Origin of the sequence: Parafilimonas terrae, from assembly GCF_900115755.1 — a bacterium.
Classification (GTDB): Bacteria; Bacteroidota; Bacteroidia; order Chitinophagales; family Chitinophagaceae; genus Parafilimonas; species Parafilimonas terrae.
The window spans coordinates 1-115343 of the sequence record NZ_FOXQ01000001.1 but is presented as its reverse complement, the minus strand read 5'-3'; the positions used below and the strand labels follow the sequence as shown (position 1 = coordinate 115343).

Here is a 115343-nt window from a genome sequence, read left to right as displayed (position 1 = left end):
TTTATTATATATCAAAATTGGTTATCCTTCTGCAAAAGAAGAAACTGATATTTTAAGCAATACAACCGGCAATCGTGCAGCCAGCGTGCAGGCTGTATTAAGTGCGGAAGAAATACAGCAACTGCAAAAACTTGTTCGTGATGTGCATATAAGCGAAGACCTGGTGCAATATGTTGCCACGTTGATAAGGGCAACGCGTCCCGGTGATTCAACGGCAAGTTATGTAAAAGAGTGGGTGCGATGGGGCGCAGGTCCGCGTGCAGGGCAGGCTTTGATATTAACGGCTAAATCACGTGCTTTATTAAAGGGCCGTTATGCAGTTATTATGGAAGATATCCAGGCAATGGCCGCGCCTGTTTTGCGCCATCGCATACTGATGAACTTTAAAGCTGAAGCAGAGCAGATCAATTCAGATAATGTAACAGCAGTATTATTGAAAGAAATAGCGCGCAGCAAAACGGCGTTGGGATGATTGGCGTGAAACGTCAATCGGTCAACAGTTAACAGTCAACGGTCAACAGCTCATGAACAATCTTTTACATCCCAAAACATTAATGGCCATCAAAGACCTTTCACTCGCTGCAAAAAAAACAGTGGATGGTTTTATGAGCGGTATTAATAAGAGCAATGTAAAAGGCGCAGGACTTGAGTTTAGCCAATACAGGAGTTATCAGCCCGGCGACGATCTGCGGTGGCTCGACTGGAAAATGTATGCCCGCAGCGACCGCTATTACATACGCGAATCGGAAATGGAAACAAGCATTTCCATTCGTTTTTTAATTGATGCAAGCCGCTCTATGCTGCATGAAGATAACGGCATCAGCAAAATTGATTATGCAAAATATATGGCGGCTGCGCTGGCTTATCTCGCACAATCACAGGGCGATGCCATTGGCTTATATGTGTTTAAACAGGGCGGGTTATTTTCACTCGCATCAAGAAAGGATGCGCAGCACCTTACAAGGTTTTTTTACCAGCTCCAAAACATACAGCCTTCCGGAAAATTTACGGAGGCCATTCATTATAAACACATCTTTACCGGCGAACATAAAAGAGAATTACTTGTTTTTATTACCGATATGTATGAGCAGGATAAAGAGATAACAAAATTACTCGAGGTCTTGTCTTCGCTTAAGCATGATATAATTGTTTTTCATCTGATGGGTGAAAATGAACTTGCATTGAATTACGGCAATTATGCGGCTGTGCAGGATTTGGAGACGGGTGAAAAGATCAGCATTAATGCGAGGGAAACAAAAAAGTTGTATGAGGAAAAACTGCAGCAATATTTGTCTGAAGTGCGTATGAGCCTGCTGGATAAGCATATTTATTACAGGCTTGTAAGCATGGCTGAACCATTAGATAAATCATTGCGTGATTTTTTAACGCAAAGGCAAAAAAATTTTGTTTAACTATTGTTGAGTTTTTTAAATCCGATATGGCTTTATGCAATCAGCGGAATCATTATTCCCATTGCCATTCACTTCTGGAATATAAAAGAAGGGAAGGCTTTTCCCGTTGGCAGTATTGCATTACTTGAAAAAAGTACTAAGAAATATACAAGAACACTTCGCATTAATGAGTGGCTGCTTTTAATACTTCGTTGCTTATTGATCATCCTGCTTGCAATGTTGCTGGCTAAACCTGTGAAGCAGCAAAATTTTAATAACAGGCGAGGATGGATATTGATAGATAATCAAAATACAGGTGATGTATATAATTATTTTAAAGCTGCCATTGATTCGTTGTTGAACAAAGGTTTTGAACTGCATCAGTTTGATGAAGGTTTTGAACGAACCAGTTTAAAAGATGCGCTCAGTTCAAAAGATACAGTTGCCCGTGAAATGAGTTATTGGAAACTTATAAAAAAAGCCGGCAATAAACTGCCTGCATCTTTTCCGGTTTATGTGTTTACCTCAAACAGGTTAACCAATTTTAAAGGTGAAAGGCCGCAGGTAAGTATTGATGTGAAATGGTTTGGTTATACGCCAGATACTGTAACAACACAACTTGTAAAAGCATGGCGCGTAAGTAACGGTAATATTCGTGCAATGCTGGCAAACAGCAGCATGGCCGGCAATATGTTTAGCTATGAAGATGTACTATCGGATAAAATAGGAAATGAATATAAAGTATCGTCAAATAATGGACAATCATTAATTACATATAATAATCAGCCACCCGTTGTTGTTGATACAGCTACACTGCACATTAGTATTTATGCTGATAAATATAAGCAGGATGCCAGCTATATCAAAGCTTCACTTGATGCGATAAAAGAATTTACAAAACAAAATATACAAGCCACAATATTTAATAGTATAGCCAACCTTCCTGAAAAAATAAACTGGTTGTTCTGGCTGAGCAATGACGCAATTCCCAGTAATGTAAATGCTGAAAATATCTTCAGGTATGTGGAAGGAAAGACGATTGATGAATCCTCATTTATCAGTGCAAATTATATAATGGCAGAGCCAATTGCCGTTAATAAAATAATTCTGGCTGATTCCTTAAAAAGCAAACCAGGCAGGCAAATATGGAAAGATGGTTTTGGCAATCCTTTACTAACAAACGAAATAGATAATAATATCAGCGTATATAATTTTTATTCGCGCTTGAACCCTCAATGGAATGGCTTCGTTTGGAGTGATGCCTTTCCTGCCATATTGCTGCATTTAATTTTTGAAAAAGAAATTGCAAACATAAATGCCACATACGTTGATGAGCGGATGATTGATGAAAGGCAAATGCAGCCTGCGTTTGCGGCTGATTCAGTTAATAAATCCGTTTCCGCAACGGAAGATCTTTCAACTGTTTTTTGGATAATGGTGTTCCTGCTTTTTTGCGCAGAGAGGATTATTTCGTTCAGAACAAAAACAGGCGCTGCTGCATGAGAGAAGAAGCCATTATATCATCCCTGCAAAAAAAATGGAAGGTGCTCAACCTTTTATCGCTGGCATTCTTGTCACTTGCTTTTGCTGTAATATTTATTACCTGTTTGCATCAGCTATATCAATATTCATTTGTTTGGATATTGCCCGCGTGGCTCATCTCTTTTTTCTTAATGATGGTTGCGCTGCATTCATGGCGCATACAGCAAAAAGATGTTATTGTTTATTTGAACAGGCATATTCCGGAGCTTGAAGAAAGCAGCGGCCTTTTACTAAAGCCTGTCGCATCGCTTAACCTGCTTGAACAAATGCAGGTAAACAAATTAAAAGATAATATAGAATATACAGCAACGGCGCATCCGGTAAACAGGAAATTAAAAACAGCAGCAATAGTTTTATTGTTATCAGTTATTACTTCAATGCTTATTTACCTATTGCTTAAGCCTTCATTATTTCAGCCACCAGAAAATAACGTGAATAAAATTATTGCACCGGCGCCGCAACAGGCTTTGCCTGCCATTGCATCTTTCACTGTAAAAATAAAACCGCCTGCTTATACTAATATACAATTGAAGACGCAGCATGATCTTAATATAATTGCAGCAGAGGGTTCTGTAATCTCATGGCAATTGCAAACGGATAAACCGGTACAGCACATCAGCCTGAAATTTAGCGATACAACAACCTTGCAATTGCACCCTGTTAATGGAGAACATACAATTTGGGCCGGTGAAAAAATAATCCGGCAACAAGGGTTTTACCAGGTGGAGCTGGACAGCAGCTTATCTGATCTCTATAAGCTGGAAATGATAAAAGACCAGCCACCGGTAATCACAGTGCAATCGCCGCAAGCATCCACCGTTATTGATTTTGGTGAGCCGCAACGCGTAACAGTTGCTTTAACTGCATTAGATGATTATGGTATTAATGATGTATCCATTATGGCAACGGTTGCAAGCGGCAGCGGCGAGGCGGTGAAGTTTAGCGGGCATGCCATAAAATTTGAAAACAGCTTCTCAGCGCACAATAAAAACTACACACTGAAGAAAACAATTGAACTGCCATCGCTCGGTATGAAACCCGGCGATGAATTGTATTTATACATTACTGCAACAGATAACAATAACCAGCAAACACAAACGGATACGTATATTATCTCTATTGCAGATACGGCTGAACTTATGAGTTTTGATGGCGTAATTAATGGCGTTAACCTTAAGCCTGAATATTTCAGAAGCCAGCGGCAGATTATTATTGAAACGGAGCAATTGCTGAAAGATAAACCAATACTTACGCAGGATGTGTTTAACAACAAAAGCAATGACTTGGGCATTGATCAAAAGTTGCTGCGATTACGTTATGGAAAATTTTTAGGGGAAGAATTTGAAGCAAATATTGGTGAACATGATGAAGGGCACGACGAACATAAAGAATCAACAGGTAACAACGCGAACTTTGGTAATGCAGAAGCTATTATTGACCAGTTTGCTCATAAACATGATATTGCGGAAGATGCTACTTTCTTTGATGCTGAAACAAAAAAACAATTGAAAGCTGTATTAACGGAGATGTGGCATGCAGAACTTCAGTTGCGCACTTTTAAACCGGCTGAAGCGCTGCCATTTGAATACAAAGCTCTCCGGTTATTAAAAGATTTGCAACAGCAAAACAGGGTATATGTTGCAAAAACTAATATTAAAACGCCGCCCTTAAAATCAGAGACAAGGTTGACAGGAGAACTGGATAAAATCCTGTCGCCTTCATCGCAGCATAATGCACAGCAAAAAGATTTGCATATAACCGATGCGCAAAAAGCGTTAAGCATTCTTGAACATTTAAAAACCAGCAATGCTGTAAACAATGATGAACTGGCTTCGCTGCTTTCAGCCAGCCTGCTAATGCAGCAGCAGGCTGCTGCTGCGCCGGGAAAATATTTAGCGGCATTACAATCGTATCAAAGTGTACTCAACCAAGTTCAGCAGCAACAAAACATAAGTTTAAAAGATATAAATGCAGCACAACATGGCTTGCAGCTAATGCTTGCACAGCCTTCCCCCAAACCGTCACCTGACGCAATGCTTAATGGTAACAGCCTGTCACAGCAATATTTTCTGAACCTTAATAAAAACAGGCCATGACAGCAATTGAATACAGTATCATTATTGCCTGTTTATTGCTTGCAGCTTTTCTTGTTTTTAAAGAAATAAGAAGGCCAAACAAAGCACGTTTGGTTGGGCGGATTGTTGCTTCTGTTTTAGCTGCTGTAAGTTTAATTTTTCTTGCCATTCCTTTTCATTATAATGCCAAAGAAGGTATTGCCGGTAATGAAGTTGTTTTATTAACGGATGGGTATAATAAAGACAGCGTTGATATCTTTTTAAAGCAAAATAAAAACGCAGTTGTTTATACAAAAGATCAATATGAACAACAGGTTGATGCCATTTCAATGCTGCATGTATTTGGCTACGGGCTTTCAAAAGATGAATGGCAAACGGCACCGGTTTCCAATATTGTTTTTCATCCTTCTGCTATAAGCAACGGCATAACAGCAATTGATTATAGCAAGCAGATTAATAGCGGTGATCAATTTATTGTGCAGGGGAGATATGATAACACAACCGGTAAGCCGGTAAAGTTAACATTAAGGGGTTTTGGCGTTGTGCTTGATTCAGTTATTATCGGACAAAATCAATCTCAAACATTTGAATTAAAAACGACACCAAAATTTATTGGCAGGGCTGTTTATGATATTGCAGCAATTAATAATAAAGATACGCTTGAACGTGAACAACTGCCGTTTGAAGTTGCATTAAACAAGCCATTAAAAGTATTGCTGCTCGCTGCTTACCCGGATTTTGAAAATAAGTTTTTGCAAAACTGGCTGTCTGAAAATAATTATGTTATTGCTGCAAGAACAGCTATTAGTAAAAACAAATACAGTTATTCTTATACTGATACCGGTAAGTTTTCTTTGGCGCAAATAAGCACGAATGTTTTAGAACAGTTTGATGTATTGATTGCCGATGGAGCTGCGCTTTCATCATTAAGCAGGCAGGAGCTATTCAATATAAGCAGTCAAATAAATGATAAAGGCCTTGGGCTGATCATTAAAACAGACAGTACAGAAAAGCCTGCATTATTTTACAGCAATGCCTGTTCGGTTGCGCCTTCATCTAATCATAATAAACAAACGCTTTCAGTGCAATTGCCAGGTAATGATACTGCAAGTTCATTGCCTGTTGAAAATGCCGCTTTTATTAAAATAAATGATGGCGCACGGGTTTTAATAACTGATACAAAAAAGAATGTGCTGGCCTGTAATGCTATATATGGTAATGGCAGCATCGTATTTTCTGCATTTAAAAACAGCTATTACTGGATGTTGTCCGGCGATAAAAAGAGCTATCAATTATTATGGTCATCGTTAATTGCCAATGCAGCAAAGAAGCAAAGCGTAAGCAGGCAATGGCGTGCATCTCCTGCATTTCCGGCAATTAATGAACCCGCAATATTAGCGGTTGAAACGATAAGCAAGCAACCATTGCAGGCATCCATCAATAATAATTTTATTGCTTTTGCTGCACAGCCTTATTTGCCTTTTGAATGGAAAGGAATATACTGGCCCGAAACGAAAGGGTGGCAGGCTGTTGCATCATCAGGCGGTGATACATCCTGGTTGTATGTGTTCGATAAAAATGACTGGAAGAATATTGCCGCATTGCAAAATATGCAGGACACATACGCTTATGCGGCAATAAATAAAGCATCATTGCATAACGAAGTATTGAATGAAAGTTTGAATAAAAAGACCATTCCTGCATTTTATTTTTTTGTTGTATTTATGTGTTGTTGTATCTTACTCTGGATTGAGAAAAAAATATCGTGAGTTGTTCTTTACTTTTCATCTTAAGAAACTAAATAATTCTTAATGAATTTGTCACTTTCTTTTCTTGATAAAAGAAAGTAACCAAAGAAAATCAAGAAAAAATGTGTTGAATACCATTTTTTCTTGCGCCTTGATTTAGCTTTTGTATTGATGATTTTTCAGCTATTGAGCCTTGATGTTTTGATCAACAGCATTATTATTAACAACGTATCATAGCTGATTGAATTAATGCAACAACTTATACATTCATGCACCCGCTGTGTGAATTAAATAATCAAATTTTGAATTTGGACACCCTTCGCCACTCTGTGGAGAAGGGCCGGGGATGAGGGTTAACCATAAATCAATATCATCTTGAAACGAAAAGATTTCTTACAATTATCAGGGCTAAGTATGGGCGCTTTAATGATGCCCGGCTTTATGCGTGGCAATCCTATCGATCCGCTGCAGGCTATTAACGATGGCATTGACGCTGCTGCAAAAAAGCAATTGGCAAATGTGGCATTAACGGCTGCTAAAGCCAGCGGCGCAACGTATGCCGATGTACGCATTGGCCGCTATTTAAACCAGTTTATCATTACACGTGAAAACAGGGTGCAGAACATTGCCAATACAGAATCGTACGGCGTGGGCATTCGTGTAATTGCCAATGGAAGCTGGGGCTTTGCCTGCTCAGACAGCGTGACGAAAGAAAATATTGCTAAAGTGGCCCAACGCGCTGTGGCTGTTGCAAAGGCCAATGCAAAGATTATTACTGCACCTGTTCAGCTTGCACCGCAGCAAGGTTATGGCGAAGTGAGCTGGAAAACGCCTATTGAAAAAAATGCGTTTGAAGTGCCGGTAAAAGATAAGGTTGACCTGCTGCTGAATGTAAATTCCATTGCCATGCAAAACGGGGCCAACTTTGTTAATTCAGCAATTCTCGCTGTAAATGAACAGAAGTATTTTGCATCAACCGACGGCTCTTATATTGACCAGGACGTGCATCGTCTTTATCCCTTCTTCAACGTAACAAAAATTGATAAGGCATCAGGTAAATTTGAAACAAGGCGTTCCTTCAGTTCACCCGTTGGTATGGGTTATGAATATTTAACGCCAACGCCTGACAGTAAAGTAACAGGCATTGTTACGCGGTATAAAAACCGTTATGATATTTTGGAAGATGTAAAGAATGCAACGGCTGATGTGCAGCAAAAATTGCAGGCAAAATCAGTTGAACCCGGTAAGTACGACCTCGTGCTCGATCCTTCACATCTTTGGTTAACCATTCATGAATCGGTAGCGCACCCAACAGAGCTCGACAGGGTATTGGGTTATGAAGCCAATTATGCAGGCACCAGTTTTCTTACGTTGGATAAATGGAAATCGGGCAATTTTCAATTTGGCAGCAAGCATGTAAATATTGTGGCCGATAAACTGCAGCCCGGTTCGCTTGGCGCTGTGGGCTATGATGATGAAGGCGTAAAATGCGGCGAATGGGATTTAATTAAAAATGGTATTCTCGTAAACTACCAGGCCATCCGCGACCAGGCGCATATACTCGGATTAAAAGCATCGCAGGGTTGCTGCTATGCACAAAGCTGGGCCGATGTTCAGTTTCAGCGCATGCCGAATGTATCGCTCAGGCCAGGTGCAGATGCTTTAAGCGTAGATAATATTATAAAGGATGTGAAGAAAGGTATTTACATTATTGGCGACGGTTCTTTTTCTATCGATCAGCAGCGGTATAACTTCCAGTTTGGAGGTCAGACTTTCTATGAAATTCAGGATGGAAAAATTACAGGCATGCTGAAAGATGTTGCTTACCAGGCTAACACACGGGAGTTCTGGAATTCATGTGTTGCGGTTGCAGATAAAAGCGATTACAGGCTGGGCGGCGCTTTCAACGATGGAAAAGGCCAGCCTTCGCAGTCAAACGCTGTATCGCATGGAAGTTCCACTTCAAGGTTCAATGGTATTAATGTTATCAATACAGCAAGAAAAATTTAGAAAGATGGAATATTGAATAATATCCAATAATTCAAATCTCCCAATATCCATTCTCACTAAAAATTAAAATAACCTTAATCGTATAATAATGGCCATACTTACACAAGACGAAGCAAAAACAATATTGCAAAAAGTAATCGGCTTTTCAAAGGCGGATGAATGTTCCGCAGGCTTAAGAGGCAGCGAAGGCGGCAACATCCGCTATGCCCTTAATGCCGTTTCCACAGCAGGCGATGAAAGCACATTAAGCCTTGCTGTAACATCCACTTTCGGTAAGAAATCAGGCACAGCTTCTATTAACGAATTTGACGATGCATCACTTGAAAAAGTGGTGCGCCGTGCAGAAGAACTGGCGCAGTTTGCGCCTGATAATCCCGAACACATGCCTTTGCTCGGTCCGCAAACTTTTAAGGAAAGCATTGAATATGTTCCTTCAACAGCAGCCATAACACCCGGCAAACGTGCCGAGGCTGTCGCCAAAAGCATTGAAGTTTCAAAAGCGGCAAGCCTGCAGGCTGCGGGCTATATTGAAAACAGCACTGCTTTTGATGCTGTCATTAACTCCAAAGGTTTGTTTGCTTACGATAAATCAACCGATGTTGATTTCAGCGTTACGCTGCGCAACCAGGAAGGCACAGGCTCCGGCTATGCAGCAAGAGGGTTTAATGATGTTGACAAGCTCGATACCTATACAGCCACTAAAATTGCTGCCACCAAAGCCAATGGTTCTGTGGGCGCCAAAGCTATTGAACCTGGAAAATACACGGTTATTTTAGAACCGCTGGCAGCCGCTTATTTGCTGGAGCGTTTATTCTTTGCATTCGATGCCCGCAGCGCCGATGAAGGCCGCAGTTGTATGACCAAACCCGGTGGCGGTAACCGTATTGGCGAAAAACTTTTGGATGAACGGGTAACGATTTATTCAGACCCATTCAATACAGAACTGCCAGGCTCCACCTGGAACAGGGAAGGCCAGCCGCTGGAGAAAACAACCTGGATAGAAAATGGTGTTGTAAAGAATTTAATGTATTCACGTTACTGGGCAGAGCAAAAAGGCGTTAAACCCGTGCCCATGGGGCCAAACTTTATTATTGCCGGCGGTGATGCATCTGTTGAAGACCTTATTAAAAGCACAGAAAAAGGCGTGCTGGTAACGCGGTTCTGGTATATCCGTTCTGTTGACCCGCAAACGTTGCTGCACACCGGCCTTACCCGCGACGGGACTTTTTATATTGAGAATGGCGAAATAAAATATCCCATTAAGAATTTCAGGTTCAACGAAAGCCCCATTATTATGCTCAATAATCTTGAGGCATTGGGCAAGGCTGAAAGAACTATCAGTGTAGAATCATTCCGCAGTTATTTAATGCCATCGATGAAAATAAGAGACTTTACTTTTTCTTCTTTGAGTGATGCGGTGTAAATATTTATGATGATAATATTTTTAAAATCCCGCATTGCGGGATTTTTTATTTGTATCAATTTTTCTTTCAGCATTTGCGCCTTTGCAATTTTATCGCAGGTTGTTATAACACCATGTATAAAATTGCAGCCGAAGTAAAAATTTTCATCTGCAAAAACATGATAATACTTAACAAATATTCATGCGCTAATTCATGATATTTACTCATTGCCTCCTGCATTCTGTAATTGCAAATGGTTATTTTGTGCGCTGTATAATTCATCTATCAATGCGTGTGAACGCTGAAGGGCAGCAACGGCGATATTATCAGCTTCTATCTTTTTATTTCCGGTTTTCTTTATTGCATTGGTTACGGGATGTTCACTGTATGCAACTATCTCATCAGCCTTTTGCTCAATAAAATATTTAAGCAGTTTTCTGTTTGATTTTCCTTTTTGCTCAGTATATATTTTAATAATAGCGCTAAGCCTTTTCTTTAAATCTTTGCGTTGTTGTTTCTTCTTTTTCATGAAATATGTTTTCAAAAAAACAGATCTGTATTACCGGGCTTATGAAGTCAATTCACAAATCATCATCCTGGTTTTGCATACAGTTGATATTATAAGAGATGATTTCACCACATTGTATTAATGAACATTGAAGTTTATGGTAAACGTCATTTATGTTTTAAAGGGTCATCATCCGGATTCACATACGCTACACCTGAAGGCCCATAGCCGGTTATTGCAACAATTACCGGTTCATCGCCCGTCATTGCAAAATGATTTTGATTTTTCACTTCGCTGTAAATGCTGCCCGCCGGAAGTTCTTTCAATTTGCTTTCATCAAACTTATCTCCATAGCCAAAATACCATGTGCCCGAAATAACAGTAGCCATTCTTTCATCCGGGTGCAGGTGCGCGGGAATTTTTGTATGGGGTGCAACTTTTATTATAATTGTATAAAACGCTGCCTTTGAAGGATCACTTGCAATAACAAATTCCTGTACGGCGCTTAAATTGGATGAGCCCGGCGCTTTCGGATCATTTGATTTAAGGTTCATAATATCCTGTTTCGTTAACCTTAGTTGCCCATCTTTTTGTTGTGCACTTGCTATGAGTGTGCAAAACAATAACACAACTGCAATTGTTAGCTGTAACACTTTTTTAATTGCGTTTTTAAAAGAATTTCTTTTCATGATTTTTTATTTTTAGTTGATGTGTAATAATTTTTTTTCGCTCTTAAAAATGCAGGAAAGCTCCAACTTCGGTAAGTGCTTTCACCATATTGTTTACTGTATCGTGACGGTTCCAGTCTCGTTGTAATTCGCAGGCTAATTGTGCAACGCTTACCAATTTTGCACCTGCCTGTTCAATTCTTTTTAAGGCTGTTTCATGTGCAATTAAAGAAGTGCCTCCAACCGCATCAACAACCGCATATACATCATAACCTTCCTTCAAAGCATCCAGCGCCGGAAAGGCAAGACATACTTCTGTCCACAATGCAGTGATGATTAATTTTTTTCTTCCGGTATTCTTAACGGCTTCATTAAATTCCTTGTCTTCCCATGCATTAATAGTTGTTCTGTCATAAGAAGGCACATCTTTTAAAACCTGCCGAAGCTGCGGAATTGTTTCGCTGTTGATGCCTGTTTTTACATTTACTGTTGAAAGCACCAGCGGCATATTATAGCTTACAGCTAATTGCGCCACAATGGAAATATTTCTAACCAATTCAGGCCTGTTCATAGAGTTAATGGAATAAACCTGTATTGGTTGAAAATCTATAATTAATACTGCTGCATTTTGTGGCGTAAGCAAATGGTCATTTGCCTGGTCGCGAATAGTAAGGCTGCTCATTTTTAAAATGATTTAATTGATGAATAATTTTTTGAAAATTTATTTAGCAAGAAGAAACGTAAGTAAATCGTGCTGCACCTGTTCTGTATTTTCCTGTACCAACCAATGTCCTGAACCTTTGATGATGGAACCGGTTACATTATCAGCCACAAGCTTGCAGTGACTTGTAAAATAGGACGCTGCAGAAAATTCTCCGCTCATGGCGAGCAAAGGCATTTTTAATTTATGCTGCATGAATTGTTGGTTATCTAAGGCGTCCTGGGAAAATGCAGCAAACCAATGAAACGCACCATAAGTAGATTTTGGTGTTGAATATGCCCTTACAAATTCATTGACTTCATCTTTTGTAAAAGCGTTTTGTTTATGGCCAACAACATTCCAGAAGTTGGTTAAAAATTCTTTTTCTTTTCCTTCAACAATCTCCGCAGATGCAGGCCAACCGAAAAATCCAAACCACCATGCTTCTGCCCGCACTTTAGTCCATACGGGTTCTACACCGGGCAGCAATGCATCAAGCAATGCAACCTTTATTACTTCATCGCCAAATTGCGCCGCATAAGCGTATGCCACCATCAAACCAATATCATGGCCAACAACATATTCATTTTTAAAACCAATCTGCTGCATCAACGCATGTAAGTCTTGTGCCAACTGTTTTTTTGTATAACCGCTATCTGGTTTATCGCTTTCACCAAGCCCGGGCAAGTCTGGTGCAATAACGGTAAAGTGTTTTGAAAGCTCAGGCAGCAAACGGTTCCACATATACCAGTTTTGTCCAAAGCCATGAATAAGCAGTAACGGCTCGCCGCTTCCGCCCATAACATAATGAATGTTTATGCCATTTACATTAGCTGTTATGCTTTTAAAATTTGATGGCGGCGTTGCGGGTTTAATTTCAACAGCGGTATTATTATTTGTTGCAGTTGTATCATTTACTGCTGAAGATTTTTTTCCATTGTTATTACAGGCAACTGCAAGCAACGTAACTATAATAACAGCAAATATTTTTAGCTTGTACATAAATAAATTTTATGTGAGTGAAATGATTGTGATTTGATTTTATTTACCTGCTTTTGCAGCGGTTTCAATAACTGCAGCAACCTCTTCAGGTTTTGAAATAAACAACACATGGCTTCCGCTAATTTCTGTAACAACAGCGCCTGCTCTTTTATACATGGTGCGCTCAAGCGATGGATTGATACTTTTATCTTCTGTTGCCACTATAGCATAAGAAGGTTTTGTTTTCCATGCTGCCGCTGTAAGTGGCGCAGTAAATGCTTTGGCAGCAATAGGCCCTTGCGACGCATACATAAAATCTGCTTTTTCATTACTAAGATCAGCAGCAAAACCTGTATGAAATTTCTCTTTATCATAATAAATAAACCCCTTATCATTGGGCGGAAGAATACCATTTTCAGGTGCAGGCGCTTCAGAGGTTATAAGCTCTAATGTGGTCTCGCCAATTTCGGGAGCAAAGGCAGCCACATACACAAGCGCTGCAACTTTATTGGAAACACCAGCCTGCGTTATTACAGAGCCGCCCCATGAATGACCCACCAGCACCACAGGGCCATCTTGTTTTTCAAGTGCACGTTCTGTTGCTGCCACGTCATCTTCAAGTGAGGTAAGCGGGTTTTGAACCAGCGTTACAGTATAACCATCATTTTTTAAAATGTTATGAACAGCTTCCCATCCTGAAGCATCGGCAAAAGCGCCATGCACAATCACTACATTTTTTATTGGCTGTTGTGCATCTGCGCTTGTACTAAAATTGTCTTTGATTTGGTTGTTGCTTTCCATTGTTTATTTTTTAGTTTAGATATGAGGAAATAATTTTTTTAATTACAATTCATTAAGCCAGTTGAGTATATAGTCGGCATCTTCTCTCCAGGTGGGTTGACCTAAAACAAAATGATTGCGCCCTTCAAATTCTTTATATTCCGTAACTGAATTGCTGTGCTTATATTTTTTATAATTAGCATAATTAAGCGATGCAGGAATTGTATGGTCTGTGCTGCCTGAAGTAAGTAATAATGGTGCATGAGGGTTTTCAAAATTTACTTTAGCTGCCCTTGTAATAGTGTCTCTCACAATCAGCTTCGATTCAGGAACCAGGTATTTATAGTAAGCATCTTTTTGTTCATCGCAATCCATTCCGTTTGTAAAAGCATATTGCCATTGCCTGAAAGACATCAGGAATGTTTTTTTGGTTGAAGTGAAAAAACCAAGCGGCCCCCAGCCTGCTTTCAAAAAGGAAAATTTAAACGTAAATACACCTTGCGGCGGCACAGGGTGAATGGCAACGCCGGCAGCGCCTAATCCTTTTTGCAATAATAACTGCACAATAAGCCCGCCGATTGAATGCCCTATTAATATTGGTTTTTCGGGCAATGCTTTTACAATTGAAGCATAGTAATCAGTTAATGATGATAACCTGTTGGCAGCTATCTCCGCATTCGGATGGCTGTTGCGCAACGTTTCAGCAGGCGCATTTTTATGTGGCCATGGCGAAGCGTTTGTTGTGTAACCCTTGCTTTCAAAATATTTTTTCCATTCATCCCAGCAACTGTGGTGCACAAAGGCGCCTGTTATAAACACTATGGCAGTATTGTTTTTCATGATAATTTTTTTGCGTGATGATGAATTTGATTTGCCAAACAAAATGCCATTAGCTTAAATAAATACTAATCAGGCACTTAATGAAATTGCAATGATGGAAGCACCGTGAAATATCACGGTTAGTTAAACAATACCGCGAAATATCATGGTTGTAAATTGATGACTCAAAGAATTATTGAGAACAGAAAAAAAAGATTGCTTATTTTATGACGTGATTAGTTGTTAAGTGTCATCATACTATAATAAGAGCAAGCAATGTTTTTGTTGAAACCTTATAGCAATATTTTAGGCGCATTATATGAATTGATAAATATAATATGCGAAGATTAAAGAGTTATATGATAGCAGCAGCAGTATTATTATCTCATATTGCTGCCGCACAATTGCCTGTAAACAATATTGATGAACTGCATGCCCGCTTAAAAGAAATCAAAGAAGATACTGCCAGGGCCAACCTGCTGCTTAACCTGAGTGTTTACTATTTTTTTAAAGCATCAACGGATAAAAAATATTTTGACAGCGCTTTGTTGTATGAACATGCGGCTGAAAAGCTTAGTAAAGATTTGAATTATCAAAAAGGTATTGGAAACAGTTACGAACAGCGTTCTAAAATCCTTCATAAACAAGTCAAAACGGTTGAAGCGCGGCAATTAGCTGATAAAGCAATTGAGATTTTTAAAGCAAACAATCTTTATCTTGAATTAGGCTATGCTTATTATGATGTTTCAGGTTATTACTCAATAAACAATACAGATGAATTAACAGAAAGGATACGTATTGTAGAGGAACTTTCCTTACCTGCATTTCAAAAATCGGGAAGTGAATTAAAAGAGGCGGATATTTTAAAAGAGTTAGGAGATTTATTGCAGTTGGAAGGAAATTATAGTAAGGCCTTATCAGTTCTTCATCGTTCCCTGGAACTGTATCAAGATATTAAGTATCCTAAACTCCAGGGCATTTATGACCTTTTAGGCGCTGTGCATGCTATAACCGGCAATAATGAACTGGCTTTAAAATATGGCTTGCTTGCCGTAAAATCTGCAGCGTTAGTAAAAGATACAAGCATTCAGCTGGCAACTATTTACAACCGCATAGGAGCAACCTATAACGCTATGAAAAAATATAACGCTGCTTATGATTATTTTCAAAAAGCATTATACGTTGCAAAAAAATACAACAACACTGAAACGATTGACTTACTGCTGTCGAAAATTTCAAGAACATTAATAGTATTAAATAAGCCACAGGAAGCGCTTGTTATTTTAAAACAGGCGCAACAAAAATATCCTTCTGATGATATCTATTCGCAGTTATACATCACGGCAAGTTTTTTAATTACTTACAATGCCTTAAAGCAATACAGCCAGGCAGAAAAATATTGTAACCAATTGCTGGCAATTTCCAAAAAGCTTGAAAAATATGAACCTGACCAAAGTGAGGCGCAATATCCTGTAACGGAATTTTACCTGGCAACTCACCAATATGAACTTGCGCGTAAACATCTTGCCGGAACCGATAGCTTTTATAAAAAAATAGAAAGCCCATTGGAATTGTATAAAAACCATTTGCTATGGTATAAGCTGGATTCAATACAGGGCAATTATCTTGCTGCCATTTCACACTACCAGCAATACAAAGCGTTAAGTGATTCGTTATTGAATGAAACAACAAGCAAACATATAGAGCAATTACAGATAGAATTTGAGACCGAAAAAAAGAACCAGGATATTAAGCTGCTTGAAAATGAAAGTAAATCGCAGCAGAATAAATTATCGCAGGCAAATACAAGCCGCAACTGGATGTTTGGTGTTGCTGCATTGCTGTTAATTATAACCGGGTTATTAATTAATAATTCCCGCGTAAAGCAACGTGCAAATAAAAAATTAAAACAGCAGCAAAAAGAAATTGAAAAGAAAAACCTGGCGCTTCAGCATTTGGTTACAGAAAAAGAATGGTTGGTAAAAGAGATACATCACCGTGTGAAAAATAATTTTCATACTGTATCGGGCTTACTGGCAACGCAAACTGCCTATTTAAAAACAAGTGAAGCAATTGAAGCAATGAATGAAAGCCGGCACCGTGTGCATGCCATGTCGCTCATTCATCAAAAGTTGTATCAGTCAGATAATTTATCTGCTATAAATATGCCTGGTTATATACATGAACTTACAGATTACCTGCGTGATTGTTTTAACACGCCAAAATCGCTCCAGTTCAATTTACAAATTGAGCCGATTGCATTAAATCTTTCGCATTGTGTTCCGCTTGGGTTAATATTAAATGAAGCCATTACGAATGCTATTAAATATGCTTTTCCAAATAATAAAAACGGAAGCATCAATATTGTATTGAAACATACATCAACAAATAAATTAGTATTAAGTATTTGTGATGATGGTATTGGCTTGCCCCAAAATTTCAGTACTAAAAACCCACAATCAATGGGCATGAAACTAACGCGTGGGTTAAGCGAAGATATTGATGGAAAGTTTACAATAACAAGCAATAACGGCACGGGAATATTTATTGAATTTATGTATGAAAGTTGAACAGAAACAGCACCGCGGCTAAAATTGAAAATAGCATATCGTGCAGTTAAACCTGTATAAACAAACCATTCTAAAAGGCTTTGCGAACGTAATTGTTCTCAAAATTTGATTAATATGAAAGAAAAAATATTAATTGTAGAAGACCAGTTTGTAGAAGCCGATTACCTGCGGCTTATGCTTACGCAGGCTGGTTATAATGTTACCGGCATCGCACGTTCTGTAACGCAGGCGGAAGAAATGATGCAGGAAGAAACGCCTGATTTCGTGCTGCTTGATATTTTTTTAAAAGGCAAACAAACAGGTATTCATTTAGCTAAACAATTAACTGCAGATAATATTCCGTTTGTATACTTATCAGCCAATTCAACTGAAGATATATTGAATGAAGCTAAAACCACAGAACCGTATGGTTTTCTGGTAAAGCCTTTCAGGGAAAAAGATTTGCTTGTTACGCTTGAAATTGCGCGGTACCGTTATAAACATAGTTTGGAATCAAAATACAGGCAGGAAGCTGAGCTTAAGAAAAGCATAAAAAATATTATTGCCAAATCAACCAACCTGCAGGAAACACTTTTGAAAGTTGCTGCAACGCTTCAGAAATATATTCCCTTTGATTACATGGCAGCAGGCTTTGATAATATAGGCTCGGCTTCTTTTGCAGGCACATGTTTCTTAAGAATTGGTTTTAATGAATATCAAACAATCGGTATAAATGAATTGGCAACCATCACCGGCAAAACAATAGAAGAACTTATTGCATTGCAATCGCATAGTCCGCAAGAAACAAACGCAACTGTATATAATAACGATGCTTTTAAAAACATTTGCCGGCAACCTTCTTTAAGAAAATTATTTGCTGAAACTTTTCGGTTAAAGTCGCACCTTGAAATGCCTGTGTTTATTTTAAACGGCAGGCCTTTCAGCTTTTGTTTATACAGTAAAATATCGGATGCTTATAATGCAAGCCATATTAATTTATTTGAGAATGCGCAGATGCTGCTGATAAATGGTATTGAAACAATGCTGAATAACAAAAACAACATTCAGCATAAAGTGAATAAAATTGCAGAGGCCGGATTCGCAGAAGGATGTGAAGGCATAATTGGTAAAAGCCCGCTTCTTTTAAATGTATTAGACCATGTTGCGCAGGTTGCGCCTTCAGATACTTCAGTTTTAATATTGGGCGAAAGCGGCACCGGTAAGGAAAAAATTGCTGATTGCATTCATAATTTATCAAATAGAAAAAGCAAGCCTTTTATAAAAGTGAATTGTGCAGCATTGCCTGCAATGCTAATTGAATCTGAACTGTTCGGTCATGAAAAAGGTGCTTTTACAGGTGCACTTGATAAACGCATTGGCAAGTTTGAAAAAGCCAATCATGGAACTATTTTATTAGATGAAATTGGCGAGATGCCGCTTGAGCTGCAGGTGAAATTATTACGCGTATTACAGGAAAAAGAAATAGAAAGAATTGGTGGCAGGGATACTATAAAAATTGATGTGCGCATAGTTGCAGCTACCAACAAAAATTTAGAGAAAGAAGTAGCAGAAGGACGTTTTCGTCTTGATTTGTATTATCGTTTAAATGTTTTTCCTATTGAAATGCCGCCATTGCGGCAACGCAAAGAAGATATTCCTGTGCTGGCATATCACTTTATGAATTATTATGGCAACAAGGCAGGTAAAAAAATCAGTGGTATTGCAGATGATGTTTTAAAAAGTATGATGGCATATAACTGGCGCGGCAATATCCGCGAACTTGAACACCAGATGGAAAGAAGCGTGTTGCTTGCAAAAGGAAATGTAATTGAAAATATATTACTGCCTGCAATGCCGGGAAAACAAACACAAGGTGCAGAGGAGGATTATGTAAAAACCATTTATGAAAATGAACGGGATTATATTATCTCTATTTTAAAAAAATGTAATGGCAGGATTTGGGGTGCAGGCGCAGCCGCAGAAATCTTAAATATCCATCCTTCAACCTTAAAATCTAAAATGAAAAAACTGGGAATAAGAAAGGAATTTATTCAATAGTTATAGTTGATAACATAAATGCTTTTGTTTAGCGATGTTAGGTTTTGTACCAGGAAAAACAGACAGGTGATCTTTCTACCGCACATTCAATCCGTACGATCTGGTTGTCTGAAAATAGCGAAAATGCCTGGGATATAATAAAGCAATGAGACAGCCGGAATCTTTAAGTTATGGTCACATTAAAATGAAAAAGCAGTTGCGAAGTTCACAACTGCTTTATTTTTAAAGTGGGCCCACCTGGGCTTGAACCAGGGACCCCCTGATTATGAGTCAGGTGCTCTAACCAGCTGAGCTATAGGCCCGGGGCATTGCTGCCAAAAGGAGCGCAAAAATAATCAAATCATTTAAACTGCAAAGTTCATTTTCCAGGCTATATTTTTGCCACCATGCAAAAACCGGAAAATATCATTTTCGACCTGGGAGGCGTAATCCTCAATATCGATTTTAAGCAAACAGCGCTTGCCTTTGCTGAATTGGGCGTTGGCAATTTTAACGAATATTATACGCTCCAGTCTGTAAGCCCATTATTTGAAAAACTTGAAATTGGTGCTATTTCACCGGATGATTTTTATGGAGAATTCCGCAGCCTTGCCAAACAGCCTTCGCTAACAAATGAACAAATAAGAGATGCCTGGAATGCTTTGCTGCTCAACTTCCCGCCCGAACGCATTAACTGGTTAAAAAAAATAAAAGAACGCTATAATATTTATCTCCTCTCCAATACTAACCAGATTCATTATGAAGCGTTTACCAAAGCTTACCGCAACCAGGTGGAAGACAAAAATTTTGATGAGCTTTTTATAACGGCGTATTACTCGCATAATCTTGGCTTGCGCAAACCTTCGAAAGAAATTTTTGAAACGGTGCTTGCAAAAGAAAACCTTACTGCTGCAGAAACTGTTTTTATTGATGATTCCCTCGCAAATATTGAAGCTGCAAGATCTGCAGGACTGCAAGGCATTCATTTGCCTTCACCTAAAACGGTGCTTGAACTTGGGTTGTGAAGTAATAAAGCATAAATATGGCATAACCTTGTAAACAGGCTGTTTTAATACAAAGCATGTTTATCATAACACACTAAACTGGATACTGGTACAGCAAGCACACCAGTGCACATCCATTTAAAAAATCAGCTTCAAATGCGCTGCTTTTAGGGAAAGTAAGCATTGTTCAGTATCTCGTATTTCTCAAGAAAAAAGAAATTTTTTTGTAATCGGTTGCATTTTTTAAGAAACTTCTTTTACTTTAGCGGATAATTGTCTTAATGACAATTTATTTACTGAAAAGGAGAAGCAAGGGAATATACCAATAATTGTTTGCCAATTAATTATAATTTATAAATGAGATTGTTTGTTTGGAGATTCCCCATTTTATTTGAAGTTTAGGAATGCTGGCAGGAATTTTTACGAAAGGTATAGTATTATAAAACCTGATTACTTTAATATTTCGGTTGCACTTTTTCAACCAATATTATTCTGATGGACGCCTGGATTTCAATAAATCATTGCTTGTACCTCTGTTTATTAAATTTTCGATTTGCTTATAAATTCTAAAACCAAACATCTATGCAAGCTTTAATTATTCCGCGAAAAATGGTATGTGCCCATTGCAAACTGCGGATGAAGATGTTTCTGACAATTGCTATGTTAGCCATCTTCAGTTTTTTCTTTCTGACTGTTCAGGCCCAAAACACCCAGGTGAAGGGTCGTGTAGTTAATGAAACAGGCCAGCCGGTATCTAATGCTTCGGTAATGGTTAAAGGTAAAACAACCGGCACCGCTGCGGATGAAAACGGCAATTTTCAGTTAAACGTTCCCGGTAATGCAACCCTTGTAGTGTCTTCAGTTGGGTACCTTGACCAGGAAATACCCGTAAATAACCAAACTGATATTACAATTACGCTTTCTTCCGGTACAACCAATATGCAGGAAGTGGTAGTAATTGGTTATGGTACGCAAAGAAAAGAAGCTGTTACCGGTTCTGTTGCTTCTATCGGCGGCGATAAGATGCGGGAAATACCTGCAGCTAACGTTTCGCAGGCTTTACAGGGCCGTTTGGCCGGTGTGCAAATGTCGCAAACTTCAACAAGGCCGGGCGCAACCATGCAAATACGCATCCGTGGCACACGCTCCCTTACTGCGGATAATAACCCGCTGATAGTGCTGGATGGAATTCCTTTCCCTGGTTCTATAGGAGATTTAAACCCCGACGATATCAAGAGTATTGATGTATTGAAAGATGCATCGGCCACCGCTATTTATGGTTCCCGCGGCGCCAATGGTGTTATTTTAATTACAACCAATAAAGGGCAGCGGGGAGGAAAGGCAAGGGTTGCTTATAATGCTTATTATGGCGATCAAACTTTGTTTGCAAGATACCCTATGATGAATGGGCCTGAATTTGTGGCACTGCGTAAAGCTGCCGGTATATATACAAACGGCGCTGATGAAAAAGATGATGTTAATACAGATTGGCAGGACTTATTTTACAGAACCGGAACCGTAAACAGCCATGATGTAAGCGTTTCCGGCGGTAGTGAAACCGGAAGCTATAATGTTGGCTTCGGGTATTATCAAAATCAGAGTCTTATTCCTACGCAGCAATACACCCGGTATTCATTGCGCACTTCAATCGATCAGCAAATAGGAAAATATTTCCGGGTTGGATTTACTACCAATAATAATTATAACATCAGCGAAGGCAACCAGTTAGGCACGTTCGGTACTTTGTCCGCATCGCCTATCGCAGATCCATATAATGCTGATGGCTCTTTAAAAAGGGTAGTGCACCAATCGTTGGGTGATGGGTTTGTATTAACAAAAGGTGTGGTTGATAGTTTAAGCGATAATGGATTATGGATAAATGAAACAAGAAATTTTGCAACCTACAACTCTGTATATGGAGAAGTGAAAATTCCCTGGGTTGATGGTTTAAAATACAGGGTAAACCTTGGCCTGGACTTTATTCAGGGTAATAATGGAAATTATACAGGGGAAGGTGTAAATAATTCTAACCCGGCAACTGAATCAACTGCTGGTATCAGCAATTCACAAACGTATCACTGGACAATTGAAAATATTCTCTCTTACGATAAAACTTTCGCCCAAAAACATAATGTAAGCATTACGGCTTTATATTCTGCAGAGCAACAGAAATATAATTCCTCTTCTATGTCGGCAAAAGATATTCAAAGCCAGGAATTCCAATTTTATAACCTTGGCCGCGCCGATGGTGAAATTACGGTTGACCCCAATGGCCAGAGTTATAATTTATGGGGCCTGATGTCGTGGATGGGCCGTGTGATGTATGCTTATGATAACCGTTATATGATTTCCGCAACCTTGCGTTCAGATGCCTCATCAAGGCTGGCAAAAGGCCACCAGTGGCACACTTATCCTGCCGTATCTGTGGGCTGGAATGTAACCAATGAATCATTCATGAGTAATGTAACCTGGTTAAATGCATTGAAACTGCGCGCTGGTTATGGCCAGACTTCTAACCAGTCAATTGCACCTTATGCAACTCTTGGTTCATTAAGCACAAGACCTTATAATTTTGGTGATGATACTTATGCTACCGGCTATTATGTAACCCAGCTTCCTAATCCAAGCCTTGGCTGGGAATACTCTGAGACCTGGAATTATGGTATTGATTTTTCGCTTTTCAAAAACCGTTTGTCTGGTACGGTGGAATACTATACTACGAATACAAAAGACCTGTTGCTTGGTGTTGGGTTGCCTTCTACATCCGGTGTTAGCAGCTATACAGCAAATGTAGGTCGCACCCAAAATAAGGGTATTGAGTTCACTATTAATGGTACCATACTCGATGGTGGCCGCGATGGCTTAACCTGGGATGCCGGTTTCAATATTTATGCAAACCGTAATAAACTGGTGGCGCTTGCTTCCGGTGCCACTAAAGATGAAGGCAACGGTTGGTTTGTGGGTCATAATGTCAATGCAATCTTTGATTATAAGAAATTGGGTTTATGGCAGGAAAAAGACCCTTACCTCGATGTGCTGGAGCCCGGTGGCGCTGTTGGTATGATTAAAGTATTGTACACAGGCGATTATAATGGAGATGGCACGCCGGCAAGGGCAATTGGCGCTGATGACAGGCAGGTGATGGATGTTGACCCTAAATTTTTGGGCGGCTTCAATACCAGGCTGGCTTATAAAGGTTTTGATTTAAATATTGTGGGAATTTACCAGCACGGCGGCATTCTTTTAAGCTCCCTGTATGGGTCAGGCGGTTATCTTAACAATTTAACTTCAAGGAACAACAACGTAAAAGTTGATTACTGGACACCTGAAAATACAGATGCCAAATATCCAAACCCCGCGGGGCCTTTAAGCGGCGATAACCCGAAATACGGAAGTACACTTGGTTATTTCGATGCTTCATTCCTGAAGATCCGCACCATATCGCTTGGCTATGATTTCAGCAGGAGCGTGATTAAAAGTAGAGACTTAAAATTGAGGGCTTATTTCACCGTTCAAAACCCGTTTGTAATGTTCTCTCCATATTATAAAGAATCTGGTATGGACCCGGAAACAAACTCTTACGGCAACGAAAATGCGGCAGTTCCGCTTTCTTATAATATGAGGCGCATACTTACGATTGGTACCAATACGCCATCAACACGCAACTACATTCTCGGTGTTAACCTGTCATTTTAAAATCATTACAACATGAAACGTACACATATAAAATCTTTAATAGGATCAGCGCTGACATCCGCCATATTGCTTTCATCAGGATGTTCTAAAATCCTGGACGAACAGCCCCGCAGTTCTTTTACGCCTGATTATTTTTCTACAGAAAAAGGTGTTCAGGGAGGTATTACCTCTTTATATGCGCACCTTAGAAATATCTATGGCCAGGCTTATTATTATAATGCCTGCTTAACCGGTACAGATGAAGTAACCTATGCGCAAAGTGCCGATGGTAATTTTAAAGATATGGATATGTCTGGTGTGGGCCAGGTTACTTCCACCAGCTTTCCCACCAGCATTCCCTGGGGAGAGTCTTTTTCCGACATTAATACGGCAAGCGGTATTATAGAAAACGCTTCAGCCGTTGGCCTTTCCGATGCATTAATTGCAGAAGCCAGGTTTTTCAGGGCTTTTGATTATTTCCTGCTTGTGCAAACCTATGGTGGTGTGCCTTTGGATTTGGGTGCCGGCGAGCTTACATTCAATACCAACCCGGTAAGGTTTTCTACCCGAAACACAGTGCCGGAAGTATATACAAAAGCCATCTTTCCTGATTTACTGCAGGCTGTAAATGATCTGCCTGATGTGGGCCGCGTAACAGGCGGCGTAACAAAAACTGCAGCGCGGCTTTATCTTTCCAAAGCCTACCTTACTTATGCCTGGTGGCTGGAAAATCCAAACAATATTCCTACTTATCCTGAAACTGCAAGAACAGATCCCGATGGCCATGATGCACACTGGTATTTTCAACAGGCTTACGATGTGGCAACAGCAGGTATTCAAAACCCGGGGCCTTTCAGTTTGCAGCCAACGTATTACGATTTGAACCTGGGGTCAAACGACCGTAACAGCGAAATTGTTTTATACGCTGATCATACACAAACGAGCGAGCAATATAACGGCGGCAACCTTACTTATGGCAGTGGCGGCGCTCCTGATAATTTTGCCGTATGGATGCTTACCTGGAACTATACACTTATTCATAGCGGTACAGATGCGTCCTGGAGCAATACTGCCAGCTCTGTTGTGCGTGCAGCCACACAGGATTTAGGCCGTCCATGGACACGTATGGCGCCAACCATTGGTGTAATAGAAAATACGTTTGCCGACAAAACAAATGATTCCCGTTACGATGGCACTTTTGTTACTTCTTACCGTGCTAACTGGAATTTAGCCGGCGATGCCACACCTGTTTATTATAATGCCAATAATCTTCCTGTTTCACCTGGTGATGCCATCATCACCTTCCTGGATGGTGAACCATCCACGCCAATTAATTATGATGACTGGGCTACTAAAAACAATGTTGGTGCAGGTGCGTTGCCTGGCAGGTCAGATTTTGTTATTTCTCCTGAGGGCATAAGCAGGTTAAGATATCCGGGCCTGTGGAAATTAGGAACATATCGTACGGATAATAATGGCGGTGTTGGCCAGCCAAATGCCGGCACTACCCGTCCTTTCAATATTGCCAAATTCTCTGAATTATATTTTATAGCTGCTGAAGCTGCTGTAAAAGGCGCCGCAACAACAGCCGGTAAAAGTGCAAGGGATTTGATAAATGTTATTCGTGCCCGTGCCGGCAAATGGAAATTTGACAATGGGGAAAATGAAGCAAAGGTGGAAGATCACAGCGCTGAAATGGTAGCCGCTACACCCGCCACAATTGATATAAACTATATTCTTGCAGAACGTTCCCGTGAGTATTATGGTGAAGGATACCGCTGGTACGACCTGGTGCGCACTCAAAAATGGACGGAACTTTCTTCTACTTACCGCATAGGTGGCGTTAATATAAGCGATCATACACCGCAAACTGTAACACGCACTATTGAACCATATCATTACCTGCGCCCGATTCCGCAGGGGCAGCTTGATGCCATGGAAATGACGGATGCAGAAAAAGATACTTACCAAAATCCAGGGTATGAATAAGGCTCTTTTAGCAATCGAGATACAGAAAAAAGGAGGGGTGTTTTTACACTCTTCCCCTTTTTTTTAAAAACACCTGCAAACGGCAAACCTGGTCAGGCCTGTTTATTTTTTGACGCACCACAAAAACTTCTATATGAAAAAGAACATCCTTATTTTACTGCTTGCTTTGTTGCTTGGCTCAACTGCTTTTGCGCAGAACGCTACAATTAAAATTGATATTGACAGGACTATTGGAGAAATTGATCCCAATATTTACGGCGTATTTATGGAGCCCATTCATTTTAATGGCGCAAGAATGGGATTACCCGATTCTGTTGATTTCAACACGCTTTACGGCACGCTGTATGACCCCGCATCGTCGAAGGCAAATGAGGATGGGTTCATAAAAGATTATATTGATGCCATGAAAGAATTAAAAATTACCAATATGCGCTGGCCGGGTGGTAATTTTTTAATGGGTTACGACTGGAAAGATGGCATCGGCTCCAAAGATCAGCGCCCTACACGCATTAACCTGGCCTGGGGAGGAAAAGATAATAACCATGTGGGTACCGATGAATGGATGAAGCTCAATAAATCTATAGGCAGTGAAAACGTTGTAGCGGTTAATCTTGGCCTTGGTTCTATACTCGATGCGGCTTACTGGGTTGAATACTGCAACTACAAAGGCGGCACTTATTACTCAGACCTGCGGGCAAAAAATGGCCATGCAGCGCCTTATAATGTAAAAATTTGGGATTTAGGTAATGAAGTAGACGGACTGCCATGGGAACTGGGCCATAAAAACGCAGACGACTATGTTGAAACAGCAAGAGAAGCTGCCAAAGCGATGAAGGCAGTGGATCCTTCTATAAAACTCGTAGGTTCTGGATCATCTTATTATGAACCAACCGGCAAGTGGATTGACTGGAACCGTAAAGTGCTGAACGGCATCGGCGATAAAATAGATTATTTATCCATCCACCGTTATTGGGAAGGCGGCTCTCCGGATAATTATTATGCTTACATGGGCGATGGGGCAATGGATTTTGACGAAAAGATTAAAATAGTAGCCGGCCAAATTGCAACGGCAAGCGTACAAAATGACTTTAAACATCCTATTCATCTTTCCGTGGATGAGTGGGGAGCTTTTGCCAGGAATTTTATGGCGGTATTACCTATTGCACAATGTTTAAATTCTTTTATCCGTCATGCAGATGTAGTAAAAATGGCAAACTTTACCATGCTTACTTCGCTTTTATCAAACGACCCCAAAAACGGAACTTTTAAATCGCCGGTCTTTTATACGTTCAAGGCATTCTCCAATAACTGCATCGGCACTTCTGTAGATACCTATGTTTCCTGCGACACCTTTGGTACAGCGCAGTATAGAGGCATACCTTATCTTGATGTAACCGCAGTATATTCAAAGGAAACAAATAAAATAGTGGTGAACGTTATAAACCGGCACCAGGATAAAGCCATTACTGCAGATGTTATAAGCGCCTCAGGTAATTTTTCCGGCAAGGCTGAAGCAAGCATCGTGAACAGTGATGATCTGAAAGCACCGTTTGACTTCGCCAGTCAAGCTCAATATATCCCGGTAACAAAAGAGGCAAAGTTTAGCGGCAATAAATTAACCTATACATTTCCACCACATTCATTTACGCAAATAAAGGCAAGCCTTGCCAGATAAATTTAAAAATATAAATTACGAAGGTGAAAGTAGTTTTTAATGTCCTTTTCTTTTTTATTGTAATAACCTGCCAGGCACAGGAAAACGGCCACCAGCTATGGCTGCGCTATAAAAACGCTAAGCCTGTAACGGTTATTTGTTCAAAAAATTCTCCAACATTATCTATTGCTAAACAGGAGCTGCAAAATGGCTGGCAGGGTGAGCCGAATGCCTCCATAACACTTACCATAAAAAAAGATAAGGCATTAAAAGATGATGGTTTCAGGTTAAGCCAAAACGAAGTGATTGCCGCAACAGAAAAAGGTGTTTTGTATGGTGTATATGAATTGCTGCGCCGCCAGCGAACCGGCGAGGCTATTACAGGCGAAGCCGAGAACCCTTCATATCAAATCCGTATTTTAAATCACTGGGATAACCCGAACGGTTCGGTGGAACGCGGTTATGCGGGCCATTCTATTTTCTGGCGCAGCGGCCCGGATTCATTAACCGTTACACAAAACGATAAAAAGATTTGGACGGAATATGCACGTGCCAACGCATCCATTGGCATCAACGCATCGGTATTGAACAATGTAAATGCATCACCCAAAATAATAACACCGGAATATCTTAACCGCGTAAAAGCTATTGCTGATGTATTGCGGCCGTATGGTATTAAAACATATCTCTCCATCAACTTTTCTTCGCCGGCCATATTAGGCAAACTAAAAACATCCGACCCGCTGGATAAAGCTGTAATAAAATGGTGGCAGGATAAGGTGAAGGAAATTTACAGTTACGTGCCCGATTTTGGTGGTTTTTTGGTGAAGGCAAGCAGCGAAGGCCAGCCCGGCCCGCAGGATTTTGGCCGCACCCATGCCGATGGCGCCAATATGCTGGCCGATGCATTAAAACCATACAATGGCATTGTAATGTGGCGGGCATTTGTCTACAGCCCAAATGATAAAGACCGCGCAAAACAAGCCTATAATGAGTTTATGCCGCTTGATGGAAAGTTCAAGGATAATGTAATTATACAGGTAAAAAATGGCCCGGTAGATTTTCAGCCAAGAGAGCCTTTCAGCCCTTTATTCGGGGCAATGAAGCAAACGTCCGTAATGCCTGAATTGCAGGTAACGATGGAATATCTCGGTCACGATAAATACTTAGTGTTTTTATCAACTATGTGGGAAGAGGTTTTGCAAAGCGATACTTACCAGCAGGGCGAAGGCAGTACCGTGGCGCGCTGTACCGATGGCAGCATTTATTCGCAAAAATATACGGCTATGGCCGGTGTATCGAATGTTGGGTTAGATACCAATTGGTGTGGCCATTTATTCAACCAGGCCAACTGGTACGCCTTTGGCCGGCTGGCGTGGAATGTGAATTTAAAAAGTGAACAGATAGCAGATGAATGGCTAAAGCTTACTTTTTATGGCGCCCAATCTTCAAAATCGGGCGAAGCCAATTATAATGCAGGTTGGAACGATAATTTCCTCAAACCTGTAAAACAAATGATGCTCGATAGCCGCGAAGCCGCCGTGAATTTTATGACGCCGCTTGGCTTGCACCACATCATGTCGGCCAACGGCCATTATGGGCCCGGCCCGTGGTGGGCGCCAAAAGGTATGCGGGCTGATTGGACGCCGCCGTATTATCACCAGGCGGCCGAAAACGGCATTGGTTTCGACCGCACCAAAACCGGCAGCGATGCGGTTGAACAATACCACGAACCTTTGGCTTCGCAGTTTAATGATGCAGCTACCTGCCCTGAAAAATATTTATTATGGTTTCACCATGTGCCCTGGGATTACAAATTGAAAAGCGGCCGCACGTTATGGGATGAATTATGCTATAAATATGATGAGGGTGTAAACCAGGTGCGCAGTTTTCAAAAAGTATGGGACAAAGCAGGTGTTTATGTTGACAGCACGCGTTTCCTGGAAGTACAGCGCAAACTGCGTATTCAATGTGTGAATGCGGGGTTATGGAAAGATGCCTGCCTGCTATATTTTCAGCAATTCAGCAAAATGCCCATACCGTATGAATTGGAAAGGCCGGTAAACAATCTTGATGTAATGATGTACAACGACAGGGGTGACGGGCGTTCGCACTAAGGGTATTTATTGAGCTGGTTCAAAACTATTTTAAATTTATTTTCATAGTTATTGCGGTTTTCCCGGTATTTCAATTTCAATGTAAAATCAATTTGCCATCAATGAAAAATTTGTTGCTTTCCTGCTTCGTTTTATCATCCTGTTTTTGTTTATCGCAAACAAACCAATCATTAAAACTCTGGTACAACAAGCCTTCCGGCGATGTTTGGGAAAATGCTTTGCCGGTTGGTAATGGTTTCCAGGCGGCAATGGTTTATGGAAATGTGGATATGGAAACTATTCAACTGAATGAAGGCACATTATGGAGCGGCAGCCCAAACCGTAATGATAACCCGTTAGCGCTGGATTCGCTCGAATCCATAAGAAAGTTAGTGTTTGAAGGCAGGCAAAAAGAAGCGGAGCAACTGGCAAATAAAGTTATCATCAGCAAAAAATCACAAGGACAAATGTTTCAGCCGGCCGGTGCATTGCACCTTGCCTTTAATGGTCATAGTAATTATGATGATTATTACCGTGAGCTGGATATAGAAAAAGCTGTCGCCAAAACTTCTTATAAAGTAGGCGATGTTAATTATACAAGAGAAGTGATGGCTTCTTTTCCGGACCGTGTTATTGTAATAAGATTAACGGCCGGCAAACCCCGCAGCCTTTCATTCAGCGCTTTTTATTCAACCCCGCAGCCAAATGCGGTAATGAAAACAACGCCTGCAAAAGAATTAACCATTGCCGGTACTGCCATTGATCATGAAGGCGTAAAAGGGCTGGTGAAATATAAAGGCATTACCCGCATAAAAACAGAAGGCGGTACAGTTTCATCAACTGATACATCGCTGATTGTAAGCAATGCCAACGCAGCTACCATTTATATTTCCATTGCTACCAACTTCAATAGTTATAATGATTTGAATGGCGATGAGAATGCACGGGCCGACGCTTGCCTGGCCAAAGCATATCAAAAAAATTATGCTGATATGCTGAAAGCGCATATTGCGGCTTATCAAAAATTCTTTAGCCGTGTTAAACTTGATCTTGGCACAACCGGTGCAGCAAAGCTTCCAACCGATGAAAGATTAAAGCATTTTAATTCAGTAAATGATCCACAACTGGTAACGCTTTATTATCAATATGGCCGTTATTTACTGATCTCCTCTTCACAGCCCGGCGGCCAGCCTGCAACCTTGCAAGGCATCTGGAACGATAAAATGATGCCGCCCTGGGACAGCAAATACACCATTAATATCAATACAGAAATGAACTACTGGCCGGCAGAAAAAACCAACCTGCCGGAAATGCATGAGCCATTGATAAAAATGGTGAAAGAACTTGCCGTTACCGGTCAACAAACTGCCAGGGATATGTATAGTACCCGCGGCTGGATGGCACATCATAACACCGATATCTGGCGAATAAACGGTGGCGTAGATGGCGCCTTCTGGGGGCTATGGCCTAATGGCGGTGGCTGGCTAAGCCAGCATTTATGGGAGCATTATTTATACAATGGCGATAAAAAATACCTTGAATCTGTTTACCCGGCTTTAAAGGGTGCTGCCTTGTTTTATGCTGATTATTTAATAGAACACCCCAAATATCACTGGCTGGTTATTTGCCCGGATGAATCACCTGAAAATGCACCCGCTGCTCATGACGGTTCTTCCATTGACGCAGGTGTAACCATGACAAACCAAATAGTTTTTGATGTATTTTCCAATGCCATAGAGGCGGCAAAAATTTTGAAGCGCGACCAGGCCTTTGCAGATACACTGATACAAAAACGCAGCCGCCTCGCACCCATGCATATTGGCCGTCACAGCCAGTTGCAGGAATGGCTGGATGACGTAGACGATCCAAATGATAAGCACCGCCATATTTCCCATTTGTATGGGTTATTTCCTTCTAATCAAATCTCGCCTTACCGTACGCCGGAATTATATAGCGCAGCAAAGAATACACTTTTGCAGCGGGGTGATGTTTCTACCGGCTGGAGCATGGGCTGGAAAGTAAACTGGTGGGCCAAAATGCTGGATGGTAATCATGCATATAAACTTATTCAAAACCAGCTGACACCTGTAGGCACCAACGAAGGTGGTGGTGGCACTTATAATAATTTATTCGATGCGCACCCGCCATTCCAGATTGACGGTAATTTCGGTTGTACATCCGGCATAACAGAAATGCTGGTGCAAAGCGAAGACGGCGATTTGCATTTATTACCGGCGTTGCCCGATGTATGGCAATCATCAGGCAGCATCAGCGGACTTCGTGCAAGAGGTGGTTTTGAACTGGTAAGCATGGAATGGAAAAATGGTAAAGTGGTAAAAGCCGTTATTAAATCAACTTTAGGCGGAAACCTTCGGTTAAGAACACCAAACGAAATGAAGCAGGATGGCGGCATATTGACAAACGCATCAGGGGATAATGCGAATCCTTTTTACAGCGTTGAAAAAACACCCCCGCCAATTATTTCGGATAAAGCGGTTATAACATCACCCGATTTGAAAAAGACTTTTGTTTATGATATACCAACGCAGGCAGGAAAAATATATACGTTGATTGCGAAGTAAATTATCTGGGCCAGGTAGTAAGATTAAAAAGTAACAGTAAAAATTCCATAAATAAAAAATAGCAACAGGTTATTACATGTAAATATTACAACGAACATGTAGAAGATAAGTTTCAAAATTTTGAATAATTGTAATACTGACAATTTTAATAACAAGTTTTAATATACCTATTCATGATGAAGGTAAACTACTTGAGAAAAATCAGAAACAACCAAAAAGCCGGCTTGTGTCTGCTATGCAGTTTTGTTTTGTTTGCGAATTTTTTGTTTGCTCAAAAATCAAACACTGGGAAAGGTGCCTTTTATACCGGTGTGTATCCAAATGTTTTCAGGCAGGCTGGATATAGCCAGGCAGATATTGATGCAAAAGTTAATAAAGCTTATACCGATTTATTTGAAGGGCCCAACAAAATATATTTTGAGGTGGAAGATTCGCTGGGTTATGTGTCAGACATAAAAAATAAAGATGTCCGTACCGAAGGTATGTCGTATGGAATGATGGTTGCCGTTCAACTCAACAAAAAAGATGTGTTTGATCGCATCTGGCGCTTTAGTAAAAAATACCTGCAGCATAAAGAAGGGCCGCGGGAAGGCTATTTTGCCTGGAGTTTTAACCCTCAAACGATGAAGCAAAATTCGCCGGGCACTGCTTCTGATGGTGAGTTATATTATGTAACAGCGCTTTTATTCGCTTCCAACAGGTGGGGCAATAAAACAGGTATTAACTATTATGGTGAAGCCAGGCATATTCTGGATGCAATGTGGAAGAAAGATGGAACGGGCGGCATTCACAATATTATCAATACCGAGCATAAACAAATAAGCTTTACACCCGAATACAACAATTATAAATGGACGGATCCTTCTTATCATTTGCCGGCTTTCTTTGAGGTTTGGGCAATGTATGCCAAAGATGGCCACGAACAGTTTTATAAAGATTGCGCCGATACTTCCCGAGCATATTTGCACAGGGCTTGCCATCCTGTTACCGGCTTAAATTATGACTACGCTGAATTCAGTGGTGAAGCGCATATTGCACCATGGATGCCTGCAGGATTTCGTTATGATTCCTGGCGCGTACCCATGAATATTGCTATGGATTACTACTGGTTTGGAAAAGATAAAGAATGGCAGCGGGATTATGCAAAGCGGTTACAAACCTTTTTCCGCTCAAAAGGTATTGACACATTTGAAGACCAGTTCAATCCCGATGGTTCAAGGCCTGATTCCATTTTACAGGCTGGGGGATTTAAAAAATTGCGTCATTCGCTGGGCCTGGTTTCCACGGTGGCTTCAACTGAAATAATTTATAACAGCAATAAAAAATTTGATTTTGTACATGCGCTTTGGAACAACAAACTGGCGCCTTATGAAGATGGTTATTTCGATCCTTATTACGATGGCTTACTGTATTTATTCAGCCTGATGCATTTAAGCGGAAAATATCAAATCATACAATCTCAAACGCATTAATAAGCTCATTAAACAACGCAACATATCTTATGAGTGAACAATTAAAAAAAACTGCCTTACTGCTTGCCTGTTTTTGCCTGGCATTGTGTTCTTTTTCACAGGACAAAAAGTTCTACATTTTTCTCTGTTTTGGCCAATCGAACATGGAAGGCAATGCCCGGTTTGAACCACAGGATACAATCAATGTCGATACCCGCTTTAAAGTGATGGAAGCAGTTGATTGTCCCAACCTGGGCCGCGAAAAAGGGAAGTGGTATACTGCTGTTCCGCCACTGTGCCGCTGCCATACAGGGTTAACACCTGCCGATTATTTTGGCAGAGCACTGTTGGAAAATCTTCCAAAGGATGTTACTGTAGGTGTGATAAATGTAGCCGTTGGTGGTTGCAAGATCGTGCTCTTCAATAAAGACAATTATAAAGGTTATGCCGATACCGCGCCTGTCTGGATGAAGCCGATGATAAAAGAATATGACGGCAGCCCTTACGACAGGCTGGTAGAAATGGCAAAGCTGGCCCAGAAAGACGGCGTGATAAAAGGCATCCTGCTGCACCAGGGTGAATCTAATACCGGCGATACTACCTGGCCTTCACAGGTGAACGTTGTGTACAACAATCTTTTAAAAGACCTCAACCTTAAAGCTGCTGCAGTGCCTTTGTTGGCCGGTGAAGTAGTACACGAGGAACAAAATGGTATTTGCGCCCAGATGAATGCTATTATTGATAAACTTCCGCAAACCATTCCAACGGCGCATGTGGTCTCATCAAAAGGTTGCAGTGTAGCAAAAGATAACCTGCATTTTAATGCTGCCGGTTACAGGGAACTTGGAAAACGCTATGCCGCTGTTATGCTGCCCTTATTGGGCTATAAGATGAAGACGGAAAATTAAAAGCATTAAAAATACCTAACCATACCAAATCAAAATATCAAACGGACAAACATCATGAAATACATTTTGCTCATTGCACTTGTGGCATTTATTTACCCGCAAGCAAATGCACAGCCTGTCACCAACCATGCACCACAGGGGTTTGATTCGATGCAGGCAAATATCCCACATGGAAAAATTGACACCATCTCCTATAACTCAAAAACGGTTGGCAATGCACGAAGGGCTATAATTTATACACCCCCCGGTTATTCGAAAAAGAATAAATATCCTGTACTGTATTTGCTGCATGGCATTGGCGGTGATGAAAAAGAATGGCTCAACGGCGGCAGCCCGCAGGTAATACTGGATAATTTATATGCAGAAGGAAAACTCGTTCCCATGATTGTTGTAATGCCCAATGGCCGGGCCATGAAAGATGACCGTGCAACCGGCAATATTATGGCGCCCGATAAAGTGCAGGCTTTTGCCACCTTCGAGCAAGATCTGTTAAATGATCTTATTCCTTATATCGAAAAGAAATTCCCGGTTTATACAGATCGTGAACACCGTGCCATCGCAGGCTTATCAATGGGCGGCGGCCAGTCGCTCAATTTCGGCCTTGGCAACCTGGATAAATTTGCCTGGGTGGGCGGCTTTTCTTCGGCGCCAAATACCAAAGCCCCTGAACAATTAGTGCCCGATCCGGAAAAAGCAAAACAAATGCTGCGGCTGCTCTGGATTTCCTGTGGTGATGCAGACGGGCTTATTGGTTTTAGCAAACGCACACATGATTATCTGGTTAAAAGCCATGTGCCGCATATTTATTACATAGAACCAGGCGTGCACGATTTTAAAGTGTGGAAGAACGGTTTGTATATGTTTTCGCAGTTTCTGTTTAAACCTGTGAACCCCTCTGCATTTTCTAAGTATACCGTGTTGGGAACACCTGCCGAAACCAATGTGTATAATGCAAAATATCCGCAGATACTGCCAGACAGCCGCGTGGTTTTCCACATAAAAGCACCTGATGCGCAAACAGTGCAAATTGATTTGGGTAAGAAATACGATATGCTGAAAGATACCGGTGGCTACTGGCAGGTAACTACCGATTCTATTGGCGAAGGTTTTCATTATTATTCTTTGATTATTGATGGCGTTGCTGTGGCTGATCCCGCCAGTGAAACATTCTATGGAATGGGGCGCATGGCAAGCGGCATTGAAATACCTTTTGCCAACGGTGATTATTATGCTTTAAAAGATGTGCCGCACGGCGATGTCCGTATCAAAGATTACTTTTCCCCGGTTACCAGGTCCTGGCGCCAAATGTATATTTATACGCCGCCGGGTTATGATGAAAACACATTAGCCAGGTATCCTGTTTTATACCTACTGCATGGCGGCGGGGAAGATGAACGTGGCTGGGCTGCACAGGGAAAAACCAACCTCATTTTAGATAACCTAATTGCCGAAGGCAGGGCGAAAGCTATGATTATTGTAATGCCTGATACCAATATTGGAATGGGTGGTTTTAACGCTAATGGAATAGAAGGTTCAATGAAAATGTTTGAAAGCGAAATGAAACAATCCATAATTCCTTTTGTTGAAAAAAATTACCGCGCTAAAACAGGTGCCGGCAGCCGTGCGCTTGCAGGTTTATCAATGGGTGGTTTGCATACGCTTTATACCGGTATCAATAATACAGATGTGTTTTCCAGTCTCGGTGTATTTAGTTCAGGTTGGATAGTGCCGATGATGGATAAAACCGCCGATGCGCAATATGCTTTTATGAAAGATAACGCTGACAAAATAAATAGTAATCTGAAAGCATTCTGGATTTCCGAAGGCGGCCCCGAAGACATTGCTTACAAGAATGGCCAGATTATGTTAGGCAAATTAGATGAACTGAAAATTAAGCACACGTATTACGAATATCCCGGCGGGCACACATGGCCGGTGTGGAGAAATGCTTTGTATCATTTTGCGCCTTTGCTTTTTCAATAAAAGCGTAAACGCTACCTGCTTTAAAATTTAAATCACTCATTAAATATTAAAAACATGAAACTAAAATCAACGATTGTTTTTTCGCTAACATTACTGGCGAGCCAAATTTGTTTGGGGCAAAATAATGTGGTTGAAGATTTCAAGCCTTCAACGCTTAACCAACCCGGGCAGGAATATCCCCAGGTAAATTCCCAGGGATATGCAAGATTTAAAATCAAAGCTCCGCTGGCTGATAGTGTTCGGGTAAGTCTCGGTTTGGGTGGAAGAGGAGGCACTTTGCTCACCAGGGACGCGGACGGATTTTTTACCGGCACCACCGAAGGGCCGATGGATGAAGGTTTCCATTATTATCATCTCACAGTAGATGGCGGCACTTTTAATGATCCCGGAACATTGAATTTCTATGGCTCTACCCGTTGGGAAAGCGGTATCGAAATACCCGCACACGACCAGGATTTTTATGCACTGAAAGATGTACCGCACGGCCATGTGCAGCAAATTCTTTTTCCTTCAAAAAGTACCAATACATCAAGGCGTGCTTTTGTTTATACACCGCCGGCGTATGAAAAAAATACGTCAGAAAAGTATCCTGTATTGTACCTGCAGCACGGCTGGGGCGAAGATGAAACGGCGTGGAGCAACCAGGGGCATGCCAATCTTATCATGGATAACCTGATCGCCGAAGGGAAAATAAAACCGTTTATTATTGTGATGACTTATGGAATGACCAATGAATTAAAATGGGGCCACATGAACGAATTCAAAATTGACCCTTTCCAAACGGTGCTTGTGGATGAGTTGATTCCTTATGTTGATACGCATTTTCGCACGATTGCCGATAAAGGCCATCGCGCCATGGCAGGCCTTTCTATGGGCGGCATGGAAACGCATATGATTACGCTGAATAAACCTGATGTTTTTTCTTACTACGCTTTACTCAGCGGCGGCATTTATACGCCTGATGAGCTTAAAGACAAATCAAAACCGAAGCTCATCTTTATAAGCTGTGGCAGCAAAGAAAGACCTGATGCTGTTAAGAACGCAGTAACAACTTTGAAGGGCGCCGGCTACAATGCAGTTTCTTATATTTCTGAAAATACGGCTCACGAATTCCAGACATGGCGCCGCAGCCTGCATGAACTTGCACCTTTGTTGTTTAAGGATTAAGAATTATATACTCACCAAATTATGTATGATGATGTACAAACCGCTTAGTCTTTTTATGGCCATTGCTTTTAGCACGGCTGCCTGTTTTGCCCAATCAGATAATTTTAAACCGGCCGTTACCAATTTTCCGGGAAAGCAATACCCACAGGTAAATGCCGAAGGCCGGGTGCGTGCCAGCATTGCAGCGCCGGAGGCCAACAAGGTGCAGCTTGATATTGGTGGAAAGAAATATGATATGGTAAAAGATGAAAAAGGCGTTTGGACAGGCGAATCGTTGCCGCAGGATGAAGGCTTTCATTATTACCAGCTAAATATAGACGGCGTTCCTGTTCCTGATCCCGGAAGCCTTTACTTTTACGGCGCCGGGCGCTGGGGCAGCGGAATTGAAATTCCGGCTGCAGACCAGGGTTTCTTTGCGCTGAAAGATGTGCCGCATGGCCTCGTAAGCGAAAATATTTATTTCTCTAAATTAACCGGTTTGTGGAGGCGCTGTTTCGTTTATACGCCTCCGGGTTATGAAAAAGATACGAAAACACGTTATCCTGTTTTGTATTTGCAACACGGAAGTTTTGAAGATGAAACGGGCTGGTCGCGGCAGGGCCACGCCAACCTGATCCTTGATAATTTAATTGCAGCTGGCAAAGCTGTGCCCATGATTATCGTTATGGATAATGGCTATGCACTTAAACCAAACGCAGAAGTTACCGACAGCAAAGCCAGCCCTGAGTCTATTTTTGAACAGGTGATGATAAACGAAATCATCCCGATGATTGATGGAAAATTTCGCACGGTTGCCGATCGTGCGCACAGGGCGATTGCAGGCCTTTCTATGGGCGCCAATCAAACCATGCGGATCATTATGAATAACCTTGACAAGTTTTCTGCGCTTGGGGCTTTCAGCGGCACTTCCAATTATCCCAGCACAGATGTTATTGATCCTGCTAGATTTTTGGATGGAAAATTTAATGATGCGGCAGCTATCAATAAACAATTGAGAGTGCTGTTTCTTGGGTTGGGCACCAAAGAGCCAAATCCTTTTCCCGGATCTGTTGGTGCGTTCAGGAATATGCTGGATAAACAAGGCATTAAACATGTATTTTACGAGTCGCCGGGAACAGCTCATGAATGGCTTACATGGAGAAGAGACCTGGAGCAGTTTGCGCAATTACTTTTTAAGAAATAAATCAACAGGATAAATAGGGTGTGAAGCTTTGCACCCTATTATTACACAAAAGCAAATGAGAAAAATAAAGATTCTTTTTATTGGAATATGCTTATTGCCGTTTGCTGCTCACGCGCAGCGAGTCATAAATCTTTATCCCGGAGATATTCCGAATTCAAAGAAAACAGCATTAAAAGACATTCCTGAAAATGTTTCAGCAGGTTTGATGCGCAGGGTTATTACACCAACCCTGCAAATATATTTGCCGGAAAAAGATAAGGCCACCGACGCTGCAATAGTCATTTGCCCCGGTGGCGGTTACAGCGTAATTGTTTATGATGGTGAAGGTACGCTGACGGCGAAAGAACTTGTCAAAAAAGGCATTGCTGCTTTTGTATTGAGATACCGTTTGCCCAATGATTCTTTCCAGGTAAACAAAACCATTGCGCCTCTGCAGGATGCGCAGCAGGCAATAAAAATGGTGCGTGACAGCGCCGTTGCCTGGGGTATTAATTCAAATAAAATTGGCATTATGGGATTTTCTGCCGGCGGCCATGTGGCTTCCACAGAGGCAACGCATTTTAATAAAGCGCTCATAGAAAATAAAAGCAACAAGAGCCTGCGGCCTGATTTCCAGATTTTAGTATATCCCGTTATCAGCATGCAGGATAGCCTTGCGCACCAGGGTTCACGTACACAATTGTTGGGAGATAATCCCTCAAAAGAAACGATTGATCTTTATTCAAATGAATTGCAGGCGGATAAAAACGCTCCTCCCGCTTTTATCACAGTAGCAGCAGATGATAAAGTGGTGGATGTAGATAACAGCATTGTTTATTTTGAAAAATTAAGGCACAATAAAGTGCCCGTGGAAATGCATATTTATCAAAAAGGCGACCACGGTTTTGTGTTCAGGCACCCGGGATGGATGGAGCCCTTGTTTGAATGGATGCAAAACAATAGCTGGATAAATAAATAAGATTTTAATCATGAGCAGATGTTCTAAACATTAGAGTATTATGAAACAAAAAACATTAAAAAAACTTCGTTTACTGTTGCTGGTTGCAGTTGCCTTCTCAATGAATCCGGTGTTTTCGCAAACGCCTGAAATTAATTTGAATGTAGCACAGGCCAACAAAGATGTCAGCCCGATGTTATACGGTTTAATGACCGAAGAAATTAACCATTCTTATGATGGCGGGTTGTATGCTGAATTAATCCGTAACAGGATTTTCAAAGACAGTAAAACGGAGCCCGAAGGCTGGAGTCTTGTGAAAGAAAATTCTTCGTCACAGGCAGATATAAAATTAATAGGAGCACAGGAACATGTGCCCAATGATGAACGCAGAAATGCCATCAATAGCGCCATGCAGGCTTGTTTGAGGCTTACAGTTGAAAAAGCGGATGGTAATGTGGGCATTGCCAATGAAGGGTATTGGGGCATCCCCGTAAAACCTTCTACTACATATAAAGCATCATTTTATATAAAAGGCACAGACCGCAGGGAGCCTCTACGTTGGCCATGGGAACCCAAGCCAACCACGCCGCCGCTGCCTGTAATTGAAAATAATACACCCGGCCCTATAACGGTTTCCATTGTAAGTAATGATGGCAAAACTGTTTATGCAAAAGGAACGATCAATCTCGAAAAAAGTACTTACTGGAAACAATATGAAGTTAACCTTACAACAGCTGCGGATATAAAACCCACAAAAGATGCAAGGTTTGTAATTTCCACCGATCGTGTTGGTGTTTATTATTTCAACCTGGTTTCATTATTTCCGCCTACTTATAACAACCAACCAAATGGTTTTCGCACAGACCTGATGAATATGCTGGTGGATATGAAACCAAAATTTCTCCGTTTTCCCGGGGGAAATTTTTTAGAAGGCCCAAAACTGACCGATGCTTTTCCGTGGAAGGAAACGCTTGGCCCTATTGCCAACCGCCCGGGACATAACGGTTCATGGGGTTACCGTGCATCTGATGGAATGGGATTACTGGAATTTTTGTTATGGGCAGAAAACATGGGTGCTGAACCGGTTTTAGGTGTTTATGCTGGTTATTCGTTGGAAGGCGACCATGTTGATGCCGGCCCGCTTTTAAAACCGTATGTGGATGATGCACTGGATGAAATAGAATATGTAACAGGCGATACAACTACCTACTGGGGCGCCAAACGTGCCAGGGATGGACATCCGGCGCCATTCAAACTTCAGTATGTTGAAATTGGTAATGAAGATTGGTTTGACAGGAGCAATAGTTACGATGGCAGATTTAAACAATTCAGGGAAGCCATTGAAGCAAAATATCCCAATATAACCTGCATTTCAACTATCCCGAAAACTCAATATCCTGCCATGAGCGTGAAGGGTAAAGATGCAGATGTGGTAGATGAGCATTACTACCGCGATTCGTGGGATATGTGGGAAAATGCTTCGCAATATGATGCCTACGACCGCAACGGACCAAAGATATTTGTGGGCGAATGGGCTACAAGAGAAGGCAAGCCAACTACAAATTTAAATGCGGCCTTAGGAGATGCTGCCTGGATGACCGGGATGGAACGCAATTCAGATTTAATCGTTATGTCTTGTTATGCGCCTTTATTTGTAAACGTGAGCATTGATTCATCAAACGGAAAAAGAGCGTGGCAGTGGGATTCAGATTTGATTGGTTATGATGCATTAAACAGCTACGGCTCACCTTCTTATTACGTACAAAAATTATTCAACCATTATTTGGGTAATAAAATTGTACCGGGCACCGTAAAAAATACACCCGTTCAAAACAGGCCGCTTACCAAACAAGACAGCGCTAAAGGTGTAACCGTTAAAACGGTGCCTATGCTTTTTTATGCGGCAACTATGAATGATACAACGGGTGTCTTGTATTTAAAAATTGTAAATACAAAGGCAAAAAAAGAAACGGTAAAAATTAATCTTGAAGGTGTCAACGGAACTGAACCTGAAGCAACAATGGTGGTGGTTAAAGGCAATAAACCCGATGACACCAACAGTATAACGGAACCGGAAAATATAGTGCCTGAAACATCTACTATAAAAGGCATTAAATCGTCTTTTACAAAAACATTTGATCCGTTTTCGGTAAGTATTATTGAAATTAAAACACGTAAATAATGCATGCCCTTTCGTCTGAAAACAGGTTAAATTTTTTATTTCTTAACTCAATAAAAACACGCATCTATGAAATTTCTACTAACAGCCATGTTGCTTTTTGGTGCTATGGTTACCTATGCACAGAACCCTATTGACGGTAACTGGAAAGGCACCCGCGAAACACCCAATGGCTCATTCGAACTTAACTACACTTTTAAAGTAGAGGGCGATTCTTTAACCGGAGTTTTAAAAACCCAGTTTGGTGAAATACCAATCGAAAACGGCAAAGTGGATGGAAAGAAATTTTCTTACAGCATCAGTTTTAACGACATGACCATCAACAATACAGGTGAGCTGGTTAGCGACGATGAAATTGTTACTAAAAATGAAAGGGGCGAAACAAAACTTACAAGGGTAAAGGAATAAACTTCGCGTTTATGCTCAGCAAATGGGATTCTTATCCGGTTAAGCAGGATAAGAATCCCATTTAATATTTAAGTATCGAAGGTGAAATTTCCGTGCCGGTAAGCAACCATATCCTGCTTAAATTCAGAAATCAATAACAGAAGCTTATGTATATTGCAGGTGAAAAATAATTGTAAAAAAGACAAATAAAATTATTTTTGCTTGCACAATGATTTATTGCTTGCGCAGTTCTGATAATGATTTTAATAAACAAAGTAATGGTGAAGTCAATTTTGCATAAAGCAGGTAAAACAAATACCTGGCTTTCGGCAGGAATATTTATTGTATTTTTTTGCCTTGCAGAAAATGCTCAGTCACAGCAAAGGCTATATCCCAACCAGTTTAATTTAAGTGAAGTGGTGTTGCTTGACGGGCCATTTAAGCATGCCCGCGACCTTAATATTCAAACGCTGTTAAAGTATAATGTTGACAGGTTATTGGCGCCTTATTTAAAAGAAGCTGGGTTGTCACCTAAAGATTCAAGTTATAAAAACTGGGAAGGGCTTGATGGCCATATAGGCGGGCATTATTTAACGGCCATGGCGATTAACGCAGCAACAGGAAATGCTGAATGCAAAGAACGCATGCTGTATATGATTGCCGAATTAAAAAAATGCCAGGAAGCCAACGCTAAAAACCATCCTTCCTGGGGTGTTGGTTATGTGGGTGGCGTGCCTGATAGTAAAGCAGTTTGGACTTCTGTACAAACCGGTGATATGAAAGCATTTCGTGCAGCATGGGTACCCTGGTATAATGTACATAAAATGTATGCGGGCTTAAGAGACGCATGGAACTATACCGGCAACGAAGAAGCTAAAGATATATTTATAAAGTTTTGCGACTGGGCCATCAATATCACTTCGGGTTTAAACGAAGAGCAAATGCAAAACATGCTCGATATTGAACATGGCGGTATGAATGAAGTGCTGGCAGATGCCTACCAGGCAACAGGCGATAAAAAATACCTCGCTGCTGCAGAAAGGTTCTCGCACAGGATGCTGCTCAATCCTATGAGTGAAGGGAAAGATAACCTTGATAATAAACATGCCAATACACAGGTGCCCAAAGCCATTGGCTTTGCAAGAATAGGAGAGCTAAGCGGTGATGATAAATATAAAAATGCAGGTAACTTTTTTTGGCAAACAGTAACGGACAACCGAACACTGGCTTTTGGCGGTAACAGCAGGCGCGAATTTTTTCCCAGCGCTGCAGCCAGCACCGATTTTATAAATGATATAGAAGGCCCTGAATCCTGCAACTCGAGCAACATGCTGAAGCTTACAGAAGATTTGTTTCGCACAAACCCTTCAGCCAAATATGCAGATTATTATGAGCGCACGATGTATAACCATATACTTTCAACACAAAATCCTGATAACGGCGGTTATGTGTATTTCACGCCGGTGCGCCCGAGAAGTTACCGTGTATATTCAGCGCCCAACGAAGCTATGTGGTGCTGTGTGGGAACAGGCATGGAAAATCATGGCAAGTACAATGAATTTATTTATACGCATCAGCATGATTCCTTGTTTGTAAACCTTTTTGTTGCTTCAGCATTAAACTGGAAAGAAAAAGGAATAGCGTTGAGGCAGGAAACGGCGTTTCCATACCAGGAACAAACAAAACTGGTGATAACAGAAAGCGCTTCGCCGTTTACATTAATGATACGTTATCCGTTTTGGGTAAAAGACGGCGCATTAAAAATTACAGTAAACGGAAAAGCTGTTTCAATAAATAATCATCCTTCATCATACATTGCTGTTGAACGTAAATGGAAGAAAGGCGATGTGGTTGAAATTACATTGCCCATGCATAATACAATTGAGCATTTGCCCAATGTGCCCAACTATATTGCTATTATGCACGGGCCTGTTTTATTAGGCGCTAAAACAGGTACAGAAGATTTGAAAGGATTGATAGCAGATGATAGCCGCTGGGGCCATATTGCCAGCGGCGAAAAATTACCTATAGATAAAGCGCCCATTATTATTGAAGATGATTTGAATAAACTTACCACTGAATTAGTTCCCGTAAAAGATAAGCCGCTCAACTTTACTATTCCTGCAGTAAAGCTGGAAAACCCTGTTGATGTTACACTACAGCCATTCTATCAAATTCACGATGCACGTTATATGATGTATTGGATGGCATTAAGCAACAACGGTTATAAATCTTATATCGATTCTTTATCAGCAATAGAAAAACAAAAAATAGAATTAGATAAACTCACCATAGATTTTGTGGCGCCCGGCGAGCAGCAGCCGGAAGTGGATCATGCCCTGCAAAGTGAAAAATCAAGAACCGGCAATAACCAGGACCAGATGTTCAGGCAGGCGTTTAACAATGGTTATTTCAGTTATAATATGGCAACTAATAATGAAACCGGTTTAAGTTTAATGATACGTTATTGGGGCGCAGAATGGGGTGATAATAAGTTTGATATTTATATAGATGATCAAAAATTAATTACAGAAGATAATAGTGGAAGATGGAACCAGTCGCAGTTTAAAGAAATCATTTATCGCATACCTGATAGTATGATAAAAAATAAAGATCATATACGTGTAAAATTCCAGGCATTGGAAGGCGCTAATGCAGGGCCGGTATATTATATAAGGTTATTAAGGCCACATTAAACAAACAATAATTTTTCAATTGCATTATATAAAACAGATCCAAAACATGAACCGTTTTACCAAACTTGCTTCTTTCAAAAAAATAATATTGCTTGCTGGTGTGGCCTGCAGCTGCGCTCTTGTGGCGCAAAGCCAAACGACAGGCGGCAAGAAGATAAGCACCGATTTGTTCGGCCTTTTTTTCGAAGACATTAATTATGCTGCCGACGGCGGTTTATATGCTGAAATGGTTCAAAACCGTTCGTTTGAATACAGCCCGGCAGAGCGCCGCGAATGGAACCCTTTTTCCTACTGGGAATATATTACGCCGGGTTATTCTTATGGAAAAATAAGCGTGGAAACCAATGAACCGGTGCATGCAAACAACCCGCATTATATGGTGCTTACGGCGGAGCATGTGGGGCATGAAGAAAGCTTTAAAGGCGATGCCGGCGTGGGCATAAAAAATCCAGGTTTTGAAGGTATGGTTGTAAAGGCCGGTGAAAAATATAACTTGTCATTCTTTGCCCGGCAACTTTCTGAAAAGGCTGTTACTTTAAAAATAAGCCTGCAAAAAAAGGATGGAAAAAATATTGCTGAAACCAATATTTCCACTGCGTCAAAAGATTGGAAAAAATATACAGCCACGCTTACTGCTTCGGAAACCTATGATACGGCGAGCCTTATTATACTGGCTGCAACAGAAGGCCAGCTTGCATTAGATGTAATTTCTCTCTTCCCCCAAAACACATTTAAAGGCCGTGCCAACGGGCTTCGTGCAGATTTAGCGCAGTTACTTGCTGATATGCACCCGGCTTTCATACGTTTTCCCGGCGGTTGCCTTACACATGGCGATGGCCTTGATAATATGTATCGCTGGAAAAATACCATTGGCCCGATAGAGCAGCGTGTGGAGCAAAGAAATATATGGGGCTATCATCAAACGGTGGGGCTTGGTTATTATGAATATTTCCAGTTTTGTGAAGACATCGGCGCCAAGCCATTGCCTGTTTTGCCTGCGGCTGTAAGCTGCCAGAATTCAGGCGGTACCTGGCGTGTGGGCGGAACGGGGCAAAAAGCATTGCCGATGGATGAAATGCAGGACTATATTCAGGAAGTATTAGATCTTATTGAATGGGCGAATGGGCCGGTTACATCTGAATGGGGCGCAAAGCGTGCTGCTGCCGGCCATCCGGCTTCTTTCAATCTTGAATATATAGGTATTGGTAATGAAGATAAGATAACGCCGGAGTTTGAATCAAGGTTTAAAATGATTTATGAAGCCGTAAAAGCAAAGCATCCTGAAATAACAGTTATAGGTACGGCAGGCCCTTTTCACAGTGGTGAAGATTGGGAAAAAGGATGGCAGTTTGCGCACCAGTTGCAGGTGCCTGTTGTGGATGAACATTATTACACCGATCCAAAATGGTTTATTTCCAATCAATACCGTTACGATAAATATAACCGTGATTCATCGGAAGTATATCTTGGTGAATATGCTTCATGGGGCAACAAACTCAGGAATGCCATTGCAGAAGCGGTTTACATGACATCGCTTGAACGCAATGGCGATGTGGTAAGAATGGCTTCTTATGCACCGTTGTTTGCAAAAGATAAGTTTACGCAGTGGACGACCGATATGATATTCTTCAATAACACTACGGCCTCGCTAACGCCAAATTATTACGTGCAGCAATTGTTTTCGGCTAACCGTGGCGATCTGTATTTCAGCAACGTGATTAAGAAAGATGCGAAAGATTCATCGCTGGCTGCTTCCTGTGTGCAGGACAGCAAAACGAGTGACATAATTTTAAAGCTCGTGAATTATGACAGCGCTGTTGCCAAAACCATGAAGGTTGATCTTTCCAGGTTTAAAAAAATGCAGCCTGCGGCAGAAAAAACCGTACTAACCGGCGATGCAAATGCGCAGAATACATTGCAGGAAAAAAACAATATAACACCAGTTACATCGGCATATAACATAAGTAAAACGTTCAATTATACAGCGCCGCCAATGAGCTTAACGGTAATAAGAATAAAAATGAAGTGAGGGCTTTTTCGTCAATCGTGAATGGTCAATCGTGAAAGTATAAATGCATGATGATGATAGAAATGCTTTGACACGGCATTGTTCAATAAAAAATACCTGATAATTTAATCAACAACCATGAAGAAACATTTAAACATATTCAACGGAATTTTACTTGCTTGCTGCATGCAAACTTTTGTATCAGCGCAAACATTAAAAGATGTTTATAAAGATGCTTTTTTAATGGGTACGGCAATTACACCCGCTATCACTTCAGGCAGCGATAAAGCCACGCAGGATATTGTGCTCAAACAGTTCAATGTAATTACGCCGGAGAATGTGATGAAAGCGGCGCTCATTAATCCAAAACCCGGCGTTTATAATTTTAGTCCCGCTGATGATTTTGTTGCTTTTGGCGAAAAACATCACCTGTTTATTGTTGGGCATACACTGGTATGGCATAACCAGTGCCCTGGCTGGTTTTTTACAAATGCAGAAGGAAAACCGAATACAAAAGAAGAACAAATAGAAAGGTTAAGAAGCCATATACAGGCTGTGGCGGGGCGGTATGCGGGGCGTGTAAATGCATGGGATGTGGTGAATGAAGTGATAGGTGATGATGGCAATTACCGCGAAAACACAGCCTGGGTGAAAGCCTTTGGCAATGGCGATACGCTGGTAAAATATGCTTTCAGATTTGCAGCGCAATATGCACCTAATACTGAATTATACTACAACGATTTTAATGCATGGCGGCCATCCAAACGAGATGGTATTGTGCGCATGATAAAGATGCTTCAACAGGAAGGCATCCGCATTGACGGGGTGGGCATGCAGGGCCATTGGGGTTTGAATTATCCGAAGACGGAATATATTGAACAGGCAATAGATGCCTACTATGCCTGCGGTGTAAAAGTGATGATAACAGAACTGGATGTGGATGTGTTGCCGCTAACCAAAGAAGGACAAATTATAGGGCAGGGAATGGCAGACAAGCAATTTCAACTGGAAGAGTTTAAGGCGTTTTTTGATCCTTATCAGAAAGGCTTGCCGGATAGCATGCAAACTGTGCTTGCCAATCGTTATGCAGAATTATTTTCCATTTTTTATAAACGCAGGGATAAGATTGCAAGGGTAACATTATGGGGCGTGCATGATGGCATGAGCTGGAAAAATGATTATCCTATCCCGGGCAGGACAAACTATACTTTGTTATGGCTGAGAAACCTTGAGCCAAAGCCTGCATTGCAGGCTGTGTTGAATGTGCCAATGTCTGAACCTTGATTTATAGGATTGTGAGATTGACAGGATGAATGCGCATAAAATCAATATTTAAATCATTTTGGGGGCGTTTTACAATGGAGCATTGATTATTGTGTATTGAATATTGAGTATTTGCTTTTGCTGTTAAAATGGTTTGGACTGTTATTGATAATTCCTTTGAATTAATTTTTTAATAAAATGTTGATGAAACGAAGATTAAAAATGGTTGCATTACCACTATTGTTTATGTTATTCTTCTTAAACATAACGCATGCGCAAAATGTGCATAGCGATAATGGCGACGGCACCTATACCAATCCGCTTATTTCTGCAGATTTTCCTGATCCGGATGTAATTCGCGTTGGCGATACTTATTATATGGTTACCACTACCATGTTTGTTTTTCCAGGCGTTACCATTTTAAAATCGCATGACCTCGTAAATTGGGAATATTGCAGCAATGCCTTGCCCCGCTTCGATTTCAGCAATTGTTACAACCTTGATACCTGCAGCCGTTACGGGCATGGCCAGTGGGCAACAAGCATAAAATATCATAACAATAAATTTTATCTTTTATTCATAACATTGAATGAAGGCGGCTTTATGTGCACGGCCGATAAAGCTGAAGGGCCCTGGCACATTACACACCTGCCGAAAGGTTTTTACGATCCCGGTTTATTTTTTGATGACAATGGCAAAGTATATGTAGCGCAGGGTTACAACAAAATTTCCATCACAGAAGTTAATGACAGCCTTGAAGCCATTGGCCCGGATTCACTTGTTTATACGGGCGATATTCGCAAAGGGCTTGAAGGAACGCACGTGTATAAAATAAACGGTTATTATTATTTGTATTGCACTTATGGTGGAAGAGATGGCATGCAGGTCGCTTTGCGTTCAAAAAATATTTATGGCCCTTATGAACAAAAGCTGCTCATTTACGATACAACAAAAGGTATTAATTATGGCATTCACCAGGGCGCATTAATTGAAACACAAACCGGTGAATGGTGGACGATATTGTTTGTTGACAGCGGCCCTTTTGGGCGCTTTCCTTCATTGCAACCCGTAACCTGGAAAGATGGCTGGCCGATGATTGGCGTGAATGGTAAAGCGGTAACAACTTATAGAAAACCTAACGTTGGTAAAAAATATTCCATTAAAAATTTTGCTACATCCGATGAATTTGATGATAAAAAATTAGGCATGCAGTGGGGCTGGAACCACAACCCTGATGATGCAAAATGGTCGCTCATGGAAAGGCCCGGTTATTTGAGATTGAAAACATCGGGCATAACGCAAACGTTCACGATGGCGCGTAACACGCTAACGCAAAGGCCATTTGCTAAACATGATCAAACCAAACCCACTATTGCAACAACAAAAATGGATGTGGGCAAAATGAAAGATGGCGACATAGCAGGCCTTGCGGTTTTCCAGGACCCTTATGCTTATATCGGCGTTAAGCAAAATGGCAGCAGCCAATATATAATTATGGTGAATAATGGCAAAACAATTGAGTCGGCAGCGGTTAGCGCTTCAACAATTTACTTCCGCACCATAGCTTCCAACGCCACTTCGCTGGCAACATTTGAATACAGTACGGATAATAAAACGTTCAAGCCTTTTGGCAATGCATTAGCGATGAAGTTCAACCTGAAAATTTTCACCGGCAATAAATTCTGTTTGTTTAATTACGCCACTAAAATGCCTGGCGGTTATGTTGATGTGGATTGGCTAAGGGTGGAGTAGGGGGTTGAATAGTTGATAGCTTGATTAGTGAAACCGGCCTGGCTTTAGTTAAAATTGTTTTTATTAAATACTATTTCTGGCAACTAAAATCCAAATCCCTATCTTGCGGTTTATAATTCATAATAATGGCTGAATTAAAAAAACAAACATCACCACAACCTCAGCAGGTAAAAGCCGCGAAAGCCACGGATGCACCGGCATTATTCAATAAAGAAAATTATAAATGGATGCTCATCGGCGGCATCATTATTATACTTGGAATGGTGCTGATGAGCGGTGGAAAAAACACAGATCCCAATACATTCGATTATAAAGTTGTGTACAGCACAACGAGAGTTACAATAGCACCCATACTTATTGTGCTTGGCTTGCTGGTGGAGATTTACGCAATCTTTCGTAAGCCTGTTCAAACTGCAAAGGCATAAAGCGCTGTAAAGCGCTTTTCTTTTTTTATCCTGATTAATATAATAATCACCAAAACAGGCTATGACAATTTTCCAGGCTATTATTATTGCTATAATTGAAGGCTTAACCGAATTTCTTCCTATATCGAGCACGGCGCACATGCGTTTTGCCAACCCTTTTCTTGGCATACAACCGTCGCCCTTCGTTGATATGTTTGAAGTGGTTATTCAGTTTGCGGCCATACTTTCAGTTGTTGTAATTTTCTATAAAAAATTCTTCGATTTCAAACGCACTACTTTTTATCTCAAGCTCATCATTGCTGTAATTCCGGCGCTCATTGTTGGCGCTATTTTAAAGGATTATATTGATACCGCGCTGGATAACCTGATCTTCATTTCCTGCGTTATGATTGGTGGCGGTATATTGCTGCTGTTTATTGATAAACTCTTCAAGCGCAATAATATTGATGATGAAAGGGAAATATCATTGCCCAAAGCATTTGCAATTGGTTGTTTTCAATGCCTTGCCATTTTGTTGCCAGGCTTAAGCCGCAGCGCTGCAACTATTGTAGGCGGCATGCAGCAAAAATTAACCCGCACACTCGCTGCTGAGTTTTCATTTTTTCTTGCCGTTCCAACCATGTTTGCCGCTTCGGTAAAAAGTTTCTGGGATGTATATAAAGATCATCCCGATACTTTGGTTAGCAGCAATATAAGTGTGCTTGTAATTGGCGCCGTGGTGTCTTTTATCGTGGCTTTAATTGCTGTAAAATCTTTTATTGGCTACCTGCAAAAGCATGGGTTTAAAGCATTTGGTGTTTACCGTATTATTTTAGGTGTTGTTATTCTCGTGCTTGCATTGAAAGGGATGCTGTAAAACCCATCTTTTATTTGAAGCAGCCCGGATAAATTAAATCAAAATTGCCTACCTACTAATAGGTAAGTATATTTGCCGTTTCAAAAATGGATACCAGGATTGAAATAGTAAAAATTGCAGATGCGCTTATTCGTGAAAAAGGATACAACGCATTTAGCTTTACCGATATTGCCAGGCAGCTTAATATTAAGAATGCATCTGTTCATTATCATTTTCCTACTAAAACAGACCTTGGCATAGCCATCATTCATCAACATCAGCAGCAGTTATCCGCAATTATTAAAAATAACCAGGATAGCGATTGCATGAAAAAAATGAATGCTTTTTTTTCAATATATACCATTGCTAAAAGTGAAAATAAAATATGTCTTGTGGGCTCTTTGGCCACTGATCTATATACAGTAGAACCGGAAATTCAGGATGAACTTAAAAAACTGGTTAAACATATACTTGGGTGGGTAACTGCAATTTTGGAGGAAGGCCGTGCAAAAAAAGTTTTTTACTTTGATATTGATGCCCGAACCAAGGCCTTAATGATAGTAACCAATATGCTGGCCGCAGTACAACTTACAAGACTAACAACTAAGAAGGACTTTGAGAAAATTAAACAAACAATTATTAACGACTTAACTAATAATAAATGAAAAGGGTTGTTGTAACAGGAATGGGCGCATTAACGCCAATTGGTAATAATCTTAATGATTTTTGGAAATCATTGATAAATGGTGAGAATGGCGCTGGGCCGATAACAAAATTTGATACAACGAAGTTCAAAACGAAGTTTGCCTGCGAGCTTAAAAATTTTGATCCACTGCATTTTATTAATAAAGCGGAGGCGCGCAAATATGACCCGTTTACCCAATATGCAATTATCGCAGCAGATGAAGCAATTGCCAATGCCCGCGTAAATTTTGATGAGCTCAACAGGAACCGCATTGGTGTTATATGGGGGTCAGGTAATGGCGGTGTAACTACTTATGATCAACAGCTAACTGAATTTGTGCTTGGAGATGGAACACCAAGGTTTAGCCCTTTTCTCATTCCTAAAATGATAGTAGATATTGCATCAGGCGTTATTTCAATTAAACATGGTTTAAGAGGAATAAACTTTGCTACTGTTTCAGCCTGTGCTACTTCCAATACTGCCATTATTGATGCGTTTAATTATATAAAATGGGGCAAAGCCGATATGATTATTACAGGTGGTTCTGAAGCGCCCATAACCCAAAGCGCAGTAGGCGGCTTTATGTCGGCAAAAGCGCTTTCAACATTGAATGATAATCCGCAACTGGCATCGAGGCCTTTTGATATAAACAGGGACGGTTTTGTAATGGGAGAAGGCGCAGCCGCAATTATACTGGAAGACCTGGAACATGCAAAAAAGCGCGGCGCCACTATTATTGCTGAAGTATCAGGCGGTGGCATGGCTGCCGATGCTTATCATTTAACGGGAACGCATCCTGACGGTGAAGGCGCTTATTTAGGCATGCTTGCTGCACTGGAAGATGCAAATATTCAACCGGCAGACATAGGTTATTTAAGTGCACATGCTACGTCAACGCAGCAAGGCGATCTTAGCGAACTTAAAGCCGCTGAAAGAATTTTCGGCAAAGCAAATAATTTAAATATCAGCGCTACAAAATCAATGACAGGGCACCTTTTAGGTGCAGCAGGCGCTATTGAAGCCATAGCCTGCATTAAAGCTGTTCAGGAAAACATAATTCCGCCAACGATTAATTCAACAGATATAGAACCTGAGTTTAAAGATATATTTGATTTCACGCTGCATAAGGCGCAACAAAAAGAAGTGCATTACGCCATGAATAATACATTCGGTTTTGGCGGGCATATTGCCACAACAATTTTTAAAAAATATATTGATTGATTATTGAACCGGCGTGGCCTGGCTGGCTGTTATTAACCATGCACCATTCTTTCTTTCAAGCACATCGGTGAAATAGCTTTTTAATGAGTAAGGGCCGCCTGAAGCATCTTTACCTGTTTCTGTTTGCATCCCGGTTACAATGGCAATATTCCCTTTAATTTTTACCTGCATATCAGACAGCGTAAGCCCGTTGATTGGCTGTGCCCGGTGCTGCAGTTGCTGTTTGGTAATTAACTGGCCGGACGGCGTAATGATAGTGGCATCATCCGTGAAAATAGCCAGGAGTGTTGGAATGCTATGCTTACTGAAGGCATCTGCCACATTTCGTTCAACAGCGAGAACATTGGCTTTATCATCGTTTTGGCTGAATGCAGCGTTTACAGTTGCAGCCATCAGCATTATACATATTATACGTTTTATCATAGCTAAATCTTTAATAAATGATGCAGTAAAAACTTTAAATGTGCTTAACAATTATTAAGCCGTTTGAACAGTATGGATGATAAAATATTTAAAAGGTTTTTGCCGCAAGTTTAAACACATAGTTTACTGGCTATTTAATCATATAGCCAAACGCGTAATAAAGAAATCAACTGATCTGCATCAACAGGCTTGGTTATATAATCCGATGCGCCTGCATTAATACATTTTTCCCTGTCGCCCATCATGGCCTTTGCCGTTACCGCAATAATGGGCAGCTTTCTGTATCTCGGGTTTTCACGAATGCGTTTGGTGCTTTCATAACCATCCATTTCAGGCATCATCATATCCATTAAAACGATGTCGATGTTTTTGTGCTGCGACAGTTGGTTTAATGCATCCTTGCCATCAATGGCTGAAATTACATTCATGCCATAATTTTCCAGCGATTTGGTAAGCGAGAAAATATTGCGCACATCATCATCTGCAATTAAAACTGTTTTGTCTTTTAATACTTCTTCAAATTCGCCCAGGCGTTTGTATTTGGATGATTTTTTATCTTTCTTGCTTTCTTCTACCAAATGCAAAAACAGCGAAACCTCATCCAGTATTCTTTGATAGGAATGTGCTGTTTTTACAACAATGGAATCTGCGTATTGTTTAATGCGCATTTCTTCTGCATGGCTTAAATTCTTGCCGGTAAATATGATGATAGGCAGGCTTTCCATGCCCGGCGTTTTTCTTACTTCTTCCAGTGTATCATAAGAGCCCTGCGCCGGTATGCCCATATCTAAAATAACACAGTCTATATCTTGCTCGTTTAATGCTTTTATGCCTTCGCCAATTGAATTTTTTATTTCTGCGGAAACATTAAAGCTCTCAAGAAAGTAAGCCAGCGCTTTTGCATGCTTGGGGTTTTCTTCAACGATCATTACTTTTTTAGGATGCTTGCTCAGTGCATCTTCTATCCTTTGAAAAACAGCGCTCATTTTTTCGAAAGCTACAGGCTTATTTATAAAATCAACAGCGCCTGAAAGCAGGCTTTTTGTTTTTGCATCATAAGACGACATGATATGCACCGGTATCGGCCTTGTTTCCGGGTCTGATTTTAATTCATCCATTACTTCCCACCCGCTTTTTACCGGCAATTGTATATCGAGCAAAATACCGTTAGGCTTATATTTTCTTGCAAGTTCAATGCCTTCGTCGCCACGCACAGCCACAATGCCTTTATACTTTTTCCGCCTTGTAAATTCGAGCAGCGATTTGGCAAATGCAGTATCATCTTCCACAATAAGAATGGTTTTATCTGTGGCTGAAATGTTATTCCTGTCATCCGGAACAGGCTGAGGAATAACATCTGAAATATATTCCCTGTTTTGTGTTTTGGTAAGATGTGTATCTACAATTTCAGGCTCAATTTCCGCAACTGCAGCCGCAGTAATTTCAGACGCCTTATAAGATGATTTCCGGTTTGCGGGGATGGTGAGTGTAAAAGTGCTGCCTTTTTCTTCTTCACTGCTTACTGTTATTTGCCCGGATAAAAGTTTAGCAAGTTCACGGCTTATTGAAAGTCCCAGCCCTGTGCCGCCGTACTGGCGTTTGGTTGAGCCATCAGCCTGCTGGAAAGCTTCAAAAATTGTTTCAAGTTTTTCTGCCGGAATACCAATGCCCGTATCCGTAATAGTGAACACAACAGTGTCTTTTATTTTTTTAATATTCAGGGTCACAGAACCGCGTTTGGTAAATTTCAGTGCATTTGAAATAAGATTGCGCAGAATTTGCTCCAGCTTCAGCCGGTCTGTTTCTATGTATTCAGTTGCTGATTCATCTTTCTCAATCTTGAAGATAATATCCTTGTCTTTTGCAAGCGGTTCGAATAATGCATTCAATTCATTCACCAGGTCTTTAACAGCCACATCGCTGTACTCCAGTTCCATTTTGCCTGATTCTATTTTAGAGAGATCAAGTATTTCGTTGATAAGCGTGAGCAATGAATTGCCGGAGTTTTGAATAACTGTTGCATATTCAATCTGGTCCTTGCTTAAATTGCTGGTGTGATTTTCTGATAATAATCTTGCCAGTAACAGGATGGAATTAAGCGGTGTTCTCAATTCATGCGACATGTTTGCAAGAAATTCAGATTTATATTTTGTAGTTAATTCAAGCTGTTCTGCTTTTGCCTGTATTTCAAGGTTACGTTCGAGTATCAGTTCATTTTTTTCTTCAAGCAGGCGGCTGCGTTCTTCCAGCTCTACGTTGGATTGCAGCAATTCTTCCTGCTGCACTTTAAGTTCTTCTTCTGAAGCCTGCAGTTTTTCTGCCTGCACTTCCAGCTCAGCATTAATATTTTCCAGCTCATTATGCTGGCTTTGCAGTTCTTCAGACTGGGCCTGTGTTTCAGCCAGCAATTCTTCCAGCCGCTGATGATTGCGTGCCGTGTGAATGGCCATGCCAATGTTATAACTTGAACTGCGCAGGAATTGTTTGGTTAAATCATCTATTTCTTTAATTGAAGCCAGCTCCAATGCGCCTTTTAGCTTGCCTTCAAAAAAAACAGGAACGGCTATAATGTTTTTAGGTTTTAAACTGCCTGATGAAAAAGATATCATCATATCCGTTTCATCAATATCTTCCAGTAAAAGTTCTTTGCCGCTTTTTGCACTTTGGCCTACAAGATATTCACCAAGGTTTATGGTTTTTTTTATTTTGCTTTCATCCAGCGCAATTCCGGACGTTAATACAAGGGAATTATTTTCGGCAAGATAAAAAGCTGCTACCGGTATTTTTGTATAGGCCGTTATAAAATCAATAATGTTGTAGGCAAGCTGGTTAAGATTTTTTTCGCCAATCATTTTATCATTAAGGCCCGCCATGCCGGTTTGAAGCCATTCGTTATGCGACAGGTTTGTAAAAGCTGAATCAAGCGACTCTGCCATTTTATTTAGTGACAGGGAAATATTGCCCAATACATCTTTTCCTGCATCGCCTATTCTTGTTTTATAATTGCCGGCTGAAATTTTATCTGCTATACTTTGAACAATATTAAGCCGGCTATTTATATCCTTATCTTTTTGCTCAAGTTCTTCCTGCAGTCTTGTTCTCTTTTCCAGGTCGCTGTTTACCCTGAAAAAAGAAAGCAATGCCACTGCAAAAGACAGTAAAGAAGCTATGATAATAATTGTTGGGGTAGATTCTGAAAGCTTGTTCATGCTTGCTGTGCGGGCCTTTAAAAAATCGTTTTCCCTGTTTTCCATTTGTTGCACCAGTTGCCTTGCACTATCCATATACGCTTTGCCCATATCAAGCGAACTATCAGAAGGAGAAATACCTTTTCGTTTATTATCTATGTGTGTTTGCAAACTGCTGAAACGTTTTGCAACAAGCTGCCTGAGCTGCTCTGCACTTTGCGTTTGCAAATTGTTTTCAGCAGAAAGGTCTTTTATCTCGCTGATAAGTGAATATGCTTTTGGAAGCGATCCTGTATATGGTTCCAGGAAGCGTTCTTCGCCGGTTAGTAAAAAACCGCGCTGGCCGGTTTCCGCATCTTTTAAAGCTGATATAACATTTTCCAGCTTATTAATTACCTGATTAGTATGCACTACTTCTTCCTGGCTGTTCAATAAACCTTTTATGCTCGCATAAGATGCTATTGCACTCACTATAAGCAGCAAAAAAGAAATTCCATAAAGCAGCAATAAATTTCTTTTGAAGGTTGAGTTCATAATTTAAATTTATTAATATAAAACAGCAGATGGCTTTACAGCCTGAGACACAGGCAATACTAAAATAAATGTTGTGCCTTCATTTTCCCTGCTTTTTGCTGTAACAAGGCCATTATGCTTTTCAATTATTTTTTTTACAATGCTCAGGCCAATACCTGTGCCCTGGTATTCTGATCTTCCATGCAGGCGCTGAAACATGGTAAAGATTTTATCAAGGTATTGCTCATTAAAGCCAATGCCATTATCTGCAATGTAAATGCGGCAATAAACGCCCTTTTCAGCGGCTTTGCTTTCAGCAGATTTTTCCTTTGTGAAATCGCTCCATATTTTCATTTCGGGGGCAGCGCCTGGTTTTGCAAACTTAATAGCGTTGCTGATGATGTTTTGAAAGACCTGCCTTATCTGGTCAGGTATCATTTCAATCGTTGGCAGATTATCAACATTAATAGTTGCCTTTTTTTCTTTAATAACCAGTTCAAGATCGGTAATAGCGCCGCGGATAACTATATTGAGCGAAGCAGTTACAAAATCAGGATCAGTGGCAAGCCGGGAATAACTTAAAAGATCGTTGATAAGGGTGCGCATTCTTTCAGACGAAGCAATAATCCTGTTGATATACTGGCTGGCATCGGTGTTTTCCATAAAGCGCTCTTTCACTATCTGGCTGAACGTGATGATTTTTCTAAGCGGCTCCTGCAAATCATGCGAAGCAATAAAAGCATACTGCTGCAATTCAGTATTGCTGGCTTCCAGTTCTTTATTGGCTTCAATTAATTCAGCTGTTCTTTCTTCTACTTTTTGTTCAAGGTTATGTTTAATATCATTCAGCTCTTTTGTTTGCCTGTAAAGCCTTGCAAAGGTTTTTATTTTAAGTAGTAGAAGATCGGGGTCAAAAGGCTTGGTAATATAATCAACACCGCCTGAGGTGTAGCCTTTTGTAATGAAGCGCTTATCAATATTTACGGCCGAAAGAAATATAATAGGAATGTCTTTTGATTTGCTGTAACCTGTAATATTTTCGGCTACTTCATAGCCATCCATACCGGGCATTTGCACATCAAGGATTATAAGCTCATATTCCGTTTTAAGAATTTTCTTTAATGCTTCTTCTCCAGATACAGCAGTGTCCACATCATACAGGTTTAACTGTAACAATGTTTTAAGTGAAAAAAGATTTTCCTTTTTGTCGTCAACAATAAGAATCATACTGCTTTTTCTGTTTTATAATTTTGATAAGCAGTTGGCAAAATACACATTAAATCAACAAACGATAAAAGCGGAAGACGTATTACTCAGATTGCGCAAAGTTTTTTCAAGGTTACCGTTCACGTGTTTTGAAATAGTTGATAATATATGCTTCAGCTCTTTTATGCTGGTGGGTTTTGTAATAAAACATATAGCGCCTTTCAGCATAGCCTCTTCAATATCTTTCGATTGGGAAGATGTTGTGTAAACAATCACGGGTATGTTACGGAGAGCAGTATCTTTTTTTAGTTCGGCAAGACATTCTTTGCCACCCATGCGCGGCATATTCAGGTCTAAAAAAATAACGTTTGGATAATTACCGGGAGTGTGTTTTAAAATTTTTAAAGCTTCATGGCCATTGCCGGCATTAATAATTTCCAATGCGGGGTTGGCTTCCATTGCTGCTTCTTTAAAAATCGCAACATCATCAGCATCATCATCAATAAGAAAAAAACGAATGTAATCGGACATATAAAGGTTTAATTACTTTTTGTCGTAAAATAAATATTTTATGACACAGGGAAATTTGGTAGCAAAAATATAGTTCTAAATGTATTTAAATGCAAAGCCGTGTTATAATTTGGAAACAATTTTTAAAATTACGAAGCTGTATTTGTTATGCCTTTTAATAATGATTTCCATATTAAAGAAAAAAATGAACGTTGCGGATCACGCTGATAGGTTACATATTCCGGCCTGGCATCATTCATCGTATTCGATTTATTAATAACGAATGTGTTTGCAAAAAAGCTAACCAGCTTTTTCTTTTTTAATTTTTTTGATTCCTCCTGCTTTTTTAAAGCCGTAATGTTTAAATCATCATACACAAATAAAACGGAACTGCGGGCCTTATAACTATTGGCTATAATATGTGCATTTAATTTTTTTATCGCCAGGCTGTTTACTTCAAACAGGCCTAACGTTTTTGAAGCAGGGTTTATAACTGTGCCATCCATTGGCCCGAGGTTAATGTCCAGCGTAAAATCGCCATCTTTTGTTTTCGTCATATCAAACTGAAACACTGCACTAAAACTTCCTGCATTGAACAACTTACTTTGCGCTGCAACTTTTACTATTTTATCTGCGGCTATTTTTTCGGGCACATTGGTTACGTTCGTTAGCTGGCCGCTTATATCGGTCCATGTAACAGCGCCGGTTTGTTGTGTTTTTATATTAAGCTCCCGGTAAGTGAATTCAAAGTTTTTTATTAAGATAGTATCAATATCAACGGGCATATCTAATCTTGCCAGTAACTGGTGTGGAAAGTTCCCGATTTTTGATTTGGGTGAGGGCGGAATATTTTTATCAGCATACACTTCCATTGAACCATTATTAAATTCCGCATGTTTTGCTGTAAAGCCTTCTCCTAAAAAAAGGTTATACCAATCAATATTATTAAAGCTGGCCGTTTTAAATTTTATATCATAACGGTCCTTATAAAATTTAAGATGTTTGCCAAAGTCCTGCTTGCTGTACCGCGGCTGCAAAGCAAGGCCGGTTGCGTCAATTGATTTTTGCGCCGCATGCAGAATGAGCGTATCAGCTTTTAAAAAATACATGCTGTCCGGCGTTCTGAAAGTATAACCTGGAATATAAATATTTGCCTGTTTGGCATACAGAAACCTGCTTGTATCAAACTGGGTGGTTGAATCAATTTCAATATTATTGAAACGCATTGAAACGTTGCTGAACGTAGTAAGCTTCTCTTTTTCTTCAGCTATATTATGATAAATGAAGTTCATGTTTGAAATAGAGAGGTCTTGCAGGCTGAAGTGGCCAAGGCTTTTTTGTATGCGTGAATAAAGCGTTGCTGTGTCTTTAAAAATTGTATCCCGTTTATTGACCGGATGATAAATTTCTACAGTAGGATTTTTTATATTGAGCGCATTGAGGTTTATATTTTTCTTATCTAACAGGTCAGCAATGTTAAAGCCATCAATGTGCAGGTCAGATAATGAAATTTTATAAACATCAACCGGTGCGGTTCCTTCAGCCAATAACTGGTTAAGGCGTGTTGAATCAATTAATAGTTCAGCATTATGTACTTTAATTTTAGAACCTACAACATCAATTTCTATTTTATCCAGGTTTAAAATATACAAGCTGTCAGAAGCTTCTTTTATAACCTGTTGAAGTTTTGCTTTTATTAAAGGCTCAAAATCTTCGCTCTTTCTAACTTTTAAATAAATGAATATTCCAATCAGGAGAACGGCTATAACAGAAGCAGTGATAATAATGATCTTTTTCAAACTTGAGGCTATTAAATTATTTGTGGTAGTCAATATTAATTATGACTATTTTTAAAGGCCAATTTTATACCAATCATTAAATACATAAAACTTTGTATTTAATGATTATTTATAAACAAAAATGTAGATGAAATGCCCCTGTTTGTTAAACAACGGATTTTAATTTTGATATATAAGATTCAATAAATTCTTCTTTTCTTTTTAACCTGTATTGCATTACAAACCTTGGATGTGGCAGCGTTTCAATACGGTTGAACCATTTATGTTCATTGTTCAGTTTTTGCAGGTACTTTAAATTTTCACCTTCGCCAATACAAAAACATACATCGGTTTTTAAACCAAAATCAATTTGCTGCTGCATGCAATCAATAATAAAAGGCTGAATGTCTTTAAGCAAAACTTTATCATCGTAATAGTTCAGGTTTTTGCCATTTCTTATAAATCCAAGCGGGCTCATGGCTGTTATATAAAAGTGTTTGTAAAATGCTTCGCTGCCGCCGTAAGCGTCAATCATATCATAAATAAAAACGGAAGACAATTCCTGTTTTTTTTGAAAATCATTATTAATGCCGCAATTCTTTTCCAAACGGATGGGATCGGTAAACGGAATACCGGTAATACCACCGCCAAACCTGCCTGGGTTTATGCCTATTAAAGTATGCCGTTTGCTGTTATCGTTATAATATTTTTTATAGAATGCAGTGCATGCTTGCTGCACATCTTTACGCTGATGCGCATCCAGTACTTCTACGCCGTTTTGTAATGCAAAGGGCAATTTAAGATTGAACAGGAACCGGAGAACTTTATTGCTGAACATAATGGTATTTGCAAATGGTTTTTGAATAAAATAAAACAGGTGCAAACTTATTAAAGCCTGCACCTGTTTTCTTACAAAGAATAATGTTTATAAAAGGCCTACAACTTTTGTATAATTAGTATCTGTTAAAATAGTAAGTAACTGGTCTTTAACTTTTACAATATGCATCACCAGCTTCGACTCTTTGCAGGATCGCAGGAATTCGATGATCTCTGTGAACCTGGGATTGTCTGCGCCATTTTCTTCGCGGTGCGCCTCGTTTCTCAACTGGAACAACTTCAGTAATTTTTTAGTTTCCTGCGGTGTAGATTCAACATACTCTTTAATGTCGCGATAATCTTCCGCAATTTTTCTAAGAAACTTCTGGTAGTAGATTTTTGAGAGCCTTTCGAGTGTAAGAATTGACATAGTACACTTTTTTAATGGTGAATAATAAGCAATCCAATACGGTAGCAAGCATCAACGGCGGCAAGGTATTGTTTTATGCTGTTATAAACAATACATTTTTTTCCACATAAAAATTACATAATATAATTAATCTCCGCCTTCAAATCTTGCCAATTCTCCCTCATCAAGATCTGCAGCAGGATCAGGCGGCGGCGTAAGGTCAAAGTCTTTCGAAATATCTGCTTCCGCGGCTTCATGTGCAGCCTCTGATGCCTTGGGTGATTGTTGCTGCGGCTTTAAGATTTTTTTGTTTGAACTTTTCTTTTTCATAAAATTCAGGAGAAATATAGTTTGTTGCCTCACCAAGAACTTCACAATTTCTTACAACGGCATCCTTGCACATTCTGTCAACGGCAAAATTATCGTAGGTTTAATTTTCTGTAAAAACAAGAATGGCCTTCAATGCATCTATTATGTCATCAACCAATAATAAATCATCCCGTTTAGACATAAATTAAATCTTGTTCAATAGCCTTCAAATACTTTGGCTTTAGCCCTTTTTGTAATTACCTGTACTTCCCTTTCAAATAATTTATCAAAGTTGTACAGCATATCAAGATAACTTAACCCGGGAGTGGTATCAAAATCAACCAGCAAATCAATATCACTATTTGCGGTTTGCTTATCCCGGCTAAATGAACCAAATAAAGCAATTTCAGAAAGCCCATATTTTTTTGCATTGCAGGCTTCTGTTTTTGTAAAATATCTATAATCTTTTCTTTGGTCATATATCAAAAATAAAATTTAATTTTTTAATGCGCTTCCAGCCAGTTATCACCTATGCCTAATTCTGCTTCTACAGGCACATCATGCGGCAAAGGCAATGCGGCTTTCATGTTGTTTAAAATGAGCGGTTGCAATACACCCAGCTCAGATGGCACAGCATCAAACACCAGTTCATCATGCACCTGCATGATCATTTTACTTCTTAATTTTTCTTTTTTCATGGAATCATGAATCTTTATCATCGCCATTTTTATCATGTCGGCTGCCGTGCCCTGGATGGGAGAGTTGATAGCGTTGCGCTCTGCATAACCACGTACGGTGAAGTTGGCGGAGTTAATATCTTTCAGCCAGCGTTTACGGCCCATTAATGTTTGCACATAACCATGCTCGCGGCAGAAGTTTATCATGTTATCCATGTATTTTGTAATACCGCTGAATTCTTTCTTATAATTATCAATTATTTCTTTCGCTTCTGTGCGGCTTATGCCAAGGTTGTCGGCCAGGCCAAAAGCGCCCTGGCCATAAATGATACCGAAGTTTACACTCTTTGCCTTGTAGCGCATTTCTTTTGTAACATCTGCAGCCTCTACATTAAAAACTTTTGCCGCAGTAGCTGTATGAATGTCTGCATTGTTTTTAAAAGCATTGCACATGTTTTCATCACCGCTTATTGCTGCAACAATCCTTAATTCAATTTGCGAATAATCTGCACTGATGATAACATTGCCCTGCCTTGGAATAAACGCCTTGCGTATTTCTTTTCCACGTTCTGTGCGTATGGGAATATTTTGCAGGTTGGGATTATTGCTCGCAAGCCTTCCTGTAACAGCTACAGCCTGCCCGTAAGTTGTATGCACACGGCCGGATTTCCTGTTTATCAATGAAGGCAAAGCATCAACATAAGTTGACCTTAGCTTTGTTAGCTGGCGGTAAGCAAGAATATCTGCAACAATAGGATTATTATGCGCCAGTTTCATTAATACATCTTCGCCTGTTGCATACTGGCCGCTTTTTGTTTTTTTGGCCGATGGGTTCAAATTGAGTTTTTCAAATAATACTTCGCCCAATTGTTTAGGCGAACCAATATTAAACTTAACGCCTGCACCGGCATATACAGCCTGTTCAGCCTGGTAAGCTTCACGTTCCAGTTCTTTTGAATAATTAAGCAAAAAAGGAACATCAATCATCACGCCTTCAAATTCCATATCGGTTAAAACTTTAACCAATGGATTTTCCACTTCATAAAAAACACGCTCAACATCTTTAGTTTTTAGTAAAGGGTGCAATGAGTGTTTTAACTGTAAAGTAATATCTGCATCTTCTGCAGCATAATCTTTTAATTTCTGTATTTCCACATCACGCATGGTACCCTGGCCTTTACCTTTTTTACCGATAAGTTCTTCAATATGCACAGGTTCATAACCAAGATATTGGGCGCTTAACAAATCCATGCTGCGCTTGCCATCAGGCTCAACCACATAATGCGCCAGCATGGTATCATAAACCTGGCCTTTTATTTCACGGTTATAATATTTTAAAACAAGCAGGTCGTATTTTATGTTGTGGCCAATCCATGTAATGTCAGGATTATCAAATAAAGGCTTTAATAATTCAAGCAGGTTACAGGTGGCTTCATAGTCTGTTGTACAGGTTACAAACCAGGCTTCACCGGGTTTATACGAAAAACTCATGCCTACCAGTTCTGCATCGTTGGCATCAATGCCGGTTGTTTCTGTATCAAAACAAATTTCTGTTTGCTGCATTAATACATTAACCAACTGTTTTATCTTTTCTTCTTCATCCACCAAAATATATTCGTGTGGTGAATTGGTAATATTTTTTGATGTAATTAGCCCTTTGTCGTCAATCTCTTTATCTTCTGTTTTTTCAATAATGGTTCTTGCGGCAGCCCCTTCAATAGCATTGCCGAAGAGATCTGTCTGCACACCAACAGGTGCAGATTGAAACACATTGAAATCATCGCCTAAAATTCTTTTGCCAAGGGTTTTAAATTCAAGCTCGGTAAATATTTCAATCAATGCAGGCTTATTCCATTCCTTTAAACAAAATTCTTCTTCATGAAACTGAACCGGTGCATTGGTTATAATGGTTGCCAGTTTTTTGCTGAGTATCGCCGACTCTTTTCCGGCAACAATTTTTTTGCCCAATGCGCCCTTAATATTTTCTGCATTCGCCACCACATTTTCAAGGCTGCCATATTCTTTCAGCAATTTGGCGGCTGTTTTTTCGCCCACACCCGCAATACCCGGAATGTTATCAACGGCATCGCCCATCAATCCTAAAATATCAATTACCTGTTCTACCTTTTCAATATCCCATTTAGCACAAACTTCAGCAGGGCCAAGAATTTCAAAGCTGCCGCCCTGGTATCCGGGCTTATAAATTTTTACGCCATCACGCACTAACTGGCCGTAATCTTTGTCGGGCGTAACCATATAAACATCATAGCCGGCATCATGCGCCTGCCATGCAAGCGTGCCAATTACATCATCGGCTTCATATCCTTCAACACCAATGCATGGAATATTAAAGCCTTCTATAATTTTTTTAATATCAGGAATAGCTTCGGCAAGGTCTTCAGGTGTTTCCTGGCGGTTGGCTTTATAATCAGTGAAATCAGTATGCCGTTCTGTTTTGCCTTCCACATCAAAACATACGGCAAGATGTGTAGGTTTTTCTTTATTGATGAGATCGATCAAAGTATTCGTGAAACCAAACTGTGCGTTGGTGTTTCTTCCCTTTGAAGTAATACGCGGGTTGCGTATTAAAGCATAATAGGCGCGGAAGATGAGTGCATAAGCATCCAGCAAAAACAAACGTTTATCCATCTTGCTAAGATAAGGCCATGCACTGAATCAATTTTGTGAAGGTTGCAGCAAAAATTTTAGACTTAATAAATTACAATCATAATCATTGCATCGATGGTCTATGGGCCATGGGCTATCGACTTCCTAATTAGTAAACTTTTAATTGCTTTATTAAGAAAATGCCTTGATTTTTGCAAACGCCGCACTGCAACCGGTGACATAATAATTATTCTTCAATTTACAACGGGTGATATTGTATGAAACATTTGCCATTAAATCCAAAAATTTTTATTGAAAACAGGAAGCGTTTTATTAAAGAAATGAAGCCAGGCAGCATTGCCGTTTTTAACAGCAATGATGAGGTGCCAACGAGCGCTGACGCCACTTACAGGTTTCAGCAAAATACAAGCCTGTACTGGCTTTGCGGCATTGAACAGGAAGATACAATGGTGATTTTATTTCCTGATAATGTAGAGGAAAAGTATCGTGAAGTATTGGTGTTGGTAAGGCCGGATGAACTAAAAGAAAAATGGGATGGCAAAAGGTTAAAAGCCAGTGAAGCAAAGGAAATTTCAGGTATACAAACTGTGGTATGGCTGGATGCTTTGGATGCTTTATTGCAGAAATGGGTGCATGCGGCAGATAATATTTATTTAAATACAAATGAACACGACCGTAAAGCAACCGGTTATTTTGCCACACGTGATTATCGTTTTGTGCAGGAAATGAAAGAACGTTACCCCTTGCATAATTATGAACGTGCTGCAAAGATCTTATTAAAGCTGCGGGCCATAAAAACGAAGTATGAAGTTGAAGTAATTGAAAAGGCTATTGATATTACTGATAAAACATTTAGCAGGCTGCTTGGCTTCATAAGGCCCGGTGTTATGGAATATGAAATTGAAGCAGAGATAATGCATGAGTTTTTACGCAACCGCGCTAAAGGCGAAGCTTACAGCAGCATTATAGCAAGTGGCGACAGGGCAAGAACCCTGCATTATATTTTTAATAATGAAGAAGTAAAAGACGGCGAATTAATACTGATGGATTTTGGCGCCAACTACGCCGGTTATGCTGCTGACCTTACCCGTACCGTGCCTGCCAACGGCGTATTTACAAAACGCCAGAAGCAGGTTTACAATGCCTGTTTGCATTTACATAAATATGCAAAAAGTTTATTGAAACCCGGCGTTGTACTTGCAGATTATCATGAGAAAGTAGGTGAGGAGGCAACAAAAGTTTTTATAAAGATAGGATTGCTTACAAAAGCTGATGTGAAGAATGAAGACAAGGGAAACCGTGCTTACCGTAAGTATTTATATCATGGTATTTCGCACCACCTGGGTTTGGATGTACATGACCTTGGCCCTTTTAATGAGCCATTGAAAGAAGGCGCTGTGCTTACGGTTGAACCGGGCATTTATATAGAGCAGGAGCAGATAGGCATTCGCATTGAAAATAATGTATGGCTTACAAAGCGTGGCAATGTTGATTTGATGAAGAATATTCCAATTGAGGCGGAAGAGATTGAGAAGCTGATGAAACGTTAACTGTGCACCGATAACCGTTGACCGATGGGCTTCAAATTTGAAAAACTTAAAATATGGCAATTAGCTTTAGGGCTAAGTGGCGAAATCTCCGACATGGTGAAATCTTTCCCTAAAGATGAATTGTTTATTCTTACGTCTCAAATAAAACGCGCTGCCGATTCGGTTGTTTTAAATATTGCAGAAGGCTCAACACTTCAGTCAAAGGTTGAGTTCAAAAGATTTCTTGTTATTGCAAACCGTTCTGCTTTAGAAGTGGTTGCATGCTTGTATCTTTCCATTCAAAGAAAATATATTAATGAAAGTATTTTTGATGATAAATATCAGAAATATGAAAAACTTGTTGCTATGATACAGGCGCTGATACGATCGCTTGGTGAATCGGACAACAGTTAACGGTTATCGGTAAACATTCTCCATGAAACAAATTCCAAACATCATCACACTACTCAATCTCTTCTTTGGCTGTATTGCCATTGTGTATATACTTCAACCAGGATTAGTACCACTGTACAATGCAGATGAACTAACATTAACGCCTGACGTTACTGCGCTCGGCACACAATACGTGAGCATTCCCCAGCAAATGTTTATGGCTTCTTTATTCATAGGCCTGGCGGCTGTTGTTGATTTTTTTGATGGCTTTGTGGCAAGATGGATGAAAGCAACTTCTTCCATAGGTGCGCAGTTAGATTCCCTGGCCGATGTGGTAAGCTTTGGCGTGGCGCCATCTTTAATTATATACCAGTTTTTACGTTTAAGTTTTGCACAGCAGGAAAATGGCCTGGAAGCAAGCGTGTTGTTTTTAATGCCTGCTTTTATTGTGGCCTGTGCAGGCGCTTACAGGCTGGCAAGGTTCAATATTGATACAGGGCAAACCACTTATTTCAAAGGTGTCCCCATACCCGCAAACGGGTTAGTTATAGCTGCTTTCCCTTTAATCTACTGGACAAACGATTATGCCATCGTTACACAAATTTTAATAAGCCCCTGGTTTTGGTATGTTTTAATATTTATACTTTCCTGGTTAATGGTTTCTACAAAGCCAATGCTCGCATTAAAGTTTAAAGGTGTAACGGTGCAAAAGTTAATGCCGTTCATTATTATTGCAGTAATAGCGGTTGTTTCAGCCTTCTTTATCCAATGGCTGGCCGTGCCTTTAAGTTTTTTGGCTTATGTTATTTTATCTTTGCTTTACAAACAGTAAAAACAAAAGCCTTGCGTTATTAAAGCGCCCGGCCAATACAATCAAAGCTTAATATTAATTATGACATATAATGTTCAGATAAAAGTTATGTTATTGAAAGACCTGCTCGATCCCCAGGGCAAAGCTGTGCAGGCGGGTTTAAAGAATTTAGGTTTAAACGGTATTAATGATGTGCGCATTGGCAAGCACATTACTTTACAAATTGATGCAGATTCGGAAGAAGCTGCCAAAGCTGCCGCCGACGAAGCCTGCAAAAAATTGCTCGCAAATCCTGTAATGGAATTTTATGAGATTGAAATGGTGAATTAAGTTACGAAGTACAATGTACGATTTACGACTTTAAAGCTTCAAATCGTAAATCAAAAATCTAAAATCGTACATAATGCTGTACCTCGTTCCCACGCCGCTTGGTAATTTAAAAGATATAACCTTCCGCTCTATAGAAGTGCTGAATGCTGTAGATGTTATTCTATGTGAAGACACACGCACTTCTTCCAAACTGCTGCAGCATTATCAAATCCAGAAACCTTTATCACCGTATCATCAGCATAATGAACATAAAATACTGCATCATTTAATTGAACAATTGCAGGCCGGTAAAACTATGGCGGTTATTACCGATGCAGGCACGCCCGGCATTTCCGACCCCGCATTTTTGCTGGTACGTGAATGTTTAAAAAATAATATTAAAGTTGAATGCCTGCCCGGCGCCACCGCTTTTGTGCCGGCACTGGTAAACAGCGGCCTGCCCATAAACCGCTTTACGTTTGAAGGTTTTCTCCCGCTTAAAAAAGGAAGGCATACATTGCTTACACAGCTTGCAGCAGAAGAACGAACAATGGTTTTTTATGAAAGCCCCGTAAGACTTGTTAAAACACTGAACGATTTCATTAACTATTTTGGCGCAGAGAGAAAATGTAGTGTTAGCAGAGAGTTAACAAAGATGTTTGAAGAGAATTATCATGGAACTTTATCCGAAGTTTGTACCTATTACTCCAACAAAAATGTAAAGGGTGAAATTGTAATTGTAGTGCAAGGCGTGCTTTGATTATGAAACGAACATTTTTCTTTTTATTATTTTTTTCCATAACCTTTTTGGCTAAAGCCCAGCTTGGCAAAATTCCGGCTGCGGTTACAGATGCATTTGCGGCGCGTTACCCGCATGCCACGCATGTTGAATGGCATGATAAACTGCATAATTATGTGGCGCATTTTAAATTAAACAGTTGCATCATCATGGCAAGCTTTTCTTCAAAGGGAGAATGGCAGGGCAGTGAGCGGGAACTGGAATTCAGCCAGTTGCCCGGCGAAGTAAAAGACGGTTTTTCAAAAAGCAAATATGCAGGCCGCGAAAAAAAAGCTGCATTTGAAGTGCAGGAGTTAGGTAAGCCGCTGCGCTACCGCATCAACGTGCAAAAATCCGGCATTCAAAAAAAGAATTTGTATTTTGATGTAAATGGCAGGTTGTTGAAAGAGTCAATCACTTTATAAAAAAATTTTTGTGCCTGGTAAATTGTAGCTGATATTGCAATGCCAGGCATTTTTATATTTATAACTTTTTACAGCATGAATAAAATTGCAACAACCTTATCGTTTTTACTGATTGTTTTCTGCCTATCTGCAAATGCCCAGCCAGACCGCTGGCAGCAACGCATTGCTTACGCCATAGACGTTAAAATGAATGTGGAAACCAACAGGCTTTCCGGCATTGAAAAAATTGATTACTGGAATAATTCGCCCGATACCCTGCACCACGTTTTCTTTCATCTGTACTGGAATGCTTTTCAGCCAAACAGTATGATGGATGTGCGCAGCCGCGAACTGGGTAAAATAGAACTGGGCACCGACCGTAACGGTAATCCTGTGTATGATTGGGACGATCGTGTGCGTGACCGCATTCAACATTTGCAGCCTGACGAAATTGGCTACGACAGCACGGAATATGTAAAGCTGAACGGCGTTGCGCAAAAGCTCATCTATCATGAAACCATTCTCGAGGTGCAGTTAAAAACGCCCTTGCTCCCTCATTCAAAAAACAGCTTCGAAGTTTCTTTTAACTGCCAGGTGCCTGTGCAGATAAGAAGGAGCGGAAGGGATAATGCCGAAGGCATTCGCTACAGCATGAGCCAGTGGTACCCTAAAATGGTGGAATATGATTACCAGGGCTGGAATGCAAACCCTTACATTGCCAGGGAATTTTATGGCGTTTGGGGCGATTACAATGTAAATATTACCATTGATAAAGATTATATGCTGGCTGGCTCCGGCACCATTCAAAATCCGAATGAGGTTGGGTTTGGATATGAAACGTTAACCGGTAACCGTCAACCGTCAACCGAGGCAAAAAACGGTCAACGGTCAACGGTCAACGGTCAACTTACATGGAAATTTGCTGCGCAGAATGTGCACGATTTTGTGTGGGCCGCCGACACTGCTTACACCATGATTAAAAAGCAAATGCCGGGCGGGCCGTTGTTTTACTTCGTGTATAAGAAAGTAGATTCATTACAGCCGAGGTGGGAAACCGTTGCCAACACCATTGAGAAGGCTTACCCCTATATTGCCAAAACATTCGGCGCCTATCCTTATAAAAACTATTCTTTTATACAGGGCGGCGACGGCGGTATGGAGTATCCCATGGCCACGCTTATAAAAAATGCAAGTGTTGGCACGGCCATGCACGAATTTATGCACAGTTGGTACCAGGGTTTAATGGGCACCAACGAAAGTTTGTATGCCTGGATGGATGAAGGCTTTACCACTTACGCCGAACAGCGCACCAGCAACTGGTTAAGGGGCGATACAGCCTTTGCTTTTAATAATTCTTACAATTCTTACTTCAGGCTGGTGAAAAGCGGGAGGGAAGAACCCTTAAGCACGCATGCCGATCACTTTAATACTAACTATGCATACTCTGTTGCGGCTTATTCAAAAGGTTCTTTGTTCCTTTCCCAACTGGGTTATATAGTGGGACAGGATAATCTTGATAAAATTTTGCTTGAATATTATAAGGAATGGAAATACAAGCACCCTAATGCCAACGATTTCATCCGCGTTGCAGAAAAAGTGAGCGGCCTCGAGCTGGAATGGTACAAAGAATACTGGGTTTATACCACCAAAACCATTGATTATGCCCTTGGCAATATAAATGTGGACGGTGCTAATGCCCGCATTACCTTAAAACGCCTTGGTTTAATGCCCATGCCGGCAGATGTGCTGGTAACTTATAAAGATGGCACCCAGGAAATGCATTATGTGCCCCTAAGCCTGATGTATGGCGCTAAACCTGCGGAAGACACGGTTAAAACAATCGTGCATGAAGAGTGGAAATGGGTTGATCCTGAGTACAGTTTCAGCATTTCGCGGCCACTTACCGATATTAAATCTATTGAGATCGATCCTTCGCAGCGCATGGCCGATGTAAACCGCGTAAACAACAAAATAGTGGTGCCATAAGCCTGAAAAGGATTTAATTTATCCTGAAAAAGGATTGAAATAACCGGGAAAAGGATTGAATCAATCGGGAAAAGGATTGAAATGATCGGGAAAAGGATTGAATCAATCGGGAAAAGGATTGAAATAATCGGGAAAGGGATTGGAATGATCGGGAAAAGGATTGGAATGATCGGGAAAAGGGTGCGTTTTACCGGTTTTAGGGTGTAATTATTCAATAAAAGGGTACGATTACTCAGAAAAAGGGTATGATTATTCAGAAAAAAGGTATGTTTTTTTAATAAAAAGGTACGATTACCGGGTTTTAGGGTATGTTTTTAGAGAAAAAAGGTATAAAAGATCAATAAAAAGGTATAAAGAATGAATTACCCGGTCTCCAACAAGGGATTTATGGCAGGATAATTCAGCCTAAGAAGCCGGTAGAGGTCATTTCCCGGTAATCAATCCCGGAAAATCAGGCATACATAAAAAATAAAGAGAGGTTGAATGTTCAACCTCTCTTTATTTTTTATGTATTAAGTAAGAAACTTATTATTCTTCGGTGCCTTTCTGCACATCAGCCTCGCCTTCCACCGGAGCTGCAGGGGTTTCTTCAACCACAGTTGCTTCTTCTACTGCAGGTGTTTCAGCTTTTGCTTCAGCGGCAGCTTCAGCCTTGGGCGCAGCAGATTTTTTAGCGCGGCCACGGCGTGTTTTCTTGCCTGCTTCAGCAGCAGTATCGGCAGTTTTACCATAAACTTCGTTGAAATCAACCAGTTCTATCAGGGCCAGTTCAGCATTATCACCTGTACGGGTGCCTAATTTAATAATGCGGGTATAACCACCGGGGCGGCTTGCCACTTTAGGGCCAACTACTGTAAATAATTCCTTTACAGCATGCTTATCTTTCAAATAGCTGAACACTACGCGGTGCTGGTGCATAATTCGCTCCTTGCTTTCACCTTTGCGTGTTTTGGTAATCAGCGGTTCCACATAAACCCTTAAAGATTTAGCTTTTGCCAGTGTGGTTACAATGCGTTTATTAACGATTAACTGGCTGCCAAGGTTGGCCAGCAACGCATCCCTGTGTGCCTTTGTGCGGCTTAAGTTTTTAATTTTATCTCCGTGACGCATGACGTTTTGTTTTTAGCCTTACACCGTGTCAAGGAATTGCAAGGCTGTTATGAAAAAGCTATCAGCTACCAGCCAACAGCTATTAGCTTTTAATTGATGTCGTCTAAACCTAATTTAGACAAATCCATTCCAAAGTGCAGGCCTCTTTCGCCGAGCACCTGTTCTATTTCGCTTAAAGATTTCTGGCCGAAGTTGCGGAACTTCATCAAATCTTCCTGTTCGTACTGTACCAGTTCGCTTAAGCTGTTGATTTTTGCAGCTTTTAAGCAGTTGAAAGCGCGTACGGAAAGGTCTAAATCTTCCAGCGGCGTTTTCAGCACTTTGCGCAATTGCAGCATTTGTTCATCCACCACATCTTCTTTACGATCTTCTTTGTTATCGAAAGTGATGTTTTCGTCGGTGATAATCATTAAATGCTGGATTAAAATACGGGAAGCCTGTTTTACGGCTTCTTCCGGGTTGATGGTGCCATCGGTAGAAACATCAAGCAACAGTTTTTCATAGTCTGTCCTTTGTTCTACGCGGTAGTTTTCAACTGCGTATTTTACATTCTTTATAGGCGTGTGAATAGAATCGATTGGAATATAGCCAAGCGGAAGGTCTTTTGCACGGTTTTCTTCAGCAGGCACATAACCGCGGCCTTTTGAAATAGTGAATTCCACGTCCAGTTTTGCGCTCTGGTCCATTGTGCAGATCACAAGGTCAGGGTTCATTACCTGGAAGCTCTGCAGGCCATCGTTCAGCATGCCCGCGGTAAATTCAGCTTTATTCTTTACGCTTAAAACAATTTTTTCAGTTGCTACATCGTGTTCCACTGTTTTCTTAAACCTAACCTGCTTCAGGTTAAGGATAATTTCAGTTACATCTTCTGTAACGCCTTTAATGGTAGCAAACTCATGGTCAACGCCTTCAATTTTAATGCTGGTGATGGCGTAGCCTTCAAGGCTGCTTAATAATACCCTGCGCAAAGCGTTACCGATGGTTAAACCGTAACCCTGCTCCAGCGGGCGAAATTCGAAAGAACCTTCAAAATCAGTTACTTTCTGTAATATAATTTTATCCGGTTTCTGGAAGTTTAAAATGGCCATTTTATATTCCTTTGTTTTTTGTTTTTATTTTTTATGTTACCGGCTTTTGGGCTTTGTGGCATCGCCGGTTGTGTCATCTATCCCGATTTTAATCGTGGACTCCCTTGTACGTTCCGAACCCCGGGCGGCAAAGCTGAAAGCTCATAGCTCAGGGCTGATAGTTTATTTGCTGTACAATTCCACTATCAGTTGCTCCTTAATATTTTCAGGAACGCTTTCCCTTTCAGGCCACGTAATGAAAACACCTTGTTTTTCAGTTTCATTCCAGTCAAGCCAGTTAAACTTGGGGTTTTTACCGCGAACCTGGCTGGTGATAGAGCTGTTGTCGTTGCTTTTTGGTTTCAACGCAATTTTATCGCCGGGTTTAAGCTGGTAAGAAGGAATGTTTACAATAACGCCGTTTACAGTAACATGTTTATGAGAAACAAGCTGGCGTGCCGCCGGCCTTGAAGGGGCGATGCCTAAACGGAATACCGTATTATCTAAACGGGCTTCCAGCAGCTTAATGAGGTTTTCACCTGTTACGCCTTTAATGCGGGAAGCTTCATCAAATGTTTTGCGGAACTGGCGCTCTAAAACGCCGTAAGTGTATTTAGCTTTTTGTTTTTCCTTAAGCTGAATAGCGTATTCGCCTAAAGTTTTGCGTTTGCGGCTGGCGCCGTGCTGGCCGGGAGGGTTGCTGTTTTTATTTAACCACTTGCCATTGCCTAAGATAGGTTCACCGAAAATACGGCTGATCTTTGTTTTAGGTCCGTTGTAACGTGCCATAATTATATGCTTGATTTTTTAGTGACGATGCAGCATCATTAAAAATCTTAAAATAAATGCTGCACCCGGTTATTGAAATATACGATTTACAATTTTAGATTTACGATTTAAAAAAAACTCAACCTGGCTTAAAATCGTAAGTCGTAAATCAGAAATCGTAATTAATTTATACTCTTCTTTTCTTGGGAGGACGGCAACCGTTGTGCGGTAAAGGCGTAACGTCTTTTATCATAGAAACCTCAATACCGCTTGTTGCCAAAGCGCGAATAGCGCCTTCACGGCCGGCCCCGGGGCCTTTTACATATACATCCACTCTTCTCAAACCTGCGTCCACAGCTACTTTTGCTGCATCCTGTGCGGCCATTTGTGCTGCATAAGGTGTGTTCTTTTTAGAACCGCGGAAACCCATTTTACCGGCAGATGACCAGCTTATAACCTGGCCCTGCTTATTGGTTAAAGACACAATAAGATTATTAAAAGTAGCATTGATGTGTGCATCGCCGTAAGCATCTACTTTTACTATTCTCTTTTTTGCTGCGGCTTTTCCGCCTGCCTGTGATTTTGCTGCTTTTGCCATTTTTTATATTATCTGAAAGGTAATCAACCGGAAAAGCTCCGGCCGTTTATTTAATTAATTATTTCTTAGGCGCCTTCTTTTTACCGGCAACTGTTTTACGCTTGCCTTTCCTGGTGCGGCTGTTTGTGCGGGTGCGCTGGCCACGAACCGGCAATCCTTTACGATGGCGAAGGCCACGGTAGCAGGCAATATCCAAAAGACGCTTAATGTTCATTTGAACTTCACTGCGCAGTGCACCTTCCACTTTAACTTCATTGGTAATAATAGAACGGATCTGGTTAAGATCATCATCATCCCAATCATTTACTTTCTTATCGTAATTAATATTTGCTTTATCCAAAATGTAGCGGGCTGTGGAACGGCCAATCCCGTAGATATAGGTTAAACCTATTTCGCCTCTTTTATTTTTTGGTAAATCAACCCCGGCAATACGAGCCATAATTTCTGTTTATTGTTTTTATTACTTTTTACTTGTGTAGCTTCTGGGCTGTGGCATTTTGGCTCACGGCTCATGGCTTCTTCTCCTATCCCTGGCGCTGCTTATAGCGGGGATTCTTCTTGTTTATAATGTACAGTTTGCCTTTCCTGCGAACGATTTTGCAATCTGCACTGCGTTTTTTTACTGAAGCTCTTACTTTCATTTTATTTAGCTTTCAGCCGTCAGCATTCAGCTGTCAGCTCGTTTATAACTTATTTATACCTGAGAATAATTCTTCCTCTTGAAAGGTCGTAAGGACTCATTTCCACCTTCACTTTATCGCCGGGAAGAATCCTTATGTAATGCATGCGCATTTTTCCCGAAATTGTGGCCAATATTTCATGGCCATTTTCCAATTTAACTCTGAACATAGCGTTACTTAATGCTTCTATTATAGCGCCGTCTTGTTGAATTAATGATTGTTTGGACATAAATTTGGGAGCGCAAAGATATAGGAATACAATTAATTGAGAAAATTTTTGAAAATTTTCAAACCTAAAAGAGTAGTTAAATAATGACTATTTACAGATTTCTACAAAATTATATCTGGAAGCCGGTTTATAAGCTTAACGGCAGCACAATTTCCCACTGATTTGGGCTTCTTCTTTCAAAATCGTTATTCAAAAGCCTGCTGTAGCGCAGCCCGAAACTTACAAACTGCTGGTTCCACCATTTGGTGTCGAAGAAAATTTCAGCGCCGGTGGAGGCAAAATTAAAACGGTTGCCCGTTCTTAAACTCTTGGTTTGTGTGAAATCATAAAACAGGTTGCCGCGGATTCTTAAACAGTAGGCAATGTTGCCAAAACCCCAATCGGGATATGCCAATGGAAAATTATAATTAAAACCAGCTTTATACATTCTTGGATAGTCCGGCACGGAATAACCTCTTGAAAAAGGGAAATTGTTATCATAATAATATTTGCCCGAAGTATCCCGCTGCTGCCAGGCAAGGTTAACAATTATACTATGGTTTTTGCCCAGCCCCGGGAAATACAGATAACCACTTGCCAATAATTGATTTGCCGTGCTGCCGGTTCTGAATTGTAAGGTTATTGATTGCCCAAACCGGGGATTAATATGCTGAACCGCCTGTTGTATGTACTGGCTGTAATTCAAACGTAGCTGCGTGTAACCAAAGCCTGCATTCTTAAAATAATTTTTTGCAAAGCCCGTCCATTGTGTGCTGACATAGTTATAGCTGGCCGAAGTGGTTAAGTTCCGGTACAGGCTTCCACCGGTTAAATTGAGTGGCAATTGCAGCCCGCCGCTTAATTTGGTTTCGTTCCAATGAAGAACGGTGTCGGCATTTAACCGGGCCGTTCTGTTCCATGTTTGGTTTATATTAATAAAGGGCTGCAAGTACCAGCCTCCGTAAATGCCCGTGTAGCCAGCACGGCTGAATTGTTCATCACGGTTATAAGTATAATATAACTGGCTTTGAACTGTGTTTAAAACATTCTGCCCGTATAATATGAAAGAATAATCGGGATCGCTGATATATGGATTATAGCTATGGAAATTAAAAAAGCCGGAGATTTTGGAATAAGGTTTTGAAGTAAAATTTCTTTCTCCAACATTATTCAATAATTGATTGGATGGTTTTTGAAATGGGCCGGATACGTATAAATTTTTTAAGGTATCATTTTCATTTGTTGATTCCCATTGAGGTGTTGCTTCGGCCAGCCTGTAGCCATTTGCAGTAAATGCAGCAGTAATGATTTTATTATTTAGCAAGCTGGCCTGGTATAAACCTGTAGCGGCAGAAGCAAGGCGGTAATTCTTATTTGCTGAACTGGTGTATGCCCAAATTTCATCCCTGCCGTTATTGGAACAACTATATAATAAGGTATCCCCTTGTACAACGGGAAACCCAACAATCCTGTTATTATAAGATAAAATTACTTCACGGTCTTTACCAGTAACAGCCTGCTTTATGATACCCATTTTGCCATCAGCCTTCCTATCGCACACATATATATATTTATCGTTGGCAGAAAATTTGGGATGGGAAAAAACATTGCCCTGGTCATTAACAATGGTACGCTTTACATTTCCGCCTGTATCAAGCAGCACAAGCTTTGAACTTCCATCTGTTGCCTGTTCAATGGCGATGATCATGCTTCCGTTATGCGAAATATCCGGAGAGAAATATCTTGAACGCGAAGTGAGCTTTCGTTCTTTTTTTGTGTTGATATCAATCAATCTTATTTCACTGTACTCCCGGTTGCCCCACCGTGCATGGGGTTTAAACGAAGCGTAGGCAATTATACCATTATTATAACTGAAGTAATCATTGGTAGTAATATCTTCTACGGCAATTTTTTCCATAATGCCATCAGCCCGCCTTATTATAAACTGCGGAATGTGGTTATAGCTTTTTTGCAATGTAATAACCGAACCATCATTTGTTATATAAGGATATTGATTGTCGGTTACATTATTTTTTTCAGTTGAATCAATAAACGTAAGATTTGAGTAAGATTGCCCTTTCCATTGTTCCTGGTAATATTTAAATGCCTGCTTCACAAAATCATTAAAAGTTATGCCGGCATGTTTTTTCACTGCATGCTGCATAGGATAAAAAAGGCTGTTGAATGAAGCTGCATCGTGCGTTACATTTTTCCAGAAATCATTGCCATATTTTTCCCTTCCATAAGCAACCAGCATATAACCCAAAGGATAATGACCCGGTATAAAATTGCGGTAGGAGCCATTGCGCAATTTCATGTAGCTGTAATGTTTGTTTTCAATGCACAGGCTTTTGTAACCGTTTAAAAATAATGGAAGCCTGCCACGGCCCTGTTCACTAAGCAAAGTTTCATTATATACGGCGTCTCCCTCAAAAAACCAGTCGGGCACAGCAGCGGCGTTTGCCAGAGCCTGTCCGTTTTGCCCGAATAAAATATGCATTACATGCGAAAGGCCAACATTAAAATTGTTGTATTGTTCCACATGCCTGTATTCATGTATGCTTAAAAGATCGCTCCAGCTTACTGCGCTTAATTCAAATGCATTTTGTTCAGGCGTAAGAAAAAATTCGCTGCGCCGGGGGCCTAATGCAACAAACCCGTTTGAGAAAACGGTTTGATTGTGCAATACAATATTTACTTTCCTGTTGAGGCTTCCTATTGTGCTTGCAAAATGCAACTGTTCATTTGAAGTAACGGTTGCAACACGTTTAGCAATACTATCCCAGCCGTCAGGAAAAATAATTCTTACGGTATCATTATTTATTTGTTTCCATTTTACTAAAGCGGGTTCGCCGCCAAACTCCTGGGCATGTGCAAATGAAAATATCAGCAGCAATAAAATAAATAGTGTATAGCGCATGATAAACAAAAATAACCCGCTATACATTATTTATTTAAGCGTAATTTACGGGAACCATCAGCTCAGAAGAAAAAGCTGTGCATAATGTTCATTGATAAAAGTATCCTGCCTGGCAAGCTTTTTTTCTTCATAAGATTTTCCGGTAACCGGCTTGCTTGATTGTTGATTAGGCGATTTCAGATTTGAATACATTTGGCTTTTCAGATTTGCGTTAAACGGATTTTTGCTGGTGTTTTTGTTTAAGTTAAGTTGCATAATAAAACAATTTTAAGATTAACAAAGAGGTTTTATATAGTCGCTTTTTTCTTAAAAACGGGAACAAGATGCAAATAATTCTGCAAATGAAAAACGGGGAAAATACCCCTTATTTACAGAAAATGCCTGTTTCCATGAGCTTTAATGGTAATATTTCTATTTTTACGGCAATGAAGAAGGAGATTTTTTGTGATTGATATAATTAATTTATTACCTGACAATATTGCTAATCAAATTGCCGCCGGTGAAGTAATTCAGCGCCCTGCAAGTGCAGTAAAGGAATTGCTTGAAAATGCAGTGGACGCTGGTGCAACTTCCATAGAAATGCATTTAGCCGATGCCGGAAAAACGCTGATACAGGTTATTGATAATGGCAAGGGCATGAGTGAAACCGATGCCCGCATGTGTTTTGAACGCCATGCCACCAGTAAAATAAAAAATATTGATGACCTCTTTCATATCCGCACAATGGGTTTCAGGGGAGAGGCCCTCGCATCCATTGCAGCGGTGGCCCAGGTGGAAATAAAAACAAGAAGGGCAGAAGATGAACTAGGCACTTTTATTGAAATTGATAATAGTGTTGTAAGAAAGCAGGAAGCCTGCGCCTGCGCAGTGGGCACCAATATTTGCATGAAGAACCTTTTCTTCAGCGTGCCGGCAAGGCGCAATTTTTTAAAAAGCAACGCCTCGGAGATGCGACATATAGTGGATGAATTTATTCATGTGGCGCTTGCATTTCCCAACATATTTTTTTCGCTTACCAGCAATGGCCAGCAGGTTTTTCATTTGGAAGCCGGCAATTATAAACAACGTTTTTTGCAGTTGCTCGGTAATCAATATTCCACTAAGCTGGTTGCTGTAAAAGAAACTACTGATTATTTAAATATTAATGGTTTTGTTGGCAAGCCTGAAGCTGCCAAAAAAACAAGGGGCGATCAATATTTCTTTGTGAACAACCGCTTTATTAAAAGCGCTTATTTAAATCATGCGGTAATAACTGCTTTTGATGCGTTGCTTCCGAAAGATAGCTTCCCGGTGTATGCTTTATATATAGACCTCGATCCTTCGCAGGTTGATATAAACGTGCACCCCACCAAGCAGGAAATAAAATTTGAAGATGAAAAAATAGTATATGCATTTGTGCAGGCTGCTATAAAACATGCACTGGCGCAATTCAGCATTTCGCCTTCACTCGATTTTAGTTTGAATGCAGATATTATGCAGGCTGAAGCTGTTACACAACCTTTCACGCAGGAGAAACAGCAAACAGTTACAGCATCTGAACTGTATAAAAAATTTTCACAAAAAAACCAGGCCCATTTGATAGAGCCGGGCGAAAAAAATGCTTTGAAGCATTGGCAGGATTTTTATACGGAAAGCAATTTTACGCAGGAACAACCACTTGCTGCCGCCGTTGCTTTAAATCTAAACAACCCTGAGTTGCCCGTTGTAAACAGCCAGTTACTTAATACTTATATTGTGGGTTCCTTAAAAGATGGCTTTATGCTTATTCATCAGCAGCATGCCCATGAAAGGATTTTGTTTGAACGATATGCAGCCATCATACAAACCAGGCAACCCGTTACCCAGCAAACACTATTTCCTGTTACGCTTGAATTATCGCCACAGGATGCCACTTTGCTAACCGAATTATTAAATGATCTTGAATTATTGGGTTATAAAATTGAAGCGTTTGGAAAGAACAGTTTTATTATCCAGGGCACGCCTGCCGATATTTTGCATGGCAATGAAAAACATTCCGTTGAACTGCTGCTTGAACAATTCAAACATTTTAGCAGCGAATTAAAATTCAGCAGGCGGGAGAAGCTGGTTCATTGTATGGCAAGACAACAGGCAATAAAAGCAGGAAGGGCGCTAAGCATAAAAGAAATGGAAACCCTGGTTGAAGAACTGTTTAAATGCAACACGCCTTCAGTTACGCCAAACGGCAATCCTGTTTTTGCAGAGTTTAATGATGAGCAACTGCTAAAGATGTTTGGTAAGTAAGAATTATCCAGGCGCCATATATAGCCAGTATAAAATTTTTATTATATGTAAAATATTTGCTTAGTTTAGCACACGTTTAATTCTCATTTAATATTCTGCAAACAGTAAATAATAAAACCATGAAGACTAATGCTATTACGTTTTTTCTTGTGATCCATGTTTGCTTTTTAACCTAACGGCTTTTTGTCAGTAAATAATAACACCAATAACCTTCCTAATAATTTTTTAATTATCCATTCATTTAAATCACACACCATGAAACTAAACATGTTTCTTTCCGCAGCCGCTTTAAGCCTGCTGCTTTTTTCGTGCAAAAAAGAAAGCCAGCCATCCAATTCTGCCAATGGCATTCCTGAAGAAGTTCTGAACCAGATAAGGGCTCAGGGTTTTAGCTCCGATAATGTTATTAAAAGCGACGGCGGTTACATTGTTGAAAACGATATTTTTCTTTCCAGCGAACAATTAAGTGCAACGCCAAACATTGGCCCTGATATTCGTGTTGGCGAAGAAGAACAATACCGCACAACCAACTTAATAAAGAAACTTCCCCGTACTATTAAGGTCTCTATGAATTATCCTAACAATGTAGCGCTTTTTACAGCGGCCACAGATTCTGCCATTGCAAGGTATAATGCTTTAAACCTGCGTATAAAGTTTCAAAGAGTTAGCGGCGTTGGCGATATAGATATTATTGGTAAAGACCTTGGCGGCGGCGGCGTACTGGGCCAGTCATCAGGCTTTCCCAACAAAGCTGGTAACCCTGCTTCACCCATTACCTTAAATTCACGCCAGGGCACTTTTACAAACAATACAGATGTGCAATGGCTTGCTACCGTTATAGCGCATGAAATGGGGCACACAATTGGTTTCAGGCACACAGATTACAAAAACCGCAGGTATAGTTGCGGCTTCACTTTTCCCTGGAATGAAGGTAAAGCAGGGGTTGGCGCTGTTTATATTCCCGGCACGGAAAAAACACCAAAAGACCCGGGAAGCTGGATGCTCGCCTGTACAGACGGCACAAACAGGCCATTTAATCCTAATGATGTAATTGCATTAAATTATCTCTATAAATAAGAAGATAAAAAGCATTATAGTTTTAACCACTGTGGATAAACGCAGTGGTTTTTTTATTATTAAACTAACATAAAGGGTAAAAGTTTATCAGACACAGATGCACAGACTTTAATGCTGATCTTTTTATTTGTGCATCTGTGGCTAAACAAAAATAAATACAGAACTCTGCTTAAGTTTTTAACCAATTCAAACAGCGCCTTAATCTATTACAATCTTCGTTTTAAAAACTGGATGGTTTTTGTCATCATAAATAACGGCCAGGTAAATTCCTTTTGCAAAATTGGATGTGATTACACGTTGCCGCTGCTGCGCTATTTTCTGCTGCAATAATTTCCTGCCCATCACATCGTATAATACAATTGTATAAGAAGAAATATTTTGAGATAAAATATAAAAGCCCTGCTTTGCTGCTGCAGGGTTTGGATATATAATGTATGGGGTATTATTTAAAAAATTAACCGAAGCTTCATTGCTTGTAATTGTACTGCCATTATCAAGCGTTATAACAGCCCTGTAAAGATTTATTCCCTGCTGCATTGGCGAAACATAATTTACCGTAAGCGTGTTGATAGATTCAATTGTTTTTATACCTGTCCAAACGCCTGCAACCAGTTGCTGAAAGACTGCATTTTTTATATTGAATGTGGTTCCTAAATATAATTTCAGGGAAGCATTATCTCCATCCGGGTCGGCGAGGAAATTGCTTATGTAACAACCAACACCCTGTGCCGAATAATCAAACGTATAGCTTTTAATGCCGGTATGATTATTTAAAACAGGAGCAACGGCAATAAATTCAGAAGGTGCATTTTTTACTACATAAAAAGTGTCGTTTGTGGTGGCTATTGGCTGCAGGTATTTATCACCAAGACTGAAGATTGTATATGCATCTATGCCTTTTTGTTTATCCCAGGAAATTAAGGCCGAATCACCGCAACTGAAACCAACAACAGGATAAGGTTGCGTGCTTATATCAAAAGTATCGCTGTAAAATATTTTATTATTAATGGTGATGCGTGCCAGTGCAACAACATTTGTATCCGGCGCCGTCCATTCAAAATATTTTTTTGCAAGATTGATATTACTGCTGATAGTGTGCCATGAGTTGCCTTTATCGATACTGTATTCAAGCTTACCTTTTGCTGATGTGAATGTTGAACTCCACCTGAAAATATTTTTACCCTCAGGCATAAAATGACTGTTACTGACAGGTGAGATAAAAGTGAAATTATTTTCAGCATAAAAAGTATAGGCAATATAAAATAATTGCGGGCCGGCCGGGATATTATGGCCTTTTACATGAATAATATAATTGCCTTCAGCCGGTTTGGAAACGGTTATTTGCTCCACGTTATTCAAACTATCCCTGCCTCTTATGGCATTACTTAATAAAGCGGTTTTATCGGCATTTATATTTAAAACCCATGGCTTGTAAACAATACCGTTATTTATATTTTCAAGCGAAAGATCAAGATCGTTTACCAGGGCTTTAAAGGCATTGGCCGTATTGGTTGCGTCATTCCAAACCAGCGTGATCTTTAGATTATGAATATTTGCAGGAATATGGATTGTAAAACTTTTCATTTCATCCTGGCGAATATTATCTGAAAAAAATTTATTGTCCAATGCATCTGTAACAGCGTTGTTCACATTCACATTGCCAAAGCCTGAATAAAAATCGGGGCCTGCATTATAAACATCATCAGCACTATTTATAATAATAGATTTTGTGAGCGCATTTGGCGGCAATGAATCATGATGAACAGATTGATAGGCCGACTGCACCGCAAGCACAGCGCCGGATGTAATTGCCGCTGCACCCGAACTGCCATCATTGCCATAAGCAACAAGCTCCGGTTTTATGCGGCCATCATAAGCCGGCCCTTTCGAGCTTAAGGATGCAACCCTGTAAAATGAATCAACCGAACCAACGGTAAGAATATTTTTTGCCTGTTTAAAACTGCCGGTAAGATTGGAGAAGCCTTCTATGTTTTTATAGTTTCCATCTTCCGGTGTACCTGTTCCCGAATTCCCTGCTGAAAAAATATATAACAAATACGGATTATCAATGGCGCTTTGATCATAAGCTGCTGCATCTGCGCCATAAAAATTTTCAATGCCCACACCATAGGAATTATTTTGTACAGAAATATTGTGTTCATTAAAATAACTGTCATCATCGGGCAGAAGATTGGTAAAATCAGAGGAAGCAACGGATGATGCCCATGCAATGCCTTTGGCTGATTCAAAACTGTTGCCGCCACCCGCAATTAAAGTTGCCATGGTTGTGGCATGGCTTGATGTGGTATCGGCTTCCAGGCCTGATTGTATAAACCTGTTCTTAAAATCAATATCTGTTGTGTCAAACAGATTTTCTTTCACAGAGGCAGTTAAGCCATTTCCATTAATTAAAGGATATTGACTGAAAAAAAGATTGATAGCATTTTCACTGTTATCATAATCATTGATTACTGTTTCAGGTTTTGGCTGTTGTGGTTTTATATCCGCAGATATAACATAATCCAGGTTGATTAAAGTGTCAGCAACAAATGAAGCGCTGGTCTTTATAATAAATATGTTTTTATAAGAAGATTGTATCGGTTTGTTATACGAAAGCATATCGCTTTTAAACTGAATACTGTCTGTTACTTCAACAATACATTTATATAATTTGGAAGTTGTAAGCTTTGATAAACCTGCAGGCGAAGACAGCTTGAATTTATTATTGGCCCGCAATAATTCCAATACATGAAACTGCTTAAAGCCAACATCAGTATTTTTTACAACAAACCATTGTGTATTTACCTGGCGCAGTATTTTTTGTTGAAACTTATTCTTAAAGTTCTCTGCATCATCTTTATTTAACTTGATAAGAAAAGCCGTGTAACTGTTTTTTAAACCAGGCTTTTCTGCTTGTAGCGAATAAGCCGCCTTTATTGCTTCATCATTGTTTTGCGATAAAATTTTTTGCTGAAGCAGGCTGAATATTAACAGGAGCGGTATAAGCTTTATAATGCTTTTTCTTTTTTTTCTGCAAAATGCCATTCAGCCGGTTTTCAAAAATTGAAAAATGCAATTTATGCTGAGAAAATAAAATATCGCATGTAATTTTTAGTACACAATTTTTTCAATTGAAACAGGATTAGAAAATTCAGAAAATTGCCTGCATAAATTTGTTTGCCATATAAATAATGTAAGGCCGTATTAACTGCTTTGAAGTATAATTAGGAATTTAAGTTCCTGTTCCAAACGGCTTTATTCAATACTATAAAAAACGGCGGTGATTGAGTATTGAATGCATTTATTATTGCTATATTTATCGCTATGAAAAAAGTTATGCTTCTGCTTTTGCCTGCCTGTTTTTTATTGCTTTCATTGAATGCACAACAATCTTCGCCTGACAGTTTATTGCCGGTTCGCGGTTTTTGCATAGCTGCACCAGCACCAAAAGATGTTGACCGTTTTATTAAGTTCATTAACGAAGAACTGGCAACACGCAAAGTAAATACATTGATCCTGCGCATTGATTACGATTATCAATATAAATCGCATCCTGAACTCGCAGACAGTAATGGCCTGTCAAAAAAGGATATTGATAAACTGGTGGCTGCCTGCCGTAAACATAACATTGATCTCATTCCGCAGGTAAACCTTTTGGGTCATCAGTCCTGGGCAAATAAAACGGGAAAGCTGCTTGCCGTTTATCCGGAGTTTGATGAAACGCCAAATGTGAAAATGCCTGAGCAATATAAATGGCCGAATGCCGATAATCTTTATTGCAAAAGTTATTGCCCTTTGCACCCTGGAGTGCATAAGATTGTGTTTGATATTGTAGATGAAATATGTGATGCTTTCCAGGCAACATCTTTTCATGCAGGTATGGACGAGGTTTTTTATTTAGGTGACAAGCAATGCCCGCGCTGCGGCGGCAGGGATAAAGCAGAGTTGTTTGCAAATGAAGTGCGTTTGATAAATGACCACCTCGCTCAAAAGAACCGTCGTTTATGGATTTGGGGCGACCGCCTGATTGATGGTAAAACCACCGGCATAGGAGGGTGGGAAGCGAGCTATAATAATACTTACAGGGCAGTAGATATGATACCGAAAGATGTTGTTATCTGCGACTGGCATTATGAGCGTGCAGATAAAACACCGGTTTATTTTGCCATGAAAGGATTGAATGTGATTACCTGCCCCTGGAACCGGCCTGCTGTTGCGGTGCAGCAAACCAACGATATGATCAACTTCAGGAAAACTGCAACAAAAGAAATGCAGCCGCATTTTTATGGCATGATGCAAACAGTGTGGAATAGTGCCGCCAGCTTTTTGGATGGCTTTTATAATAAAACACCGGGCCGCGATGGCAGCAATAATACCGACTGGAAATGTTTTGTTGATATGTATAACATAATAGATAGTTTATAATTAACTAACTTTTATCAGCCAGTCAATTAATCAACATATTTTCTTATGTGGTTGCCATGAGGAATGGCTGCTTTGTAATGTAAATTAATTTGATAAGTTGAATGGTTAATAGGTAGAATAGTTAACAGGCTTTATGCATGATTTGTAAGCAGCATCGAGTAATTGACTGGACGAAAAAACCTTACTTTGAAACAGTGTTTAATGAAACAGCGCAACTGCTGTCGTCAATTACCGAAAAAAGTAAATGCTGATATCCAACACAGAGAAATAATGGTGTTGCCAAACGAATAAAAATTTGGGTGCATTGACAGGCGATGGTGTTAATGGTGTACCGCTTTAAAAGATAGGCGGCCTTGAGTGAATCGTGAGTTGTAAGTTAAAAGCAGAAGCCATACTTTACTTAGAACTGACAACTCACCATTCGCTATATAAACTTCATATTACTGTTAATGCAACAGCGGCTTATTTCTTTATCTTCTTCCTGTACACAAATTCAATCAGCGTTGAAATTTTTCCAAACGGTGTATCGTCCGGTGAGAAAATTGTAGAAAGTACCTGCGCCGCAATTGAAGTGGCGCTTTCCCAGAATTTGCCATGAAGGCCGGAAAAATAAGTCTGCAAATTTTTAACAGTAGTGAGCAAGTCCGGCGTTTCAATATCCTGTGAAAGCTTAAAGCCATCACTTACTTTATTTAAACCTTCAGCTAATTTCTGCTTTGATATATTGGGAAATTTTTTCTGAATAAGCTCAAATAATTCATCCGGCGTAGCCTCTAAATTCTGGCTTATTACATTTATAATGCCTGAGCCATCAAGCAATGCATCCTGTACGGTAGGTTCTAATTTTTTCCATGCTTTTTCTGCAGCATTGAATAAATCGGTAAAGATGTGAAGGAAATCAAAGAATGCCATAGTGGTGTTTTTTTATTGTTAGCAATAAGATGGTTATTTGGACGGTGAATCCTTTCTAAAAGTAAACATAAAACAGGATTATTTGAATATTTTAGTTGACCAGGTTCAACAGTTGATTGCCTGGCATAGGAAGAATTCGGAATTGGGAAAAACGCTTATGAAAATCCTGCAAGCTTTTGAATAAAATAAAGCTGGAATAAGCCCGTATAATAAGCCTGCTTATTATAAATTCACAATACATTTAGCATGGGAATTTGGCCTGCAATTAATGTCATCTATAAATTATTTACTATGATGAACAGAAAATTTGTCTTACTGGTTTTTGTTTTACTAACCTCTTCATTGCATGCACAGCAAAAGACTTATTGCAACCCTGTTAATATAGATTACGGTTTTACGCCTATTCCCAATTTTTCTGAGCAGGGCAGGCACCGGGCAACAGCCGATCCGGTTATTGTTTTATATAAGGATAAATATTTTTTGTTCTCTACCAATCAATGGGGTTATTGGTGGAGTAATGATATGCTCAACTGGAAATTTATTCCGCGAAAATTTTTAAAGCCCGATGCGAATGTATATGATGAATTATGTGCACCTGCTGTGGTTGTATTGCATGATACCATGATTGTTATTGGTTCTACCTATACACAGGCTTTTACTTTATGGATGAGCACCAATCCAACTGTTGATGACTGGAAGCCATTGGTTGATTCATTCAAAGCAGGCGCCTGGGACCCTGGGTTTTTGGCAGATAATGATGGCAAATTGTACATCTATTTTGGCTCAAGTAATACCTATCCAACTTACGGGCAGGAAATTGACAGGAAAACATTTCAGCCCATTGGCGAGCGAAAAGAATTATTGCATTTGAACGATAGTATTCATGGCTGGGAACGTTTTGGCGAATATCATGATAATACTTTTTTGAAACCTTTCATTGAAGGCTCATGGATGACGAAATATCATAACAAATATTATTTGCAATATGGAGCGCCGGGCACAGAATTCAGCGGTTATGGCGATGGCGTGTATGTTGGAGATAAACCTCTTGGGCCATTCACTTATCAGCCGCATAATCCTTTTTCATTTAAGCCCGGCGGTTTTGCAACAGGTGCAGGCCACGGCGCAACCTACCAGGATGTGTATGGAAACTGGTGGCACGTAAGCACTATGATTGTAAATGTGAAAAACAATTTTGAGCGCCGTATTGGTATATGGCCTGCCGGTTTTGATAAAGATGACGTGCTGTATTGCAATACGGCTTTTGGTGATTACCCAACTTATTTGCCATCATATAAAAATGAGGATCATATTAAAGGAAATTTTACCGGCTGGATGTTATTAAACTACAACAAGCCTGTTACCGTTTCATCCACTTTTGGAAATTATGAGCCGAATAATGCAGTGGATGAAAGCATTAAAACTTACTGGTGTGCTAAAACAGCCGGTAAAGGCGAATGGATTCAATCTGATTTGGGAAACATTGACACGGTAAAAGCCATCCAGGTAAATTATGCCGACCAGGATGCAGATATACTGGGCAAAAGCACAACCATTTATCATCAGTATAAATTATATGCATCATTGGATGGCAAAACATGGAATATTTTGGTTGATAAAAGCAATAATAAAACCGATGTGCCGCATGAATATGTTGAACTTCCCACACCGGCATTGGCCCGTTATATAAAACTTGAAAACATTCACATGGCCGATGGCAAATTTGCCATCAGCGGGTTGCGTGTATTTGGAAACGGCAGCGGCGCAAAACCTGATACCGTTAAACATTTTGTTGTATTGCGTGGTGATAGTGAAAAAAGAAACAGCTGGCTTAAATGGCAGTTAAGCAATGATGCTTATGCATATAACATTTATACGGGCATTGCGCCCGATAAATTATACACCAGTATTATGGTGTACAATACCAACGAATATTATTTTTCGGCCATGGAAAAAGATAAGCCTTATTATTTCCAGATTGAAGCTATTAATGAAAACGGGGTGAGTGCGAGAACACAGGTAATTAAAGTAGAATAATGTTGCCATACATAACAATTTAAATTTCATTTAAGGGCTATTTATCTATCTTTAAGAAAAACCTGTTTATGCAACAAGATTTATTAGGCACCGATGAATTACCTGTAATTCCGCCAACCAGCGATGAAAAAACAATGGCATTACTGGCGCATATATTAACCTTTATTTTTCCTATACTCGGGCCATTGGTAATATACCTTGTCAAAAAAAATGAATCGTCGTTCGTTGCTTATCATGCAAAAGAATCGCTCAACTTCCAGATATCATTATTCATTATCTGCTTCATACTCTTCATTACAATAGTTGGTATATTGCTGCTGTGGATTGTTGGCCTGGTCGGTGCTGTGCTGGTTATTGTAGCTACCATCCGCGCCAGCGAAGGCAAACTCTACAAATATCCTTTTTGCATAAGGCTTATAAAGTAAGGTGAACGAATATTGCAGTTGTTGGTGAAAATTCATTCTACGACAACCTTCGTCAAATCTTTGTTAAATGGATTTCCATTGTGAACTGACTTTTAAACAGGTTTGTTATTTTGCTATCAGAAAGGCATATTTATTGAGAGCCCTTACATGTAATAATTTAAAAATTTACTGAAAATGAAATTAAAGAACGTTTTCCTGGTAATTGCAATCAGCGTAGCCACTTCCTTATTAAGCATTTGGGGTTATGGCAAATGGATGAGCAGCCATGCTGTTACGATACAGAACGATGGAAAAATACCGGTAAACTATGCCGGCTTTTTTGATAAGAATACACCTGCCGGTATTCCCGATTTTACTGATGCGGCCACATCTGCCACTCCTGCAGTAGTTCATATAAAAACAAAGATTAAAGGCAAAACCGTTTCTTCAAGAAGCAGGAGCCCGTTTGGGGATATGTTTGGCGATGATGATCCGTTCTTCCAGTTTTTTGGTGGCCCGCGTTCTTATTCCACACCCGATCAGCAGGCAAGCGGCAGCGGCGTTATTATGACCAAAGATGGTTACATTATTACTAACAACCATGTGGTAAACGGAGCCAGTGAAATAAATGTAACACTCAGCAACCGCAAATCTTACAAGGCAACTATAATAGGCACCGATCCTAATACAGACCTTGCCGTAATTAAAATTGATGCTGACAATTTGCCCTTCATGTTAATGGGCAACAGCGATGATGTAAAGCTTGGCCAATGGGTGATGGCCGTTGGCTACCCGCTTAATCTTGATGTAACGGTAACAGCCGGCATCATCAGTGCAAAAGCAAGAAGCATCGGCATTAATAAAAGCGACCGTGCTATTGAATCTTTTATTCAAACAGATGCTGCGGTAAACCCCGGCAACAGCGGCGGCGCTTTAATTAATACAACCGGCGAATTAATCGGTATAAATTCCGCCATTGCTTCACCTACAGGCTCTTATGCTGGTTATTCTTATGCAATACCCGTAAACATTGTAAAAAAGGCAGTGAATGACCTTATTAAATTTGGTGCGGTTCAAAGGGCTTATATCGGTATAAATTATATTCCCGACAATGCTTCTGACGAACAGAAGAAAGCAATGGGTGTTAAAGAAGGGCCCGGCATTTATGTTACCGGCGTTGCAACAGACGGCGCAGCCAAAGCTGCCGGCGTTCAGAAAGGAGACTTTATTACCAAACTGAATGATGTAAGCGTACATTCAGGATCTGAACTGCAGGAACAAATAGCCCGCTACAAACCCGGTGATAAAATAAATCTGACTTATGTAAGAAGTGGCAAGGAAAATACTATTTCCCTCACCTTAAAGAATAAATCCGGCAATTATGAAGTTGTAAAAAATAACGCATCTTCAGCTTTTGATGCTCTTGGTGGCACACTGGTAAACGTTGATAAAGAAACCGCTAAAAAGAATGATATTTCCGGCGGTGTTCAGGTGCAAAAAATAGGCAGTGGGTTACTGAAAAACACACGCATACAGGAAGGGTTTATTATAACAAGTGTTGATGGGCAGGATGTAAATTCTGTTGATGACCTTAAAAATGTTTTAGGTAATTCCAGCGGTACCATCAGGCTTGAAGGTATTTATCCGGGTTATGATGGAACCTATGGTTATCCGTTAACGCTTGGTGGCTCCGATAATGATGATTATGAAAGCAATCCTTAGTTGCATAAGTTTATATCGAATAAAAAAACCGCTGTTAAGCGGTTTTTTTATTGTTATTAATAGATAAAAAATATCTTAGAGGCTTTGGCGGTTTGTTGCTAAAAACTAATCTGCTTATTTTATATGGATTTGAATTTAAAAGATAAAACCATTATTGTTTCAGGAACAGCCGGCAACTTAGATGAACATTTAATAAGTATGCTGGCGGCAGAAGGAGCAGTTCCCGTAGCAATCAATGCCAGTGAAACGGGCAATTTAAAAATTACCGAAACAGCTATCCCTACCGGCGGTAAATACCTGCATGTTGCCGCAACGCTTTCAAACCCTGAAGCCTGCAAGGCAGCAATTGAAAAAATACTTAAATATACAGGCGGCATTTTCGGATTAGTGAACAGTGTGGATGATAATAACGGCATTACGCTTGAAACAGGCAGCCATGAACAATTTATGACTTTGCTTCATAGCAATTTTATACCTCATTACCTGCTTGTGCAGCATGCACTGCCCGCGTTAAAAATTTCGAGAGGCGCTATTGTAAATATCATTTCAAATGATGCAAAAAACAAAGCCGGTAATAACGCTCACGCGGCGGTTAATGACGGAGTGAAAGCACTAACACGTGAATGGGCTGTGGAATTATTAAAATACAATATTCGTGTAAATGCTGTACTGGCCCGCAATAATCAGAACGAAGAAATTGCTAACACGATAGCCTTTTTATTATCTGAAAAATCAAGCCATACAACGGGGCAGATTATCAATTGCAGTTAACTGTTCAAAACTTTTGTTATGGCATACTGTAAGCTTTCACCGCGCTTCCATTAATGCCAAATATCAAAGTATTATTGATAATGGCAGCACTGCGCACATCGCCCCGAATATCAAAGCCAGAAACATATTGCGGCACATACTCAAAATTTCCTTTACCATCGTTGTGAAGCAATGCACCATAATTGGCGTCGAATTTTCCAAACCGCAGCCTTGCATGATTTATATTGCCGCAAAGCAAAATATCTTCATTACCGTCTTTATCATAATCAAAAGCCGTAATAGTAAATACCGGCGAATACTGCGCCTGTAAAGGCAGTTCTTTTTCCTTGAATTTTCCATCAGCACTGCCTTCAAATAATACCGTTTTTAAACAATTCAGTTTTAAATGACCAGCATTTCTGAGTTCACTTTTTGTAAAAAGATCACTGATAGTTGCATCGGCATAGCTTTTATAATCTGTGAATTTTTTCTGCATATCAGGAATTTGTGCTATCAGTTCATCCCTCGACATGTAAGGATAAGTTTTGCCTTGTACATAGAAACAAAGTATGGGGTCCATTGTGCCGTTACCATCAAAATCTTTATAATAAAGTTCAGCCGGTTCATCCTCTGTTGCCTTGCATTGACTGTTTAAACCCTGATTAGCAATTAAAATATCCTGTTTGCCATCTTTATTAAAATCACCAACAAGCAGTTTATTCCACAAACCACTATACTCCTTTTCAAAATAATCTTTCGTTTTATTTACAAGTTTGCCGTTATCATTTATAAAAACCGTTACAGGCATCCATTCCCCAACTACAATAAGATCGTTCTTTCTGTCATTATTAATGTCAGTCCATACTGCATCTGTTATCATTCCCGCTTTTTGAAGCGAAGGCGCAAGTGAAGCCGTTTCATCTTTAAAGTGCCCTTTCCCGTCATTGATGAGCAAATAGCTCGTAGGTGTTTCAGGGTAGTTGCCCGGCACCGCCCTGCCGCCTGCAAATACATCGGGATGGCCGTCGCCATTCACATCTGCTATGCGCACACAACTTTTGCTTACACGCATTTCAGGCAGGGCGCCAGGCGCTTTTATAAAATTGCCTTTGCCATCATTCATATATAACCTATCGGTCAGCAAAATATCGTCCGGCAAAAAATTGTTATAGCCGCCGCTGGCCACATACAGATCAGTAAACCCGTCTCCGTTGGCATCAAAAAAAGCAGCGTCCGCATCGGTACTTTGTTTATCTGCATCAAAAGCAGGTTGCGATGTTTTATTAAAGATTCCGCTTTTTTGCTGAAGGAATATAGCGCCAGGCTGGCCATTTCCGCCACCAATATAAATATCTTCAAGGCCATCATTATTTATATCAGCTTTTGCCATGCAGGGGCCGGAAAAAGAAAGCGGATTTGTTAGTAAAGGCTGACGTTTAAAATCATTAATATCAGGTGTTGCATCGGTATAATTAATGGGAGATTTTATTTCGATAAATAAAGCTTTAGCCGGTGTTTCAGGATGATAGATATCTTTTGCATCTTTTTCATTTAATATTAGTGTTTGATTGGATTTGACACCTGTCAGCACCTGTTGTTTACCGCTTTGCCACACTATACGCAATGAATCAACAATATTATCTTCTCCCAAACCAAAGTGCAAAAGAGTTGAAACGCTTGACTGGTATCCACGTGATGGTTGTTGCTCTATATATTGCTTTTTGCCTTTGCGCCAGGCTGTAAGCTTTGCGCCAATACCCGCAGTATTTTTATTTTCCCCGTTGAGTTTTACAGTGAGATAATGATTGTTAGAATTATTACTTTCTGTATTGCTGTAAATAAAGGCAGGCAGGTTTATATTGTTTACAATAAGATCAAGATCGCCATCATTATCAAGGTCTGCATAAACAGCGCCGGTGCTGTTAGATGGTATGTTTATGCCCCATGCTTTGCTAACATTTGAGAAAACAAGCCCGTTATTTTTAAAGAGGTAATTTTCAATATTGGATGCAGGCATTTTTTCAATCATATTCAAAAGATCTTCCCTGTTTAACCTTGTATTGGACTGTTCCACCTGGTTGAGATAGGTGATAAAATCCAGGTCTGTATAATCACGCAGATAACCGTTTGTAACAAACAAATCTTTCCATCCGTCGTTATCAAAGTCTGCAAACAGCGGCGTCCAGCTCCAGTCAGTATTAGATATGCCTGCAATTTGTCCTGCTTCACTAAAAGTATTATTACCATTATTTACCTGGAGCATATTGCGCATATACTGGTAATAAAAGCCGGATTGTAGAAGCACATCAAATTTTTCATAATTATCCGGCATAAACAAAGTTTTCTGCCGGTGATTTTCTTCCGGCAGCATATCAAGCGTAATAATATCGGGCAGGCAATCATTATTAACATCTGCAACATCATTCCCCATGGAGAAATTAGAAATATGCCCCATGAAGTTTTGAATTTCGTTGCTGAATGTTCCGTTTTTATTGTTGATATATAAGAAATCAGGAACGCCATAATCGTTGGAAATATACATGTCGGGCCATCCATCGCCGTTAATATCAGCAATGCCGGCGCCCAGGCCATAACTTAATGCGCTGCTGTTAAGTTTCGCTGCAAGCGTGGCATCTGTAAAATGATTATTATCATTTTTATACAGTTTCAATCCTATGGCATCATTTGGCTGGTTTAATAATAATGCTGTTTGTTCGGGGTTTAGTACAGGCAGGTTTTTAGGATTGTGATGCAATAACAGCATATCAAGATCGCCATCGCGGTCATAATCAAAAAAGAAAGCCTGCGTGCTGAAACCTGTATCAGCCAGGCCGTATTTGGCGGCTTGCTCGGTAAAATGCGGAATGCCTGCAGCATCATTTCCATCATTTATAAAAAGCTCATCTGTTCTTTTCGCGCTGGGCAACATTCCTGAATGGCAGGCATAGATATCGAGCCTTCCATCACCGTTTATATCAACCATGCACACACCTGTTTTCCAAGGGCCGGGCCTGCCTGCAACAGCAGCATTAGCCGTAATATCCTGGAATTGCATATTGCCTTTATTTAAATACAACCTGTTATCAACCACATTGCCTGAAAAATAAATATCATCCAGTCCGTCGCCATTAATATCTCCCACTGCAACACCACCGCCATTATAGTAATATTCATACATGAGCACGTTCATGTTGAGCGTCTCTTCAATCTGGTTGTTGAAATTTACTTGCGTTTTCTCAGCGGGCAATAATTCAAATAATGGCTTTCCATTTATTGAAGCAGCTTCTGTGTTGTCGTTTTGTGTATTGTATGAACAGCTTTGTAAAATAAAAACAGCCAGTACGGTAAGCAGGAAAATAAACAAATAGCGCATGAAAAAAATTAGGATGGAAAGATATATAAACTTAAAGTCAGTGCCGGCATGTTGCCGGCACTGACTTTAAAAAATAGAAATATTGTAATTAGTAACCAGGATTTTGGATAAGCTTATCGTTTCGGTTCTTTTCATCCCTGCTTATAGGCCTAAAATACATTTTATCAACCCAGGTGCGGTTTTCAAGGGCATTTACCACCGTAGGTGTGTAAGTATAATCGTATTTCGTTTCATCGTGCCTGTAAGGAACGGGGGCCGTTTGTCCCGGTTTCAATTTGCCGATCACGTTAATATAAACTGTTTTTCTTCCCAATGTTTCAGCTGCAATCATCCATCGCCGGGCATCATGATAGCGCTGGTCTTCATATGCCAGTTCAATGCGACGCTCATTCCGGTAGCGTTGCCGCAAAGCATCGCCTGTTTCCGTAATAGCCGGCATACCAGCCCTGTACCGGATCTTATTTAACCATGTTTTCGCTTCGTCATACTCTCCAAGTTCAATGCAGGCTTCCGCATAATTAAACACGGCTTCTGTATATCTGAAAAATGGCCATGGAACATAAGCCCTTGTGGTATTATCAACTATATTAGGGTCGGGGTCGATAAACTTTCTTACATAATATCCGGTCCAGCTACCATTCCAATCTTCAATAGAGCTTTGCCTGGTATCCAATCCGGCAATAAAGCCGCCTGCCACTTCATAAGATCCTGTTTGTATCTGGTTAGCAGGATCTACATTACCTGATATTAAATTCCTCGGTTTCCAATCTGAACCATCATATAAAATAGAGGCGTAAAATCTTGGATCGCGATTGTTGTAAGGATGTGTTTTTTCTTCAGAATTACTCCAACTGAATTTTGATCCGTCCATCATTTCATAATCATCAACTAGTTCCTGTATAGGTGTATTGCCAGCCCAGTTGTGATAACCATTAGGCCCATTACAAAGGCCGGTGTACATACCGGAATATTCATCTTTTTCAGGAACAAAGTACCGGGCAAATAAGAGTTCGACTCCTGCTGCCGGATCCACACCCGGCGCTTTGCTTGCCCCACCCATTGATATAGATATATAATTCTGTGTAGCTTCATCTGCAGGTGCAGGTGAAGCATAATTTAACCTGTAGCCGCCGCCACCCTGATCTAACACTGCTTTGGCGGCATCCTTGGCTGCCTGCCAGCGGGCCCTGCGGTCCCCAGTAGTATAGCCTAATAATTCAGGATTGGCATAAGCTGAAATAACTGAAGACTTTGCTTTAGCGGTAGGAATATCATGCAGGTCGCTTGCCGCATATAATAAAACCCTTGATTTAAGTGCCAGCGCCGCAATTTTTGAAGCCCGGCCTTTTTCCATATCCCTGCCATCCAGCAGCAGAGCAGCACTGTCGCAATCCATCAGTATAAAGTTCACACAATCTTCATAACTGTTCCTTGCTATTGTATAATCTTCACCCAGGCCGTAAGTATGGTCAATGATAGGTACCCCGCCATAAAAACGCAGCAACTGCTGGTAATAATAAGCGCGTAAAAAATGGCACTCACCCTGTAAGCGTTTGTTCAGGTCTTCGTCATCAAAAGTAGCGGTACGCAGATTTTCCAAACCCAGGTTTGCGGCCCTTATTTTTTTGAACATCACGCTCCATTCATAAGTAGCAGCAGTTTTTCCCTGGTTATCGGGGCTTAGCAAACCCTCATTCATAATATTATAACCCCTGCCCGCATGGGTAAAAATGGCTTCATCCGTCATGGAAGCAAGCATTTCCTCATCAAAACCACCCATACCAAGGCCCTGCGTATTATTGTCATTATAAACTCCATTAATAAAAGCTGTGGCAAGTGCAGCATCTGTCCATGTAACATCTGCGGATACACGGTCTAGCGGTTCAGTATTCAAAAACTTTTTATTGCAGGATGATATGAATACAACCAAAGCAATTATAATTAAATAGGAAATTAATTTTCTTAGCATAAAAATGAATTTAAAAGGTTACTCTAATACCAGTATTAATTACTCTTGATTGTGGATAATACTGGCCACTACCGCTGGTTGATTCGGGATCATATATCCCCATTTTATCCCAGGTTAACAAATTGTAACCATTGACATATATTCTAAGATTGCTGATGCCAGCCTTACTGCTTAGTGAAGTTGGCATATTATATCCTATTTCCACATTTTTAAGTCGAAAATAGTTGCTGCTTCTCAGCCAATATGTATTTAAGCCATAAGCGCCGCCTGCATAATAAAGAGCGCCGCGGTTAGCCAAACGCGGATCAACGCTGCTTGGGTTATCTATGCTCCAGCGATGATTCCAGCTATATTGAAGATAGTTGCCTATATCGCCTGATTCTGTGCCTATGAACAGTAATCCCCCGGTTGCACCCTGGAATAAAATAGCAAGATCAAAACTTTTATAACTCAGGCTAATATTAATACCTCCTGTAAACTTGGGATCCCTGTTTTTATCCAACCTTATCCTGTCGAAACCATCTATTTTTCCATCGGGTTTAAGCACAGGGTTACCCTCTGCATCCACACCGCCAATATCTTTAATTTTCATATCGCCAGGACGGAGCTCATTCGTTACTCCACTGTAATCAATAGTGTTTTTATCTATTTCTGACTGGTCTCTGAAAACTCCATCATATTGATAGGCGAGATAGTTGGCATCGTTGGTACCAAATCCTTTGCCGGTAGCAAACTGCCAGTAAGGTGCGCCTGGTGGTTCATCAAAATAAATGATTTTATTCTTAGCATAGCCGCCGTTTACACTAAATGAATACCTGAAATCTTTTGAGCCGCCTGCATAAGTAAGCTTGAATTCCCATCCCTGGTTCGCAACGATACCGAAATTTTCCGGAGGCAGGGTAATGCCGGCGCTGCCAGGTGTTGAACCGCTCCTTTGCCAGAGTATATTGGTTCTCCTGTTATGGAAATAATCAAACTCAAAACTTAATTTATTGTTTAATAAAGCACCTTCCAAACCAACATCAAAATTCTTTGCCCTTTCCCATGTGAAATTCGGATTAGCCAGAACAGATTCGTATAAGGTTTTCTGCACCTGGTCGTTTAAAATAAAAGTAGAAAAACCATAGGTGGATAAATAAGCATATTCTGCCAGTGAGCCGCCATCTGCAAAGCTGCTGCGAAGCCAAACCTGGTCGTTACCCATTTGTCCATAAGAAGCCCTGAGCTTTAAAAAGTCCATAAACTTCACATTATCCTGGAAGAAAGGTTCCTGGGATATATTCCATCCGGCCATTATACCCGGGAAAAATCCGAAGCGTGAACCGGGAGGAAATATATAAGAGCCATCATAACGCCATAATAATTCTGCCAGATATTTTTCTTTATAGTTATAGGCTACACGGCCGAAATAACTTAAACGGGCACGTTCATAGGCACCGCCACTGTTATCTTTCAGGTCATCACCACCTGCAAAAAGCTGGTCTATTGAAGAAGAGATAAAATACCTGCGGAAGGCATTGAAATTTTCGCTGTTTATAGTTTCTCTTGTTACAGCGGCTAATGCATTAATGGTATGATTGCCAAACTTTTTGTCATAGTTAATCATTCCACCCAATAATATATTTAGGTCTGTCCTGTTGGTAAGAGTTAACCTTGGATCTGTGTATGTTGACCTTACTGATTTTGTGAGAAAAGGCGTTGTTCCGTCATCTTCATAGGTTGCTCCATCCCAGAAATACAGGTACCAGGGCGTTTGCCATAACTTCCTGTTATAATATGTTTTATCAAGTGATGCTGTACCACTTATTTTCAGGCCTTCAACACCCGGGATATTGATTTCAAGTTTTCCGTTTGTTTGCAGATAATCGCGTTTGTCGCGATCATACCCCGTTTGATTGGTAGTAATAACAACCGGGTTCTGACCGTTCTCAATATCAGGGCCTGGCAATCCGTTTGGCCATATTTCAGGCGTAGTTGGCTTACCTCTCATCAGCATACGGAATATTGAACCAGCGCTCTCTGTTGGAAAGAACCGGTATTCTTCACGGCCCATTACGCCGAATTGGACATTTATATATTTATTTACCTTAACATCCAGGTTTATGCGAAGATCATATTGCTTGTAACCCGTAGCTGAATTTTTATAGTATCCGTCCTGGTTTGTATAACCTAGCGAAGCCAGGTATCTTACAGATTCTGAACCGCCACTTAATTGTACTGTATGCTTTGACTGTGGCGACCAGTCTTTTAATGCATCTCCAAACCAATCCGTATTTGGGTGGCCCCACGGATCAGAGCCGTCACTAAACTTTTGTATGTCGCTGGGGCTGAATGTAGCTGTAAGCTCGTCTCCGTTGGCACTTGTATAAATGCCATTTGTTTTAAAAGCCTCCCAGGCTGCTCCCCATTCATTTGACGGTATGTTATCAAATACTTTTAATTCATTAATAACAGTGGCATATTGGGGCGCATTCATCAGCTTTGGAATTACAGTTGGCTGCGCCCATCCCTGGTTAAATTCATAATACAAAGACGGTTTTCCACTTTTTCCGCGCTTGGTAGTTATTAAGATTACGCCGTTAGCAGCCCTGGCACCATAAATAGCGGCAGAAGCATCTTTTAAGACAGAAAAACTTTCCACATCGGCGGGGTTAATACGATCAAGACCGCCTACACGGTCGGGAATACCGTCAATTACTATTAATGCGGAACTGTTGCCAAAAGTATTTGAACCGCGTATGCGTATAGAAGATCCATCGTAACCGGGCTCCCCGCTGGATTGAATCGTAGTAACACCGGGTAATCGTCCTGACAAAGAGTTGGATAAGTTTACCACACGTGACTTCTCCAGTTCAGCACCCTTTACCTGTGCTACGGCCCCTGTAACAGTCACCTTTTTTTGGGTGCCATAACCTACCACTACTACCTCGCTTAATTTACCTGCTTCAGCAGTTTTTAATACGATATTTATGGTGGATTGTTTCCCAACTTTTATTTCCTGGGTTTCATAACCGATCGACGAAAATGTCAACACAGCATTACTGTCTGGCACTCGTATTAAATAATCTCCGTTATCATCTGTTGTTGCCCCATTAGTTGTTCCCTTTACTAACACGGAAATATTGGGCACGTCTTCCGCTTTTTCGTTGGCTACATGTCCTTTTACAAATACATTTTGGGCATGCAATGCAGCACCTGCATAAAACAAGAGTACGAATGCTAAAAAGAAGCTTTTTGTCTTTTTAGATGTAAAATTTTTCATGGTGGCTTGGCTCTTTTTGGTTTATGAATAGTGAATCTAAGTCGGCTTTAAATAATAAAAAGTAAGCGTTTCAATACAAGCAATACAATTTCAGAATTAAAGCAATCTTCAGAAATGTTAATCAAATATAAAAGAAGCGTTAAAAGAAACAAAAATATTTAAATGTATTTTTCACTTTTATTTTTTAAATGGTATTTACCGCCTCAATTATGCTTAGAAGTTATTGTTTTATAATTACATACATTTTTCTTTGCTTCCAGCTAAGTGCCCAGGAAAAATACATATTTGAACAACCCAAAATGGGCTCCCCGTTCACCATTACAATTTTTGCAACCGATTCTGCAAAAGCTGCTGCGGTGGCCGCAAAAGCATTCCGGCTTGCCGATACATTAAATAATATACTAAGCGATTATATTGACAGCAGTGAAATAAACCGCCTGAGCGCTGCTTCCGGAAAAAATAGTTATGTACGGGTGTCTCAGCCGTTATTCAATATCATTCAACAGGCGCAGCAGGCAGCGGCATTAAGCAACGGCGCTTATGATATTACTATCGGCCCTGTAGTTAAACTCTGGCGCAGGGCAAGAAAAGCAAAAACATTTCCGGATAAAGATTCTTTGCAGTCAGCTTTGCAAAAAGTGGGTTACAGGTATATTCATTTAGATACTTCAAAACATGCGGTTTACCTGGAGAAGAAAGGTATGCTCTTAGATGTTGGAGGCCTGGGAAAAGGCTTTGTGGCGCAGGCTGCATTAAATCTTATTAAACAAAATGGTTTTAATAGCGCCATGGTAAATGCAGGCGGTAAAATTGTAATGGCCGATGCGCCCGATAATCAGAAAGGCTGGCTTATAGGCATTAACCAGCCGGAAGAAAAAACTGAAATTTTACTGCAAATGCTGGCGCTGCAAAACATGGCGGTATCTACGTCGGGAGATATTTATCAATATGTGGAATTGAATGGAAAAAAGTATTCTCATATTGTAAATCCCAAAACAGGCATTGGCGTAACACATCAGAGAAATGTAACGGTTATTGCCCCGGATGGCACAATGGCTGACTGGCTTTCTACCGCATGCAGCATCCTATCAGTTAAACAAAGCCTGCGTTTAATTAAAAAAATAAAAGGCGCAGCCTTATTAATCACAGAAAATAAAAACGGAAAAATAAAAAAGAAAAGTTCTGTTCTTTTTAAAACTTATTATTTTTGAAATGATAGTCGTTCTGACATTTCTGTTTGCTAAAAATTTCTGTAGAAATCTTAAAGTCCCATAGATGATAGCTGATTGCTTAATTTTTTTTCTTGGCCTGGCTTTGCAGCCTGTTAGTGATACCTCTTTTGTGCCTTACGAACAAACCATTCCAGGAACCAATGTTTCTTTCAGGATGATACCGGTTGCAGCCGGCAGTTTTGTTATGGGAAGCAAAGCTGATGAAAAAGGCCGCAACGCCAATGAAGGCCCCGCAACAAAAGTTGCGGTTGATGCTTTCTGGATAGAAGAGCATGAAGTAACATACGATGAATACATTTTATTTGCTGATGAACAGGCCGACAAGGCGCCAAAGCCCGATGGCATTACTCGTCCAAGCCCGCCTTATGTTGATTTCACCCTGGGCATGGGAAAAGCAGGCGGTTTTCCTGCCAACAGCATGAGCCAGTATGCGGCATTAATGTATTGCAATTGGTTATATAAAAAAACAGGTGTTTTTTATCGCCTGCCCACCGAAGCTGAATGGGAATATGCAGCACGTGCAGGAAGTGAAACGGCTTATTTTTTTGGGAATGATGATAAACAACTGGGCGATTATGCCTGGTATGCCGCCAACAGCGATAATAAATATCATAAAGTGATGGGAAAAAAACCGAATGCCTTTGGTTTATATGATATGTATGGGAATATAGCTGAATGGACAATGGACCAGTATAAAGAAGATTATTTTGAAGAGATAAAAGCTGGTACGGATAACCCGTGGCTGAAGCCAGCAACCAAACATCCAATCACTTTAAAGGGCGGCATGTTTAAAGATGAGAGCAACAAACTTCGCAGTGCGGCAAGATTAAAATCTGACTTAAAATGGAATGCCCGCGACCCGCAAATTCCGAAAAGCAAATGGTGGAATGCCGATGCGCCGTTTATTGGGTTTCGCATTGTACGGCCCGTTAAGCAACCTTCTGCTGATGAGGTTAACCAATTCTTTACGCAACTTCTTTCATTAAAATAAATATTACACAATGACTAACGATGTAAACCAAAAACAAACCGGCAGAAGGGAATTTCTAAAAACCACTTCTCTTGTAGCCGGCGGGTTAATGGCAGCTCCGCTCATATCAGGCGCCAATTATTTTTCAGGCGCTGATGATGTTATAAAAATTGCCTTAATTGGTTGCGGCGGCCGCGGCACCGGCGCTGCCACGCAGGCATTAAGTACCAAACAGAATGTACAACTGGTAGCCATGGCCGATGCTTTTAAAGACAGGCTCGACAACAGCTATAATAATATTATTGAGGCACTGGAAGATAAGAAAAGCCGTGTGCAGGTAAAAGAAGAAAATAAATTTACAGGCTTTGATGCATACAAACATGCCATTGCGTTGGCTGACGTGGTAATTCTTGCAACACCGCCGGGTTTCAGGCCCATTCATTTTGAAGAAGCCATAAACCAGAACAAGCATGTATTTATGGAAAAACCTGTAGCCACCGATCCCGCAGGCATACAAAGGGTATTAGCCGCAGCAGAAAAAGCCAAAGCGCAAAAACGAAATGTTGTGGTGGGGTTGCAGCGTCGTTACCAAACTTCTTACCGCGAATTAATGAAGCGCGTGCAGGATGGCGCTATTGGCGACATAACCTCTGCACAAGCCTGGTGGAATAATGATGGCGTTTGGGTGCACCCTCGCCAGGCCGGCTGGACTGAAATGGAATACCAAATGCGCAACTGGTATTATTTTGTGTGGCTTTGCGGCGATCATATTACCGAACAGCATATTCATAATTTAGATGTAATTAACTGGGCAAAGAACGCATATCCTGTAAGGGCGCAGGGCATGGGCGGCAGAGAAGTGAGGGTTGGAAAAGATTATGGCGAAATATTTGACCACCATTTTGTAGAATTTCATTATGCCGACGGCACCATTTTAAATAGCCAGTGCCGCCATCAAAAAGGTACGATGAGTAAGGTGGATGAACTGCTGATTGGCACAAAAGGAAAAGTATTTTGTGATGCTGCCAACATCACAGACAATAAAGGGAAGTTGATTTACCAGTTTGATAAAACGAAGGAAAATCAGCCTTACCAGAATGAACATGATGAATTGTTTGCCGCTATTGCCAAAGGCGACTATAAATTCTGGGATGCAGAGCGTGGCGCAAAAAGCACCATGACTTCTATCCTCGGCCGCATGGCCACTTATTCAGGCCAGGTGGTGGAATGGGACCAGGCTATAAATTCAGGTATAAATATTATGCCTTCCACATTCTCTTTTGATACAGTGCCGCCGGTTAAACCGGATGCAAATGGCATGTATGCCGCCGCCATACCGGGCGTAACAAAATATTTTGTATAAATGAATAAGGCTTATTTGCTTGATGGACAGGAAACTTCAAGACTTACCTTCAGGTTAATAAGTTTGGATGATTATAATGAATGGATAAGATTTTTTAAAGATCCGGAAACATCAAAGCATTGGAAGGCCGAAAAAGCAGATGCCGGAACAGAGTGCCGGAAATGGTATGACAGGCAATTTGAGCGGTATGCAAATAACGAAGGTGGCATGAATGCATTGGTTGAAAAAGCAACCGGTAAACTGGCAGGCCACTGCGGTTTGCTAAAGCAAAGGGTAGATGATATTGATGAACTTGAAATTGCGTATTCGCTGTTGCCGGAATTTTGGAGCCAGGGTTATGCAACAGAAGCAGCATTACAATGCAGGGACTATGCTTTTAGAAATAATCTTTCGCCTTCATTAATTTCAATTATCAGCCTTACCAATAAGCCGTCGGAGAATGTGGCGGTTAAAGTGGGGATGTGCATTGATAAAACTACCGTGTACAAAAACAATGAAGTAAATATTTTCAGGGTTTGGAAAGGAAGTTTTAAAAGGAATGCGAATAATACAGTTGCCGGCTTATTGTAAATCCTGGCGCCATGAAAAATCAGCTGTACAAGGGAGTGACACAACCGTGCTGCCATTTGTACTGAAGCCAATCACATAAAAAATATTTCGAAAAAACAGCTTGCTGTTTTACATATTAAACCAATTAACAAATGCAACGCAGACATTTTATGCAGCAATCGGCGCTTGCCGGAGCAGCCTTAATAACAGGAACGGCAGCTAAATCACAGTCAGTAAACAAAACTGCTGATGCCCCTTTTCATTTAAATTATGGCATACATGATGGCATGTTTAAAAACAGCGCCGGCAACGATTTTATTGACCAGATGAAATATGCTTACGACCTGGGCTTCAGATCAATTGAAGATAATGGCCTCACCAGCCGCCCGGAAAATATGCAGCAGAAAATTGGCGATGCACTTGCCAAACTGGGAATGACGATGGGTGTATTTGTGGTGGATAAAGGCGGCAATGGCGCCAATACGCTTACTGCAGGAAAACAGGAATACATTGATATTTTTTTGAAAGGATGCCGCCAGGCTGTAGAAGCAGCCAAACGGGTAAACGCAAAATGGGTTACGGTGGTGCCGGGCGATTTTGACCGGCATAAATCGCTTGACATGCAAACCGCCAACGTAATCGGGGCTTTGCGCAAAGGCGCTGAAATTTTAGAGCCTGCAGGATTAATAATGGTGCTGGAGTCTTTGAGTGATACGCCGGATTTGTTTTTGCGGGATATTGAACAAACCTATATGATTTGCAAGGCGGTTAACAGTCCTTCGTGTAAAATATTATATGATATGTATCACATTCAGCGCAACCGCGGCGATATTATTCGCCAGATAGATGATTGCTGGAGTGAGATTGCTTATTTCCAGGTGGGTGATAATCCCGGCCGCAAAGAGCCCGGCACCGGTGAAATGAATTATAAAAATATTTTTAAGCATATTTATGATAAAGGCTACAAAGGTGTGATGGGCATGGAGCATGGCATTTCCAAACCGGGCAAAGAGGGTGAAGCGGCGCTGGTAAAGGCTTACAGGGATGCGGATGATTTTATGGAGGGTTGATTAGTTGAAAGGCAGAAATTGGAATAGACCCGCGAACATTTGAATGAATAAAGCAGAGGTTGAGAAGTTGAATAGGTTGAGAAGTTTTAAAAGCCTGTGAATTGAATTTGGTTATTTGGGTTTAACGCTTATTTTTGCCGTCCTTTTAAAGGAATGGTGAGGTGGATGAGTGGCTGAAATCAGTAGTTTGCTAAACTGCCGTACGGGTAACTCTGTACCGAGGGTTCGAATCCCTCCCTCACCGCAGAAAACAGTATATCTAACTTTAATTAATTAAAGAAAGCTCGTGAAACGTAAGTGGGACGGGCTTTTTTGTTTTTTAGCACTTCTTTAGTTTACACGGTTTTACCTCGGTTTACAACTAAGTTCCGTGAGCAAATCGTATGCCTGACGCCAGATCAAGGAGAAAGTATTGCTTGTTTAAGTAATCAAAAAAGAATTCTTACTTAAAAGAAATAGCAGAAAGATGCGATATTCACTTTAACCTTACATTCCATATCGCCCGCCACACTTCGGTGTCAAAGCAGGGTCTTCGTTTTGGATTTGTGCAAAGCCACGAGACCCTGTGTTTTTTATTCTAATTCCATATAATGTACAGGAGTAAAATGCTTTATTTGTTGTAATTCATAAAAGCTTGCACTGCTATGTTAATACTCTCTCCAATCATTTACCAATTTGTAATTTCCGCGAATAGGATTTAGATGTATGTAGTTAAGTTTTTGTAAAAAGAACTTTCGGTTGTCTATGCCTTTTGCATCAAAACTTTCTTCAAATACCGTATGCAATTGCCCTTTGGCTTTTTCTTTTGCAGTTACGGCGTCCTGTAATTGCTGAAGAATATCTGTTTGATTTGAGTGTTGTAAACGTTTGATTATTTCGTATGCTATAAAACGCTTTGCATTGCTTATAATTTTATCTAAAGAAAAATCCGCAGTTCGAAGAAACAGAATACAATGAAGATGATTCGGCATAATTACATACGCTGTTGTTTTTATGCTCTTCTTTTCATTTAGATAATTAAACCACTTATAAACCATGTCATAAGTGTTGGTGAGTTGAAAAAGCGGCAGCCAGCTGAAGCAGGTAAATGTTATGTAATATAAACTTGAATCATTACTATGTTTAGTACGAACTGGCATTTAGCTAAATTAATAAAACGTTCAGTGATAACGCAGGGTCTCATCCTGCACACATTGCTGGGCAATGAAGACCCTGCTGCGACAGGAAAATACATTTTGAAGCACCAGCCGCAAATGTGCTGCAAAATGAAATGTCCAGCTTTATAGACTGGTTTAATAAAGATGCATCGGACCCGGTTATTAAAGCTGCAATAGCACATTTATGGTTTGTAACCATTCACCCCTTTGATGATGGCAATGGCAGGATAGCGCGTGCATTAACTGATATGCAACTTGCTAGGGCAGATAAAAATTCCATGCGGTTTTACAGTATGTCCTCGCAAATACGGCAGGAAAGAACGGATTATTATAATATCCTTGAAAATACGCAGAAAGGCACCCTCGATATAACAAAATGGCTTATATGGTTTTTAGAATGTTTAGAACATTCATTGGATTCCACAGATGAATTACTGGCTGCTGTTTTCAGTAAAGCACAGTTTTGGGATAAACATAACGCAACCGCCTTGAATGAACGCCAGAAACTACTTATAAATAAGCTGCTTGATGGGTTTACCGGAAAGCTAACTTCTTCCAAATGGGCTAAAATTGCCAAATGTTCACAGGACACTGCATTAAGGGATATTCAGGATTTACTTCAAAAAAACATTCTTGAAAAAGAAGCGGCTGGCGGCAGAAGTACCAGCTATGTTTTGAAGCACGCAGAAAAGTTTAAAGCCTGATCCAAGGAGATCAGATAAGATCAGGATTATATCCATCGGTCTTACAGAATGTGAAAATGGCAAAAAATTTTATTTCCTAATATTCTCCAATGCTTATTTTGCAGTACCTAAACTGTTATTGCTTTTATTATGAATATTATTCTCAAAGTAAAACAACCCGGACGCAAACAGGCCTTAATTGAAAATAAGGTTATTGTCATTGAAGATATCGGATCACAACCATCAGCACAAAGATTAATTGAAGCCATTGTACAGCAGCAGGTGGAAGAATACAACAGCAAACCCCTTGAAAAAAACATTCTTCCTTTTCTCAGTCAATCTCAAACTGAAGAGCAGGCAGCTTCGGGAAAAATAAATTTCGGCAGCATTTACAATGAGAATAAAGCAGACTTTGAGCAGGCAAAACAAACAGCCTTGCAGGCATTTGAAGATGGCATGTTTGCCTTTTTTGTAAACGATGAAGAAATAACCAGCCTTGCAACAATTTTGGAACTTCAGGAAAACTCAATCATCACTTTTATACGACTTACCTTTTTAGCAGGCAGCTATTGGTAAAATAAACCCAACACATCATGCAGGATAGTAAAGCATTCCTTGAAAGCAGAAAAACAAACAACCTGTTTACAAAATTTAAAAATGAATTACAGCAGGCAATGTCTGTTGGAGAGAATTTAATCAATAAACTAAAAACGCTGATTAAAGTTGGCCAAAAAAGCAATGGGCTCAACTATCATAACGCGGAATTGGGGTTATTGTTAATAAATGAATTGCCAGCCTACAGGGAAGGCCACTGGCGCTACAATAAGCATGTTTCTTATAAAAGCAAGCGCTACAAACGCATTGAAGAATTGTTGGGCGACTATGAGTGGGATAACGTTGATAACTACAAATTGCTGGAATACTTTTTTGGTGACGAGAAAGCGGCTTATGTACGTTACGCATGGAAGCACACGCGTTTTCAAATGTACCAAACCGGATATTTACGAAGATCATTCAGGTCGCCATACGACAAAGAAATGTATTTCACCAACCAGCTAAACCTTGTGATTGACCTTATTGCACAGTCGCACAATAAAACACCTGATTACAGCGGTGGCGAGTACAGGGAAAATTATGCTTTCTTCAATCTGTCTGTTACAGAACAAATGAAGTATGCAAATTTAGTCTCCGAAACAAACGACAGCCTTTTTGCACTTTGGTCTGCAGCAATTGACATGAATAATGAGGCTGTTTTGCAACAGGCTGAAGACATTATTTTCAATAAAGACGAAGCAGGGAAAGCTACACGCAGCTTAATAAAAGCTTTGCTGAACAGCGAAAAAAAAGAAGCATGGCAATTAGTTGAAAAACTATTGCTGGCAGCACAACGGCAGGAGGGGTTACGGCAAACCATACTTGAAGCATTGGACGAAACAAGTATTGGTGCATTGAAGTATATTATTAAAGTTATAACAGATAATAAACTGGCAAGGTTTTCTTCTGTAGTGCGGGCTGTAGATGTATGGGCAGGCCTTGGCTGGGAGAGTGAACGCGAAACTACGGTCAACAAATTTTTAGACAAGGCACATACCTATCTTGAATATCCCGATCAAATACCTGCAGCCATAAAAAGTGAAAACAATACAGACGTATATATGGCCTTGTGGGCGCAGGGTGTTTATGATGTGGAAAAGACGCTACCCTATCTTAAACAATTGCTTGAAAATGGCAATGCAGAAAAACGCAGCCTCGCCTTACAGTTTGCTGACATAACGGGCCATTACAAATTAAGGATGCCCTTATTTTATCCATCGTTATCCGATCATGAATTGCAACCGCTTGCCATTGCTGCCAATGCGGTTTATAACGCTTTAAAGTTGGGCGAAAATGACAAATATTATAACCACCATTATCCTGAACTGTTCAATGTTTTGCATGAAGCCTATAAAAGGGTAACAGTAAAAGAAAAAACGTTTGAGCATTATATCTTCTCCTGGCTCAAAATAAAATTTGAAAGAAAGGCTTTATTGCTTTCTATGCTCCAGTTGGTAAACAACCAGGAAAGGCTGGAAATAGTATTACAGTATTTTGATGAAATGGATGCCGATGCCAAACGGACTTTAAGCCGTATTATTTTGCCTAACCATTCACCTCATAATTATAGCACAAAGAAAACGGATGACAAATCCATCAACTTATTTCAGCGTAATTATGCCATGTTAATACTAAAAGACAGGAGCGAGCATGAAACAGCATTTAATGCTTTGAAAGATATTCGCTTTACTAAGTCTGAAGCAGTTATATTTCCTGAACTGTTTAAAAGAAAAGCTGCAGGTTACCGCGCTAATTTAATTGCCTTATTATTAAAACAGCAGGATGAAATCATCAGTTATGTAATTGATAATATTTTGCAGGGCGATCCCGAACAAAGGCTTGCAGCACTTGATATATTATTGCAACTGCAAAAAGGAAAGAAGCTTTCAGATAAAATACCAACATGGGTATCGGCTTTTAGTGAGAGGAAAAGCATATCGCAAAAAGAAGAAATCCTTTTGTCTCAATTAACCGGTAATACAGTAGCTAAAGATATATCAGCAAAAAATGGCTTTGGCTTGTTCAATCCCCTGAACCTTGCTCCCATCATATCACCCCGTATTGATGCATCTTCTTTTTATGAAAAGCTAAACGCAGATAATAAATATGGCTTTTCAATGCCTTATAACAATATTAAAAAAGCGCTTGGCCAGCTTGCTGATTTAATAGAAAAACATAAAGATTATGAATATGAAATTGAGTACTATAATAACTCAAGGGAAAAGGTATTGCTGGGCAATATATTCAGGAAAACAAAATGGAAAGCACAATATGAAAATAATGAAGATGAATTTAAATATTACCCTTTGCATGATGTGTGGGAACAATGGTATGTAGATTCAGGTTTGCAGCCACAGGACATTTTTATTCTACAGCTATCATTCCTGCACAGCAGACGTTTAAAACAACTGCCCGACCCTTCAGATTTTACGCCCAAAGTCTTTTTACAACGCTGGCAACATGCAAATCATTTTTATGAAGTGCCGTATGCATTGAGCCTTATACATCCGTTTGAACAAATGAATGAGTTCTGCATTGGCGCTGCAACAAGGTTATTCGCTTCGCTTGATGATTCATTGCTAAAAAAGAAATTAAATGAAAATCGCTATCCGCAATACACACGTGGCTGGCAGGAAGATGAGCAACTCAATCTTTTTCTTAAAAGTATAAACCTATGGAGTATTAATGATGCGCAGGTAAAAGCCTGCTGGCATCTATTTAACTGGCGGCAATACTCAGGCCTGCGCGAATGCATTACCTTATATCCTCCTCCATTAATCCTGTTTTGCCATGCATTCGCAACTGGTATTATAAGCCAGGATGAAATGTACCGGGGTATTATGTTTAAGGATAGTATCAGCATTCTTTCTGAAACAAAAAGAAATCAGCGTACAAATCCGGAAGCTTATATAAAACACTTTCCTTTTCTTAAAGAAATGTATGAAACTGTTAGCAACTATATACTCGACATAGAATTAAAACGGGGAGATTCTGATACGCCCCTTACACCATTGGCTGCAGGCTTTGAAACTATTTATGGCATTAACCGTTTTACCGAAATTCTTGCCGGCCTTGGCAAAACATCATTATACAGGGGCTACTTTTATTTCTTTTCAAATAAAGGATATAACAAACAGGAATTGTTCAGTGCTTTATTGAAAAGATGCCAGCCTTTGCCAGGTGATACACAGGAAAATTTTAATGAAAATATGCGGCGCATAAAAGCAACAGAAACCCGCCTGATAGAGGCAGCAGTATATGCACCGCAATGGCAAAAGTATATTAGTAGTTATTTAGGATGGAAAGGGCTTGACAGTGCTATTTGGTGGATGCATGCACATACAAAAACAGATGGTTATAGTACCAACAATGCCGAAACTGAAAGCGAAATAGCCAAGTACTCATCTATTGATGTGCAGGAATTTAAAAGCGGCGCCGTAGATAAAGAATGGTTTCTAAAGACATATAAAGAAATTGGAAAACAACGTTGGCCTGTTGTATATGATGCGGCAAAATATATAAGTGACGGCAACGGGCACAGAAGGGCAAGAATTTATGCCGATGTATTACTTGGCGAACTAAGCTTAAAAGAAGTTACAGAGAAGATAAAGTCAAAGCGCGACCAGGATTATGTACGTATTTATGGCCTTGCCCCGCTATCAAAAAAGAACCCTGAAAAAGATGTGCTTTTACGATATGAATTCCTGCAGCAGTTTAAAAAAGAAAGCCGGCAATTCGGTGCACAAAAACAGGCCAGTGAAGCACTGGCATTGCGTGTAGCCATGGAAAATTTAGCGCGTAATGCAGGCTATCCTGATCCTATACGTTTAACGTGGGCAATGGAAACAAAACAGGTGCAGCAAATATTATCCAAAGAAACGCAGGTACAGTATGATGATATATTGATAGAATTAATAATTGATGAAGAAGGACAGGCAGAAGTTATTGCCTTTAAAGAAGAAAAACAATTAAAAGCTATTCCCGCAAAATATAGGAAAGATAGCAAGGTTGAAGAATTGATGGAGTTCAGAAAAACCTTGCGTGAACAATTTAAGCGCAGCCGCAGAGGCCTCGAAGATGCAATGGTGAGAGGCGATGTTTTTTCAGTTGAAGAAGTTCAGCATTTATTTAGTCACGCTGTTATATCAAAGCATCTTGAAAAACTGGTTTTTGTAACCGATGATGTAAGTAAGCATGGCTTTTACAAAAGTGGAAAATTGACAGACGCCAATAATCATGAATATGAACTTTTAGCAGGCGATAGTTTGCGCATTGCACACTGTGCTGACCTTTTTAAAACCAGTCAGTGGCCGGCATACCAGCATTATTCATTTGATAGGCAATTGCAGCAGCCTTTCAAACAAATATTCAGGGAGCTTTATTTGCCTACGCAGGATGAACTGCAGGAAAAAACAATTTCCCGGCGTTATGCAGGCCATCAGGTACAACCAAAGCAAACAGCGGCTTTATTACGTTCAAGAGGTTGGAAAGCTGACTATGAAGAAGGCCTGCAAAAAGTTTATCACAAGGAAGGTTTTGTTGCGAAAATTTATGCTATGGCCGATTGGTTTTCGCCTGCAGAAGTGGAAGCACCCACTTTGGAAACAATCGAATTTCACGACCTGAAAACATATAAAAGCATTGACTTCGCCACCATTAATGAACGTATTTTCAGCGAAGTGATGCGCGACCTTGACCTTGTTGTAAGTATTGCACATGTTGGCGGTGTTGATCCGGAAGCCAGCCATTCATCCATAGAAATGCGCACTGTATTATTAAAAGAAACACTACGATTATTTAAAATAAATAATGTAGAGATTATTGGCAGCCACGCAAAAATAAAAGGAACCTTAGGTGAATACAGTGTTCATTTAGGCAGTGCTGTGGTTCATCAAATTGCGGCGGGTTATCTTTCCATATTGCCGGTACAATCGCAACACCGCGGCAGGTTGTTTTTACCTTTTGTTGACGACGATCCAAAATCAGCAGAAGTGATCTCAAAAGTGTTGTTGCTTGCAAGAGATAAAGATATTCAAGACCCTACCATATTAAGACAATTACAGCACATAGTATAAACAATATGCTTTATACAATTTTCATAAATACTATATTTGGCAACCATAATTAACAACGTGTACAACCCCGGGCTACATATAATTTCAACTTTAAATAGTAATAATGCCGCTGCGCTTAGCAGTTCCCGGGTTCATGCTCTTTAGTAAAAACATTAGCCTGCTGAAAAGAATTGGAGAAGTTTTGTTTGCTATAATTGTTTTTATAGCAAACCAATAAAAGATGTAGTATGTATCCTACATGCACTTTCATGCACCAACTATGGAGGAGGTATGGAGGAGAGTACAAGGAGATACGGAGGAAGTGCCCTACATTTGAACTCTCAGTAGTAAATACATGATGAAAACCGTTTTTGCATTTATCGCTATCGTGCTTTTTACTTTTAACCTGCATGCACAGCAGCCTGATAAAATTTATATGCCGAATATACACGGCGTAAAACTCTTTCTTACGGGCAACCAGGATGCATATCCTGTTATCAAACTCAATGCAGTCAGCAGCCTCGAATTGCATTTTGATGACCTGGGCGGTGGCATTAAAAACTATAATTACACTTATGTTTTATGCGATGCCAACTGGCAGCCTGCCAACCTCAGCCCGTTTGATTACCTGGAGGGTTTTACACAGGGCAAGCTCATGCAATACCGCAATTCATCTGTTGCCAAAACAAAATATGTGCACTACCAGGCTACTTTACAAATTGCTGATGTAACTATAAAGCCTGGTGATATTATCTTAGGCGATATTGATGGCGTGCTGGTTGTGCCGAGAAATATTGCTTATGATGTTTTGTTGAGGGCAGAAGAAATTCATGAGAATGAAAAGAGGATTTTTTTCATGGGTAAGAGAGGGGCAGTCGGTGCATGACATAACTGATAAAGGAGGGTATTTTTAAATAGTTTAACGTTAGTTAGAGGGATAACTAAACTGACTACTGACATATTTTATTGAAAGAGTTATTTATTCGCTTAGCGCCTGCTTAAACCTTTAATAAATGTAGGGGGCTATGTGAATCCCTCCCTCACCGCAGAAACAGTATATCTAACTTCAATTAATTAATTCAAGTTGCTAGTTAATCAGGTAAGCTTATCAAGAGTAAACCCAAGAATAAACATTACCAGTTTTATTAAAAACCCTTTGAAAGTTACAG

The 115343-nt window shown here is 40.2% G+C and carries 85 protein-coding genes and 2 tRNA genes (1 of these 87 running past the window's edge); 55 read left to right on the top strand and 32 right to left on the bottom strand.

Annotated elements, in window-relative coordinates; genetic code table 11:
* The 7 genes from BM015_RS00435 to BM015_RS00405 all read left to right on the top strand — a co-directional run.
* Nucleotides 1-472 carry the end of an AAA family ATPase gene (locus BM015_RS00435; protein ID WP_090653444.1) on the top strand. Its footprint begins 533 nt before the window's first position, so the window shows 472 of its 1005 coding nt (coding positions 534-1005); its start codon lies off the left edge, out of view; the stop codon is at nt 470-472.
* A gap of 52 nt (nt 473-524) precedes the next feature.
* Complete coding sequence (locus tag BM015_RS00430; RefSeq protein WP_218148410.1) at nt 525-1412, top strand: DUF58 domain-containing protein; 888 nt, start codon at nt 525-527, stop codon at nt 1410-1412.
* A gap of 6 nt (nt 1413-1418) precedes the next feature.
* The gene (locus tag BM015_RS00425) at nt 1419-2894 is read left to right on the top strand and encodes a BatA domain-containing protein (RefSeq protein ID WP_177191766.1); all 1476 of its coding nucleotides are present in this window, start codon (nt 1419-1421) and stop codon (nt 2892-2894) included.
* Nucleotides 2891-5029: a hypothetical protein gene (locus tag BM015_RS00420; RefSeq protein WP_090653442.1), complete on the top strand. Its 2139-nt coding sequence runs from the start codon at nt 2891-2893 to the stop codon at nt 5027-5029. The genes BM015_RS00425 and BM015_RS00420 overlap by 4 nt, the downstream gene beginning before the upstream one ends.
* Complete coding sequence (locus BM015_RS00415; RefSeq protein WP_090653441.1) at nt 5026-6777, top strand: hypothetical protein; 1752 nt, start codon at nt 5026-5028, stop codon at nt 6775-6777. Before BM015_RS00420 ends, BM015_RS00415 begins: the two co-directional genes overlap by 4 nt.
* A gap of 354 nt (nt 6778-7131) precedes the next feature.
* Complete coding sequence (locus BM015_RS00410; RefSeq protein WP_090653440.1) at nt 7132-8766, top strand: TldD/PmbA family protein; 1635 nt, start codon at nt 7132-7134, stop codon at nt 8764-8766.
* 88 nt (nt 8767-8854) lie between these two features.
* Nucleotides 8855-10189 (top strand): TldD/PmbA family protein, encoded by a 1335-nt coding sequence (locus tag BM015_RS00405; protein ID WP_177191765.1) that lies wholly within the window; start codon nt 8855-8857, stop codon nt 10187-10189.
* 200 nt (nt 10190-10389) lie between these two features.
* On the opposite strand, the gene BM015_RS00400 is transcribed toward BM015_RS00405, so the two are convergent.
* The 6 genes from BM015_RS00400 to BM015_RS00375 form a co-directional block, all read right to left on the bottom strand.
* Nucleotides 10390-10698: a hypothetical protein gene (locus BM015_RS00400; RefSeq protein ID WP_090653438.1), complete on the bottom strand. Its 309-nt coding sequence runs from the start codon at nt 10696-10698 to the stop codon at nt 10390-10392.
* Between the two features lie 146 nt (nt 10699-10844).
* Complete coding sequence (locus tag BM015_RS00395; protein WP_090653437.1) at nt 10845-11366, bottom strand: cupin domain-containing protein; 522 nt, start codon at nt 11364-11366, stop codon at nt 10845-10847.
* A 43-nt stretch (nt 11367-11409) separates the two neighbouring features.
* A complete protein-coding gene (locus BM015_RS00390; protein ID WP_090653436.1) occupies nt 11410-12027 on the bottom strand; it encodes a hydrolase in 618 nt (205 codons plus the stop codon).
* A 39-nt stretch (nt 12028-12066) separates the two neighbouring features.
* Entirely contained in the window at nt 12067-13047 is a 981-nt protein-coding gene (locus BM015_RS00385) for an alpha/beta fold hydrolase (RefSeq protein WP_090653435.1), read from the bottom strand.
* 39 nt (nt 13048-13086) lie between these two features.
* On the bottom strand, nt 13087-13827 hold the full coding sequence (locus tag BM015_RS00380; protein WP_090653434.1) for an alpha/beta hydrolase: 741 nt from the start codon (nt 13825-13827) through the stop codon (nt 13087-13089).
* Nucleotides 13828-13869: 42 nt separating this feature from the next.
* Nucleotides 13870-14646 (bottom strand): alpha/beta hydrolase, encoded by a 777-nt coding sequence (locus tag BM015_RS00375; RefSeq protein ID WP_090655086.1) that lies wholly within the window; start codon nt 14644-14646, stop codon nt 13870-13872.
* 317 nt (nt 14647-14963) lie between these two features.
* Between BM015_RS00375 and BM015_RS00370 the strand changes: the two genes are divergently transcribed.
* Nucleotides 14964-17195, top strand: a complete 2232-nt coding sequence (locus BM015_RS00370; protein ID WP_090653433.1) for a histidine kinase dimerization/phosphoacceptor domain -containing protein — start codon at nt 14964-14966, stop codon at nt 17193-17195.
* 114 nt (nt 17196-17309) lie between these two features.
* Nucleotides 17310-19232 (top strand): sigma 54-interacting response regulator, encoded by a 1923-nt coding sequence (locus BM015_RS00365; RefSeq protein ID WP_090653432.1) that lies wholly within the window; start codon nt 17310-17312, stop codon nt 19230-19232.
* Nucleotides 19233-19460: 228 nt separating this feature from the next.
* Here the strand turns inward: BM015_RS00365 and BM015_RS00360 are convergent.
* A tRNA-Ile gene (locus BM015_RS00360) sits at nt 19461-19534 on the bottom strand.
* An 84-nt stretch (nt 19535-19618) separates the two neighbouring features.
* On the opposite strand from BM015_RS00360, the gene BM015_RS00355 reads away from it, so the two are divergent.
* From BM015_RS00355 to fabF, 22 genes are all read left to right on the top strand, one after another.
* The gene (locus BM015_RS00355; RefSeq protein ID WP_090653431.1) at nt 19619-20236 is read left to right on the top strand and encodes an HAD family hydrolase; all 618 of its coding nucleotides are present in this window, start codon (nt 19619-19621) and stop codon (nt 20234-20236) included.
* 693 nt (nt 20237-20929) lie between these two features.
* Nucleotides 20930-23911, top strand: coding sequence for a SusC/RagA family TonB-linked outer membrane protein (locus BM015_RS00350; RefSeq protein ID WP_245751155.1), 2982 nt, complete (start codon nt 20930-20932; stop codon nt 23909-23911).
* Between the two features lie 12 nt (nt 23912-23923).
* Nucleotides 23924-25879, top strand: a complete 1956-nt coding sequence (locus tag BM015_RS00345; RefSeq protein WP_090653430.1) for a RagB/SusD family nutrient uptake outer membrane protein — start codon at nt 23924-23926, stop codon at nt 25877-25879.
* Nucleotides 25880-26012: 133 nt separating this feature from the next.
* Nucleotides 26013-27554, top strand: a complete 1542-nt coding sequence (locus BM015_RS00340; protein ID WP_090653429.1) for an alpha-L-arabinofuranosidase C-terminal domain-containing protein — start codon at nt 26013-26015, stop codon at nt 27552-27554.
* Nucleotides 27555-27577: 23 nt separating this feature from the next.
* Nucleotides 27578-29650 carry an alpha-glucuronidase gene (locus BM015_RS00335; RefSeq protein ID WP_090653428.1) on the top strand — a complete coding sequence of 691 codons (2073 nt, stop codon included), beginning with the start codon at nt 27578-27580 and terminating at the stop codon, nt 29648-29650.
* A gap of 101 nt (nt 29651-29751) precedes the next feature.
* Nucleotides 29752-32211: a glycoside hydrolase family 95 protein gene (locus BM015_RS00330; RefSeq protein WP_090653427.1), complete on the top strand. Its 2460-nt coding sequence runs from the start codon at nt 29752-29754 to the stop codon at nt 32209-32211.
* Between the two features lie 311 nt (nt 32212-32522).
* Nucleotides 32523-33683 (top strand): family 8 glycosyl hydrolase, encoded by a 1161-nt coding sequence (locus tag BM015_RS00325; RefSeq protein WP_245751154.1) that lies wholly within the window; start codon nt 32523-32525, stop codon nt 33681-33683.
* Between the two features lie 29 nt (nt 33684-33712).
* The gene (locus BM015_RS00320; RefSeq protein ID WP_177191764.1) at nt 33713-34570 is read left to right on the top strand and encodes a sialate O-acetylesterase; all 858 of its coding nucleotides are present in this window, start codon (nt 33713-33715) and stop codon (nt 34568-34570) included.
* Nucleotides 34571-34624: 54 nt separating this feature from the next.
* Nucleotides 34625-36553: an alpha/beta hydrolase-fold protein gene (locus BM015_RS00315; protein ID WP_090653425.1), complete on the top strand. Its 1929-nt coding sequence runs from the start codon at nt 34625-34627 to the stop codon at nt 36551-36553.
* 54 nt (nt 36554-36607) lie between these two features.
* Nucleotides 36608-37720 (top strand): alpha/beta hydrolase-fold protein, encoded by a 1113-nt coding sequence (locus BM015_RS00310; RefSeq protein WP_090653424.1) that lies wholly within the window; start codon nt 36608-36610, stop codon nt 37718-37720.
* A 25-nt stretch (nt 37721-37745) separates the two neighbouring features.
* Nucleotides 37746-38903, top strand: a complete 1158-nt coding sequence (locus BM015_RS00305) for an alpha/beta hydrolase-fold protein (RefSeq protein ID WP_090655077.1) — start codon at nt 37746-37748, stop codon at nt 38901-38903.
* A 55-nt stretch (nt 38904-38958) separates the two neighbouring features.
* Nucleotides 38959-39861, top strand: a complete 903-nt coding sequence (locus BM015_RS00300; RefSeq protein ID WP_090653423.1) for an alpha/beta hydrolase — start codon at nt 38959-38961, stop codon at nt 39859-39861.
* A 40-nt stretch (nt 39862-39901) separates the two neighbouring features.
* Nucleotides 39902-42022, top strand: coding sequence for an alpha-L-arabinofuranosidase C-terminal domain-containing protein (locus BM015_RS00295; protein ID WP_090653422.1), 2121 nt, complete (start codon nt 39902-39904; stop codon nt 42020-42022).
* Between the two features lie 66 nt (nt 42023-42088).
* Complete coding sequence (locus tag BM015_RS00290) at nt 42089-42427, top strand: hypothetical protein (protein ID WP_090653421.1); 339 nt, start codon at nt 42089-42091, stop codon at nt 42425-42427.
* Between the two features lie 257 nt (nt 42428-42684).
* On the top strand, nt 42685-45102 hold the full coding sequence (locus BM015_RS00285) for a glycoside hydrolase family 127 protein (protein ID WP_218148409.1): 2418 nt from the start codon (nt 42685-42687) through the stop codon (nt 45100-45102).
* 46 nt (nt 45103-45148) lie between these two features.
* Nucleotides 45149-47131 carry an alpha-L-arabinofuranosidase C-terminal domain-containing protein gene (locus BM015_RS00280; protein ID WP_090653419.1) on the top strand — a complete coding sequence of 661 codons (1983 nt, stop codon included), beginning with the start codon at nt 45149-45151 and terminating at the stop codon, nt 47129-47131.
* A 117-nt stretch (nt 47132-47248) separates the two neighbouring features.
* On the top strand, nt 47249-48394 hold the full coding sequence (locus tag BM015_RS00275) for an endo-1,4-beta-xylanase (protein WP_090653418.1): 1146 nt from the start codon (nt 47249-47251) through the stop codon (nt 48392-48394).
* 183 nt (nt 48395-48577) lie between these two features.
* Nucleotides 48578-50125, top strand: a complete 1548-nt coding sequence (locus BM015_RS00270) for a glycoside hydrolase family 43 protein (protein WP_177191763.1) — start codon at nt 48578-48580, stop codon at nt 50123-50125.
* 125 nt (nt 50126-50250) lie between these two features.
* Nucleotides 50251-50550: a DUF3098 domain-containing protein gene (locus BM015_RS00265; RefSeq protein WP_090653416.1), complete on the top strand. Its 300-nt coding sequence runs from the start codon at nt 50251-50253 to the stop codon at nt 50548-50550.
* 61 nt (nt 50551-50611) lie between these two features.
* Nucleotides 50612-51406 carry an undecaprenyl-diphosphate phosphatase gene (locus tag BM015_RS00260; protein ID WP_090653415.1) on the top strand — a complete coding sequence of 265 codons (795 nt, stop codon included), beginning with the start codon at nt 50612-50614 and terminating at the stop codon, nt 51404-51406.
* An 86-nt stretch (nt 51407-51492) separates the two neighbouring features.
* Nucleotides 51493-52050 carry a TetR/AcrR family transcriptional regulator gene (locus tag BM015_RS00255; protein ID WP_090653414.1) on the top strand — a complete coding sequence of 186 codons (558 nt, stop codon included), beginning with the start codon at nt 51493-51495 and terminating at the stop codon, nt 52048-52050.
* Nucleotides 52047-53291: a beta-ketoacyl-ACP synthase II gene (gene fabF, locus BM015_RS00250; RefSeq protein ID WP_090653413.1), complete on the top strand. Its 1245-nt coding sequence runs from the start codon at nt 52047-52049 to the stop codon at nt 53289-53291. The genes BM015_RS00255 and fabF overlap by 4 nt, the downstream gene beginning before the upstream one ends.
* Here the strand turns inward: fabF and BM015_RS00245 are convergent, their stop codons facing one another.
* The 10 genes from BM015_RS00245 to polA all read right to left on the bottom strand — a co-directional run bounded on the left by BM015_RS00245 (nt 53292) and on the right by polA (nt 65769).
* Nucleotides 53292-53714: a YybH family protein gene (locus tag BM015_RS00245; protein WP_143075710.1), complete on the bottom strand. Its 423-nt coding sequence runs from the start codon at nt 53712-53714 to the stop codon at nt 53292-53294.
* A gap of 134 nt (nt 53715-53848) precedes the next feature.
* Nucleotides 53849-57436, bottom strand: coding sequence for a response regulator (locus tag BM015_RS00240; protein ID WP_090653411.1), 3588 nt, complete (start codon nt 57434-57436; stop codon nt 53849-53851).
* A gap of 12 nt (nt 57437-57448) precedes the next feature.
* A complete protein-coding gene (locus tag BM015_RS00235; protein ID WP_090653410.1) occupies nt 57449-58642 on the bottom strand; it encodes a hybrid sensor histidine kinase/response regulator in 1194 nt (397 codons plus the stop codon).
* A 54-nt stretch (nt 58643-58696) separates the two neighbouring features.
* Nucleotides 58697-59152: a response regulator gene (locus BM015_RS00230; RefSeq protein WP_090653409.1), complete on the bottom strand. Its 456-nt coding sequence runs from the start codon at nt 59150-59152 to the stop codon at nt 58697-58699.
* A 128-nt stretch (nt 59153-59280) separates the two neighbouring features.
* Complete coding sequence (locus tag BM015_RS00225) at nt 59281-60930, bottom strand: hypothetical protein (RefSeq protein ID WP_090653408.1); 1650 nt, start codon at nt 60928-60930, stop codon at nt 59281-59283.
* 145 nt (nt 60931-61075) lie between these two features.
* Entirely contained in the window at nt 61076-61747 is a 672-nt protein-coding gene (locus tag BM015_RS00220; protein WP_090655074.1) for a uracil-DNA glycosylase family protein, read from the bottom strand.
* Between the two features lie 87 nt (nt 61748-61834).
* The gene (locus BM015_RS00215) at nt 61835-62155 is read right to left on the bottom strand and encodes a hypothetical protein (protein ID WP_090653407.1); all 321 of its coding nucleotides are present in this window, start codon (nt 62153-62155) and stop codon (nt 61835-61837) included.
* A gap of 126 nt (nt 62156-62281) precedes the next feature.
* On the bottom strand, nt 62282-62464 hold the full coding sequence (locus BM015_RS00210) for a hypothetical protein (protein WP_090653406.1): 183 nt from the start codon (nt 62462-62464) through the stop codon (nt 62282-62284).
* A 195-nt stretch (nt 62465-62659) separates the two neighbouring features.
* The gene (locus BM015_RS00205; RefSeq protein WP_177191762.1) at nt 62660-62929 is read right to left on the bottom strand and encodes a nucleotidyltransferase family protein; all 270 of its coding nucleotides are present in this window, start codon (nt 62927-62929) and stop codon (nt 62660-62662) included.
* Nucleotides 62930-62946: 17 nt separating this feature from the next.
* Nucleotides 62947-65769: a DNA polymerase I gene (gene polA / locus BM015_RS00200; RefSeq protein ID WP_090653404.1), complete on the bottom strand. Its 2823-nt coding sequence runs from the start codon at nt 65767-65769 to the stop codon at nt 62947-62949.
* 236 nt (nt 65770-66005) lie between these two features.
* Here polA and BM015_RS00195 point away from each other — a divergent pair, with 236 nt between their 5' ends.
* The 7 genes from BM015_RS00195 to BM015_RS00165 all read left to right on the top strand — a co-directional run bounded on the left by BM015_RS00195 (nt 66006) and on the right by BM015_RS00165 (nt 71958).
* Nucleotides 66006-67298, top strand: coding sequence for an aminopeptidase P family protein (locus tag BM015_RS00195; protein WP_090653403.1), 1293 nt, complete (start codon nt 66006-66008; stop codon nt 67296-67298).
* Nucleotides 67299-67322: 24 nt separating this feature from the next.
* On the top strand, nt 67323-67691 hold the full coding sequence (locus tag BM015_RS00190; RefSeq protein ID WP_090653402.1) for a four helix bundle protein: 369 nt from the start codon (nt 67323-67325) through the stop codon (nt 67689-67691).
* 22 nt (nt 67692-67713) lie between these two features.
* The gene (locus BM015_RS00185; protein ID WP_090653401.1) at nt 67714-68502 is read left to right on the top strand and encodes a CDP-alcohol phosphatidyltransferase family protein; all 789 of its coding nucleotides are present in this window, start codon (nt 67714-67716) and stop codon (nt 68500-68502) included.
* Between the two features lie 60 nt (nt 68503-68562).
* On the top strand, nt 68563-68811 hold the full coding sequence (purS, locus tag BM015_RS00180; RefSeq protein ID WP_090653400.1) for a phosphoribosylformylglycinamidine synthase subunit PurS: 249 nt from the start codon (nt 68563-68565) through the stop codon (nt 68809-68811).
* 73 nt (nt 68812-68884) lie between these two features.
* Nucleotides 68885-69550, top strand: a complete 666-nt coding sequence (rsmI, locus tag BM015_RS00175) for a 16S rRNA (cytidine(1402)-2'-O)-methyltransferase (RefSeq protein WP_090653399.1) — start codon at nt 68885-68887, stop codon at nt 69548-69550.
* A gap of 2 nt (nt 69551-69552) precedes the next feature.
* Complete coding sequence (locus tag BM015_RS00170; protein WP_090653398.1) at nt 69553-69993, top strand: PepSY-like domain-containing protein; 441 nt, start codon at nt 69553-69555, stop codon at nt 69991-69993.
* Between the two features lie 75 nt (nt 69994-70068).
* Nucleotides 70069-71958, top strand: coding sequence for a M1 family metallopeptidase (locus BM015_RS00165; protein ID WP_090655071.1), 1890 nt, complete (start codon nt 70069-70071; stop codon nt 71956-71958).
* Nucleotides 71959-72486: 528 nt separating this feature from the next.
* Here BM015_RS00165 and rplQ read toward each other — a convergent pair.
* The 9 genes from rplQ to BM015_RS21950 all read right to left on the bottom strand — a co-directional run bounded on the left by rplQ (nt 72487) and on the right by BM015_RS21950 (nt 79501).
* Nucleotides 72487-73068: a 50S ribosomal protein L17 gene (gene rplQ, locus BM015_RS22025; protein ID WP_090653397.1), complete on the bottom strand. Its 582-nt coding sequence runs from the start codon at nt 73066-73068 to the stop codon at nt 72487-72489.
* 89 nt (nt 73069-73157) lie between these two features.
* Complete coding sequence (locus tag BM015_RS00155; protein WP_090653396.1) at nt 73158-74156, bottom strand: DNA-directed RNA polymerase subunit alpha; 999 nt, start codon at nt 74154-74156, stop codon at nt 73158-73160.
* 162 nt (nt 74157-74318) lie between these two features.
* Nucleotides 74319-74924 carry a 30S ribosomal protein S4 gene (gene rpsD / locus BM015_RS00150; RefSeq protein ID WP_090653395.1) on the bottom strand — a complete coding sequence of 202 codons (606 nt, stop codon included), beginning with the start codon at nt 74922-74924 and terminating at the stop codon, nt 74319-74321.
* A gap of 166 nt (nt 74925-75090) precedes the next feature.
* Nucleotides 75091-75501 carry a 30S ribosomal protein S11 gene (gene rpsK, locus BM015_RS00145; RefSeq protein WP_090653394.1) on the bottom strand — a complete coding sequence of 137 codons (411 nt, stop codon included), beginning with the start codon at nt 75499-75501 and terminating at the stop codon, nt 75091-75093.
* 58 nt (nt 75502-75559) lie between these two features.
* Entirely contained in the window at nt 75560-75940 is a 381-nt protein-coding gene (rpsM, locus tag BM015_RS00140; RefSeq protein WP_090653393.1) for a 30S ribosomal protein S13, read from the bottom strand.
* 85 nt (nt 75941-76025) lie between these two features.
* Nucleotides 76026-76142, bottom strand: coding sequence for a type B 50S ribosomal protein L36 (gene ykgO / locus BM015_RS00135; protein WP_076380126.1), 117 nt, complete (start codon nt 76140-76142; stop codon nt 76026-76028).
* Nucleotides 76143-76191: 49 nt separating this feature from the next.
* Nucleotides 76192-76410 carry a translation initiation factor IF-1 gene (gene infA / locus BM015_RS00130; protein ID WP_090653392.1) on the bottom strand — a complete coding sequence of 73 codons (219 nt, stop codon included), beginning with the start codon at nt 76408-76410 and terminating at the stop codon, nt 76192-76194.
* A 127-nt stretch (nt 76411-76537) separates the two neighbouring features.
* Entirely contained in the window at nt 76538-79309 is a 2772-nt protein-coding gene (locus tag BM015_RS00125; RefSeq protein WP_090653391.1) for a TolB family protein, read from the bottom strand.
* A gap of 57 nt (nt 79310-79366) precedes the next feature.
* The gene (locus tag BM015_RS21950) at nt 79367-79501 is read right to left on the bottom strand and encodes a hypothetical protein (protein WP_262497224.1); all 135 of its coding nucleotides are present in this window, start codon (nt 79499-79501) and stop codon (nt 79367-79369) included.
* A 252-nt stretch (nt 79502-79753) separates the two neighbouring features.
* Here BM015_RS21950 and mutL point away from each other — a divergent pair, with 252 nt between their 5' ends.
* Nucleotides 79754-81571, top strand: a complete 1818-nt coding sequence (mutL, locus tag BM015_RS00115; RefSeq protein ID WP_090653389.1) for a DNA mismatch repair endonuclease MutL — start codon at nt 79754-79756, stop codon at nt 81569-81571.
* A 255-nt stretch (nt 81572-81826) separates the two neighbouring features.
* Complete coding sequence (locus tag BM015_RS00110; protein WP_090655067.1) at nt 81827-82648, top strand: M57 family metalloprotease; 822 nt, start codon at nt 81827-81829, stop codon at nt 82646-82648.
* 198 nt (nt 82649-82846) lie between these two features.
* On the opposite strand, the gene BM015_RS00105 is transcribed toward BM015_RS00110, so the two are convergent.
* The gene (locus tag BM015_RS00105) at nt 82847-85693 is read right to left on the bottom strand and encodes a S8 family peptidase (protein ID WP_090653388.1); all 2847 of its coding nucleotides are present in this window, start codon (nt 85691-85693) and stop codon (nt 82847-82849) included.
* Between the two features lie 279 nt (nt 85694-85972).
* Here BM015_RS00105 and BM015_RS00100 point away from each other — a divergent pair, with 279 nt between their 5' ends.
* On the top strand, nt 85973-87073 hold the full coding sequence (locus BM015_RS00100) for a family 20 glycosylhydrolase (RefSeq protein ID WP_090653387.1): 1101 nt from the start codon (nt 85973-85975) through the stop codon (nt 87071-87073).
* Nucleotides 87074-87535: 462 nt separating this feature from the next.
* Here BM015_RS00100 and BM015_RS00095 read toward each other — a convergent pair whose 3' ends face one another.
* A complete protein-coding gene (locus BM015_RS00095) occupies nt 87536-87985 on the bottom strand; it encodes a hypothetical protein (RefSeq protein ID WP_090653386.1) in 450 nt (149 codons plus the stop codon).
* 291 nt (nt 87986-88276) lie between these two features.
* On the opposite strand from BM015_RS00095, the gene BM015_RS00090 reads away from it, so the two are divergent.
* From BM015_RS00090 to BM015_RS00075, 4 genes are all read left to right on the top strand, one after another.
* Nucleotides 88277-90022 carry a discoidin domain-containing protein gene (locus tag BM015_RS00090; RefSeq protein WP_245751153.1) on the top strand — a complete coding sequence of 582 codons (1746 nt, stop codon included), beginning with the start codon at nt 88277-88279 and terminating at the stop codon, nt 90020-90022.
* Nucleotides 90023-90090: 68 nt separating this feature from the next.
* Nucleotides 90091-90447 (top strand): DUF4870 domain-containing protein, encoded by a 357-nt coding sequence (locus tag BM015_RS00085; protein ID WP_090653385.1) that lies wholly within the window; start codon nt 90091-90093, stop codon nt 90445-90447.
* A gap of 174 nt (nt 90448-90621) precedes the next feature.
* Nucleotides 90622-92148: a Do family serine endopeptidase gene (locus BM015_RS00080; protein ID WP_090653384.1), complete on the top strand. Its 1527-nt coding sequence runs from the start codon at nt 90622-90624 to the stop codon at nt 92146-92148.
* Nucleotides 92149-92271: 123 nt separating this feature from the next.
* Nucleotides 92272-92919 (top strand): SDR family oxidoreductase, encoded by a 648-nt coding sequence (locus BM015_RS00075; RefSeq protein ID WP_090653383.1) that lies wholly within the window; start codon nt 92272-92274, stop codon nt 92917-92919.
* Nucleotides 92920-92935: 16 nt separating this feature from the next.
* Here BM015_RS00075 and BM015_RS00070 read toward each other — a convergent pair whose 3' ends face one another.
* The 3 genes from BM015_RS00070 to BM015_RS00060 all read right to left on the bottom strand — a co-directional run bounded on the left by BM015_RS00070 (nt 92936) and on the right by BM015_RS00060 (nt 101502).
* Nucleotides 92936-96271, bottom strand: a complete 3336-nt coding sequence (locus tag BM015_RS00070) for a VCBS repeat-containing protein (protein WP_090653382.1) — start codon at nt 96269-96271, stop codon at nt 92936-92938.
* Nucleotides 96272-96359: 88 nt separating this feature from the next.
* Complete coding sequence (locus BM015_RS00065) at nt 96360-98240, bottom strand: RagB/SusD family nutrient uptake outer membrane protein (protein ID WP_090653381.1); 1881 nt, start codon at nt 98238-98240, stop codon at nt 96360-96362.
* Nucleotides 98241-98250: 10 nt separating this feature from the next.
* On the bottom strand, nt 98251-101502 hold the full coding sequence (locus BM015_RS00060) for a SusC/RagA family TonB-linked outer membrane protein (protein ID WP_090653380.1): 3252 nt from the start codon (nt 101500-101502) through the stop codon (nt 98251-98253).
* Nucleotides 101503-101801: 299 nt separating this feature from the next.
* On the opposite strand from BM015_RS00060, the gene BM015_RS00055 reads away from it, so the two are divergent.
* The 6 genes from BM015_RS00055 to BM015_RS00030 all read left to right on the top strand — a co-directional run bounded on the left by BM015_RS00055 (nt 101802) and on the right by BM015_RS00030 (nt 106930).
* Complete coding sequence (locus BM015_RS00055; protein ID WP_177191761.1) at nt 101802-102713, top strand: FAD:protein FMN transferase; 912 nt, start codon at nt 101802-101804, stop codon at nt 102711-102713.
* A 64-nt stretch (nt 102714-102777) separates the two neighbouring features.
* Complete coding sequence (locus tag BM015_RS00050; RefSeq protein WP_090653378.1) at nt 102778-103725, top strand: formylglycine-generating enzyme family protein; 948 nt, start codon at nt 102778-102780, stop codon at nt 103723-103725.
* Between the two features lie 10 nt (nt 103726-103735).
* Nucleotides 103736-105067: a Gfo/Idh/MocA family protein gene (locus BM015_RS00045; protein WP_090653377.1), complete on the top strand. Its 1332-nt coding sequence runs from the start codon at nt 103736-103738 to the stop codon at nt 105065-105067.
* Entirely contained in the window at nt 105068-105637 is a 570-nt protein-coding gene (locus tag BM015_RS00040) for a GNAT family N-acetyltransferase (protein WP_090653376.1), read from the top strand.
* A 131-nt stretch (nt 105638-105768) separates the two neighbouring features.
* The gene (locus BM015_RS00035; protein ID WP_090653375.1) at nt 105769-106686 is read left to right on the top strand and encodes a hydroxypyruvate isomerase family protein; all 918 of its coding nucleotides are present in this window, start codon (nt 105769-105771) and stop codon (nt 106684-106686) included.
* 155 nt (nt 106687-106841) lie between these two features.
* Nucleotides 106842-106930, top strand: a tRNA-Ser gene (locus tag BM015_RS00030).
* Nucleotides 106931-107333: 403 nt separating this feature from the next.
* On the opposite strand, the gene BM015_RS00025 is transcribed toward BM015_RS00030, so the two are convergent.
* Nucleotides 107334-107825: an REP-associated tyrosine transposase gene (locus BM015_RS00025; RefSeq protein ID WP_090653374.1), complete on the bottom strand. Its 492-nt coding sequence runs from the start codon at nt 107823-107825 to the stop codon at nt 107334-107336.
* Nucleotides 107826-107914: 89 nt separating this feature from the next.
* On the opposite strand from BM015_RS00025, the gene BM015_RS00020 reads away from it, so the two are divergent.
* The 4 genes from BM015_RS00020 to BM015_RS00005 all read left to right on the top strand — a co-directional run bounded on the left by BM015_RS00020 (nt 107915) and on the right by BM015_RS00005 (nt 115060).
* Nucleotides 107915-108547 carry a Fic family protein gene (locus BM015_RS00020; RefSeq protein WP_262497233.1) on the top strand — a complete coding sequence of 211 codons (633 nt, stop codon included), beginning with the start codon at nt 107915-107917 and terminating at the stop codon, nt 108545-108547.
* A gap of 129 nt (nt 108548-108676) precedes the next feature.
* Entirely contained in the window at nt 108677-109102 is a 426-nt protein-coding gene (locus tag BM015_RS00015) for a hypothetical protein (protein ID WP_090653372.1), read from the top strand.
* A gap of 17 nt (nt 109103-109119) precedes the next feature.
* Nucleotides 109120-114195 carry a DUF4132 domain-containing protein gene (locus tag BM015_RS00010; RefSeq protein ID WP_090653371.1) on the top strand — a complete coding sequence of 1692 codons (5076 nt, stop codon included), beginning with the start codon at nt 109120-109122 and terminating at the stop codon, nt 114193-114195.
* A 334-nt stretch (nt 114196-114529) separates the two neighbouring features.
* The gene (locus tag BM015_RS00005; protein WP_177191760.1) at nt 114530-115060 is read left to right on the top strand and encodes a type IX secretion system plug protein domain-containing protein; all 531 of its coding nucleotides are present in this window, start codon (nt 114530-114532) and stop codon (nt 115058-115060) included.
* Nucleotides 115061-115343: the final 283 nt, after the last annotated feature.

What these genes read in the sequence shown, in the direction of transcription:
- BM015_RS00430 (WP_218148410.1), top strand. Translation starts at nt 525, where the DNA reads ATGAACAATCTTTTACATCCCAAAACATTAATGGCCATCAAAGACCTT.
- BM015_RS00420 (WP_090653442.1), top strand. Translation starts at nt 2,891, where the DNA reads ATGAGAGAAGAAGCCATTATATCATCCCTGCAAAAAAAATGGAAGGTG.
- BM015_RS00415 (WP_090653441.1), top strand. Translation starts at nt 5,026, where the DNA reads ATGACAGCAATTGAATACAGTATCATTATTGCCTGTTTATTGCTTGCA.
- BM015_RS00405 (WP_177191765.1), top strand. Translation starts at nt 8,855, where the DNA reads ATGGCCATACTTACACAAGACGAAGCAAAAACAATATTGCAAAAAGTA.
- BM015_RS00400 (WP_090653438.1), bottom strand. Translation starts at nt 10,698, where the DNA reads ATGAAAAAGAAGAAACAACAACGCAAAGATTTAAAGAAAAGGCTTAGC.
- BM015_RS00395 (WP_090653437.1), bottom strand. Translation starts at nt 11,366, where the DNA reads ATGAAAAGAAATTCTTTTAAAAACGCAATTAAAAAAGTGTTACAGCTA.
- BM015_RS00390 (WP_090653436.1), bottom strand. Translation starts at nt 12,027, where the DNA reads ATGAGCAGCCTTACTATTCGCGACCAGGCAAATGACCATTTGCTTACG.
- BM015_RS00385 (WP_090653435.1), bottom strand. Translation starts at nt 13,047, where the DNA reads ATGTACAAGCTAAAAATATTTGCTGTTATTATAGTTACGTTGCTTGCA.
- BM015_RS00380 (WP_090653434.1), bottom strand. Translation starts at nt 13,827, where the DNA reads ATGGAAAGCAACAACCAAATCAAAGACAATTTTAGTACAAGCGCAGAT.
- BM015_RS00375 (WP_090655086.1), bottom strand. Translation starts at nt 14,646, where the DNA reads ATGAAAAACAATACTGCCATAGTGTTTATAACAGGCGCCTTTGTGCAC.
- BM015_RS00370 (WP_090653433.1), top strand. Translation starts at nt 14,964, where the DNA reads ATGCGAAGATTAAAGAGTTATATGATAGCAGCAGCAGTATTATTATCT.
- BM015_RS00365 (WP_090653432.1), top strand. Translation starts at nt 17,310, where the DNA reads ATGAAAGAAAAAATATTAATTGTAGAAGACCAGTTTGTAGAAGCCGAT.
- BM015_RS00355 (WP_090653431.1), top strand. Translation starts at nt 19,619, where the DNA reads ATGCAAAAACCGGAAAATATCATTTTCGACCTGGGAGGCGTAATCCTC.
- BM015_RS00345 (WP_090653430.1), top strand. Translation starts at nt 23,924, where the DNA reads ATGAAACGTACACATATAAAATCTTTAATAGGATCAGCGCTGACATCC.
- BM015_RS00340 (WP_090653429.1), top strand. Translation starts at nt 26,013, where the DNA reads ATGAAAAAGAACATCCTTATTTTACTGCTTGCTTTGTTGCTTGGCTCA.
- BM015_RS00330 (WP_090653427.1), top strand. Translation starts at nt 29,752, where the DNA reads ATGAAAAATTTGTTGCTTTCCTGCTTCGTTTTATCATCCTGTTTTTGT.
- BM015_RS00320 (WP_177191764.1), top strand. Translation starts at nt 33,713, where the DNA reads ATGAGTGAACAATTAAAAAAAACTGCCTTACTGCTTGCCTGTTTTTGC.
- BM015_RS00315 (WP_090653425.1), top strand. Translation starts at nt 34,625, where the DNA reads ATGAAATACATTTTGCTCATTGCACTTGTGGCATTTATTTACCCGCAA.
- BM015_RS00310 (WP_090653424.1), top strand. Translation starts at nt 36,608, where the DNA reads ATGAAACTAAAATCAACGATTGTTTTTTCGCTAACATTACTGGCGAGC.
- BM015_RS00305 (WP_090655077.1), top strand. Translation starts at nt 37,746, where the DNA reads ATGATGATGTACAAACCGCTTAGTCTTTTTATGGCCATTGCTTTTAGC.
- BM015_RS00300 (WP_090653423.1), top strand. Translation starts at nt 38,959, where the DNA reads ATGAGAAAAATAAAGATTCTTTTTATTGGAATATGCTTATTGCCGTTT.
- BM015_RS00295 (WP_090653422.1), top strand. Translation starts at nt 39,902, where the DNA reads ATGAAACAAAAAACATTAAAAAAACTTCGTTTACTGTTGCTGGTTGCA.
- BM015_RS00290 (WP_090653421.1), top strand. Translation starts at nt 42,089, where the DNA reads ATGAAATTTCTACTAACAGCCATGTTGCTTTTTGGTGCTATGGTTACC.
- BM015_RS00285 (WP_218148409.1), top strand. Translation starts at nt 42,685, where the DNA reads ATGGTGAAGTCAATTTTGCATAAAGCAGGTAAAACAAATACCTGGCTT.
- BM015_RS00280 (WP_090653419.1), top strand. Translation starts at nt 45,149, where the DNA reads ATGAACCGTTTTACCAAACTTGCTTCTTTCAAAAAAATAATATTGCTT.
- BM015_RS00275 (WP_090653418.1), top strand. Translation starts at nt 47,249, where the DNA reads ATGAAGAAACATTTAAACATATTCAACGGAATTTTACTTGCTTGCTGC.
- BM015_RS00270 (WP_177191763.1), top strand. Translation starts at nt 48,578, where the DNA reads ATGAAACGAAGATTAAAAATGGTTGCATTACCACTATTGTTTATGTTA.
- BM015_RS00265 (WP_090653416.1), top strand. Translation starts at nt 50,251, where the DNA reads ATGGCTGAATTAAAAAAACAAACATCACCACAACCTCAGCAGGTAAAA.
- BM015_RS00260 (WP_090653415.1), top strand. Translation starts at nt 50,612, where the DNA reads ATGACAATTTTCCAGGCTATTATTATTGCTATAATTGAAGGCTTAACC.
- BM015_RS00255 (WP_090653414.1), top strand. Translation starts at nt 51,493, where the DNA reads ATGGATACCAGGATTGAAATAGTAAAAATTGCAGATGCGCTTATTCGT.
- fabF (WP_090653413.1), top strand. Translation starts at nt 52,047, where the DNA reads ATGAAAAGGGTTGTTGTAACAGGAATGGGCGCATTAACGCCAATTGGT.
- BM015_RS00245 (WP_143075710.1), bottom strand. Translation starts at nt 53,714, where the DNA reads ATGATAAAACGTATAATATGTATAATGCTGATGGCTGCAACTGTAAAC.
- BM015_RS00240 (WP_090653411.1), bottom strand. Translation starts at nt 57,436, where the DNA reads ATGAACTCAACCTTCAAAAGAAATTTATTGCTGCTTTATGGAATTTCT.
- BM015_RS00235 (WP_090653410.1), bottom strand. Translation starts at nt 58,642, where the DNA reads ATGATTCTTATTGTTGACGACAAAAAGGAAAATCTTTTTTCACTTAAA.
- BM015_RS00230 (WP_090653409.1), bottom strand. Translation starts at nt 59,152, where the DNA reads ATGTCCGATTACATTCGTTTTTTTCTTATTGATGATGATGCTGATGAT.
- BM015_RS00220 (WP_090655074.1), bottom strand. Translation starts at nt 61,747, where the DNA reads ATGTTCAGCAATAAAGTTCTCCGGTTCCTGTTCAATCTTAAATTGCCC.
- BM015_RS00215 (WP_090653407.1), bottom strand. Translation starts at nt 62,155, where the DNA reads ATGTCAATTCTTACACTCGAAAGGCTCTCAAAAATCTACTACCAGAAG.
- BM015_RS00210 (WP_090653406.1), bottom strand. Translation starts at nt 62,464, where the DNA reads ATGAAAAAGAAAAGTTCAAACAAAAAAATCTTAAAGCCGCAGCAACAA.
- polA (WP_090653404.1), bottom strand. Translation starts at nt 65,769, where the DNA reads ATGGATAAACGTTTGTTTTTGCTGGATGCTTATGCACTCATCTTCCGC.
- BM015_RS00195 (WP_090653403.1), top strand. Translation starts at nt 66,006, where the DNA reads ATGAAACATTTGCCATTAAATCCAAAAATTTTTATTGAAAACAGGAAG.
- BM015_RS00190 (WP_090653402.1), top strand. Translation starts at nt 67,323, where the DNA reads ATGGGCTTCAAATTTGAAAAACTTAAAATATGGCAATTAGCTTTAGGG.
- BM015_RS00185 (WP_090653401.1), top strand. Translation starts at nt 67,714, where the DNA reads ATGAAACAAATTCCAAACATCATCACACTACTCAATCTCTTCTTTGGC.
- purS (WP_090653400.1), top strand. Translation starts at nt 68,563, where the DNA reads ATGACATATAATGTTCAGATAAAAGTTATGTTATTGAAAGACCTGCTC.
- rsmI (WP_090653399.1), top strand. Translation starts at nt 68,885, where the DNA reads ATGCTGTACCTCGTTCCCACGCCGCTTGGTAATTTAAAAGATATAACC.
- BM015_RS00170 (WP_090653398.1), top strand. Translation starts at nt 69,553, where the DNA reads ATGAAACGAACATTTTTCTTTTTATTATTTTTTTCCATAACCTTTTTG.
- BM015_RS00165 (WP_090655071.1), top strand. Translation starts at nt 70,069, where the DNA reads ATGAATAAAATTGCAACAACCTTATCGTTTTTACTGATTGTTTTCTGC.
- rplQ (WP_090653397.1), bottom strand. Translation starts at nt 73,068, where the DNA reads ATGCGTCACGGAGATAAAATTAAAAACTTAAGCCGCACAAAGGCACAC.
- BM015_RS00155 (WP_090653396.1), bottom strand. Translation starts at nt 74,156, where the DNA reads ATGGCCATTTTAAACTTCCAGAAACCGGATAAAATTATATTACAGAAA.
- rpsD (WP_090653395.1), bottom strand. Translation starts at nt 74,924, where the DNA reads ATGGCACGTTACAACGGACCTAAAACAAAGATCAGCCGTATTTTCGGT.
- rpsK (WP_090653394.1), bottom strand. Translation starts at nt 75,501, where the DNA reads ATGGCAAAAGCAGCAAAATCACAGGCAGGCGGAAAAGCCGCAGCAAAA.
- rpsM (WP_090653393.1), bottom strand. Translation starts at nt 75,940, where the DNA reads ATGGCTCGTATTGCCGGGGTTGATTTACCAAAAAATAAAAGAGGCGAA.
- ykgO (WP_076380126.1), bottom strand. Translation starts at nt 76,142, where the DNA reads ATGAAAGTAAGAGCTTCAGTAAAAAAACGCAGTGCAGATTGCAAAATC.
- infA (WP_090653392.1), bottom strand. Translation starts at nt 76,410, where the DNA reads ATGTCCAAACAATCATTAATTCAACAAGACGGCGCTATAATAGAAGCA.
- BM015_RS00125 (WP_090653391.1), bottom strand. Translation starts at nt 79,309, where the DNA reads ATGCGCTATACACTATTTATTTTATTGCTGCTGATATTTTCATTTGCA.
- BM015_RS21950 (WP_262497224.1), bottom strand. Translation starts at nt 79,501, where the DNA reads ATGTATTCAAATCTGAAATCGCCTAATCAACAATCAAGCAAGCCGGTT.
- BM015_RS00110 (WP_090655067.1), top strand. Translation starts at nt 81,827, where the DNA reads ATGAAACTAAACATGTTTCTTTCCGCAGCCGCTTTAAGCCTGCTGCTT.
- BM015_RS00105 (WP_090653388.1), bottom strand. Translation starts at nt 85,693, where the DNA reads ATGGCATTTTGCAGAAAAAAAAGAAAAAGCATTATAAAGCTTATACCG.
- BM015_RS00100 (WP_090653387.1), top strand. Translation starts at nt 85,973, where the DNA reads ATGAAAAAAGTTATGCTTCTGCTTTTGCCTGCCTGTTTTTTATTGCTT.
- BM015_RS00095 (WP_090653386.1), bottom strand. Translation starts at nt 87,985, where the DNA reads ATGGCATTCTTTGATTTCCTTCACATCTTTACCGATTTATTCAATGCT.
- BM015_RS00090 (WP_245751153.1), top strand. Translation starts at nt 88,277, where the DNA reads ATGATGAACAGAAAATTTGTCTTACTGGTTTTTGTTTTACTAACCTCT.
- BM015_RS00085 (WP_090653385.1), top strand. Translation starts at nt 90,091, where the DNA reads ATGCAACAAGATTTATTAGGCACCGATGAATTACCTGTAATTCCGCCA.
- BM015_RS00080 (WP_090653384.1), top strand. Translation starts at nt 90,622, where the DNA reads ATGAAATTAAAGAACGTTTTCCTGGTAATTGCAATCAGCGTAGCCACT.
- BM015_RS00075 (WP_090653383.1), top strand. Translation starts at nt 92,272, where the DNA reads ATGGATTTGAATTTAAAAGATAAAACCATTATTGTTTCAGGAACAGCC.
- BM015_RS00070 (WP_090653382.1), bottom strand. Translation starts at nt 96,271, where the DNA reads ATGCGCTATTTGTTTATTTTCCTGCTTACCGTACTGGCTGTTTTTATT.
- BM015_RS00065 (WP_090653381.1), bottom strand. Translation starts at nt 98,240, where the DNA reads ATGCTAAGAAAATTAATTTCCTATTTAATTATAATTGCTTTGGTTGTA.
- BM015_RS00060 (WP_090653380.1), bottom strand. Translation starts at nt 101,502, where the DNA reads ATGAAAAATTTTACATCTAAAAAGACAAAAAGCTTCTTTTTAGCATTC.
- BM015_RS00055 (WP_177191761.1), top strand. Translation starts at nt 101,802, where the DNA reads ATGGGCTCCCCGTTCACCATTACAATTTTTGCAACCGATTCTGCAAAA.
- BM015_RS00050 (WP_090653378.1), top strand. Translation starts at nt 102,778, where the DNA reads ATGATAGCTGATTGCTTAATTTTTTTTCTTGGCCTGGCTTTGCAGCCT.
- BM015_RS00045 (WP_090653377.1), top strand. Translation starts at nt 103,736, where the DNA reads ATGACTAACGATGTAAACCAAAAACAAACCGGCAGAAGGGAATTTCTA.
- BM015_RS00040 (WP_090653376.1), top strand. Translation starts at nt 105,068, where the DNA reads ATGAATAAGGCTTATTTGCTTGATGGACAGGAAACTTCAAGACTTACC.
- BM015_RS00035 (WP_090653375.1), top strand. Translation starts at nt 105,769, where the DNA reads ATGCAACGCAGACATTTTATGCAGCAATCGGCGCTTGCCGGAGCAGCC.
- BM015_RS00025 (WP_090653374.1), bottom strand. Translation starts at nt 107,825, where the DNA reads ATGCCAGTTCGTACTAAACATAGTAATGATTCAAGTTTATATTACATA.
- BM015_RS00015 (WP_090653372.1), top strand. Translation starts at nt 108,677, where the DNA reads ATGAATATTATTCTCAAAGTAAAACAACCCGGACGCAAACAGGCCTTA.
- BM015_RS00010 (WP_090653371.1), top strand. Translation starts at nt 109,120, where the DNA reads ATGCAGGATAGTAAAGCATTCCTTGAAAGCAGAAAAACAAACAACCTG.
- BM015_RS00005 (WP_177191760.1), top strand. Translation starts at nt 114,530, where the DNA reads ATGATGAAAACCGTTTTTGCATTTATCGCTATCGTGCTTTTTACTTTT.